Source organism: Acinetobacter faecalis, from assembly GCF_034187745.1.
GTDB lineage: Bacteria > Pseudomonadota > Gammaproteobacteria > Pseudomonadales > Moraxellaceae > Acinetobacter > Acinetobacter faecalis.
Genome location: NZ_JAXHPF010000003.1, coordinates 115,344 through 229,853, shown reverse-complemented (window position 1 = coordinate 229,853; position 114,510 = coordinate 115,344). Strand labels below are relative to the sequence as shown.

At 35.9% G+C, this 114,510-nt stretch carries 127 protein-coding genes, 1 pseudogene and 1 riboswitch (2 of these 129 running past the window's edge); of the genes and pseudogenes, 80 read left to right on the top strand and 48 right to left on the bottom strand.

Annotation, left to right across the window (positions count from 1 at the left end):
- The 8 genes from SKM54_RS04790 to SKM54_RS04755 form a co-directional block, all read left to right on the top strand.
- Positions 1-842, top strand: partial view of a CTP synthase gene (locus SKM54_RS04790; RefSeq protein ID WP_154771636.1) — the 3' portion only. Its footprint begins 799 nt before the window's first position; only the last 842 of its 1,641 coding nucleotides appear in the window; the start codon falls outside the window, past its left edge; the stop codon is at positions 840-842.
- 32 nt (positions 843-874) lie between these two features.
- A complete protein-coding gene (gene kdsA, locus SKM54_RS04785) occupies positions 875-1,732 on the top strand; it encodes a 3-deoxy-8-phosphooctulonate synthase (protein ID WP_154771637.1) in 858 nt (285 codons plus the stop codon).
- A gap of 59 nt (positions 1,733-1,791) precedes the next feature.
- Positions 1,792-3,081, top strand: a complete 1,290-nt coding sequence (gene eno / locus SKM54_RS04780) for a phosphopyruvate hydratase (RefSeq protein ID WP_154771638.1) — start codon at positions 1,792-1,794, stop codon at positions 3,079-3,081.
- Between the two features lie 7 nt (positions 3,082-3,088).
- The gene (locus tag SKM54_RS04775; RefSeq protein WP_154771639.1) at positions 3,089-3,481 is read left to right on the top strand and encodes a septum formation initiator family protein; all 393 of its coding nucleotides are present in this window, start codon (positions 3,089-3,091) and stop codon (positions 3,479-3,481) included.
- On the top strand, positions 3,450-4,163 hold the full coding sequence (ispD, locus tag SKM54_RS04770; protein WP_321094475.1) for a 2-C-methyl-D-erythritol 4-phosphate cytidylyltransferase: 714 nt from the start codon (positions 3,450-3,452) through the stop codon (positions 4,161-4,163). The genes SKM54_RS04775 and ispD overlap by 32 nt, the downstream gene beginning before the upstream one ends.
- A gap of 111 nt (positions 4,164-4,274) precedes the next feature.
- Positions 4,275-5,411: a rod shape-determining protein RodA gene (rodA, locus tag SKM54_RS04765; protein ID WP_321087330.1), complete on the top strand. Its 1,137-nt coding sequence runs from the start codon at positions 4,275-4,277 to the stop codon at positions 5,409-5,411.
- Between the two features lie 222 nt (positions 5,412-5,633).
- Positions 5,634-5,723: riboswitch (glycine riboswitch) on the top strand.
- A 138-nt stretch (positions 5,724-5,861) separates the two neighbouring features.
- The gene (locus tag SKM54_RS04760) at positions 5,862-7,106 is read left to right on the top strand and encodes a D-amino acid dehydrogenase (protein ID WP_154771642.1); all 1,245 of its coding nucleotides are present in this window, start codon (positions 5,862-5,864) and stop codon (positions 7,104-7,106) included.
- 216 nt (positions 7,107-7,322) lie between these two features.
- Positions 7,323-8,231, top strand: a complete 909-nt coding sequence (locus SKM54_RS04755) for an AEC family transporter (RefSeq protein ID WP_154771643.1) — start codon at positions 7,323-7,325, stop codon at positions 8,229-8,231.
- A 5-nt stretch (positions 8,232-8,236) separates the two neighbouring features.
- Here SKM54_RS04755 and SKM54_RS04750 read toward each other — a convergent pair whose 3' ends face one another.
- Entirely contained in the window at positions 8,237-8,887 is a 651-nt protein-coding gene (locus SKM54_RS04750) for an A1S_1983 family putative colistin resistance protein (RefSeq protein ID WP_311917578.1), read from the bottom strand.
- Between the two features lie 95 nt (positions 8,888-8,982).
- Here SKM54_RS04750 and ispF point away from each other — a divergent pair, with 95 nt between their 5' ends.
- Positions 8,983-9,471 carry a 2-C-methyl-D-erythritol 2,4-cyclodiphosphate synthase gene (gene ispF, locus SKM54_RS04745; protein WP_321087326.1) on the top strand — a complete coding sequence of 163 codons (489 nt, stop codon included), beginning with the start codon at positions 8,983-8,985 and terminating at the stop codon, positions 9,469-9,471.
- Here ispF and SKM54_RS04740 read toward each other — a convergent pair.
- The 6 genes from SKM54_RS04740 to SKM54_RS04715 form a co-directional block, all read right to left on the bottom strand.
- Positions 9,459-9,983, bottom strand: a complete 525-nt coding sequence (locus SKM54_RS04740; protein ID WP_154771646.1) for a protein tyrosine phosphatase family protein — start codon at positions 9,981-9,983, stop codon at positions 9,459-9,461. The two genes, ispF and SKM54_RS04740, sit on opposite strands and share 13 nt — an antisense overlap.
- An 88-nt stretch (positions 9,984-10,071) precedes the next feature.
- On the bottom strand, positions 10,072-11,163 hold the full coding sequence (locus SKM54_RS04735) for a 3-deoxy-7-phosphoheptulonate synthase (protein ID WP_311918453.1): 1,092 nt from the start codon (positions 11,161-11,163) through the stop codon (positions 10,072-10,074).
- Positions 11,164-11,290: 127 nt separating this feature from the next.
- Complete coding sequence (locus SKM54_RS04730) at positions 11,291-12,187, bottom strand: sulfite exporter TauE/SafE family protein (protein ID WP_248101085.1); 897 nt, start codon at positions 12,185-12,187, stop codon at positions 11,291-11,293.
- Positions 12,188-12,601: 414 nt separating this feature from the next.
- On the bottom strand, positions 12,602-14,161 hold the full coding sequence (locus tag SKM54_RS04725) for a PepSY-associated TM helix domain-containing protein (RefSeq protein WP_154771648.1): 1,560 nt from the start codon (positions 14,159-14,161) through the stop codon (positions 12,602-12,604).
- A gap of 3 nt (positions 14,162-14,164) precedes the next feature.
- A complete protein-coding gene (locus tag SKM54_RS04720) occupies positions 14,165-14,449 on the bottom strand; it encodes a hypothetical protein (protein WP_321094473.1) in 285 nt (94 codons plus the stop codon).
- 57 nt (positions 14,450-14,506) lie between these two features.
- On the bottom strand, positions 14,507-16,627 hold the full coding sequence (locus SKM54_RS04715) for a TonB-dependent siderophore receptor (RefSeq protein ID WP_321094471.1): 2,121 nt from the start codon (positions 16,625-16,627) through the stop codon (positions 14,507-14,509).
- Between the two features lie 204 nt (positions 16,628-16,831).
- Between SKM54_RS04715 and lpxB the strand changes: the two genes are divergently transcribed.
- On the top strand, positions 16,832-18,001 hold the full coding sequence (gene lpxB / locus SKM54_RS04710; protein WP_321094469.1) for a lipid-A-disaccharide synthase: 1,170 nt from the start codon (positions 16,832-16,834) through the stop codon (positions 17,999-18,001).
- Between the two features lie 76 nt (positions 18,002-18,077).
- Here the strand turns inward: lpxB and SKM54_RS04705 are convergent, their stop codons facing one another.
- Positions 18,078-18,995 carry a LysR family transcriptional regulator gene (locus SKM54_RS04705; protein ID WP_321094467.1) on the bottom strand — a complete coding sequence of 306 codons (918 nt, stop codon included), beginning with the start codon at positions 18,993-18,995 and terminating at the stop codon, positions 18,078-18,080.
- A gap of 92 nt (positions 18,996-19,087) precedes the next feature.
- Between SKM54_RS04705 and SKM54_RS04700 the strand changes: the two genes are divergently transcribed.
- From SKM54_RS04700 to SKM54_RS04685, 4 genes are all read left to right on the top strand, one after another.
- Positions 19,088-20,329 (top strand): acyl-CoA dehydrogenase family protein, encoded by a 1,242-nt coding sequence (locus SKM54_RS04700; RefSeq protein WP_321087318.1) that lies wholly within the window; start codon positions 19,088-19,090, stop codon positions 20,327-20,329.
- A 107-nt stretch (positions 20,330-20,436) separates the two neighbouring features.
- Positions 20,437-21,558 carry a phosphotransferase family protein gene (locus tag SKM54_RS04695; protein WP_311917581.1) on the top strand — a complete coding sequence of 374 codons (1,122 nt, stop codon included), beginning with the start codon at positions 20,437-20,439 and terminating at the stop codon, positions 21,556-21,558.
- On the top strand, positions 21,555-22,250 hold the full coding sequence (locus SKM54_RS04690; RefSeq protein ID WP_248101068.1) for a histidine phosphatase family protein: 696 nt from the start codon (positions 21,555-21,557) through the stop codon (positions 22,248-22,250). Before SKM54_RS04695 ends, SKM54_RS04690 begins: the two co-directional genes overlap by 4 nt.
- Before the next feature lie 26 nt (positions 22,251-22,276).
- On the top strand, positions 22,277-23,020 hold the full coding sequence (locus tag SKM54_RS04685) for an SDR family oxidoreductase (protein ID WP_321091835.1): 744 nt from the start codon (positions 22,277-22,279) through the stop codon (positions 23,018-23,020).
- Between the two features lie 54 nt (positions 23,021-23,074).
- Here the strand turns inward: SKM54_RS04685 and SKM54_RS04680 are convergent, their stop codons facing one another.
- Positions 23,075-24,250 carry a multidrug effflux MFS transporter gene (locus tag SKM54_RS04680; protein ID WP_321094465.1) on the bottom strand — a complete coding sequence of 392 codons (1,176 nt, stop codon included), beginning with the start codon at positions 24,248-24,250 and terminating at the stop codon, positions 23,075-23,077.
- Between the two features lie 274 nt (positions 24,251-24,524).
- Between SKM54_RS04680 and SKM54_RS04675 the strand changes: the two genes are divergently transcribed.
- The 3 genes and pseudogenes from SKM54_RS04675 to SKM54_RS04665 form a co-directional block, all read left to right on the top strand.
- Entirely contained in the window at positions 24,525-25,571 is a 1,047-nt protein-coding gene (locus SKM54_RS04675; protein ID WP_321094463.1) for a fatty acid desaturase, read from the top strand.
- A 198-nt stretch (positions 25,572-25,769) separates the two neighbouring features.
- Positions 25,770-26,480, top strand: coding sequence for an SGNH/GDSL hydrolase family protein (locus tag SKM54_RS04670; protein WP_321094461.1), 711 nt, complete (start codon positions 25,770-25,772; stop codon positions 26,478-26,480).
- Between the two features lie 38 nt (positions 26,481-26,518).
- Positions 26,519-26,668, top strand: a pseudogene (locus SKM54_RS04665) (uracil-DNA glycosylase family protein); the annotation flags it as partial.
- 126 nt (positions 26,669-26,794) lie between these two features.
- Here the strand turns inward: SKM54_RS04665 and SKM54_RS04660 are convergent.
- From SKM54_RS04660 to SKM54_RS04610, 11 genes are all read right to left on the bottom strand, one after another.
- A complete protein-coding gene (locus SKM54_RS04660) occupies positions 26,795-27,925 on the bottom strand; it encodes a site-specific integrase (RefSeq protein ID WP_321094459.1) in 1,131 nt (376 codons plus the stop codon).
- A gap of 2 nt (positions 27,926-27,927) precedes the next feature.
- Positions 27,928-28,131, bottom strand: coding sequence for a hypothetical protein (locus tag SKM54_RS04655; RefSeq protein WP_321089745.1), 204 nt, complete (start codon positions 28,129-28,131; stop codon positions 27,928-27,930).
- Position 28,132: 1 nt separating this feature from the next.
- Positions 28,133-28,483 (bottom strand): hypothetical protein, encoded by a 351-nt coding sequence (locus tag SKM54_RS04650; RefSeq protein ID WP_321094457.1) that lies wholly within the window; start codon positions 28,481-28,483, stop codon positions 28,133-28,135.
- A 60-nt stretch (positions 28,484-28,543) separates the two neighbouring features.
- Positions 28,544-30,193 carry a recombinase RecT gene (locus tag SKM54_RS04645; protein ID WP_321094455.1) on the bottom strand — a complete coding sequence of 550 codons (1,650 nt, stop codon included), beginning with the start codon at positions 30,191-30,193 and terminating at the stop codon, positions 28,544-28,546.
- A gap of 22 nt (positions 30,194-30,215) precedes the next feature.
- The gene (locus tag SKM54_RS04640) at positions 30,216-31,094 is read right to left on the bottom strand and encodes a PD-(D/E)XK nuclease-like domain-containing protein (RefSeq protein ID WP_321094453.1); all 879 of its coding nucleotides are present in this window, start codon (positions 31,092-31,094) and stop codon (positions 30,216-30,218) included.
- Positions 31,091-31,330 carry a hypothetical protein gene (locus SKM54_RS04635; RefSeq protein WP_321094451.1) on the bottom strand — a complete coding sequence of 80 codons (240 nt, stop codon included), beginning with the start codon at positions 31,328-31,330 and terminating at the stop codon, positions 31,091-31,093. The genes SKM54_RS04640 and SKM54_RS04635 overlap by 4 nt, the downstream gene beginning before the upstream one ends.
- Positions 31,331-31,582, bottom strand: a complete 252-nt coding sequence (locus SKM54_RS04630; protein ID WP_321094449.1) for a hypothetical protein — start codon at positions 31,580-31,582, stop codon at positions 31,331-31,333.
- A 395-nt stretch (positions 31,583-31,977) separates the two neighbouring features.
- Positions 31,978-32,922, bottom strand: coding sequence for a hypothetical protein (locus tag SKM54_RS04625; RefSeq protein ID WP_321094447.1), 945 nt, complete (start codon positions 32,920-32,922; stop codon positions 31,978-31,980).
- A gap of 243 nt (positions 32,923-33,165) precedes the next feature.
- Entirely contained in the window at positions 33,166-33,381 is a 216-nt protein-coding gene (locus SKM54_RS04620; RefSeq protein ID WP_154771552.1) for a KTSC domain-containing protein, read from the bottom strand.
- 74 nt (positions 33,382-33,455) lie between these two features.
- The gene (locus tag SKM54_RS04615; protein WP_321094445.1) at positions 33,456-33,758 is read right to left on the bottom strand and encodes a hypothetical protein; all 303 of its coding nucleotides are present in this window, start codon (positions 33,756-33,758) and stop codon (positions 33,456-33,458) included.
- Between the two features lie 18 nt (positions 33,759-33,776).
- Complete coding sequence (locus SKM54_RS04610) at positions 33,777-34,442, bottom strand: LexA family protein (RefSeq protein WP_321094443.1); 666 nt, start codon at positions 34,440-34,442, stop codon at positions 33,777-33,779.
- A 127-nt stretch (positions 34,443-34,569) separates the two neighbouring features.
- Here SKM54_RS04610 and SKM54_RS04605 point away from each other — a divergent pair, with 127 nt between their 5' ends.
- From SKM54_RS04605 to SKM54_RS04460, 30 genes are all read left to right on the top strand, one after another.
- Positions 34,570-34,791 (top strand): hypothetical protein, encoded by a 222-nt coding sequence (locus tag SKM54_RS04605; protein WP_321089755.1) that lies wholly within the window; start codon positions 34,570-34,572, stop codon positions 34,789-34,791.
- A gap of 57 nt (positions 34,792-34,848) precedes the next feature.
- Positions 34,849-35,340 carry a phage regulatory CII family protein gene (locus tag SKM54_RS04600; protein ID WP_321094441.1) on the top strand — a complete coding sequence of 164 codons (492 nt, stop codon included), beginning with the start codon at positions 34,849-34,851 and terminating at the stop codon, positions 35,338-35,340.
- 49 nt (positions 35,341-35,389) lie between these two features.
- Entirely contained in the window at positions 35,390-36,274 is an 885-nt protein-coding gene (locus SKM54_RS04595; RefSeq protein WP_321094439.1) for a helix-turn-helix domain-containing protein, read from the top strand.
- On the top strand, positions 36,271-37,020 hold the full coding sequence (locus SKM54_RS04590) for an ATP-binding protein (protein WP_321094438.1): 750 nt from the start codon (positions 36,271-36,273) through the stop codon (positions 37,018-37,020). The genes SKM54_RS04595 and SKM54_RS04590 overlap by 4 nt, the downstream gene beginning before the upstream one ends.
- Positions 37,017-37,799 carry a phosphoadenosine phosphosulfate reductase domain-containing protein gene (locus SKM54_RS04585; RefSeq protein ID WP_321094436.1) on the top strand — a complete coding sequence of 261 codons (783 nt, stop codon included), beginning with the start codon at positions 37,017-37,019 and terminating at the stop codon, positions 37,797-37,799. Before SKM54_RS04590 ends, SKM54_RS04585 begins: the two co-directional genes overlap by 4 nt.
- Positions 37,796-38,041, top strand: a complete 246-nt coding sequence (locus SKM54_RS04580; RefSeq protein ID WP_321094434.1) for a hypothetical protein — start codon at positions 37,796-37,798, stop codon at positions 38,039-38,041. The genes SKM54_RS04585 and SKM54_RS04580 overlap by 4 nt, the downstream gene beginning before the upstream one ends.
- Positions 38,042-38,176: 135 nt before the next feature.
- On the top strand, positions 38,177-38,572 hold the full coding sequence (locus SKM54_RS04575; protein WP_321094432.1) for a DUF559 domain-containing protein: 396 nt from the start codon (positions 38,177-38,179) through the stop codon (positions 38,570-38,572).
- Positions 38,573-38,574: 2 nt separating this feature from the next.
- Complete coding sequence (locus tag SKM54_RS04570) at positions 38,575-39,063, top strand: hypothetical protein (protein WP_321089761.1); 489 nt, start codon at positions 38,575-38,577, stop codon at positions 39,061-39,063.
- 180 nt (positions 39,064-39,243) lie between these two features.
- On the top strand, positions 39,244-39,711 hold the full coding sequence (locus SKM54_RS04565) for a hypothetical protein (RefSeq protein WP_321094430.1): 468 nt from the start codon (positions 39,244-39,246) through the stop codon (positions 39,709-39,711).
- Between the two features lie 119 nt (positions 39,712-39,830).
- Positions 39,831-40,004 carry a hypothetical protein gene (locus tag SKM54_RS04560; protein ID WP_321094428.1) on the top strand — a complete coding sequence of 58 codons (174 nt, stop codon included), beginning with the start codon at positions 39,831-39,833 and terminating at the stop codon, positions 40,002-40,004.
- 621 nt (positions 40,005-40,625) lie between these two features.
- Complete coding sequence (locus tag SKM54_RS04555; RefSeq protein ID WP_321094426.1) at positions 40,626-41,054, top strand: hypothetical protein; 429 nt, start codon at positions 40,626-40,628, stop codon at positions 41,052-41,054.
- On the top strand, positions 41,023-41,664 hold the full coding sequence (locus SKM54_RS04550) for a putative metallopeptidase (RefSeq protein WP_321094424.1): 642 nt from the start codon (positions 41,023-41,025) through the stop codon (positions 41,662-41,664). Before SKM54_RS04555 ends, SKM54_RS04550 begins: the two co-directional genes overlap by 32 nt.
- 58 nt (positions 41,665-41,722) lie before the next feature.
- The gene (locus tag SKM54_RS04545) at positions 41,723-42,214 is read left to right on the top strand and encodes a DUF2280 domain-containing protein (RefSeq protein WP_321092426.1); all 492 of its coding nucleotides are present in this window, start codon (positions 41,723-41,725) and stop codon (positions 42,212-42,214) included.
- Complete coding sequence (locus tag SKM54_RS04540) at positions 42,211-43,869, top strand: terminase (RefSeq protein ID WP_321094423.1); 1,659 nt, start codon at positions 42,211-42,213, stop codon at positions 43,867-43,869. Before SKM54_RS04545 ends, SKM54_RS04540 begins: the two co-directional genes overlap by 4 nt.
- 12 nt (positions 43,870-43,881) lie before the next feature.
- A complete protein-coding gene (locus tag SKM54_RS04535) occupies positions 43,882-45,255 on the top strand; it encodes a DUF1073 domain-containing protein (protein WP_321094421.1) in 1,374 nt (457 codons plus the stop codon).
- Positions 45,218-45,952 (top strand): phage head morphogenesis protein, encoded by a 735-nt coding sequence (locus tag SKM54_RS04530; RefSeq protein WP_321094418.1) that lies wholly within the window; start codon positions 45,218-45,220, stop codon positions 45,950-45,952. Before SKM54_RS04535 ends, SKM54_RS04530 begins: the two co-directional genes overlap by 38 nt.
- Before the next feature lie 43 nt (positions 45,953-45,995).
- Positions 45,996-47,321: a DUF2213 domain-containing protein gene (locus SKM54_RS04525; RefSeq protein WP_321094416.1), complete on the top strand. Its 1,326-nt coding sequence runs from the start codon at positions 45,996-45,998 to the stop codon at positions 47,319-47,321.
- Entirely contained in the window at positions 47,321-47,800 is a 480-nt protein-coding gene (locus tag SKM54_RS04520) for a structural cement protein Gp24 (protein WP_321094414.1), read from the top strand. The genes SKM54_RS04525 and SKM54_RS04520 overlap by 1 nt, the downstream gene beginning before the upstream one ends.
- Before the next feature lie 65 nt (positions 47,801-47,865).
- Positions 47,866-48,885: a DUF2184 domain-containing protein gene (locus SKM54_RS04515; protein WP_321094411.1), complete on the top strand. Its 1,020-nt coding sequence runs from the start codon at positions 47,866-47,868 to the stop codon at positions 48,883-48,885.
- Between the two features lie 12 nt (positions 48,886-48,897).
- The gene (locus SKM54_RS04510; RefSeq protein ID WP_321094409.1) at positions 48,898-49,302 is read left to right on the top strand and encodes an STY1053 family phage-associated protein; all 405 of its coding nucleotides are present in this window, start codon (positions 48,898-48,900) and stop codon (positions 49,300-49,302) included.
- A complete protein-coding gene (locus tag SKM54_RS04505) occupies positions 49,302-49,688 on the top strand; it encodes a DUF4054 domain-containing protein (protein ID WP_321094407.1) in 387 nt (128 codons plus the stop codon). Before SKM54_RS04510 ends, SKM54_RS04505 begins: the two co-directional genes overlap by 1 nt.
- Before the next feature lie 8 nt (positions 49,689-49,696).
- Positions 49,697-50,164, top strand: a complete 468-nt coding sequence (locus tag SKM54_RS04500; protein WP_407061294.1) for a hypothetical protein — start codon at positions 49,697-49,699, stop codon at positions 50,162-50,164.
- Positions 50,164-50,535, top strand: coding sequence for a hypothetical protein (locus SKM54_RS04495; RefSeq protein WP_321094401.1), 372 nt, complete (start codon positions 50,164-50,166; stop codon positions 50,533-50,535). The genes SKM54_RS04500 and SKM54_RS04495 overlap by 1 nt, the downstream gene beginning before the upstream one ends.
- A 2-nt stretch (positions 50,536-50,537) precedes the next feature.
- Entirely contained in the window at positions 50,538-51,068 is a 531-nt protein-coding gene (locus SKM54_RS04490) for a phage neck terminator protein (protein ID WP_321094399.1), read from the top strand.
- Positions 51,069-51,080: 12 nt separating this feature from the next.
- The gene (locus SKM54_RS04485) at positions 51,081-52,202 is read left to right on the top strand and encodes a DUF3383 family protein (protein WP_321094396.1); all 1,122 of its coding nucleotides are present in this window, start codon (positions 51,081-51,083) and stop codon (positions 52,200-52,202) included.
- Positions 52,203-52,212: 10 nt separating this feature from the next.
- Positions 52,213-52,656, top strand: a complete 444-nt coding sequence (locus tag SKM54_RS04480; protein ID WP_321094393.1) for a phage structural protein — start codon at positions 52,213-52,215, stop codon at positions 52,654-52,656.
- 9 nt (positions 52,657-52,665) lie between these two features.
- Complete coding sequence (locus SKM54_RS04475; RefSeq protein ID WP_321094390.1) at positions 52,666-53,124, top strand: phage tail assembly chaperone; 459 nt, start codon at positions 52,666-52,668, stop codon at positions 53,122-53,124.
- Between the two features lie 38 nt (positions 53,125-53,162).
- Complete coding sequence (locus SKM54_RS04470) at positions 53,163-53,318, top strand: DUF6889 family protein (RefSeq protein ID WP_321094387.1); 156 nt, start codon at positions 53,163-53,165, stop codon at positions 53,316-53,318.
- A gap of 77 nt (positions 53,319-53,395) precedes the next feature.
- The gene (locus SKM54_RS04465) at positions 53,396-53,566 is read left to right on the top strand and encodes a hypothetical protein (protein ID WP_321089780.1); all 171 of its coding nucleotides are present in this window, start codon (positions 53,396-53,398) and stop codon (positions 53,564-53,566) included.
- 16 nt (positions 53,567-53,582) lie between these two features.
- Positions 53,583-55,712: a phage tail tape measure protein gene (locus SKM54_RS04460; protein WP_321094385.1), complete on the top strand. Its 2,130-nt coding sequence runs from the start codon at positions 53,583-53,585 to the stop codon at positions 55,710-55,712.
- Here the strand turns inward: SKM54_RS04460 and SKM54_RS04455 are convergent.
- Positions 55,702-56,037: a hypothetical protein gene (locus SKM54_RS04455; RefSeq protein WP_321094382.1), complete on the bottom strand. Its 336-nt coding sequence runs from the start codon at positions 56,035-56,037 to the stop codon at positions 55,702-55,704. The genes SKM54_RS04460 and SKM54_RS04455 overlap by 11 nt on opposite strands.
- An 81-nt stretch (positions 56,038-56,118) precedes the next feature.
- Here SKM54_RS04455 and SKM54_RS04450 point away from each other — a divergent pair, with 81 nt between their 5' ends.
- The 14 genes from SKM54_RS04450 to lysC all read left to right on the top strand — a co-directional run bounded on the left by SKM54_RS04450 (position 56,119) and on the right by lysC (position 64,747).
- Complete coding sequence (locus tag SKM54_RS04450; protein ID WP_321094379.1) at positions 56,119-56,757, top strand: phage baseplate protein; 639 nt, start codon at positions 56,119-56,121, stop codon at positions 56,755-56,757.
- A gap of 1 nt (position 56,758) precedes the next feature.
- Positions 56,759-57,058 (top strand): phage baseplate plug family protein, encoded by a 300-nt coding sequence (locus SKM54_RS04445; RefSeq protein ID WP_321094376.1) that lies wholly within the window; start codon positions 56,759-56,761, stop codon positions 57,056-57,058.
- Positions 57,055-58,017 carry a baseplate hub protein gene (locus SKM54_RS04440; protein ID WP_321094373.1) on the top strand — a complete coding sequence of 321 codons (963 nt, stop codon included), beginning with the start codon at positions 57,055-57,057 and terminating at the stop codon, positions 58,015-58,017. Before SKM54_RS04445 ends, SKM54_RS04440 begins: the two co-directional genes overlap by 4 nt.
- Complete coding sequence (locus tag SKM54_RS04435) at positions 58,018-58,728, top strand: Gp138 family membrane-puncturing spike protein (protein WP_321094371.1); 711 nt, start codon at positions 58,018-58,020, stop codon at positions 58,726-58,728.
- A 27-nt stretch (positions 58,729-58,755) separates the two neighbouring features.
- A complete protein-coding gene (locus SKM54_RS04430) occupies positions 58,756-59,112 on the top strand; it encodes a hypothetical protein (protein ID WP_321094369.1) in 357 nt (118 codons plus the stop codon).
- Positions 59,109-60,290: a baseplate J/gp47 family protein gene (locus SKM54_RS04425; RefSeq protein ID WP_321094366.1), complete on the top strand. Its 1,182-nt coding sequence runs from the start codon at positions 59,109-59,111 to the stop codon at positions 60,288-60,290. Before SKM54_RS04430 ends, SKM54_RS04425 begins: the two co-directional genes overlap by 4 nt.
- On the top strand, positions 60,283-60,876 hold the full coding sequence (locus tag SKM54_RS04420; protein WP_321094363.1) for a DUF2612 domain-containing protein: 594 nt from the start codon (positions 60,283-60,285) through the stop codon (positions 60,874-60,876). Before SKM54_RS04425 ends, SKM54_RS04420 begins: the two co-directional genes overlap by 8 nt.
- A gap of 2 nt (positions 60,877-60,878) precedes the next feature.
- Positions 60,879-61,604, top strand: coding sequence for a hypothetical protein (locus SKM54_RS04415; RefSeq protein ID WP_321094361.1), 726 nt, complete (start codon positions 60,879-60,881; stop codon positions 61,602-61,604).
- Between the two features lies 1 nt (position 61,605).
- Positions 61,606-62,223, top strand: coding sequence for a hypothetical protein (locus tag SKM54_RS04410; RefSeq protein WP_321094359.1), 618 nt, complete (start codon positions 61,606-61,608; stop codon positions 62,221-62,223).
- Positions 62,224-62,321: 98 nt separating this feature from the next.
- Complete coding sequence (locus SKM54_RS04405) at positions 62,322-63,266, top strand: glycosyltransferase family 2 protein (protein WP_321094357.1); 945 nt, start codon at positions 62,322-62,324, stop codon at positions 63,264-63,266.
- Positions 63,267-63,447: 181 nt separating this feature from the next.
- Positions 63,448-63,711, top strand: a complete 264-nt coding sequence (locus SKM54_RS04400) for a hypothetical protein (protein ID WP_321094354.1) — start codon at positions 63,448-63,450, stop codon at positions 63,709-63,711.
- Positions 63,695-64,246, top strand: a complete 552-nt coding sequence (locus SKM54_RS04395; RefSeq protein ID WP_321094352.1) for a glycoside hydrolase family protein — start codon at positions 63,695-63,697, stop codon at positions 64,244-64,246. Before SKM54_RS04400 ends, SKM54_RS04395 begins: the two co-directional genes overlap by 17 nt.
- Positions 64,243-64,611, top strand: coding sequence for a hypothetical protein (locus SKM54_RS04390; protein ID WP_321094349.1), 369 nt, complete (start codon positions 64,243-64,245; stop codon positions 64,609-64,611). The genes SKM54_RS04395 and SKM54_RS04390 overlap by 4 nt, the downstream gene beginning before the upstream one ends.
- Positions 64,493-64,747 carry an Rz1-like lysis system protein LysC gene (gene lysC / locus SKM54_RS12405; RefSeq protein WP_455350659.1) on the top strand — a complete coding sequence of 85 codons (255 nt, stop codon included), beginning with the start codon at positions 64,493-64,495 and terminating at the stop codon, positions 64,745-64,747. The genes SKM54_RS04390 and lysC overlap by 119 nt, the downstream gene beginning before the upstream one ends.
- A 4-nt stretch (positions 64,748-64,751) precedes the next feature.
- On the opposite strand, the gene SKM54_RS04385 is transcribed toward lysC, so the two are convergent.
- Both SKM54_RS04385 and SKM54_RS04380 read right to left on the bottom strand, forming a co-directional pair.
- Positions 64,752-66,047: a Y-family DNA polymerase gene (locus SKM54_RS04385; protein WP_321094347.1), complete on the bottom strand. Its 1,296-nt coding sequence runs from the start codon at positions 66,045-66,047 to the stop codon at positions 64,752-64,754.
- The gene (locus SKM54_RS04380; RefSeq protein WP_321094345.1) at positions 66,044-66,607 is read right to left on the bottom strand and encodes a LexA family protein; all 564 of its coding nucleotides are present in this window, start codon (positions 66,605-66,607) and stop codon (positions 66,044-66,046) included. Before SKM54_RS04380 ends, SKM54_RS04385 begins: the two co-directional genes overlap by 4 nt.
- A gap of 251 nt (positions 66,608-66,858) precedes the next feature.
- Here SKM54_RS04380 and SKM54_RS04375 point away from each other — a divergent pair, with 251 nt between their 5' ends.
- Positions 66,859-67,452 carry a uracil-DNA glycosylase family protein gene (locus SKM54_RS04375; protein ID WP_321094343.1) on the top strand — a complete coding sequence of 198 codons (594 nt, stop codon included), beginning with the start codon at positions 66,859-66,861 and terminating at the stop codon, positions 67,450-67,452.
- Between the two features lie 19 nt (positions 67,453-67,471).
- Here SKM54_RS04375 and SKM54_RS04370 read toward each other — a convergent pair whose 3' ends face one another.
- A complete protein-coding gene (locus SKM54_RS04370) occupies positions 67,472-68,335 on the bottom strand; it encodes a DMT family transporter (protein ID WP_321087306.1) in 864 nt (287 codons plus the stop codon).
- 134 nt (positions 68,336-68,469) lie between these two features.
- Here SKM54_RS04370 and SKM54_RS04365 point away from each other — a divergent pair, with 134 nt between their 5' ends.
- A complete protein-coding gene (locus SKM54_RS04365; RefSeq protein WP_311917589.1) occupies positions 68,470-69,870 on the top strand; it encodes an aminotransferase-like domain-containing protein in 1,401 nt (466 codons plus the stop codon).
- Here the strand turns inward: SKM54_RS04365 and SKM54_RS04360 are convergent.
- The gene (locus tag SKM54_RS04360) at positions 69,867-70,304 is read right to left on the bottom strand and encodes a hypothetical protein (protein WP_311917590.1); all 438 of its coding nucleotides are present in this window, start codon (positions 70,302-70,304) and stop codon (positions 69,867-69,869) included. The two genes, SKM54_RS04365 and SKM54_RS04360, sit on opposite strands and share 4 nt — an antisense overlap.
- Before the next feature lie 129 nt (positions 70,305-70,433).
- Positions 70,434-72,002, bottom strand: coding sequence for a phospholipase D family protein (locus SKM54_RS04355; protein ID WP_321087391.1), 1,569 nt, complete (start codon positions 72,000-72,002; stop codon positions 70,434-70,436).
- Positions 72,003-72,127: 125 nt separating this feature from the next.
- Between SKM54_RS04355 and SKM54_RS04350 the strand changes: the two genes are divergently transcribed.
- From SKM54_RS04350 to SKM54_RS04340, 3 genes are all read left to right on the top strand, one after another.
- Complete coding sequence (locus tag SKM54_RS04350; RefSeq protein WP_321087300.1) at positions 72,128-73,237, top strand: S-(hydroxymethyl)glutathione dehydrogenase/class III alcohol dehydrogenase; 1,110 nt, start codon at positions 72,128-72,130, stop codon at positions 73,235-73,237.
- A 504-nt stretch (positions 73,238-73,741) separates the two neighbouring features.
- Positions 73,742-74,797, top strand: a complete 1,056-nt coding sequence (locus SKM54_RS04345) for a 3-deoxy-7-phosphoheptulonate synthase (protein WP_321094340.1) — start codon at positions 73,742-73,744, stop codon at positions 74,795-74,797.
- A 237-nt stretch (positions 74,798-75,034) separates the two neighbouring features.
- Positions 75,035-76,198, top strand: a complete 1,164-nt coding sequence (locus SKM54_RS04340; protein WP_321087297.1) for a PilT/PilU family type 4a pilus ATPase — start codon at positions 75,035-75,037, stop codon at positions 76,196-76,198.
- A gap of 76 nt (positions 76,199-76,274) precedes the next feature.
- Here the strand turns inward: SKM54_RS04340 and gcvH are convergent, their stop codons facing one another.
- The 3 genes from gcvH to SKM54_RS04325 all read right to left on the bottom strand — a co-directional run bounded on the left by gcvH (position 76,275) and on the right by SKM54_RS04325 (position 79,125).
- The gene (gcvH, locus tag SKM54_RS04335) at positions 76,275-76,649 is read right to left on the bottom strand and encodes a glycine cleavage system protein GcvH (protein WP_321087295.1); all 375 of its coding nucleotides are present in this window, start codon (positions 76,647-76,649) and stop codon (positions 76,275-76,277) included.
- A 185-nt stretch (positions 76,650-76,834) separates the two neighbouring features.
- Positions 76,835-77,275, bottom strand: coding sequence for a MaoC family dehydratase (locus tag SKM54_RS04330; protein WP_321094338.1), 441 nt, complete (start codon positions 77,273-77,275; stop codon positions 76,835-76,837).
- Complete coding sequence (locus SKM54_RS04325) at positions 77,275-79,125, bottom strand: ABC transporter ATP-binding protein (protein WP_321092686.1); 1,851 nt, start codon at positions 79,123-79,125, stop codon at positions 77,275-77,277. The genes SKM54_RS04330 and SKM54_RS04325 overlap by 1 nt, the downstream gene beginning before the upstream one ends.
- 259 nt (positions 79,126-79,384) lie before the next feature.
- Here SKM54_RS04325 and SKM54_RS04320 point away from each other — a divergent pair, with 259 nt between their 5' ends.
- Positions 79,385-79,822, top strand: a complete 438-nt coding sequence (locus tag SKM54_RS04320) for a hypothetical protein (protein ID WP_321087290.1) — start codon at positions 79,385-79,387, stop codon at positions 79,820-79,822.
- Positions 79,823-79,873: 51 nt separating this feature from the next.
- On the opposite strand, the gene SKM54_RS04315 is transcribed toward SKM54_RS04320, so the two are convergent.
- From SKM54_RS04315 to plsB, 6 genes are all read right to left on the bottom strand, one after another.
- On the bottom strand, positions 79,874-80,410 hold the full coding sequence (locus tag SKM54_RS04315; protein WP_321087289.1) for a DUF2058 domain-containing protein: 537 nt from the start codon (positions 80,408-80,410) through the stop codon (positions 79,874-79,876).
- Between the two features lie 14 nt (positions 80,411-80,424).
- A complete protein-coding gene (locus SKM54_RS04310; protein ID WP_321087288.1) occupies positions 80,425-81,096 on the bottom strand; it encodes a YoaK family protein in 672 nt (223 codons plus the stop codon).
- Positions 81,097-81,129: 33 nt separating this feature from the next.
- On the bottom strand, positions 81,130-82,323 hold the full coding sequence (sstT, locus tag SKM54_RS04305; RefSeq protein ID WP_321089808.1) for a serine/threonine transporter SstT: 1,194 nt from the start codon (positions 82,321-82,323) through the stop codon (positions 81,130-81,132).
- A gap of 210 nt (positions 82,324-82,533) precedes the next feature.
- On the bottom strand, positions 82,534-84,264 hold the full coding sequence (locus SKM54_RS04300) for a SulP family inorganic anion transporter (RefSeq protein WP_321094336.1): 1,731 nt from the start codon (positions 84,262-84,264) through the stop codon (positions 82,534-82,536).
- 101 nt (positions 84,265-84,365) lie between these two features.
- Entirely contained in the window at positions 84,366-84,671 is a 306-nt protein-coding gene (locus SKM54_RS04295) for an ArsR/SmtB family transcription factor (protein WP_154771673.1), read from the bottom strand.
- Between the two features lie 189 nt (positions 84,672-84,860).
- A complete protein-coding gene (gene plsB, locus SKM54_RS04290; protein ID WP_321094331.1) occupies positions 84,861-87,335 on the bottom strand; it encodes a glycerol-3-phosphate 1-O-acyltransferase PlsB in 2,475 nt (824 codons plus the stop codon).
- Between the two features lie 260 nt (positions 87,336-87,595).
- Here plsB and cysK point away from each other — a divergent pair, with 260 nt between their 5' ends.
- The 4 genes from cysK (at position 87,596) to SKM54_RS04270 (ending at position 91,858) form a co-directional block, all read left to right on the top strand.
- On the top strand, positions 87,596-88,591 hold the full coding sequence (gene cysK, locus SKM54_RS04285) for a cysteine synthase A (RefSeq protein WP_321094328.1): 996 nt from the start codon (positions 87,596-87,598) through the stop codon (positions 88,589-88,591).
- 172 nt (positions 88,592-88,763) lie between these two features.
- Positions 88,764-89,657, top strand: a complete 894-nt coding sequence (locus SKM54_RS04280; RefSeq protein ID WP_171501159.1) for a LysR family transcriptional regulator — start codon at positions 88,764-88,766, stop codon at positions 89,655-89,657.
- A gap of 79 nt (positions 89,658-89,736) precedes the next feature.
- Positions 89,737-90,627: a DMT family transporter gene (locus SKM54_RS04275; RefSeq protein WP_248101035.1), complete on the top strand. Its 891-nt coding sequence runs from the start codon at positions 89,737-89,739 to the stop codon at positions 90,625-90,627.
- A gap of 181 nt (positions 90,628-90,808) precedes the next feature.
- Entirely contained in the window at positions 90,809-91,858 is a 1,050-nt protein-coding gene (locus SKM54_RS04270) for an NAD(P)-dependent alcohol dehydrogenase (RefSeq protein ID WP_321094324.1), read from the top strand.
- 89 nt (positions 91,859-91,947) lie between these two features.
- Here SKM54_RS04270 and SKM54_RS04265 read toward each other — a convergent pair whose 3' ends face one another.
- Positions 91,948-92,646 carry a DUF1826 domain-containing protein gene (locus SKM54_RS04265; RefSeq protein WP_321094320.1) on the bottom strand — a complete coding sequence of 233 codons (699 nt, stop codon included), beginning with the start codon at positions 92,644-92,646 and terminating at the stop codon, positions 91,948-91,950.
- A 188-nt stretch (positions 92,647-92,834) separates the two neighbouring features.
- On the opposite strand from SKM54_RS04265, the gene mdh reads away from it, so the two are divergent.
- Complete coding sequence (gene mdh, locus SKM54_RS04260) at positions 92,835-94,007, top strand: iron-dependent methanol dehydrogenase (RefSeq protein WP_248101026.1); 1,173 nt, start codon at positions 92,835-92,837, stop codon at positions 94,005-94,007.
- Between the two features lie 218 nt (positions 94,008-94,225).
- On the opposite strand, the gene SKM54_RS04255 is transcribed toward mdh, so the two are convergent.
- A complete protein-coding gene (locus tag SKM54_RS04255; protein ID WP_321089815.1) occupies positions 94,226-95,404 on the bottom strand; it encodes a transcriptional regulator in 1,179 nt (392 codons plus the stop codon).
- 203 nt (positions 95,405-95,607) lie between these two features.
- On the opposite strand from SKM54_RS04255, the gene exaC reads away from it, so the two are divergent.
- Complete coding sequence (gene exaC, locus SKM54_RS04250) at positions 95,608-97,119, top strand: acetaldehyde dehydrogenase ExaC (RefSeq protein WP_321087263.1); 1,512 nt, start codon at positions 95,608-95,610, stop codon at positions 97,117-97,119.
- 78 nt (positions 97,120-97,197) lie between these two features.
- Here the strand turns inward: exaC and SKM54_RS04245 are convergent, their stop codons facing one another.
- A complete protein-coding gene (locus SKM54_RS04245; RefSeq protein WP_321094318.1) occupies positions 97,198-98,112 on the bottom strand; it encodes a LysR substrate-binding domain-containing protein in 915 nt (304 codons plus the stop codon).
- 151 nt (positions 98,113-98,263) lie between these two features.
- Here SKM54_RS04245 and SKM54_RS04240 point away from each other — a divergent pair, with 151 nt between their 5' ends.
- The 4 genes from SKM54_RS04240 (at position 98,264) to SKM54_RS04225 (ending at position 102,267) form a co-directional block, all read left to right on the top strand.
- Positions 98,264-99,013 (top strand): SDR family NAD(P)-dependent oxidoreductase, encoded by a 750-nt coding sequence (locus tag SKM54_RS04240; RefSeq protein WP_321094315.1) that lies wholly within the window; start codon positions 98,264-98,266, stop codon positions 99,011-99,013.
- A gap of 76 nt (positions 99,014-99,089) precedes the next feature.
- Entirely contained in the window at positions 99,090-100,388 is a 1,299-nt protein-coding gene (locus SKM54_RS04235) for an MFS transporter (RefSeq protein WP_248101010.1), read from the top strand.
- A 14-nt stretch (positions 100,389-100,402) separates the two neighbouring features.
- Complete coding sequence (locus SKM54_RS04230; RefSeq protein ID WP_321087255.1) at positions 100,403-101,248, top strand: transketolase; 846 nt, start codon at positions 100,403-100,405, stop codon at positions 101,246-101,248.
- A gap of 59 nt (positions 101,249-101,307) precedes the next feature.
- Entirely contained in the window at positions 101,308-102,267 is a 960-nt protein-coding gene (locus SKM54_RS04225; RefSeq protein ID WP_407060924.1) for a transketolase family protein, read from the top strand.
- A 108-nt stretch (positions 102,268-102,375) separates the two neighbouring features.
- On the opposite strand, the gene SKM54_RS04220 is transcribed toward SKM54_RS04225, so the two are convergent.
- The 3 genes from SKM54_RS04220 to ybaK form a co-directional block, all read right to left on the bottom strand.
- Complete coding sequence (locus tag SKM54_RS04220; protein WP_321089821.1) at positions 102,376-102,612, bottom strand: VF530 family protein; 237 nt, start codon at positions 102,610-102,612, stop codon at positions 102,376-102,378.
- A 257-nt stretch (positions 102,613-102,869) separates the two neighbouring features.
- Positions 102,870-103,628: an alpha/beta fold hydrolase gene (locus SKM54_RS04215; RefSeq protein ID WP_321094311.1), complete on the bottom strand. Its 759-nt coding sequence runs from the start codon at positions 103,626-103,628 to the stop codon at positions 102,870-102,872.
- Between the two features lie 575 nt (positions 103,629-104,203).
- Positions 104,204-104,671 carry a Cys-tRNA(Pro) deacylase gene (gene ybaK, locus SKM54_RS04210; RefSeq protein WP_321094308.1) on the bottom strand — a complete coding sequence of 156 codons (468 nt, stop codon included), beginning with the start codon at positions 104,669-104,671 and terminating at the stop codon, positions 104,204-104,206.
- 303 nt (positions 104,672-104,974) lie between these two features.
- On the opposite strand from ybaK, the gene SKM54_RS04205 reads away from it, so the two are divergent.
- On the top strand, positions 104,975-105,433 hold the full coding sequence (locus tag SKM54_RS04205; RefSeq protein ID WP_321094549.1) for a lytic transglycosylase domain-containing protein: 459 nt from the start codon (positions 104,975-104,977) through the stop codon (positions 105,431-105,433).
- 68 nt (positions 105,434-105,501) lie between these two features.
- On the opposite strand, the gene SKM54_RS04200 is transcribed toward SKM54_RS04205, so the two are convergent.
- The 5 genes from SKM54_RS04200 to argC form a co-directional block, all read right to left on the bottom strand.
- Positions 105,502-105,855, bottom strand: a complete 354-nt coding sequence (locus SKM54_RS04200; protein WP_321094305.1) for a YnfA family protein — start codon at positions 105,853-105,855, stop codon at positions 105,502-105,504.
- An 87-nt stretch (positions 105,856-105,942) separates the two neighbouring features.
- On the bottom strand, positions 105,943-108,219 hold the full coding sequence (gene clpA / locus SKM54_RS04195; protein WP_154773055.1) for an ATP-dependent Clp protease ATP-binding subunit ClpA: 2,277 nt from the start codon (positions 108,217-108,219) through the stop codon (positions 105,943-105,945).
- Positions 108,220-108,228: 9 nt separating this feature from the next.
- The gene (clpS, locus tag SKM54_RS04190) at positions 108,229-108,645 is read right to left on the bottom strand and encodes an ATP-dependent Clp protease adapter ClpS (protein ID WP_154773056.1); all 417 of its coding nucleotides are present in this window, start codon (positions 108,643-108,645) and stop codon (positions 108,229-108,231) included.
- Between the two features lie 18 nt (positions 108,646-108,663).
- Entirely contained in the window at positions 108,664-109,410 is a 747-nt protein-coding gene (locus SKM54_RS04185) for a DUF6776 family protein (protein ID WP_321094303.1), read from the bottom strand.
- A gap of 78 nt (positions 109,411-109,488) precedes the next feature.
- Positions 109,489-110,538: an N-acetyl-gamma-glutamyl-phosphate reductase gene (argC, locus tag SKM54_RS04180; RefSeq protein WP_321091715.1), complete on the bottom strand. Its 1,050-nt coding sequence runs from the start codon at positions 110,536-110,538 to the stop codon at positions 109,489-109,491.
- Positions 110,539-110,873: 335 nt separating this feature from the next.
- On the opposite strand from argC, the gene SKM54_RS04175 reads away from it, so the two are divergent.
- Entirely contained in the window at positions 110,874-112,658 is a 1,785-nt protein-coding gene (locus tag SKM54_RS04175; protein ID WP_321094300.1) for an EAL domain-containing protein, read from the top strand.
- Between the two features lie 7 nt (positions 112,659-112,665).
- Here SKM54_RS04175 and SKM54_RS04170 read toward each other — a convergent pair whose 3' ends face one another.
- Both SKM54_RS04170 and rpiA read right to left on the bottom strand, forming a co-directional pair.
- Positions 112,666-113,346, bottom strand: a complete 681-nt coding sequence (locus tag SKM54_RS04170; RefSeq protein ID WP_321087236.1) for a M48 family metallopeptidase — start codon at positions 113,344-113,346, stop codon at positions 112,666-112,668.
- Positions 113,347-113,469: 123 nt separating this feature from the next.
- Positions 113,470-114,141, bottom strand: coding sequence for a ribose-5-phosphate isomerase RpiA (gene rpiA / locus SKM54_RS04165; RefSeq protein WP_154773060.1), 672 nt, complete (start codon positions 114,139-114,141; stop codon positions 113,470-113,472).
- A gap of 106 nt (positions 114,142-114,247) precedes the next feature.
- Here rpiA and ilvA point away from each other — a divergent pair, with 106 nt between their 5' ends.
- Positions 114,248-114,510 carry the start of a threonine ammonia-lyase, biosynthetic gene (gene ilvA / locus SKM54_RS04160; protein ID WP_321087234.1) on the top strand. The gene runs 1,276 nt beyond the window's last position, so 263 of the gene's 1,539 nt are visible here — the first part of the coding sequence; its start codon is at positions 114,248-114,250; its stop codon lies off the right edge, out of view.

The window sequence follows — 114,510 nt, the reverse complement described above, 5'->3', positions numbered from 1 at the left end:
ACGATTTACCTGAAGCTGATCTTTCAGATTGGGATAACGTTGTAGAAGCGCTACTTAACCCTGAATACACAGTGCGTGTTGCAATGGTGGGTAAATATGTAGAACTTCCAGATGCTTATAAATCTGTGAACGAAGCACTTTTACATGCTGGCGTTAAAAACCGCGTTAAAGTTCAAATTGACTACGTAAATGCTGAAGAATTAGAAAGCCAAGATGTTGCAGAAGTGTTGAAAGATGCTGACGCAATTTTAGTACCTGGCGGCTTTGGTGAGCGCGGTACTGAAGGCAAAATGAAAGCAATCCAATTTGCTCGCGAAAACAAAGTACCGTTCTTAGGTATTTGTTTAGGTATGCAATTGGCTGTAATTGAATATGCACGTAATGTTGCAGGTATTACAGATGCAACTTCTACAGAATTTAACCGTTCTACTAAGTCACCATTAATTGGCTTAATTACAGAATGGTTAGATGAACGTGGTGAAGTTCAGCAACGTAGCGCAGATTCTGATCTTGGCGGTACAATGCGTCTTGGTGCTCAAAAATCTGAATTGGTTGCAGGTACGAAAACTGCTGAAGTTTACGGTTCTGAAGAAATTGTAGAGCGTCATCGTCACCGTTACGAAATGAACAACCGTTTTATTCCTGCACTTGAAGAAAAGGGTATGAAGATTTCTGGTTATTCACCAATCCAACGTTTAGTAGAAACTGTTGAAATTCCTGCACATCCTTGGTTTATCGCTGTACAATTCCACCCGGAATTTACAAGTTCGCCACGTGATGGACATCCATTATTTGCAAGCTTTATTGATGCTGCTAAACAGCAATACAAAAAAGCAAAATAATAGGGTTTTAGGATCAGACTAGGGAAGTTTAAATGTCAGCATTAAAACCACAAGAAATTGTAAGTCTTGGCGATATTCAAATGGCGAACCATTTACCATTTGTATTATTTGGTGGAATGAACGTACTTGAGTCTAAAGACTTAGCTTTTGAAATTGCTGAGACTTATGTCGATATTTGTACACGATTAGGTATTCCTTACGTGTTCAAAGCAAGCTTTGATAAAGCCAATCGTTCAAGCTTGAACTCTTTTCGTGGCCCAGGCTTAGAAAAAGGCATCGAGTGGTTAGCTGACATTAAAAAACACTTCAATGTACCTATCATTACAGATGTACATGAACCCTACCAAGCTGCACCTGTTGCGGAAGTTGCCGATATTATCCAACTTCCTGCATTCCTTAGTCGCCAAACCGATTTGGTTGAAGCGATGGCAAAAACTCAAGCGATCATTAACATTAAGAAAGCTCAGTTTTTAGCACCTCATGAAATGCGCCATATTCTAAATAAATGTTTAGAAGCTGGTAATGACAAACTAATTTTATGTGAACGTGGTTCGGCATTTGGTTATAACAATCTTGTTGTAGATATGCTTGGCTTCGATCATATGAAAGAGATGAATGTACCTGTGTTCTTTGATGTAACACATGCACTTCAAACTCCGGGTGGTCGTGAAGATTCTGCGGGTGGTCGTCGTGCTCAAATTACTACGCTTGCGCGTGCGGGTATGGCAACAGGTTTAGCAGGTTTGTTCTTAGAAGCTCATCCAGATCCTGAAAAAGCGAAGTGTGATGGTCCATGTGCGTTACGTATGTCGCAACTTGAACCATTCTTAGCTCAGCTTAAAGAATTAGATACCTTGGTAAAAGGCTTTAAAAAGCTAGATACTCATTAATTAGCTACATAATGATGCCTTCTAAAGCATCTTGTTATTAATCAACAGAGGAATTGTTCATGAGTCAAATCGTTGATATTCGTGCACGTGAAATTTTGGACTCTCGTGGTAACCCAACCATCGAAGCTGACGTAATCTTAGCATCTGGCGTGGTTGGCCGTGCATGTGCACCATCTGGTGCTTCAACTGGTTCTCGTGAAGCTTTAGAACTTCGTGATGGCGATAAAGCGCGTTACTTAGGTAAAGGTGTTAAAACTGCGGTTAACAACGTAAACACTTTAATTCGTGATGCTTTAGTTGGTAAGTCTGTATTTGAGCAAAAAGACATCGATAACACGATGATTGCTTTAGACGGTACTGAAAACAAAGAAAAATTAGGTGCTAACGCGACTTTAGCAGTTTCTTTAGCTGCTGCACGTGCTGCTGCTGAAGAACAAAAAATTCCTTTGTTCCAATATATTGCTAACCTTCGCAATAACTCAATTTTGACTATGCCTGTACCAATGATGAACATCATCAATGGTGGTTCACATGCAGATAATAACGTTGATATTCAAGAGTTTATGATTGAGCCGGTTGGCTTTAACTCATTCTCTGAAGCTTTACGCGCAGGCGCTGAAATCTTCCATTCTTTAAAATCAGTTTTAAACAAAAAAGGTTTAAACACTGCAGTTGGTGATGAAGGTGGTTTCGCACCAAACCTTCGTTCTAACGAAGAAGCAATTACTGTAATTCTTGAAGCAATTGGTCAAACTGGCTACAAAGCTGGTTCTGACATTATGCTTGCGCTTGACTGTGCATCTTCAGAATTCTACAAAGATGGTCAGTACATTCTTGCAGGTGAAGGCAACAAAGCATTCACAAGCAACCAATTCTCTGACTACCTTGCTGGTCTTGTAAACCAATACCCGATTATCTCTATTGAAGATGGTTTGGATGAGTCTGATTGGGAAGGTTGGTCTTACCTAACTTCAATCCTTGGCGACAAAATTCAATTGGTTGGTGATGATTTATTCGTTACAAATCCTAAGATTTTACAACGTGGTATTAATGAGAAAGTAGGTAACTCTATCTTAATCAAATACAATCAAATTGGTACGTTGACTGAAACTTTAGATGCGATCTACCTTGCTAAAGAAAATGGTTACTCTACAGTTATTTCACACCGTTCAGGTGAAACTGAAGATTCAACTATTGCTGATTTAGCAGTAGGTACAGGTGCTGGTCAAATCAAGACTGGTTCACTTTGCCGTTCTGACCGTGTAGCGAAATATAACCAATTACTTCGTATCGAAGAATTGACTAATGCTGCGTATCGCGGTAAAGCTGAGTTTAAAGGTTTAAACTAAGCATTCTATGTTAATACTACGTTTATTCGACTCAATTTCGAGTAAAGTGTTATTGGGCCTCGCAATCATTTTGATTGCGGGGTTTCAGTATGCATACTATTTTAGTGAAGGTGGTGCATTAGACCATCAGAAATTAACGCAAAAAATAGAACAACAACGCGAAATAAATGCTGAACTAAAAGAACGAAATCGAATTTTAGCTGCTGAAGTTTATGACTTGAAAAATGGTGTTGAAGCCATTGAAGAGCATGCACGTTTAGATTTAGGTTTAATTAAACCTCATGAAACGTTTATTCAAATGAGTACAATCAGTACGCAATATAAGCCTTTGTATGTAAATCCATACCAAAATTCAGATTTAAAAACTAATGAATCAGATGAATTGCCTCCAACCGAATAAGCTATGGGCTATTATTCCTGCCGCAGGTTCAGGCAGTCGTTTTTCTAAAACAGAATTAAAGCAATATCAAACCATATTAGATAAAACTGTTCTTGAGCATACTATTGCACGCTTAAATATATTGCCTTTAACAGGTTATGTATTGGCAATTGGTCAGCAAGATAATATTGCGAAAAATTTACCGCTTAGTAATAAAGAAAAAGCACATTTTTGTTTAGGTGGTCAAGAGCGCGTTCATTCCGTATTAAATGCGCTTCAATATTTACTTGAAATTGCTTCTGAAGATGATTGGGTTTTTGTGCATGATGCTGCTCGTCCATGTGTAAGTTCATCATCTTTAATTCAATTGGTTGAAACAGCAATCTTAAAAAATACGAACGCAATTTTAGCTATTCAGGTTCGTGATACGCTTAAGTATGTCGCTGATCAGCCTAAAATTGAAAAAACTGTAAGTCGTGATTATTTATGGCAAGCTCAAACCCCACAAATTGCACGTCTGGGAATGCTAAAGAGTGCGATTGAAAAAGCATTAGCACATAACATTGTTATTACAGATGAAGCGAGTGCTTTGGAATACGCAGGTCATGAAGTACAGGTTGTGCAAGGGCGCGCAGACAATATTAAAATCACATATCCTGATGATTTACTGCTTGCTTCGCTGATTTTGCAGTCACAAAGTTAAAAAATAGAATAATGAAAACAATTATTAATCATTAGATTGTTAATACTGATTCACAGCAATCAGTATTGCCCATATAATCAGTTCATTCAGTTTTAAAATAATTGCATATCAATGATACCATCGCAACAGTATCGTTTTTTACGTCATGCTTTACGTGACGGCAGAAGCATAAATGAAAAATCATCAAGATGGACTAAATTACATTTAGATCCGTGGTTATTGTGCTTCTTAATTTTAAATGCTGCTTTGGGTTTAATGGTTGTTTATAGTGCAACAGCCGCAGATTCTGGAATGCTACTCAGACAAGCGATTAGCTTTGGTAGTGGCTTCATTATTATGTTTTTGTGTGCCCAAGTTCCGCCAAAAGTTTACCAAGCTGTAAGTCCATATTTATATCTGTTTGGTATATTTATGCTGTTACTGATATTTGTGATTGGTGAAACTCGTTTAGGTGCAAAACGTTGGATTACTTTGCCCGGCATTGGAAGTATGCAACCAAGTGAGGTTATGAAATTTGCAATGCCACTAATGATGGCTTGGTATTTTGCAAAGCGCTCGTTCCCACCAAAATTTATACATATTGTTATTGCTCTTATTATTATGTTGGTGCCATTTGTATTGGTGCTATTACAGCCAGACTTAAATATTGGTTTGATTATTCCGGGTATTTTTGTCCTGTTTTTAAGCGGAATGTCATGGCGATTAATTGGTGGAGCAATCACAGCATTTGCAGTGACAATGCCTTTAATTTGGATGTTTGTGCTTCAAGAATATCAAAAGAAACGTATTGTGACGCTTTTTGATCCTGAAGCAGATGCATTAGGTGCAGGTTGGAATATTATTCAATCTAAAATTGCAATTGGATCGGGTGGTTTACTAGGTAAAGGTTTTCTTGAAGGTACACAGTCACATTTAGGTTATTTACCAGAACATCATACAGACTTTATTTTGTCGACCTATTCAGAAGAATTTGGTTTTATTGGTGTGTTTTTACTATTTAGTTTGTACGCAGCAATTATTTTCCGTTGTTTATATATCAGTATGAATAGCTACGATAATTTTGGAAGATTGATGGCGGGTGCAATAGGTCTAACATTCTTTTTCTTTGTATTTTTAAATTCTGGAATGGTGAGTGGAATTTTACCTGTAACAGGTGATCCATTGCCGCTACTAAGTTATGGTGGTACAGCGGTTGTAAGCTTGCTTGCAAGTATGGGAATTGTGATGTCTATTCATACGCATAAATAAAAGAACTGAAACTAAAAGCCCTATAACAGGGCTTTTTTTGTATCTATAAAATACATTAAACGTCTTAAACTATCGACTTAAGTTGTAACAATAGTTCAATAGTGGGCTATTGAATTTGTATTGTTTAATCTATAAGCTTGGTTTGAGCGTAAATTAGACATCTTAGAAATTAAAATAATTTAAATTTTAAATTGGTATAAGAATTGCTCGTAAATAACATAATAGATTATTGCAGGAGAGAAGCACATTGACGTGCTCGCCGAAGGAGCAACACCCCAGGAAACTCTCAGGCAAAAGGACTGTAATAATCAAAAAATCTGGAGAGAAGTGCATATAAAGGCACTCACCGAAGGGGAAGGTTTATCATTTATTTAAATGCTGAATCGAAGCTCTCAGGTACAAATGACAGATGGGGCATACACAAGGAACAGAGCGTCCAAAGGAGTGCTTATGCCACATATTATTGTAATTGGTGCTGGTATTACGGGTGTTACATCGGCCTATGAACTTTCACAACTTGGTTATCAAGTTACTGTTTTAGATCGACATTTATATCCTGCAATGGAAACGTCATTTGCAAATGGTGGTCAGCTTTCAGCGTGTAATGCTGAAGTTTGGAATCAGAAATCTACCATTTTAAAAGGCATAAAATGGATGTCGCAAAAATCGGCTCCACTTTTGCTCAATCCATCTTTTAGCTTACATAAATACAGTTGGCTATTCGAATTCATGGCTAATATTCCTCATTATGAAGCGAATACGCATGAAACAGTACGTTTGGCTTTGCTTGCACGTAAGCGTTTATTTGAAATTGCAGATGAAGAAAAAATCGATTTCAATTTAGAAAAACGCGGAATTTTGCATTTCTATCATAATAAATATGATTATGATGTCGCGATTAAAGTAAATGATATGCTGTGTAAAGCAGGTTTGGAACGCCACGGTGTAACGAATCAAGAAATTAAGGAAATTGAGCCAACATTAAAAGGTGATTACTACGGCGGTTTCTACTGTCCAGGTGATGCGACAGGTGATATTCATAGATTCACAACAGGTTTAGCAAAAGTTACGGAACGAAATGGTGTTAAATATTTATTTGGTACCAATGTAATAGATGTAAAACATCATGCAGATCGTGTTGAAGTCATTTATAGTAAAAGTGATGAAAATATGAACGATGAGGATTTAGAATCTGTTTCTTTAAATGCTGATGCAGTATTGGTTTGTGGTGGTGTTGGTAGTTATCAACTTGCAGATATGTTGGGTGATCGTGTCAATATTTATCCAGTAAAAGGCTACTCAATTACGGTAAATTTAAACGATGCTAAGAGTGTGGAAAATGCACCTTGGGTAAGCTTATTAGATGAAAGTGCAAAAATTGTGACTTCTCGTTTAGGCGAAGATCGTTTCCGTATTGCAGGAACTGCGGAATATAATGGATATAACCGTGATATTCGCGCAGACCGAATTCAGCCTTTGGTAGATTGGGTAAATCGTAACTTTGATGTGTCTACAGAACATGCCGTACCTTGGTCGGGTTTACGTCCAATGATGCCAAATATGATGCCTGTAGTACGTGAAGGCAAACGTGAGCGTGTGTTCTATAACACTGGTCATGGACATTTAGGTTGGACATTATCTGCGGTAACAGCAGCAATGGTAAGCCAAATTATTGCTGCTAAACATCCTGTATAAAATATGAAGTGCTTTATTGGTCTTTCAAGACTTCTAAAGCAATATCAATAAAAGCCTGTGTTCTTGCTAACATAGGCTTTATTTTTATTATAAAGTTCAGTAAATATGCAATTTTATGTTGAATATTTTTATATGATTAAAAAATCATAATTAGATAAATTAAGTGATTTTTGATATACACTTTCATCTTAATAGAATGAAAAAGCATTGAATTTTATGTCTTTACTTATTTTTGTATCTTTATTCCCACTCATTGCGCTTATTGCAATGGGGTATGTACTCAAGAAAAAAATATTTGTAGAAGAGTCATTTTGGAAAGGTGCAGAAAAAGTAAATTACTACATTTTTTTCCCTGCAATGTTATTTTTAAATTTAGCATTTGCAGAAATTAATGCGAATGCAATTCATCAAATTATGCTTGTTGTTGGCGCTGCATTTGCGATTGCATTAACTGTTCTTTATTCAATTAAAGCATTCAATAAAACATCACCTGAACGTTTTGGCGTTTATGTACAAAGTATTTTACGTTTTAATACATATATTGGTTTAGCTGTTGTAGCATCACTATTTCAGCAAAAAGGGATGACACTTTTTGCAATTATTTTAGTATTTTGCATTCCTATTGTGAATATTTTTTCTGTATTGGCTTTAACTAGTGCAGATCAAATGAAACCTTTAAATGTTGTTATTTCATTATTTAAAAATCCATTAATTATGGGGTGCATAGTTGGTGGTTTATTTAATATTTCAGGTTTAACGCTTTGGGTTGGTTTTGAAGGCTTTTTAAAGCAGTTGGCATTATGCAGTTTACCATTAGGTTTAATGTGTGTAGGCGCGGCATTACAGTTTAAAGGTTTAAGCCGAGATTTATTTCCAATTACATTAAATACTTTGGCGCGTATGTTTATTATGCCAAGTCTGGCATTTGCATTATGTTATATGTTTAATATTCCAAAGTTAGAAACTCAAATTATTGTTTTATTTTTTGCATTACCTACAGCATCATCTGCTTATATACTAACAAAGGTATTGGGTGGTGATAGTCGTTTAATGGCGAGCATTATTAGTATTCAAACTGTTGTTGCTGCCTTGAGTTTGCCAATCATTTTATATTTTATTTTTTAATAAAATTAATCATAAAGGCGATAAACACCAGAGAATCTGTCGCAGTTTTTTTGTTCAGTTTTCACCATTAAATAAGCTTTTGTATAATTAAACTCGTATTTACAGTCACTTTCATTATTAATAATTTCAGTTTTAGTTTCGGTTGTAGAATAAGCTAAAAAAGGAATAGTTTGTTTATCTAGCTTATTATTCGGGTTGCGATAGGCAATACCTTCAACTTTAATATTATCTTTATTTAATTGATGAATTTGTAAATGAACAGGTGCTGAAGAAATATCGCCATTTTCATATTTTAAATAATGCTGCGTTAAACTCTGATTCATTGAAGTATAAAAATTCAATTGCTCAATACGAGAATCAAATTGCTGTTTATAACAATTAAAACTTTTGCATTGCTTTAACTGCTGAAGCCAAAGTTTTTCCGTATCTTGAATTAAGCGTAAAGGTGCGTCTGTAACTAAATTTGTGGTTAATGTGCTTTCTTTAAATAAATTTAGTTCTTTAGAAAATTTTGCAGAACATATTGTTTTTAAAGCTGGATCATTATTATTTGTGCAATTTAAACCTTGTGCAAATACAGAAGATGAATAAACACATCCCAAAACAAATACTGAGCCTAAATATTTTAAAAGATTAATGTCTGTTTTCGACAGCATGATCGCTTATACTTTAATTCACTTATATGCTTACTATATCGAAATAGAAAGCATGAATACAAGATTTCGATGATTTATTTATTAAGGAGCTGGATGTGGTCGCACAGATTCGAATTGGACAAGGACTTGATGTCCACGCATTTGAAGCAGGTGATTTTGTTACCCTTGCAGGCATTCAAATTCCTCATACACAGGGCTTAAAAGCACATTCAGATGGTGATGTTGTGTTGCATGCATTATGCGATGCTTTATTGGGGGCTTTGGCTTTGGGCGATATTGGTCAGCATTTTCCAGACACCGATCCAAATTTTAAAGGTGCAGATAGTAAAGTACTTTTAAAGCATGTATATCAATTGGTTTTAGATAAAGGATATACCCTAAATAATGCAGATATTACCGTTGCATGTGAACGTCCAAAGTTGGCAAAACATAATTTAGAAATGCGTCAAAGTATTGCCAATGTTTTAAATGTTGATGTTACTCAAATTAGTATTAAAGCAACAACAACAGAAACACTCGGGTTTACAGGGCGTCAAGAAGGAATTTTATCTACAGCAACTGTGTTAATTACTCATTCTAAATGATCTGAATGAGCAAGTTCTTGTTGTAAATCTTGCGTTGCTTTACGACCTTGGAGTTGTAGGGCAACGGCATGAATGAGACCTGTCCAAGTTTCATTTGGTTCCCAAATTTTGTGAAATTCTTCTTGTGCTGTTGGCATATCAATATTCATATAATATTGACGATATAAATACATTAAACTAGCAACACGATAGTTTTTAGCACAGTGAATCCAAACCATTTGTTTTTGAACAAGATGATCAATTAAATCTAAAATAAAAAGACACTGATCGTCTGAAGGTGTATCCCAAAGTAAGGGAATATGAAAATAATTTAAGCCCAATTCTAAGCAAATACGATCTTCTTGATCTAAATGAGGGTCTGCATCTGTTAAAGCTAAATTGATAACAGATGTAATGCCATATTCTTTAATGGCTTGAAGTTGTTCTTTTGACGGTTGGCCAGAACTAAATAAGTGATCATGAATAAACTGAAAATTTGAAATTTCACATAATTTATTTTCAATATCATTCATACTTTCTTGCTTCTATATGGTGATTTATACGCCATACTATAAAGCAAAACGCCATCATAATGATGGCGTTTTTTTACATTTCTACAAATTAGCGATTTGGTAAAACAGCTTTTAATGCCGCATCCATCTCTAATAGTGTATTTTCTGTAGTTTCCCAATCGATACAGCCATCTGTAACAGACTTGCCATATTCTAGGTCACATAGATTTTCTGGAATGTCTTGACGACCGCCTTTCAAGTGACTTTCAACCATAATACCTACAATAGATTTGTTACCATCTAAAATTTGTTCTGTTAAATTTTTAAGAACAAGAGGTTGTAAGTATGGGTCTTTGTTTGAGTTAGCATGGCTAGCATCAATCATAATTTTACTGCTTACTTTTGCTTTCGCTAAAGCCGCTTCAGCATCTGCTACAGAGCCAGCATCGTAGTTAGGTTTGCCATTACCACCACGTAAAACAACGTGTGCATAAGGGTTACCGCTTGTGCGAATCACAGAAACTTGACCATGTTCATTTAAGCCAAGGAAGCTATGGCTATGCTTAACAGATTGCATTGCATTTGTTGCAACAGTTAAACCACCATCTGTACCATTTTTAAAGCCAACAGGTGAAGATAAGCCTGAAGACATTTCACGGTGTGTTTGGCTTTCTGTTGTACGTGCGCCAATTGCAGACCAAGAAATTAGATCTTGATAATACTGTGGTGAGTTTGGATCGAGTGCTTCAGTTGCACAAGGCAAACCTTTTTCGTTTAATTCAACAAGTAGTTTACGACCTAAACGAAGACCTTTTTCAATGTTGAAAGAATCGTTCATATCTGGGTCATTGATTAGACCTTTCCAACCTACAGTTGTACGTGGTTTTTCAAAATAAACACGCATAACAATATATAAAGTATCTTTTACTTTTTCACTTAAAACTTTTAAACGATCTGCATATTCATGCGCAGCAACAGGGTCATGAATAGAACAAGGACCAATAACGACAAATAGTCGTTTGTCTTGACCATCTAAAATATTACGAATTGTCTCACGACCATGAAGTACTGTTTGATAAGCAGTTTCAGTCAAAGGTAATTCTGTTTTTAATTGTGCTGGAGTTACGAGTGGTTGAAAACTTTCAATATTCACGTCGTCGATATCTGGCTGTGTAATAGGATTTGACTGTAGTGTATTCATTGCCGTCACTGGTTTGGTCATACAAAAGATTGTTTAATAGTCTGAATATAACATGAATGCTATGCATCTTTGTTATAAAAAAGACGAATACTCATTTGAAAAAAAAGTGATGAATCCGTAATTTAAATTAACCAAGTTGATTTTTTTCAACATTCATAACCATTACAGATGTTGGTTTTTCAACAGGTTTTGCTTTTACAGGATTGAGCATAAAGTTAATACCAATCACCATAAGCGTTAAACCTAACACTTTACGAATAATTTTTTCTGGTAAACGTGAACTAAGCAAAGTACCGACTACAATTGCTGGAATTGAACCTACAAGTAGCCACATTAATAAATTAAAGTCGACATTACCTGAGCTCATATAGCCTAAACCAGCAACAAGTGTCAGTAATACTGCATGTACAACGTCTGAACCAATAATGCGAATCATTGGTAAATTCGGAAACATGAGGACTAAAGCCATAATACCGAAAGCACCTGCACCAACTGAAGATAGGGTAACAAATACACCAAGTACCACACCCATAATTACAATAAGCGCACGTTTATTTTTGGCCTGTAATGCAATATTCGAACGTGATAAATCTGCACTATGGTCTTCTTGTTCATCTTTGCGATAGCGATTGAAAAAGGCTTCAATTTTTGTACGGAATACAATTGAAATACCAGTCAACGTCAACATAAAGCCTAAGACCATGGTAAGTACGGCTTTATAGTGTGTCGATTGGCTTAAATAGTTATCTAAAATCCAATGTGTTGCAAATGATGCGGGAATACTACCGACAGCTAGCCAAATGACAATTGGCCACACAATATTCATTTTTTTAGCATGAACGAATGAGCCACAAAATTTAGAAATAGCGGCATAAAGAAGGTCTGTACCAATTGCAATATGAGGTTCAATGCGGAATAAGCTAATTAGAATAGGTGTCATGAGAGAACCACCACCTACACCAGTTACGCCTACGCAGAAACCAACTAAAACACCCGCTAAAATAAACTCTATTGGACCAGCCATGAAAAAAATGCCAATTATGAAAAAACGTGCATATCTTATGACTTTCAAAGATAAGCTGTTGTCTTGATTATAGATTTACTTATGCAAAAAATTGCTAAAGAGTTTAATTGTTTTTGCTTCTATGTTTATGTGGTTGAGGACTTAAATTGTTCTTTAGAAATATAACGAATAAGAAAATTGGGGTACAAAGAATCCAAATGCTAAGAAAAGTAATTGAATAGCCATACATATATGCTAATAGTGAAAATGAAAAAACGATGAATAGGCTAGAAAAAAATTTTGTCGCTTTAGGATAAATAGCCAATACTTTTAGGTTACTTTTTAAGGTTTCCTGACGAGCTTTTTCACTTGAATAGAAAAAGCCAAGAGCAGATAATGAAATAAAAAATACACTTAAAAACAATAAAATATACGTCATTCTGAATATCCTATATCTATTTTGCTTTTCGATATTTTATTCTTTAACTTTTCGTGTGCTTTAGTTTGAATTGGTTCTAACTTTTGATGTAAGAAAATGGCTAAAAATGTAAAAATTAAAACAAAAAGGTCTAATCTTAGGATTTTCCAATCGTTAAAATATGGTGTGATAATTAAGTAGTGATACAGATATACTAGATCTAGAATAATTAAAGAAAATCCGAATGTAATAAATACTTTTAAAAATGATTTCCATAGAAGTTGTTTAGGTATAAAAAATGAAATGAATAAACATAAGCACCATGTACTAAAAAATAAAAAGCTTTCCGAAATGTTTAAATTCCACATCGGATTAATTCTGTAAGCACTTAAAAAGCTAAGAATTGAAATACTTAAACCTAAGAGTGCAGTCATATTTAATCTATCGACCAAATAGTGTCCGAAATGGAACTGTTTTTTTGACTTTTGTAGTTGGCGTTTTAAGCTCCAAAGTAAAAGCCCTGAAGCAATCATTGCACAACCTAAAATTCCTGAAAAAAATAAAGCAATGCGTAAAAAGGGCTGAGCGAAAGTCATCATGTGAATGCCATAAACACCAGCACTCAATTTTGCTACAGCACTTTGATTTTTCGTGGATGGTAAAATTTCACTAGTTGTTGCATTGAAAGTTGTTTGAGCCACATTTTGGGTAATGGTATGGTCTTCTAAAGCATTAAATGCCGCAATAGCTTGTGATGTGTTTGGGTTTTTAATCGTTATAATATTTATAGGAATATTGCCCATATGGCTTTGTACAAGTTTTTGCATTTGTACAGAATTCATCATTTTAGCATTTTGAATATTTGTGGTTTCTATAGTTTGAACATTTCGTATTTCTTCAAAAAACTGAAAATTATTAGAGGGATATGTTTTTTGTATACCCATTGGAAAATATAAATAAAATAAAATTGCCAGTCCCGTAAAAGTAATAGTTAGAAAAAATGGTAATGCAATTACACCGCTTACATTATGAAAATCTAAATAGGATCTTTGACCTTTGAATGTGCGAAGCGTAAAGAAATCTGTAAATATTTTTTTATGCGTAATAATTCCTGAAATTAAACAAATCAGCATGATAAATGCAGCAATGCTTACAATGAATCGAGCAGTTAATATAGGCATACCATACAGTTGAAAATGAAATAAATATAGAAACTCACCAGCTTGGTTGTTTGAAATTTCTAGTTCTTTTGCTGTATTTGGCTCAAGAACTTTACTGTTAAATTCTCCTTCTTTTGTTTGCCAATAGATTTTATTTACAGGACTATTTTCATTGGCAACTTGTAAATACCAGCTTTTAGCATTTGATGCATGTTTTTCAAAATAGTTTAGGGCGCTATTAATAGCGGTTTCTTGTTTGACTTGAATGTTGGCAAGTTCTGGCTGACTCCATAAATTAATTTCATGGCGGTAATAGGTTAAAGAACCTGTTAAAAAAATACTAAATAAAAACCAGCCAAGTAAAAGACCGACCCAAGAATGTAACCATGCCATTGATTGACGAGCAGAATTTTTCATGGTTTATCCTAAAATTTTGCTCAACACAAATAACGAAGAAAAGGTGATAAAGCTTAAAGTTGTGAGATTTTTAAGTGATTGAATAATAAAACTATAAATAACAAATGCTATAAAAAAGAAGATTGAAATAAATGCTGCTAAATAAATGGCTTCAGCATTTGCCATAGTAAATTGAAACAATAAGCTAAGATTTAAAGCAAAGTAGTTTGCGCATAAATAACCCACGATAAAAGCCAAGAAAAACCGATATAAAATACTTAAAGCGTCCCCATACTTTTGTTGCATCATCTGAATTTTCCTAAGCATAAAAAAGCTGAGTTGAATGACTCAGCTTTTAGAGAGTGATTAATATTTAAAGCGAACAGCCAAATTGTAATTTGTTGGCGCACCGTAATATGCTTGACCGTATTCTAGCGTATTCAAGTATTTTTCATTGGTCACATTTTTAACATTTGCTTGAATACTCAAATTATTATTAATGTCATAGCTCGCCATTAAATCTAATAATGCGTAACTATTTTGTTTTAAATTACTGCTGCTAGATTGTGTTGTCTTATCTTGCCAAGATAAATTTGCACCGATTTTAAGCTGAGGAATTTGTGGAATGGAATAGGCTGTCATGATGTTAAACGTGCGTTCAGGAACGAATGTGCGAGTATCTTGATTCGTTGCCTTATCTTTCATATTTTGCTGTACATAACCTGCTGAAATGTTCAGATTATCTGTGACTTGACCTGCAATATTAAATTCATAACCAATAGATTTGATATCTTGTTGATCGTATAAGCTTGCTTGATCCCATTTGGCATAAATAGGGAATTTATTGAACTCATTGCGGAAGATCGCGCTCGATACGATGAGTTGATCATCAAACCATGAACCTTTCACACCAATTTCATAAGATTTTCCATCCATTGGATCAAGCGTTTTCTTATCTAAGCCTAGTAATGCTGTTGGCTTATAAATAGTGCTGTAACTTGCGTAGGCAGTGTAAGTTGGGTTGAATTCATAAGTAATACCTGCATAAGGTAAAAATTTTGAATTATCAAAATTTGTTGAATTACCGTAATTTTGACCCTTTGAAGTTGCTTTGGTGTAGTTGCCTCCTAAAAGTATTTTTAACTTTTCACCAAAATGTAAACGAGTAGCAGCATAAGCTCGTTTTTGTTCTTGTGTGTAATTCGCTTGATTAGCAGGACTATCATAATCAAAAATAAAATCAGGGTATGAGCTATTTTGATAGTCATTCCAATTGTCAATTGGTGTACTTTTTCCTGCAATATAAAAAGATTGTTGTGAAACTTTGTTTTGAGTCCAGTTTGCACCTAGCATTAACTCATGTATTTGTCCGAATAAAGGATATTTACCTAGCAAACTTAGATCAATATTATGATTTTTATTGGTTTCTTCAAATAAAGATGGGTATTCACTTACACCTTTACCATCTGCATCAGGCACGCCAGTAAAATAAAGTAGGGCACCATTTTCTTTTTGTTGATTATAGTTGTAGCTTGTCTGCAATGACCAATCATCATTAAAGTTATGTTTTAACTCGACAAAAGTATTTTGACGTTCAACATCCCAATGCACCCAGTCAGGCATTGGATTGTAACTTCGAGGATAACTCAACATTTGTCCATCTTTATCGAGCATGGGCAATGCGCCCCAGTTATTACCATTAGGTCGGTCTTTTTGGTAGTTATAACCTAATGTTAATAAAGTTTTATCTGTTAGGTCTGCTTCTAGAATCACCCCAGCAATGGTTTTTTCTTTTTCATAATTGTCTAAATATGAGTTGCCAGCTTCTTGTGCAGCCATTACACGAGCACGAACATGCTGATTTTCATCTAAACTACCAGAAACATCTGCTTCCGCTCGCACATTGTCCCAAGAACCATAACTTAGAGCACCGTTTGCTTGGAATTCAGCAGTAGGGCGTTTACGAATGTAGTTCACTGTTGCAGATGGATTCCCTGTAGATGAAGTTAACCCATTTGCGCCTTTCACAACATCTATGCGGTCATAAAGTAAAGCATCTACATCACCATTTTGATAGTCGGAACCTGTGAGAGGCATATTACTGCCATCAATTTGAAAATTACTAATGTCAAAACCGCGTGCTCGATATGTTGTTCTATTAGTTTCTTGGCTGGCGACATTTACGCCAGGTGCAGATGCTAAGATGTCGCGTGAATTTGTCAGATTAAAATCTTTAATTTGTTGTTGTGTCACTGTATTTACAGTTTGAGGTGTTTCTTTGATAGATAAATTTAATTTGGAAGCACTTTTCGATTTATTGATAATATATTTTTTAGACGTTTCTGAATTAAGTTCAGATTGATCATTCACAGCTTGAAGTTTTATTGTTTTTAATTGCACATCTTCAATGGCAAAACTTGATTGCACAGAGAATATAGCTAAACAAATTACTGATAATTTGAAAGGGGTATGAAAAGGCTTATTCATAATAAAACTTATCGATAATGATTCTCGTTATAATATGGTTCTAAAATTTACACTTTGTAAAAAAAGATTGTTTATATGTAAGTAAATGTTAATGATAATTGTTTGCAATTGGTTATTAAAAATATGAATTTATGACTTAATTCATTAAATGAAACTGCTTATGCTAAAATTAAGAAAATAATCGTGTACTTAAAGGGATTAGAATTGCAAAATCGAAAGCTAAAAATTGGAATCGTAGTTGGAGAAGTGTCAGGTGATACGCTTGGTGCTAAATTGATTCGTAGTTTTCGTGAGCAGGGAATAGATGCGGAATTTGAGGGCATTGGTGGTCCACAAATGATTGCCGAAGGTTTCAAAAGCGATTACCCCATGGATATTTTATCTGTTATGGGGATTGTGGAAGTCCTGAAAGACATTAAAAAACTTTTTGCTGTACGTGATGGTTTAGTTGAAAAATGGACGAATAATCCTGTTGATATTTTTATTGGTATTGATGCGCCTGACTTTAATTTACGCTTATCAAAAAAAATAAAACAAAAGAATTTACCGATTAAAACCGTTCAATATGTCAGTCCATCTGTATGGGCTTGGCGTCAAGGGCGTGTACATGGCATAAAAAAATCAATTGATTTAGTTCTTTGTTTATTTCCATTTGAAAAAGGTTTTTATCAAAAATTTGATGTTCCTGCCGCTTTTGTGGGGCATCCTTTAGCAAGCCAATTGCCTTTAGAAAATCCATTAAATCTTGCTAAAGAAGAACTTGATTTAGATATTAGCCAAAAGCATATCGCACTTTTACCAGGAAGCCGCCGTGGTGAAATTGAACGTCTTGGACCGTTGGTTTTAGATGCAGCGCAAATTGTGAATCAAAAGCATCCTGAATATACATTTCTTATTCCAGCAATTAATGATGCACGAAAACAGCAAATTGAAGCTTTGTTAGAAAAATATCCAACCAATTTTACAGATCATGTGAAACTTTTAGAGAATAATCACAAAGAATCTAAAATTGGTCGGCAGGTGATGAATGCCTCAAATATCATTGCTTTAGCTTCTGGCACAGCGACATTAGAGGCGATGCTATTACATAGACCCATGGTGACGTTCTATAAATTGAACTGGTTGACTTATGTTATTGCAAAAATGTTAATTAAAATTCCATATTATTCACTGCCTAATATTATTGCAGGGAAGAGAATTATTAAGGAATTAATTCAAGATGATGCTACGCCTGAATACTTGGCAGCAGAAATTGAAAAATTAATGAATGAAGAAACAGCTCAAATTCAAGTCATGCAAAATATTACGATGCATAAAAAGCTTTTATCTGGAAATAGTGAGGATCCAGTAAAAGTAATTCTAGATTTACTTTAATTAAGTTATTAATTGATTGAAAAATCGAGCCTAAGTGCTCGATTTTTTATATGCAATTTAAATATTTAAAAATAGCCTAAGTAAAAATAAAATTTATCTCTTTTCTTAAAAACTTATGTCTATTATTTTCACTTAAATCTTTATGCCAATACATTCCCATAACCAATTTAGGTATGTAAACAGGTACATCAAAAATATTAAGCTTTTTAGAAACCTGTAAATTCGCGAGTACATTCTTAGGCATAGTTAAAATAGCATGTGGATATTGTTCTAAAATTTGTAATGCAGTTGAATAATTTTGACAGCGCAAAAAAACTTGTCTAGAAAATTGCTTTTTAGATAGATAAATATCTTCAACCAACATGCCTGTACGCCGTGAAGAAACACCAATATGAGGGGATTTCAAATAAATATCTTGATCAACAAAATTAAGTTGAGAACATGCAACGAATTGATCAGACATTAAAGGCGTGAATTGAATTTTTTCATCAAAATGTCGTTCTAAATCTATAACAAAATCAATTTGCTGAGATGCAAGATCGGCTAGAACAGTTTTACGATCTAACTTACTACTCAAAAATTGAATATCTAAATTATGTTTTTGAAAGTGCTGAACCAATTTTGGAAAAATCATCGGTTCAATTTCATCATGTATCGCAATTTTTAAGCTTTGAACCATGTGTGGTTCAAACTCTTTTTTCTGAGCGGATATATTTTGAATTGCTGAAAGGGCATTTTTTATTGTTGGATAAATTTGCTCTGCAAACGGCGTTGGAAGCATTTGACTGCTTATTCGTACAAATAAATCATCATTGAGTTGTTGTCTTAATCGTTGCAAAGCATGACTTGCGGCAGATTGGCTAATACACAACATTTGAGCTGCTTTAGAAATATTTTTATGTTCATAAATAGCAATAAATAGCGGATATAAATTGATATCTATTTTATGAAAGAGTGATAAATCAATAATATTTTTATTATGCGTAATATTCATAGTGTTGTATTGAATCAAATCATTTTATTCATAGTAATTTTCGCGCTAATGTATGTAAAGGATTTAAATTACATATTTAAAAGGATGCTGCAATGTTTGAACTTTCGGCACGCGCAAAAGACTATTTAGAAAGAACAAAAAAATTTATAAAAGATGAAATTGAACCGATTGAAACCGAGTTTTGGCGTGAAGTTCATAGTCAAAATTTAGGTGGAGATTGGAAAAAATGGCAATGGCCAGCACAACTAGAAACTTTAAAAAATAAAGCTAAACAACAAAATTTATGGAATATGTTTTTACCTTGCCCTGAATTAGGACAAGGTTTATCTGTTCAAGAATATGCGCATATTGCCGAAATTTCGGGTCGCAGTTTACTTGCGCCAATCGTATTTAATTGTAATGCACCAGATAGTGGAAATATGGAAGTGCTTTGGCGTTATGGTTCAGAAGCACAAAAAGAACAATGGTTAAAACCACTTTTGGCAGGTGAAATTCGTTCTGTATTTTGTATGACAGAACCTGCTGTTGCTTCAAGTGATGCAACAAATATGCAAGCAACGGCTGTTATTGAAGGCAATGACATTGTATTAAATGGTCGTAAATGGTGGTCTTCAGGTTTAGGTGATCCCAATGCAAAAGTTATTATTTTCATGGCGCATACACCAGATGCAAGCAAAGACCGTCATCATCAACATTCAATGGTTTTAGTTCCTATCAATACGAAAGGTGTAACTATTGAACGTATGCTTCCTGTTTTTGGAGATTATGATGCACCGCATGGGCACGGCGAAGTGAGTTTTGATCATGTGCGTGTGCCTATAGAAAACTTTATTGGTGGTGCAGGGCAAGGTTTTGAAATTGCTCAAGGGCGTTTAGGACCTGGTCGTATTCATCATTGTATGCGTTGTATTGGTGCTGCTGAAAAATCACTTGAATTGATGATTGATCGAGGAATGAATCGTACAGCTTTTGGTAAAGAAATTTTAAAACTTGGTGGTAATTTAGAACGTGTTGCTGAAGCCCGTGTTGCTATTGATCAAGCGCGTCTTTTAACTTTATATGCTGCTTATAAAATGGATACTTTAGGCAATATGGCTGCACTTACTGAAATTTCAGCCATTAAAGTGGTTGCACCAAGTGTTTTAGAAAAAGTTGTAGATATGGCAATGCAAATTCACGGCGGTATGGGGGTTTCGCAAGATACGCCACTTACAGGCTTTTTTGCTCAAGCAAGATCTTTACGTTTAGCCGATGGTCCAGATGAAGTGCATAAAGGCATGATTGCAAAACTTGAACTTGCAAAGCAAGGATATAGCACACGTTCTAAAAAATAATACGTGATAAATAGTATGTTTTTGGACGGACTTTTAAGTAAAAATCATGCTATAACAAAGCGTATTATGAATAAAAATATTAATTTTTAGGGTATTGGGAATTAAAGATGTCGGTAATTGATATTGGTGGAAATGTTCGAAATGGCGAAGAGCTTGATGACCGCGCTGTAGGGAATTGGTTAATTGAACATGGCGAGGATATTTCAGGTCCGGTAGAAGTTACTCAATATTCAGGTGGCGCTTCCAATTGGACATATCGTCTTCAATATGAAAATGCCGATTTAATTCTACGTCGACCACCGAAAGGAACTAAGGCAAAATCAGCACATGATATGTCACGTGAATATCATGTACAGCGCGCGCTTGCAGAATATTATCCTGTCGTACCCGAAATGGTTTTACTTTGTCAGGATGAATCTGTCATAGGTTGCGACTTTTATGTCATGAAACGCATTGAAGGCATTATTCCTCGTGCAAATTTACCCAAAGAAATTAATTTTGATGAGCTTCAAACTCGAGAACTTTGCACTAATTTCATCGACAAATTAATTGAATTGCACCAAGTTCCTTATGAAGGAACAGAATTAGAAAAATTAGGTAAAGGTGATGGTTATTGCCAACGTCAAGTTGATGGTTGGGATAGTCGCTATGAAAAAGCCAAAACATTAAATGTGCCATCGTTTAAATATGTACGCCAATGGTTGAAAGATCATGTTCCAAGTGATTCAAAAACTTGTGTGATTCATAATGATTGGCGTTTTGATAATGTTATTTTAGATCCTGAAAATCCATCAAAAATTATTGGTGTTTTAGACTGGGAAATGGCAACTTTGGGCGATCCACTTATGGATTTAGGCTCATCTTTGGCATATTGGGTTGAAGAATCTGACAATGCGATTTTTAAAGCAACACGCAGACAGCCTACACATTTAAAAGGGATGTTCACACGCGCTGAGGTTGTTGAATATTACTTAAATAAAACAGGCTTAAAAACAGATAACTGGACATTCTACGAGGTGTTCGGGATATTCCGCTTAGCTGTGATTGCACAACAAATTTATTATCGCTATTACCATAAGCAAACCAACAATCCTGCATTTAAAGATTTTTGGATTGTTATTCATGCCTTACATATTCGCGCATTAAAACTGATTGGTTTACAGAAAATTGAAGCCAATGATATTGCACAAAAATATATCGCTAAATTTAAAGAGTTGATGCCTAAATGACGACAATCTATCTTATTCGCCACGGGCAAGCCTCTTTTGGTACAGAAAACTACGACAAGCTTTCTCCAAATGGAGAAATGCAAGCAAAAGTGCTGGGTCAATATTTAGATAAAATACTTAAAGAAGAGCCTTATGTGGTTTCTGGTTCGATGCAAAGACACCTACAAACTGCAAGAATTTCTTTAGATGAATACTTTTCAGCAGCAGATATTGAAATAAATAGTGCATGGAATGAGTTTAATCATCAGCAAGTTTTTGAAAAATATGATGCAAATTTTTCAAATCCTGAAGTTTTAAAACAGAGTTTTGCAACTTCGGGAGATTCTCATAAATTTTTATCTGAAGTTTTTGGTCATGCCGTGAAGCGTTGGACGGGAAATGAACATCACGATTATGATGAATCTTGGATTGAGTTTCAAAATAGAGTGGGTGGTGCATTTCAACAACTATGCAATGAATTAATGGAACAAAAGCCAAGATATGCTGTGGTTTATACTTCAGGTGGCGTTATTTCTACTTTAATCGGCAATTTATTGGGATTATCTGTAGAAAAAACGTTTGCGCTCACATGGGCAATTGCGAATACAAGCATTACAACGCTACGTTTGGTCGGTAATGAACCCCAACTTTTAAGTTTAAATGAACATCAATATTTAAAAACTGTAGATGCTCAACTACTCACTTGGGTGTAATAAAGATAGAGGGATAAAAGATTGCCATGATAAAAACAATTTTAATAACAGGCGCAAGTTCAGGAATTGGTGCAGGAATGGCACGCGAATTTGCAAAAAAAGGATATAACTTAGCCATTTGTGCACGACGTTTAGAGCGTTTAGATGCATTAAAACAAGAATTAGAAACTCAATTTGGCATTCAAGTTGCAACGAAAGTTTTAGATGTGACGAATTATGATCAAGTTTTTGAAGTGTTCCAAGCTTTTAAACAAGAACTTGGACATATTGATCGTGTTATTGTAAATGCGGGTATTGGAGATGGTCGTAGGATTGGTAAAGGTCATTTTGACATTAACCGTGCGACTGTTGAAACCAATTTTATTTCTGCACTTGCACAATGTGAAGCTGCTATTGAAATTTTCCGTGCACAAAAAACTGGGCATTTAGTTGTTATTTCATCTATGAGTGCAATTCGTGGAATGCCAAAACATTTAACAGCTTATGGGGCGAGTAAAGCAGGGATAGCTGCTCTAGCAGAAGGCATTCGCGCAGAATTTTTAAATACAGCTATTAAAGTGACGACTATTTTCCCTGGTTATATTCGAACAGAAATTAATGAAGGTGCTAAAAAGTTGCCTTTTGAAGTGGATGAAAAAACAGGTTCACGTTTACTTGCCTTAGAAATAGAAAAAGAACCCATTAAAGCATATGTTCCGAAATGGCCATGGTTGCCTATTGGGCTGGCAATGAAAGTATTACCATTAAAGCTAGTGAATAAATTAAGTTAAATTTTCATCAGTTGAAAATTTTAAATATGAGATAAAAGGGGCGAAAGCCTCTTTTTAAGCTTCCGCATATTTGGAAATTAAAAAACAAATTGTAGAAATAATACTAGCTATAAGTAAAATTAACGCTGCTGAAAATGCAGGATTATTACCGATAGCACTTAAAGAAGTACAAATTGCACCAACTGCCATTTGTGTAAAGCCATATAAACCCGATGCTGAACCTGCAATTTGAGGGTTTACATTTAAAGCATTTGTTAGCGCTGCGGTAGAAGTTAAACCCACACCAAAACAAAAACCAATAACTGGAACCATAATGCTATACGGCGTTAAGTAATCTACAAATGTAAAAATAAATAATAAAAAAGCAAAAAATAGACTAAAACTACTTCCTAAAAAAATCATTTTATTTAAAGTAATGCGTGAAACGAGCCGAGTTGAGGTGAAAGTACCTAACCAAATACCAACCATAATCAATGCTAAATACACACCTACATCATGAATAGTGCCATGTAACTGGTGCAAAACAATATACGAAGATACACCTAAAAAACCGTAAAAAGCTGTAGTCGCTAAACTTCCACCTAAGGTATAACCTAAAAATTTAGGGGAAATAACTAATTTACGATAATCAATAAAGACCTTTCTAATAGAGGATTTATTGCTATTTTTCTGTGGTGTGTCCTGAACAAAAATACAAACTAAAATTAAATTTACTAAGCCAAGTATAGATAAAAGCACAAAAATACTTTTCCATCCTGAAAAAGATGCAAGAAATCCACCTAAAATTGGTGCTAAACCTGGGCCAAACATCACCATCATATTCATTAAAGATAAACGTTTTGTGGTTTCTATACCTGTAGATGTATCTCTAACAATAGTTCTACCCAATAAAAGTCCTGTGCATCCACCTAATGCTTGTAAAAAGCGCATAATAATTAGCATATATAAGTTAGTGGCAAAAATTGCACTTAAACCCGCTAAGGTATATAAAATCATGCCAAAAATAAGAACAGGCCTACGACCAATTGTGTCTGCTACAGGCCCATAAATAAGTTGCCCGAGTGCAAGACCTAAAATATAAATACTTAAAGTGAGCTGTACTTGATGAAGATCTGCATGAAAATATTGACCAACTAAGGGTAAAACAGGCACAAAAATATGCATTGCCAATGTACCACTCAGCGTTAGAATCGCTAAAAACCAGAGAGGGACATTTTTTTTATATGTCATATTGTGCCTTTATACAAATTTTTTCATTTATATAAATTTTAGGCTCTATCGAAAATGTATTACAGTTATTGAAATTATTTGCATCACAATTCACACAAGAACTCACAACTAAAAGATTTAAATTTACTAAAAATTAAAATTTAGAGTAAATAAACTAATTTAAAATCAATGTGATGAAAAGATAATCAAATGAATGCTGTTTTGATTAAAAGAAGTTCCATTTTTATTAAAATACTTTAATGTACAATTGTTCATTAATTTAAGGTTCACCCATATGTCTTTTTCTTCAGAAATGACAGATCAACAAAAAATTTCAAAAGTCCGATCTGTTGTGACTCAAGCAGGAGACGATTTACGTCAGCGTTTTCCTATTCTTAAACATCAAAATTTTATTGGTGCAAGCATCTTATTTGTTGCGCTTGCAGGTATGATTTTATGTGCTCTTGGATATGCTTACGATATTTTACCTGTATGGGCATGTATTCCTTTAATCGCAATTTTCGCATCTTTAACACATGAATTAGAACATGATTTAATTCATTATATGTATTTTAAGAAAAAGCCATGGGCACATCATTTAATGTTGGCTTTGGTATGGCTTGCACGTCCAAATACAATTAGTCCGTGGGCACGTAGAACTTTACATTTGAATCATCATAAATATTCAGGTTCAGAGTACGACTTAGAAGAACGTGGCATTAGTAATGGCATGCCATGGGGGATTAAACGTATTTTAGTTATTAGTGACCAATTAATGACTGTTTATTTACGCCCATTTCAAATGTATAAAATGATTAAGTTGTTTATTGAAAAACAACCTGAAAATGAACGTAAATCTGCATTAATTTCTCAGCTAACAGGGTTTTTCCCTTTAAGTTTTATTTATTATGGCTTGTGGTATATTTTTGTGATTTATCACGTAGCTAATGGCATTGCACCACTTTTAGGTCAATCTATTACATGGTCTACAGGTTTAGTTAAAGCAATGCCTGTTATTAACTTCTTGGCTGTTGTTTGGGTTATTCCAAATTTTATTCGCTCATTTAGTCTGCAATTTATTAGTTCAAATATGCATTATTATGGCGATATTGACCCGCGTGATGTCATTAAGCAAACTCAAGTGTTGAACCCTTGGTGGTTAATGCCATTTCAATTATTTTGCTGCAATTTTGGTTCTACGCATGCAATTCACCATTTTGTTGTAAAAGAACCGTTTTATGTGCGTCAAATGACATCTAAAACAGCACATAAAGTGATGAGAGAAGTTGGTGTGCGCTTTAATGATATTGGCACTTTTAAGCGTGTGAATCGTTGGAATTAAAACTTATAAAATAACAGTACTTCTAAATTAAAAATCCTGCTTTATAGCGGGATTTTTAATTTTTAAATCATACCATTTTTCAAAAAATGCATAAGAATAATCAATTATTTATTCTAATATATTGGCAGTTTAGTCAATGTTGAAAATTTCATTTCAGCATATAATTTTACATATAAAAACTTAGACAAAGATCTCATTATGTTTTTAAAAGCTGCCACTATTGCTTTAATTCCTGCTCTTATTATTCAAGGTAAAAATGTAAAGAAAAACACACCTAGATTACCTGAGCCTGAAGGTTTGCGTGATGGAACGATAGGGCAAGGTAAGAAGCTTTCTATTCTAATTTTAGGAGATTCTGCTGCGGCAGGTGTTGGCGTTGAAGTTCAAGAAGATGCTTTACTTGGTGGAGTACTGTCCGAGCTTCAAAATGATTATGAAATTACATGGAAACTTCATGCAAAATCGGGCGATGGAACATCACAAATTATTCGTGCAACAGAAGAATTACCAAATCAACAATATGATATTGTGCTGACATCTGTAGGTGTGAATGATGTGACTAAGTTAATGTCTGCTGATGTGTGGATTAAAAAACAAGAAAAATTATACAAACTTATTCAAAATAAATTTCAACCAAGTTTAATAATTGCAGCAGGTGTGCCACCAATGAACTTATTTCCAGCTTTACCTAATCCACTAGGCTGGTTATTTGGTCAATATTCAAAAAAAATGAATGAAGCTCTTTCAAAATTTGTAGAAAAAACATCTAATTTAGAGTGGATTGAATACGATATTGCTAAATATCAACATCTAAACTTGACCATGGCATATGATGGCTTTCATCCAAGTAAAGAAATTTATCAAATTTGGGCAAAAGAAGTCGCAGATAAAGTTCGTAAAAGCTTTTAATATAGGGCTAAGCTTATTTAAGACAATAATTTCATAAAATGCAGAATATTGATTTTGAAATTGAAACGCATCCTTTAGCGCCATTTTTGCCAAAAAATGGGAAACTGCTTATGTTAGGCAGTTTTCCTCCACCTAAAACACGTTGGAAAATGGATTTCTATTATCCGAATTATCAAAATGATAGTTATTTAAATAGAGATAAATTACTGATTAATAAGAGATTAAAGGCTAATTTTGATAGTTTTTTAATGAGCAAAAAGAGCCTTTCGAGCCTTTAGAAAACAATAGCTTAGTAATGCATTTTGTGAAAGAAATTAACCTAAATTTGAAAATGGTAAAGTGATTCCAACGTCTACATCGTTCCACATAATTTCATGACCAGCTTCGTAGTGTGCTGTCATTTTTGCAGTGCTATGACCTGCCAATGCTTGAGCACTTTTGCCTGATTTCTTGTGTAAGAAAATAGCAAGCGCACGTATTTCGTGAAAGGTTGGTAATTGGCGTCCTTTTAACTCAGGGTACGGATTGCACGACTGCACTACACGAATATATTCTTCAGATAAGTACATAGGTAAAATCTGAGTGTAATGTTCTTTTTTGTCATTCTTAACCTTGCGCCGTGGCTTTTGATGGATTACAAATGGACTAAGCACACGATCTGTCTTGCATCGATCTAGAACTTTTTGCAGCTCAGTATCAATTTTAATTCTGACGTAACCAGCTCCTTGCATTACTTCAAAATCATCTATTGGGTCATCGGTGGTTTTTTGCTGAGCAATATAAATATAGCCATCACGTATATCAGACCATCTCAGCTTTACGATATCTGAGCGACGTTGAGCTGTGAGCAGGGCAAGATCAATTGCATTTTGCAACCACGATGGTGAATGCTCTCGAATGATTTGCAAACCCTCAACTGTATGGCGTCTACGTTGCTTTGGTACATGACGTTTTAATGTGATACGTGCAGGATTATCAGGGCAAATACCTTTAGCTACAGCCACATCAAAAATATTGCACAACAAACTACGTACTGATTTAGCATTTGATGGCGTGAGAGAATCAAGGCATTCATTGACCATTTTGAGTGTGATTGAATCAATATTCTTACCACCCCAAATTTCGTACAATCGATTTAGTTGTATCTGGTATGTTTGCCGAGTATTAACTGAGATTTCACGACCATCTTTACGTCTTTTTTCAGACATGTACTGTTCTGCAAAATCTTTAAACGAGATATTTGTTCCAAGCACCTTATCAACCAAGCTTTCTTCTTGTATCAACATAGAATTTAACTTTCGTGCAGCTTGAAATGCCTTTTGCTTATCAGTACCCATGGCAAAAAATTTACCTGTGATTGGGTGTCGATAGCGCCAAGACTTTCCATTATCCCTGTAAAGATTCGCAGGCAAATCCTTATTGCCTGCATCTCGTGTTCTTGCCATATTTAACCCTGTAAGACTCTATCAACTAGGTCATCACCAGTTTGACTCTGATAAGTGTGCCAATCTATGTACCATAATTTACCTTTTTGTACAGCAGGCAGTAACCCTTTGCGACAATTACGTGTGATTGTTTGAGGAAAAGGAGGTGTACCATCTTCACCATACACACGCTTGATAAATTCTGAAACTTTAATTAGACAAGCCATATCAACTAACCTCCTTCAAGCTTTTAACCACATCTCCAGGTAACCCGAAAACATTTTTAAAAGCCTTATCAAACTCACCACTGGCAATGAAATCATCAATGTCATTTTTAGGCTTTTCATGCTTAGCGATATAGTTAGCCATAACTGCATAAAGCGGATGCACAATAGATTCTTCTATTAAAATGTCACATCCATTAGCGTGATGGATGATCTTAAAATCAATTTTTGCATCACCTAAAACCAATATAAAATGCTTACGTTGTTCAATATCCAACTTCAAAACAAACGGCTTATCTTTATGAAGCTCATCAATAACCAAATTCGCTACAGCAATGTTCTTTTGAATATCCATCACACTACCTTTCTATATTTTCAATAGTGGCTGTATGAGAGTACAGCCACGGTTTATCTATTAACCTAAAATCTCAGCTTCACGTTTTTGTGCTGCAATGTTTAAGCGTTGCTTGTCTTTGTCGGATTGTTCTTCGTACATTGGATCGATATATTCGGCATTGATATCGTCTTGATTACGTGCATTTTCGATACGTTCAATTGCTGAATCAATCCACGGTTTTTGAACATCTGCGAACATGTCTTGTTGATTTTCTAAAAAGGTTTTGCGTGCGCCGTAAACTTGTAGAACATCGCTCATATGATCAACAGTAAGCTTTTCTTTGCTATCACGAATGGTTTGAGCTACCACTGTTAATTGATCGATAGTAGGTGAATCAGTGATTTGAATTTTCAAACCATTCGCTACTGCTTGGCTTTTAATATCATCAACGGCATGAACTGATTTTGTTTCCTGCACAGCACTTGCTTTATTAATGTCTTCAATTTTATTTTTAATCGAATTTACTAAATAAGTTTTGTGCGCCGTGGTCAAAACTTCATGACCATCAATCCAGGGAATAATTGTTTCCAAATCTTTTACGTTATTCATGCTTTCAATCTGGTCTAAATATTCTTTACGAATTTCAGTAGATGTCGGTTTTTTTGGTTGTTCAGCTTCGACTGGAGGCGCTTCCTGGTGTTGAGGTTCAGGCTTTTTTGCAGTAGCTACCTCCGCAGCACTTTGAAACTTTTGACCTTGAGCTTTGATAAGTTGCATTAATTGTTTGCGCTCATCTTTATCAGCATGATCCATTGCTTGCTCTTCCATCACATCAAGATGTGCAGGAGATTTAGCTGTTAAAACTCCACGCTTGATCTGCTCGAATGACGGTGCATATTCAATTTCTTGTTCTTGAACGTGTTGAGTAGGTTGCTGTTCATGCTCAATATTTTGAGCCTCATTTTGTGTTGAATATTGGCTATTTTGATCTTCGTTGCTGTTGTCTACATTCACAAAGTCACCATCGATTGTTACACCCTTGCCTGATTCTTGAGCGTGTGAAACATCCATTGCATTCGATAATTCGATTGACTGGGGCATGTATTTAAGAACTTGAAGTAGTGCGACTTTACGAGCGTATGCTTCAAAATGTTTTTTCGAGTAATGATTAGGCTGTAATCCTTTAACTACAGTTTTAACAAAGTGAGCGTGTACTTTTTTAACTGGCCACACTTCAATAATCGGCATTTCAGAATCTTTAACACGGCCAATAGCGTAAACGTGAGTTAGTTTATCGTTATCGAATTCACCGCAAGGTTTATGACGGCAGTAAGGCGCATCACCGAGCATGTAATCAAACTCGTCACCTTCATAGACTGCACCTGTCCACACAGAGGCACGACCGCCTCGCTGTGCTAGATCAACAAGACCTTTCCAACCAGGAATAAAAGTACATGTGCCATTGTAAGGAACTAAATAACCTTGACCATTTACACCAGGTTCTAAACCAAGTTGAGATGCAATAATAATGCTTGAAAAAATAGAGTTAGAAGAACACTTTTGCAGGTTGGGGTTTTGACTAAATGCAGTCAAAGAAAGACGCATCATGCGATCTACTGTTAAATGTTTCGGCAAAGCCATTTCAAGCTGTGATTTGTACTTGTTCATGTACACTTGGAAAGCTTTAGCAGGGCTTTGAGCAGGCATGTTTTGAGTTTGAGCGTTCATAATAAATATTCCTAAAATTTAATTAATTAAAATCGTTTTCTAAAGCTTGTTTTGTCATGTATGACGGTAAGAAGATTTCTTCTAAATCTGTTGAGTAGCCATCCCACTCATCGATCAGCAGGGATTCAGCAAGTAGTGCTTTTGATTTGTTGTAACGTGCATCACCTACACTTAAAAATAAGTCCGATGCTTTGTACTGCTTAACGTTGAATGGGGCAGAGCTTTCAGCAACCAATAAAATGAACGGTGGTTTTTCTTCTGTTTGGTAATATTCTTGAAAGCCTTCACGGTACATAGATGCAGATAGGTCATAACCAAAGTCGCTACATTTTTTAGAAAACGCATGAGGACGTGCATCTGTTGTAGTCTTTAGATCCAAGATCAAACCATTTGGAAATTTTTTACACGGGGCAATATGCCAATCTGGACGAATACGCAAATTCAAACCAAAAATAGGATCAACAAAGAATATACTTGCCTCTGCCATGCCGTAATCGTTCTGCATATCAGCGTAAGAACTTAAAGTTTTTAAGTTTTCAGCTATACGTTGAGCATGAGCAACATCTTCATCTGTTACTGGTAATTTCCCTGCATTGGTAATTTCCCAAGCTTCTACTTCTGCTTTACCTTCTTTAGAGCGACGATTGAACTTGGGTGCAATAGCAAACTCATGCTCAAACTGTTCAGGCTCTAAAAACATTGTGTGAACCAGAGTGCCGAAACTCATAGCTGTTGAAGCTTCTTTTTGCGATTCTTTCAAAATATTATTTGAATAGAAGTGAGCACCTGAACGAAGCATGTCTTTTAACTGGCTTGAGCTAAATTCTTCACGAGCGTGGTATTCATCATTGCTCATTTTTTCAATGAGTTGTGCGCTTGGCACTTGAGTAAATGCGTTCATTTGCTTGCCTCATAGATAGCTTTTAATTGGCTTTTACAATCAATAAGATCAGCGCGAAGCTCTCGGAATGCGGAACCAGACATAACAACAACATCGCTTTCTTTCTCACGCTCAGCAATCATTAGATCTGCTTGGCGATAAGCATGCGTCGCAATGTTTTCTTGGTCTTTCATCCAACCATCTGAAATAAGACCTTGCATTGCAGCCATAGCAAATTTATCTCGAAGGTTATCCATTTACTTACCCTCCGCAATTTGAACCATCACTTCTACTTGTTGTGCAGACTCTTTCTCTGCTTGGCTTATAGCAATACAAGCCATTCCAAAGAAAAGGACAAACAGCAAAAGAAAGGCGCAGATATTGCTAAAAATGTTAGCTGTCTTGCCGTGCATTTCTTCGTGTGATGGTTCACGGCGTAAAATTTCAGTCGTTTGACTTTTGTTGTTATCAAACTTAGGCGTTTGACTATGTGATGCGGTTTGATTCATAATTACCTCGTTGAGTAAATAAGCCCATGCCGTCGAAAGTAGTGGGCTTTTTTATTGCTTACGAGATAAATATTAGCATACTAATATTAGTAGTCAATAAGTTTGCTAATATTATTTTAATGTTCTAATTTTTTTATGTTTTAATAGACAAAATAAAACCCACACTGGGTGGGTTGGATTTTTAATAGTTACTTACTTTCTATTGAAGAACACTACAGTTGCGACCATTGCTATAACGTTGGCTACTAGTAGACTTATGAGTGTAATCATAATTAAAAGTAGGTGAAATGTGGATTTTAAGAGTAGTTTAAAAGGTATATTAAATATATATCTTTATTGTTGGTTTTGTATAAAAGAAAACCCACGCAGGGTGGGTTTTTGCTATGCAATCTAGATCATACAATTTCTAAAATTGTAACTTTTGAAGGAATATAACTACGTTTTGTTTTATTAAATTTACTATGCACAAGAATATTAGCTTTAATTTTTCTTTTTCCATGTAATTTATCGGGATTAATTGTGTCTGCTAAATCAAAGTTAACGCGAGCTTCAAAGAGCTCAGGGACTATTCCTGCCCATCCTGAGTTGGTTTTATCCCTGTCACTAGCATAGATGTAGACATCTTGGTTTTTCAGTAATTCTTCTTTTTGCTCTTGCTCGGGTGGCTCGTAGTGCTCTGGCACCTGATTAACATATTTTGAATCAAACGAAACTTGTTTTATGTGGCTATCATCTTGAAGATCAATACTAGAGCTAGGATCATCCTTGGTAGGTTTGGCAAAATTGACTGCATCTTTTGCAACCTGCTTTTGAGGTAACTTTTCCAAAATATTTTGCGTTTCTTCTGGTGATAAAATCATTGTTCCAGAGCCATTCATGATGCCATTATTAATAATTGTTACTGGAGCTGGTGTAGGTTGGGAAGAATTTTTGGTAGCAATTGCATAATTAAAACCTGTTGCCACAATGGCACCCATGCTAAAAATAACAATATTATTCATAGTTTTGCTATCCGAAACCACATCTTTAATTAGCTGCTTAGCATCATCTACCAACTTTTCACCACGTTCGTATTTTGCATCACCTAATACCTGACGTAGAATAACTTTAATATCTAGACTACCACTTTCCAAGTGATTGATAAACACTTGTGAGTCATAAACCTTGATACCAGGATAAGCTGCTTCTACAAATTTAGGAGTCTTGTGTAGTATGCTCTCAATTGATTTCAAGGCATCAATAATTTTAGGAATTGGCACAATATTTTTAGTGGAGTAATAAACTGTAAATTCTGTCTCCATTATTACTTCATTTGCGTCTAGAGTTATAGTAGCTTGCATATTTCCCCCTCCCGATCCAAAGAACTGCGTCGGGTTCGCAGCATATTATTTTTTGAATAAAACCCCACAAAGTAGGGCATCACCATCTTTCTCAAATAGACCAATTACAAGATCATCGAAGCCCAAAGAATAGCCACTACCATGAGAAGCAGTGCTAGCTTCATGTAATCAAATTTATTCATTTTCCCCATGTTTTTATTAATCCTTAATCCCAATATGTAATGCATTAGGTTTACAGTTTAATTATCCAAAAAGCTGAATTCTTTTAAATTTCTTATTCGCTTCAATATGACTTCTATAAAATTTATCTCTGTCTGCTGAATCAATAAATTCTTTGAATGTACTTGCCTCAAGAAGTCGATAAATAAACCTTTCGCCTGTTCTAAGCACCACCGTTAATAAAAAGTTTTGGTAAGCCACATGGCTGATATTACGGGAATTTATTTCTAGTGTTTGCATACTTCACTTCTAGTAATTAGCTTTAGATTTAAGAAGTCTAGATCTAAGGGCCTAATTAGGTAGGGCATCCCCAATCAATCCTTAGAATACTTCTCTAAAAAATCATCAATCCATTCTTGTGCTTTCTCAAGATTGGTTATGTCAGTTAGCTTTAGATTTGTACCTTCTGCTTCGTTAAAGCCTTCAATAATAGCTTCAAAGATGTTTAGCTCGCTAATGACCTCTTGCGCCATCTCCTTGGCGTCATAACCCTGTTTAGCTTTCTTAAGTGAAGCTATTTGCTTATCAATTCCTGCACTGATTTTTTCTAAAGCTAATTTAAATTCTTGACGGTTGATCGTTAGTGTAGTTTTGGATTTATTAAGTGTTGCGATCATTATGATTTCACTTCTTGATTATTTTTTAAAACTTCTTACATGCTCAACAATTACACCAATAATTCTAATTTCTTGTTGGGTAGAGCACATTGTTGGAAAGTCTGGATTTAAAGGAACTAATTCAAAGGTTTCTCTGCCATGCTCGTCATATCCAATAGCACGATATTTTTTAAAAGTGGCTTCATGACTACCATTCTGCGCAATCACATAACAACCAGGATAGGGGGCTTTTGCGCCATCAACTACTAACTTGTCACCTGGATTAAATTCAGGCGTCATGCTTAATCCTGAAACTTCAAGAGAGAATACACACTCAGGTTTATTACTTTCATAAGTTGTATAAGACTCACCTTTAGGGTTAATGCCGTCATAACCACACTCATGAAAAATACCTGCTTGTACAAAATCAAGTAATGGAATTTTTCTTAATGTTGGTACGTCAAAACTTACATTGTTGAAGCCATTATCCTGAGATGCGCTTACAAGCATTTCGCCTTCGCCTGTTTGCAACCAATAAGAATCAACATTCAAAAACCTAGCAATTGCAGGCAAGTGTGATGAAGAGGAGACAGCACCTGTCTCAAGCTGACTTAATGCGGATTGAGTAATACCAATAGCATCAACAACATCTTTTTGTGATTTCTTTGCCTTTTTTCTAGCTTCTTTAAGTCGGTCTTTAAGCATTTTTACTACCTCTAAGTGCTTTATTAAGCATATTAGGCAACTAATATTAAATCAAATAAGAATACTTATTGACTAAATATTAGAGTGCTAATATTATTAATGGGTTACTAATATTTTGAGGTGGTTTATGGATACCATTTACCAAGAGCTTGTGGATTACCTTGGCGGACAAGTATCCACTGCAAAAGCTCTAAAGGTTAGTCAATCAAATATCAGTGGCTACATAAATGGGCGTTGGAACATGTCTGAACTTGTAGCCCTGAGAGCTGAGATGGTAACTAAAGGGGAATTTAAAGCTACAGATTTATGTCCAACATTAAAGGGTTTAGTACAACCACTTACTGCTTAAACCAATTATCAATCAGTGATCGCTTTAAATAAACGTGAAATACAGCAAGGATTCACAATGGAAATAAGTAAAGAAACAAAAACAGCTTTACACAAGATGATCAGACTCACTCCTGGTGTTACACCTAAGGATATTTCTGAATTAACAGGGGATTCACACAACACGATTTGCAACTACGCAAATCCAAACATGCCTGATCACTTACCAAGCCTTAAAAAGTTTGAAGCGATGATGATGTACACGCAAAACCCTGCAGTATTAAAAGTTTGGGCACACAAATTAGGTTTTGTTCTTGTACCTGTGGATGTTGATCCAGAGCGTCATCATGAAATGAATATTCTTGAAGCCATGATGCAAACGAATGTTGCAAGCGGAAAGGCTAATCAAAAAGTTTATGAAGTCCTTGAGGACAATATTGTTACTCCACAGGAATACGAAGAAGCGCATCTTATTTTTCAAAGAATTATTGAATGTGCAACTGCTGCGGATAAGGCATTAAGAAAACAAGCAGAAAAATATCTTTCACCAATACAAATAGAAAAAGCCTGATCTCGAACATCAGGCTTTTGGTAATTCAAAACTTTAGAAGGCATTGAATATGAAATCAAATTTAGCACAAGAACAATACAGCTATCAAGCGGAAGTTGTTCGATTTCCAAAACAAGAGCGACAAGCTATGTCGGAGAGTAAATTCAACTACGTGACAGGAATTCGAGCTGTAAAGATGCACTCAACAACTAAACACGTAGCTATCACCTTAGCGACGTATGCGGATTATGAAACGGGTATTTGCTATCCAACTGTACAAACCTTAATGGATGACACAGGACTATCAAATCGTGTTGTTTGTCTACACCTGAAAAAGTTAGAAGAACTTGGTTTTTTGATCTCAAAAAAGGTTAGAGGGTGTAATTCAAAATATAAATTTATTGCTGAAAATATTAAAAAAGCAGTGACTTTAAAGACGGAAGTAGTGACGCAAAGTCACCACTTCAATGAAGATGAAGCAGTGACTTTAAGCACACAAGCAGTGACTTTAATACAAGAAGCAGTGACTTTAAGCACACAAAGCAGTGACGCAGAGTCACACAAACTATTATTAACTACCAATAACAACCAAGAACAACCAGTGTGTGGTCACGCACAAGAATTTTCTAACGAGTGGAATCCAAATCTTGATTCACTGAAAAACATCATTTTCCAATCACGATTTAGCAACCGAGCTGATGAAGTTTTAGCAATGCCCGATTTCAAGTTGCATCTTGGGAATTTCAATGCTTATTGGGAAAACAAGATTGATCTTACTGAAAACCAAAGAACACGAAAGTTTGCAGTTTGGATTATTCAAGAATTTGAAAAGCTTGAGCATAAGAATTCATTTCCTGAAAAACAAACCTCAAGCCGCGATGTAAATCAAAAATGGGGTGAGGTTCAGGAATATGCACCTGCAACAGGTGAAGTTGATTTGGAGGGTTTGATATGAATTCTATGGTGTCAGCTATGAATTTTAATGTTCAACCAACGCAAGAGCTTTGCATTGAGCACAACGAGTTGAAAGTAAATCTATTTGGTCGTGTTGTTTGCAAATCATGTGCGAAAGAATTTTTAAACGAAGTTCATGTGAAGCATGAATCAGAAGTAAATCAATCTGTTCGTGAAAAATACTTTGCAGGAGCAATGCTACCAAGTCGCCATGCACAAAGTGGATTTAGAAATTACCAAGTGAAAAACAATGGTCAGCAGATCGCTTTAACTCAGTGCTCAGCATTCGCAAAAGATATTAGCAACAGCATGAATCGTAATTTGATCATGGTTGGGCGCACAGGAACAGGGAAAACGCATTTGTCATGCGCTGTGGCTAAAAACGTCTTGAGTAGCCGTAAATATGCTCGTTACACCACTTCTGAAGACATGGCGAATGAGATAGCCAATGCTTGGAAAAAAGCCGATGACAGCGAAGCTAGTGCGATTTATCGATTCACTGAATACGATTTATTAATTCTTGATGAATACGGCTTGCATGATCGTCATGAAAACCGTCTGCAGTTGGTGCACAAGGTTTTGTATTCACGTTATGACGCAAAAAAAGCAACGATGCTTATTTCAAATATGACGATTGAAGAACTTAAAAAAGATTTGGGTGATCGTCTTTGGTCTCGTTTTCAGCATGACGGTTTAACGATTGTTGAATGCAATTGGAATGATTCAAGAGTTGGGGGTGGGGTGTGAATGTATATAACAAGATTTTAACCAAACAAGTCCAAACACTCCATTCTGATTTTGTGGTGGTTAGTTATGGCGGAGGAACCAATTCAACAGCTCTATTGATTGAATATGTAAATCGAGGAATGCGTGTTGATTTAATTATGTTTGCTGACACTGGTGCGGAAAAACCACATACATATAAATATGTTGAGTATTTCTCTCGGTGGCTTGAGTCAAAAGGCTATCCAGCAATGAAAGTGGTCAAAGCAAGCAAATCGCTAGAGCAAGATTGTTTGGATCGTAAGGCATTGCCAAGTTTGGCATATGGACTTAAGACATGTAGTCAGCGTTTTAAGATTGCACCACAAGATAAAGCGGTAAATAACACAGTGTTTGTTGCTGGTCGAATTGTCAAAGTTATTGGTTATGACGCAGATGAACCACAACGTGCAAGCGGAACTTATGATGATAAGTTCACAAGAATTTATCCATTAATTGAGTGGGGAATGGGGCGTGATGAGTGTATTCAGTCCATTCAAGATGCTGGCTTGGCTTTACCTGGTAAGTCGGCTTGTTATTTTTGCCCTAATTCGCGCCCAAGTGAAATTAAGTGGCTTGAGAAGTTTCATCCTGAGTTGCTTGAGAGAGCATTGTTTATTGAGGAGCAGGCAGATCTAACAAAAGTTGTTGGGTTGGGTCGCAAGTTCTCTTGGAAGTCGATTCACCAGCAAGAAGATGCATTTATGGCTGAGTACACAAATTTTGACATTCCGTGTGGTTGTTACGATGGAGTCGCATCATGAAGAAGCAACACAGTGCCGTAAAGCAAACAGAAAAAATTGTACATGTTTTAAAAAATGCGATTCAAAGCAAAGGGCGATTTAGCACGATGGATATTGCTGAATGGACAGGGTTATCAAGATTTTCTGCAAACGTGATTTCAAGACAGTTAGTTAAAGAAGGCTACTTAATTTCAGATGGATGCAAGCCATTGGGATTTAAAGCGACAGACAAAGCGAAACAATTATTTTGGGTGGCTGTATGAATAAACAAACTCTTTTCGCATTGTTTAAAGGGGTCAACATCAAAAAACATCGATCTATACACAAAGCTTGGTGCTCTATGAATGGATCCAAGAGTGAGTTTAGTGCTCATTTTAATTGTGAGTGTCGGGGTGTGAATGACATCAATCTCACTCGCTGAGTACAAGAAGCTATACGGGAATAAGCCTAATTCAAAACTTCCGAAGCATGGCGTGAAGAAACAGAGCAAGGGTGAGCAAACACTAGGGATGCAATTAAAAGCGCTGAAAATCGCATTTAAGAGCGAATTTAGATTTCACCCGACAAGAAAATGGAGAGCTGATTTTCATATTGAAGGTACAAAGTTGTTAGTTGAGGTTGAAGGGGGTATCTGGTCAGGTGGTCGTCATACAAGGGGTAAGGGCTACTTGGGGGATATGGATAAATACAACACAGCAACAGCAATGGGTTATCAGGTATTTAGATTTAGCACTGAACAAGTAACAAGTGGTTTTGCGATTAAACAAATTGAAGAATTGGTAAAAGGGGAGTAGGGATGAATATGGCTGTTACGATTACAAGTGCTGTGGATTGGTCGAAGTATGATTTAGAAGGTTGGTTGTATCAGTTTGGTGCATGGATGAATTCCGTATCAGGAGTGTGTGGTAAGAGCATTAACCCAATTGCGGTGGCTATGGATAGCGCTGTAATCAAATCAAAAATTGCAAAACTTACAGATGAGCAAAAAAAGGAAATAATTGCAGCGCATTTTCTTGAAGAATCAAAACCAAAACTCACAAAAACCAAAGTGGCGTGTCAGATCAGTGATAATGAAGCTCGTGCGGTACAGCGTTTGATTTTAGATATGCAAGGTCAGAGTGAAATTATGGATGATTGGATGGATGCAATTATTGACCGTTATTTTTATGGTAATAGTTGGTCTCAGATGGTTAATGAGCACCGGTCTAAATATGGTGCTGAGCAAGATGTGAAGTGTGGTTTAGCTGTATTACACTCTAGATATAATTTTATTAAATATAAGTGATTAATACTTGACCCTCAGGAAGGAAAAGACTATATTTCTGTTATAGTGGTTCTAAGTGTAAGTAAGTTGCACTGGTTAAATAAAGATAAAGAAAGCTCATCGAACGGTGGGCTTTTTTTGTTGTTTAATTTTTATATAATTGTACAATTCATGCTCTTAAATTAAAGGGGGTGATGTCATATGAAAAAATTAAATAAAATTATGCTTTGTGGGTTAATGTTTGTTTCAATTGATGTATTCGCTGCTGAAAAATTTAAAACTCTTTCAACCACATTTCATACTGATGATTACGATAATGAGTATCAATCAGATACTTTTAGTTCAATTGCTCCAGTAAGAGTGAATTTTAGTTATGGGATGCATGAACATACGGATGAAATGATGCTTATCACAATCAAGCAGTCAGAATCCGCAATCCCTTTATTAAAGGGTTTAACGGTTGAATATTCTGGTAGTGGTAAAGATATGCATAATGATTTTAAAATCCCATTGAAACCAGCTGAAATAAATTGCTTTTATGAAGGTAGTGCAGTGGTTGATTTTGGGCTAATTTCGGTTTTATCCCCATTATTGCCAGGTGAATTAACAGCATCAGCAAACATTAAGCGCGTATATACCAGCACTCCTCCAAAGTTGGGGTGTAGATAAATTTAAGCCCTCACTACCAAACTAATGTTTGGTAGTCCTAGCCGAAGAATTACGGCATATGAAGCCCTGTTGAATACTAGTTATTTACAGGGCTTTTTCTTTTCTAATTGGTGGTATCCATGACAGATCGTGTACAAGCTAAAAAGGATTTACAGTTCTGTTGTGATGAACTGAGTAAATATCAAAATTTAAGTCGAACTGGTTTAAGGCATAGCGAGCTAATTGCAATTGATAGTGTGATGATTCGCTTAAAAGAACGTATTGTTAATTTACGCTCGGTTTTGTATGCGTAATGATTTGATGTGTGGTTGGAAAATAATAAATGAAGCTGGCTCTTTATCAAGACCAGCTTCATAAAATTATAGAACAATTGAGTTATGGAATTACATCAATGAATGTAATAATATTAATACAACTCTAAAAGGTGAGTATTCATTTAAATGGATACTTGCAAACAAGAAAGCAACTTTAAGAGTGAGATCAAGTTCATTTGGGAGGTGTCTCGAAACTATTCCCAAAAGTTCTTGATCTTTTTTTCGCTCAAAATTCAATTCTAGCTGCCATTTAAAAGATATCTTCATTCATTTACTCCATTTTTGTTTGGTAAATAGCGATAGGTGTTATTCATAATATTTCCCTCTATAGAAGTTTAACTTATATGTAACTTGGAAATTTGATCTTAATCTAGATTAGCATGCAGAGCAAACTTTAATAAAAAGAATAAATACGGCTAAGTTATTGATTTTTAATATAGTATATTAAATTTTAACCTATTGATTTTGCAATACAAACAGTTATGACATGCTAAATATTTTTGTATTTAGAGCTAATTAACTCCAAATTTGGGCGTTTTATTTTTACATAAAGTTACAAATAAACTGACATTACAGGGTTTGTTTAATGAGTTTTAATATATGGATGAAAAACAATACTTTTCAGCAACTCGAAAAAAGCCCATTAAAACCAAACCAAGCACAAGACCATTACCAAAAGCCAGTGAAAAATACTTAGAAGCTTTTGAACGATTCAAAGAAATTCTAGATCGTATGGAAATTAAGTACGAAGAATATTTTCACTTCAAAACAACAAAGCATTGGCGTTTCGATTTTCATTTAATTGGGTATCAATATTTAATTGAAATAGCGAGTGGTCCATGGTCAGGTGGTCGTAGAGGTAAACTTGCAACCAAGGCTTGGAGCTTAGATCGTTATGATCATGCTGAAGAAATGGGGTATCGATATATTCGTTTTGAATGTGCAGATATTAATTTGGGGCGAGCAACTGTTTGGCTTAGAAAATTAAAGGCATCACATGGAACAGATCAGACCATTTCCACCGACTGACTTAATTGATAAAGCTGAAGAACAAGAAGCAATTCTACTTGCGCCTGCTATAGATCTAAAAGAATGGGTAATTAAAAACTTTCTAACTTTAGGTGGTGAGCTTCACAACCCTGATCATGACCATATTGCAGAGCTATTGCATGATGATGAAACCTTTTTAGCATTCGCCTGGGCATCATCTGCTGCAGTAGCTAAAAAGCGCATGGTGTTAGGTCAATGTGAAAAGGTGATGTTCAATCAAGGTGGATGGAAAAAAGCACGACAAGAACAACAAATGCGAGATTGGTTTGGTTTTGTACCTGTTTACTTAATTACGATTGATGCAAGTTATTGTGAAAATACAACAGACCGTGAATTTTGCCGACTAATTGAGCATGAGCTGTATCACATAGGTGTAGAGCGTGATGAAGATGGCGAAATCATTTATAGCGACCATACAGGCTTACCTAAACATTATTTAGCAGGTCACGATGTTGAAGTGTTCTTTGGTGAAACAAAACGATGGGGTGCAGATGAGTCAGTTAAACGACTTGTTGAAATTGCAAAGTCTGCGCCGTTTGTATCAGAAACAAGTATTGCGTCGTGTTGTGGAACGTGTGTGATTAATTGAGCCTAGAGGCTCTTTTTTTTGCCTATCTTGCTATACGTAGCTATACAAAGAGGTGTTTATGGCAGCACTAAAAGAGCCTGTAAAAATGTTTATAGTTCAGTCTCTTGCATGCTTTGAAACCCCTCAACAAGTAGTAGAAGCTGTAAAGCAAGATTATAAGATTGAAATTACACGGCAACAGGTAGCACTTTACGACCCAACTAAAGTTGCAGGTCGTAATTTAAGTAAAAAATTAAAAGACTTATTTGAGCAAACTCGTAAAGACTTTCGAGAAAATGTTGAAGATATTGCGATTGCCAATAAAGCTTTTCGGCTTCGTGAACTTCAAAAAATGTATGACGATTCAGGTCGAAATAAACGTGCGAAACAAAATCTACTCAAACAAGCATTTCAAGAAACTGATGGTCGTGTGACGAAGCAGGAAATCACAGGTAGGGATGGCGGTCCTATTCAACAGGAAGTTAAGGAAACACCTAAATACACACCTGAAGAACTCGCAGGGCTCACAGCACAAGAACTTTCAAGACTTTGTATTAATGGCAAGCTATGACGTATGCACTTGATGAAATCGCACCACTAATAAAAGAATGGACAATTAACACAAGGTTACCTGAAGTTATTTCAGAGATGACTAGACGCTATTACTACAAAGCCCTAATAGAACAAAACCAACTCAGTATTGAAGCTGAGATTTATAGATGTAAGAACGATCCAGCACATTGGTTCAATCATTGGATATGGACTTATGATCCACGAGGTATGCCATTTGGTATGCCTGCAAATATTCCCTTTGTATTGCGACCTAAGCAAGTTGAATTGGTAGATTGGCTGTTAGAGCGTGAGAATACTCAAACACATGGCTTGATTGAAAAGAGCCGTGATGAAGGTATGTCATACGTTGTGCTTGGCTTTTATTTGCACCGGTGGTTGTTTGTAGAAGGCTTTGCAGGTGGTGTTGGTAGTCGTAAAGAGGAACTAGTCGATAAGAAAGGTGATCCAAAAACTTTACTTCACAAGTTTCGTGATATGTATTCAAAAATGCCTAATTGGTTAAAACCCAAAGGCTTTGTTGAGAAAGTTCACGATAACTATATGCGGATTATCAATCCTGATAACGGTGCAACCATCACAGGTGAAGCAGGTGACAATATTGGTCGTGGTGGCCGTACAACAATGTACTTTCTTGATGAATGGGCATTTGTGGAGCGTCAAGAAGCTGTAGATGCTGCAATATCACAAAACACTAACGTACACATTAAAGGCTCAACACCTAACGGTATTGGTGATCGATTTCACCAAGATCGTTTTAGCGGTCGTTATGCTGTTTTTACTATGCCTTGGCGCGATAACCCTGATAAGAACTGGCAAATTGAAATACGTGGGAAGTTAATTTATCCGTGGTATGAAAAACAACTTGCTACGCTTGACGATGTGGTTATTGCTCAAGAAGTCGATATCAACTATGCCGCATCGGTTGAAGGCGTATTAATTCCGTCGGCATGGGTGGAAGCTTCGATTGATTCTCACATTAAGCTCAATATTGAACCGAGTGGTGATCGTATTGGTGCGCTCGATGTTGCAGATGAGGGTAAAGATAAAAACTCTTTCGCTGGTCGTCATGGCATTGTTTTGCAGTATCTAGAATCATGGTCTGGCAAAGGTGATGACATCTTTGGTACCACACAAAAAACGATGGACCTTTGTATTCAAGATGATTATGGCTTGTGCTATTACGACTCAGATGGCTTAGGCGCAGGCGTACGTGGTGATGCTCGTGTGATTAATGAAAGACAGCGTGAAATTGGTGGTGTTGAAATCAGTGTTGAGCCATTTCGTGGTTCTGCTTCAGTTCATGATCCTGATGGTGAAATGGTTGAGGAAAGAAAGAATAAAGACTTCTTTGCAAATCTTAAGGCTCAATCATGGTGGTCTTTAAGGATTAGGTTCCAAAATACTTATAGAGCATCAAAGGGTATGGAGTACGATCCCGACAACCTAATCTCATTATCAACTGTTGATCTAGATCCAAAAGAATTAGCACTGCTTAAAACGGAATTGTCACAACCAACATACACAAAAAATGGTGTAGGTAAGATTTTAGTCAATAAACAACCTGACGGAGCTTGCTCTCCAAACAGAGCTGACAGCGTGATGATCTGCTTTAACCCAGCAATAGCAAATATTGCGATATGGGATAAGCTCTAACCGAGATAAGAAATGAAACTTTTAAAAAACTTTACCGCAGATAGTTTTCAAAACTTTGCTGCGCGACTCGGCTTGGGTGCAGGAAGTCAGCACGACCAATCAACTTATGGTTTTGATTTCCTTAGCCGAGATCGTTTAAAACTTGAAGCAATGTATAGATCGTCATGGATCGTCGGTCAGGTCGTTGATGTTGTTGCGGAGGATATGACACGCGAGGGCATTAACATCCGTGGTCTGGATGATCCTGAAGATGCAAATAAGATTCAGCAAAAGCTTGATGATCTGGAAATTTGGAATGAATTAACCAATGCTATTAAGTGGGGTCGCTTATATGGTGGTGCAATCGCTGTCATGTTGATTGATGGCCAAGATGTAAGTACACCACTTGATATAGGTACAGTGGGTAAAGATCAATTCAAAGGCCTTATGGTGTTAGACCGTTGGCTTGTATTACCGACACTTCAAGATTTAGTTACTGAGTACGGTCCTGATTTTGGTAAGCCTAAATATTACGATGTGATTGCAGACTCGTTAGGTTTGTCAAATCAGAAGATTCATTATTCTCGCGTAATTCGCTTTGATGGTGTGGACTTACCTTATTGGCAACGTGTTGCTGAAAACCTTTGGGGGCAGTCAGTCATCGAACGCATGATTGATCGCTTAACAGCATTTGATAGTACGACCATGGGTGTTGCTCAATTAGTTTATAAGGCTCACTTGCGTACATACAAAGTGAAAGGTTTACGAGCAATTATTGCTGCAGGTGGTAAAGCGTTTGAAGGTTTAGTTAAGCAGATTGAGCAAATTCGCTTATGGCAGTCTAATGAGGGCTTGACTCTCATGGATGCTGAGGATGAATTTGCAACGCACTCTTATTCTTTTGCTGGTCTTGATGCTGTTTTATTACAGTTTGGCCAACAACTTTCGGGTGCTTCACAAATTCCTTTAGTTCGCTTATTTGGTCAATCACCATCAGGTATGAATGCTACAGGTGAATCTGATTTAAGCAACTATTACGACAATATCAACCAACAGCAAGAACGTCGTATGCGCTCAGGACTTGGGAAATTGTTGCAGGTTGTTTCATTGTCTGTGCTTGGTAAGGCATTACCCGAATCATTTACGTTTGATTTTGCATCTCTGTGGCAAATGGATGATGTGCAAAAAGCTGATGTTGCAAGCAAAATTACTGATGCAATTTGCAAAGCGGAAGAGCAGGGCTTAATTTCCACTCAATCAGCAATGAAAGAGCTAAAACAGTCGAGTGAAATCACAGGTATTTACTCAAGCATTACAGATGAAGATATTGAATCTGCTGATGATAGTGTTCCGAGACCAGGTGAAGTAAATGAATCAGATCCGCCATACACCGAACCGAGCGCGTAAAGTTGAAAAGAAGTACGGCAGACAACTTAGACAAATCGCAACCTATGTTGATTCAATTATTAAGGGTTTTGATGTAAATGACGAAACGGTTTATCCATCTATAGTGACTGCATTACGAAAGTATGCGGATTCTCTCGATATTTGGGCACGTAACGCTTCATCTAAAATCATTATGGATATCGCTTTACGTGATGAAAAGACATGGCTTGTATATGCACAAGATATATCGGTGGGCATGCGTAAAGAGATTCGAGAGACTGATGTCGGTATGGTTATGCAAAAGCTTATTGCAGAACAAACCAGTCTCATTACATCCTTACCATTAAACGCTGCTCAACGTGTTCAAGACTTGGCAACAAGGGCAGTCATAGAAGGTGGACGAGCTGACGAAATATCGGGCTTGATTATGGCAACAGGTGGTACAACTAAAGCAAAAGCTAATACAATCGCTCGAACCGAGGTATCTAAAGCATCTACCATGTTCACACGAGCAAGAGCGGAAGCACTTGGAAGTAAAGGTTATATTTGGCGTAGTTCAGAAGATAGTGATGTTCGACATGAGCATGATGAGTTAAACGGTCAATATATTCCTTGGGATAAACCACCAATTGCAGATAAGCGTACAGGTACACGTGCACACGCAGGCTGTATTTGGAATTGTCGATGTTATCCCGAACCAGTTATTCCTGAAGAATAGCCACCTTAAAGGTGGTTTTTTATTGCCTATTCGAAGGTGAGTTATGTTTAAGAAGAAAACCAAAGATCGGCAAACTAAAGACCGGTCAAATTTTTACACCGTCGGAAAGCTTGGAAAAACACGTGAAGTAACACCTGAAGGCTACTTGCTTTGCCGTGATGTTCCTTTGGCTTGCACAGGTTCGCTCTTATATGGTGAAGGCGAAGTACCAGTTACAGCTGATGCTGGTTTGATTGTTATCACTCGTGATGATAATGACTTGTTCAGCCCTCAAACAATTGCAAGTTTTGAAGGCAAGCCGATCACAAATGACCATCCTGATGATTGGGTGACACCTGATAATTGGAAAGATTTATCGAAAGGTACTGCACAAAATATTCGTCGTGGTGAGGGTATTGAAGATCACCTCTTAATTGCTGATTTGCTTGTTCAAGACAAAGACGCAATTGAAGCGATTCAAGGTGGAAAAGTACAAATTTCTCTTGGCTATGATGCTGATTACACAGAAGTCAGCAAAGGCAAAGGGACACAGAGCAACATTATTGGTAATCACGTTGCATTAGTAGATAAAGGGCGGTGTGGTTCACGTTGCTCAATTGGAGATAAACAAATGCCTAAAAAGCTAAGTTTTGCGGATCGCATCCGTAATTTGGTAAAAACAAAAGATTCAGATGAAGCTGAGAAATTGGCTAAGGCTGTGGAAGATCAGGAGCCTGATCTTAAAACTGAAGATGACGATGACGATGAAGGCAAAAGCAAAACTGCTGATAGTCAATTCCAAAAAGAAATGCGTCAGTTCATGAAAACAATGGATTCTCGTCTTGAGGCTTTGGAAAAGAAAAAAACCAAAGATTCAGATGATCCTGAAAAGAAAACTGAAGATGATGACGAAGACAGTAAAACAGGCGATGAAGACATTGATCCTGAAAAAACCGAAGACGACATTCTAGAAGCTGAAAAAGCAGGTAAGGTTGACGTAGGCACAACCTACACAGGCGATTCGCTTCAGGATCTACGCTCACGTGTAGAGATTCTTTCACCAGGTCTTAAATTACCAACACTTGATTCAGCATCAAAAGATATTGGTAAGGTTGCGGATACCGCTAAGCGTAATGCTTTGAAATTGGCTTATGCAACTGCTGACGGTGTCAAAACAATTGGTCCTTTTGTTGGTGGCGCTAATGCAAATATTGATGCATTACCTGCTTATACAATTGATGCTGCTTTTATTGGTGCATCGGAACTCATCAAACAACAAAACAACTTGAAAGGTGTTCGTACAGGCGTGACGACACGTGACTTTGGTCGCTCAGCTCCAACACCTGCCGACATTAACGCTAAAAACCAAGCTTTCTGGAGTCAAAAATAATGGGTAATTCATTTTTATATCGCATGCCGTCGGGCATTGCAGGTGATGTATCTCGCAAATCACATTCAACAATTGAAGCGCATCAAACGGGTGTAGGTTTTGCGGGCTTTGGCTTATTCGGCAAATTAGATGCCAATGGTAAGTTTGCACCGCTTGCTTCAGCTGACACAGCAGCAAAAGTTTACGGCTTAATTGTTCGCTCATATCCAACACAAAGCGCTACAAATGCTTTAGGTGTGGCCGTACCTGCTACAGGACTTAACGATGTTTTGCGTCGTGGCTACATGACTGTGAAATGTAACGCAGGCACAGCAAAAGCAGGCAGCACAGTTTACGTCCGTATTGATGCAGCAACTGATACTAAGCCGTTAGGCGGTATTGAAGCTGTGGCGGATGGCGCAAACACCATTGCTGTTGATGCAATCTTTATGCATGCAGCAGACGCGTCGGGCAATGTAGAAATCTCTTACAACATTTAAAAATTAAATTGATGTAGATCTGGGCGCTTTAAGCGTCTTTTTTTATGTCCAAGGAAAAATAGAATATGAGTAAATTACTTATTGCATCAACACTTGCTCAAGCTGTGGCAATGGGGTCGCCTGTTCGTGCACGTACGAAAGACCAGATGCTTACTTTTGACCAACGCACAGTTGATAGCTCAGGTGCATTCTTAGTTGGTGAACTTGAACGTTTAGACCAAACAATGCATGAACCATTAGCCTCGGTTACATGGTCGCGCGATATCCATTTGCGTTCTGATGTATCAATTGCTGATGAAACCTCATCTTTCACTAACTCGACTTTTGCTGCTGCAGGTGGTCCATCGGGTAGTGGTAAAGCATGGGTCGGTAAAAACACTGATGCTATTCAAGGTATCGCTTTGGATATTGGCAAAACTGCAAGTCCATTAACGCTATGGGCTATGCAGATCGGCTATACACTCCCTGAGCTTGAATCAGCTCAAAAGGTTGGTCGTCCAGTTGATGCTCAAAAACATGCAGGTCTAACCCTTAAATACAACATGGATGTAGATGAGCAAGTCTATATCGGTGATGCACAGCTAGGCTTGGAAGGATTATTTAACTCAAGCAAAGTTGGTGCAACAAACGTTACAGCTTCTTGGGCAACCGCAACAGCTCAACAAATCCTAGATGACGTAAACCTTGTGTTAAACAATGCTTGGATCGCATCTGGTTTCGCTGTATGTCCTGATAAATTGCTTTTACCACCAAAACAGTTTGGTTGGTTGACCACTCGCATTGTGAGTGAAGCAGGGAATATCTCGATCTTAGAATTCTTGAAAATTAACTGCTTGGCAATGTCTGTAAATGGCAAGCCGTTAGATATTCAACCTTCTAAATGGGCAGTTGGTCGTGGTGTTGGTGGTACTGACCGAATGATGACTTATACACAGTCTGAAAACCGTGTACGCATGCCATTGGTGCCGTTACAACGTACTCCACTTGAGTATCGTGATTTACGCCAATTGACGACTTACTTTGGTCGTATTGGTGCGGTTGAATGGGTTTACCCTGAAACTGCTTATTACGCTGACGGTCTATAAGGAGCACTGACCATGACTAAACTTGTACAGATCCTTTTGACGAAAGAACTTGTTGTCAATCTTGGTAAAGATGAGCATGGTCAGCAAAACACAGTAACCCTTCCTGCTGGTGTGCAGGAGGTGGCCGCTGAAATTGCTGAACATTGGTTTGTCAAAGCGCATTCGCAAGAAATCACCGCCTCTGATGCTGCCAACAAAGAACTTCAAGATGCCTATGATGCTCTAAAGGCTGAGCATGAAGCACTTATAGCTCAGTCGGATGAAGCAACTAAAAAAATCACAGCATTGGAAAAACAAGTCAAAGCCGATGCCGTGAAAATTGCTGAATTAGAAAAGAATCAAGCTGAACAGAAAAGCGCAGACACTCAGCTCGATTTAACTCAATCCGAAACTAAAGCAACGCCAAAGGCTAAGTAATGTTAGATGAATCAACCTTTCGGCAGAACATGCCAATGTTTGCTGATGTGGATTTATATCCGTCAGCACAATTCAATTTTTATCTAAAACTTGGAGTGAAGTTGCTACCTGAAAGCCGTTGGGATGATTTATTAGGTGATGGGCTGACGTTTTATGTAGCTCATTATTTGACGTTATATGCTCGCGATATGGCTTTTGTTGATGTGGGTGGTATTGGTGGCAAGGTTGTGGGAAATGAAACCTCAAAGTCTGTTGATGGTGTTTCTAAGTCGATGGATGTATCGAGTGTTTTAAATGCTGATGCAGGGCATTGGAACCAAACAACCTATGGTATTCAGTTCTATCAACTCATGATGATGGTTGGCGCAGGCGGTATTCAATTATGAGTGTCACAATGTCGGGAGATGGGCTTGCTTCCATCTTTGAGGCAATTGAAACACTAACATCACAAGAGGTTTTGGTGGGAATTCCACATGGTGAAGCTCGCTCTGATTCAGATATGACTAATGCTCAAATTGGCTATATTCAAGAAACAGGCTCGCCAAGTATGAACTTACCGCCTCGTCCTTTTTTGGTGCCTGGTGTTGAAAGTTGTCAAGATCAAACAGCAAAGCATCTCACCAAGGCGGCTGATGCTGCTTTAAAGGGAAATATTGCTATGGTGAATCGTCATTTAAATACTGCAGGCATGATTGCTCAGAACACTGTACGCGCTTATTTTACAAGTGGTCACTTTGAGCCTCTATCTGAAGTAACAAAAAAAATGCGACTCGCAAGAGGTCGAAAAGGCATAAACCCATTGATTGATACAGGTCAATTAAGGCGATCCGTAACTTATGTCATCAAGAAAACAGGTGAATAATGGCAGGCTTAGATGTAAGTGATGTTTTATTGGATCCTGATTTTATGGAAAAGGGATTGGTTTGCAAGCGAACCATTGTTGATGTTGGTAGTAATGGGCGACCAATCAAGACCGAGTCTAGTCATCCCTTTAATGCAGTTGTAACAACAAACAGTGGTATTAATTTAGATCGCCAACCTGATGGAACAATCATTAAAGGTGCAATCAATTTACATACGCGCTTTGCCTTGATTGCAGGTGGTGAATATCAACAAGCAGATGAAGTTGTGTGGCGTAATCAAACCTATATCGTAATTCAGGCTCTACCGAATCTGCATTACGGTCGTGGCTTTGTTAAAGCGGTCTGCATTATTAAACCAATCACAGGCTAACTATGAATACTTCTGCAACAGGTGGTTATCTACTACCTGATGGCGAAGCTATGCCAAATGATCAGTTGCTTGAAGATATTTTTCAAGGATTGATTGTTGGTGTAACTGGTCTATTGGGTAAGTGGGTAAGACCTCGGTTTCAAACTGAACCACCATCAATACCAAAAATCACTCAAGATTGGATTGCCTTTGTTGTTCAAAACCAAACATCAGACGATGGACCATACTTCGAGCAATCGGAAAATCAAACCTCAATTCGCCATGAACGACTTGAGGTTTTTTTATCTTTCTATGGTCCAAATGGTCAGATGTATGCAAAGCGGTTTATTGATGGTTTGGCAATTCCACAAAACATAGATCAGATTCTCGAACATAAAATTAAGTTTATTGAGGTTGGAAGAGTGCTAACAGCTCCCGACAAAATCAACGAGCAATATGTTCATCGGTTTGATGTGACTGCTGTTTTTAACAGAAAAACCAAACAAGCCCACTTGATTAAAACCTTTCAAGATTTCGAAATTAAAATTAACTAGGAGTAGTCTTTAATGACATTACCTGTTTCCAGTGTCGTCAATGTTAGTATTTCTCTAGCAGCTTTGGCGGCAGGACCACGTTCGTTTGGTTCACTACTTATTCTTGGTACAACAAGTGGTGTCATTGATACCATTGAACGTATGCGTGAGTATTCAAGCATTACCGAAGTTGGTGAAGACTACGGTGTTGATGATCCTGAGTATCAGGCGGCCTTGGCTTATTTCGGGCAAGCTCCAAAACCTCGTACACTTTACATTGGTTATTGGGATAAAGAGAGTGAAACACCTGAAACCATTGCTGAAGTGGTGAATGAGTGTCTTGAATCTCTTAAATGGTACGGATTAACTATTGCAGCAGATTTAACATCACAAGAAGCTGATTCGGTTGCAGCGATTATTGAAGCATCTGATCCAGTACGCATGTTTGGTTATACAACCCAACAAGAAGCGACACTGGATGGATTGAGCACCACAGATACAGCCTATCTGCTTAAAAATAAAAACTATCGCCGTACATTTACCATTTTCTCTAGTGACAATCCTTACGCTGCTGCATCAGTTATGGGTCGTGCGTTTAGTGTCAATTTTATGGGTACAGGCACAACAATCACACTTAAGTTTAAACAGTTACCAGGTATTGCTGCGGAAGATTTAAAAACACGCGAAGCGAAAGCTCTAGTAGCTAAAAACTGTAATGTCTTTGCAAAATACAATAATGACACAGCCATCCTTCAAGAAGGCGTGATGTGTGATGGTTCATTCTTTGATGAAATTCATGGTTTGGATTGGCTTCAAAACCACCTTGAAACAGCACTTTGGAATCTGTACTACACAAGCACGACCAAAATTCCTCAAACACCTGCAGGCGTAAATCGTCAATGTGGTGTTTTAGAACGTGCATGTGAGCAAGGTGTTACAAATGGCTTGCTTGGCGAAGGTCAATGGAATGGTGATAGTTTTGGTTCACTTGAAACGGGTGACTACCTAACCAAAGCATACTATGTTTTTGCTAACAGCTTGAACGGTCAAGCACAATCAGAACGTGAGGCACGTAAAGCGCCAGTGTTCCAAATTGCAACAAAATTGGCAGGTGCTACGCATTTCGCTGATGTCATTGTTTCGGTAAATCGATAAGGGGAATTTTATGACGGCTTACAGTTTTATGGACACAGCATGCACCCTAACAAGTGATGATGGTGTTGTAGATATTGGTTATGGTGCTGCGATTGCTGACGAAGGTATTACCTTTGCAATGGCTGGTGATAAAAACACAATGACCGTGGGTGCAGATGGTGAAGGTATGCATAGCCTTCACTGTGATAAGTCTGGGCAAGTCACTATTCGACTACTTAAAACCTCACCAACAAATGCAAAGTTGATGAATCTTTACAATGTTCAGCAATCATCAACTACAAAGTGGGGAAAAAATACAATCACAATGAATCACAGCGGTTCAGGTGATAACTACACTGCTACGAAATGTGCATTCAAAAAAACTCCTGATTATACGAATGCAAAAGATGGCTCTACAGTTGAGTGGGTATTTGATGCAATCAAGATTGATTCTAAACTCGGCACATACGCATAAGGTGGATAAATGGAAAGCCTAATGATTAATGGACATGAGTATACGATTGGGCGCTTAAATGCGCTCGATCAACTTCATGTGTCTCGTAAAATTGCTCCAATCGTTCCGACCATCATGCCGATTATCACCGAGATCGCTAAAGGTGATTTAGATGAAACACTAAAAGCAATTGAAGCTGGTGATAATGCTGAGATTGCAGAACTAGAGCCACTTACAGAAGCCTTAATGCCACTTATGGAAGCATTCGCAAACATGCCAGAAGATGATGTAAATTACATCACCTACAAGTGTTTGTCAGTTGTTAAGCGTAATGGTGCTGTGGTTTGCCGTGGTCAGACAATCATGTTTGATGATATGGAAATGGGGCAAATCCTGCCACTTATCGTTGCTGTGGTTCGTACAAACTTGGGAAATTTTATTCAAGGGCTGCTTACGAAGGCATCGAGCATCAAGACAGCCCAAGCATAAATTATAAAAATTTGCCTGATGACGGTATGGATTGGCTCATGCGTCCGTGTGTAAAGGGCATGTGTAAGTTTGAATCATTAAAAAATGGCAAGATTGATTTAGCTGATATTGCTTTAATGAATGATGCCTTGGATGTGATTGCAGACAATGAGTATTTAATTCAGCAAGAGCAGGAAAGACAGAGTAAGAAATAAAAAAGCAAAAAGCCCGTGACTCGTAATCATGGGCTTTTTTGTGTTCCCCCCTTAGCAAGATAAGAGGAAAACAATAAGTGAATTATAACCCCAAACACCAAGTAAAGGTAGATGGAAAAATGAGTGAGTTAGGTGCAGATAAAGCAGGTTTAACATTGGCAAGCGCGGCAAAAATCGCAGCAATACTATTTGGAACTGCGGCATTAATTAGCGCTTTGGGTTTTGCGTACAAAAATATTTTTGGTTAATTAGGTAGGTACTCTCATGGCACAAGCAGGTGTGATTCGTGACTTCATGGTCGCATTGGGATTTAAAACTGATAACTCAGGCTTAAATCAAATGCAAGGTGCTATGAATGGTTTAGAGTTAAAAGCAACAGCACTTAAAGGTGCTCTACTTGCCTTAGCAACAGGTGCAGTTGTTGCTGTACGTCAAACAGCAGGTGAGTTAGATAAGCTTTATTACTCATCCCAACGTATTGGCGCAAGCGTTACCAATATCAATGCATACGGTAATGCTATTTCTCAATTAGGCGGTAGTGCTGAAGGTGCAATTGGTTCACTTGAATCACTTGCTGAGAAGATGCGGAATTCACCAGGCTATGAAAGCCAAATTAAAAGTCTTGGTGTAGATACTCGTAATGCAAACGGTGAAATGCGTGACCGTGTAGAGATGATGAAAGACCTTAGCGGTGTTTTATCTAAGATGCCTGCATACCAAGCCAATGCTTATGCAAGTTCACTTGGTATTGACCAAAACACGTTACTTGCAATGCGTGATGGTAAATTCATGTCGAACATGGAGAAATACCAAAAGATTCAAAAAGAACTTGGAATGAATGACGATCTTGCCAAATCAGGCAATGAGTTCATGGCTGAGTATCGTGATTTAACCATGATGACCAAGACAGGTTTTCAAGTCATTGTGATGCAAGCAGGTAAAGCATTAATTCCAATCTTGCGCTTACTCAATCAACTCATTCAGGCAGGCATACAGGCATTTTCACAATTAAACCCTGAAATTAAACAGGGCTTGGCAGTTGGTTTGCGTTTCGCAATGTTAGCAGTTGTATTTGGTGGATTTATCAAGGTATTTGGACTGCTGTTTAAGTTCATACCTGCAATAAAATCACTGATCGGCTTAGTCAAGTTGTTGAATTTAGCATTCTTGGCATCACCAATCGGTATTGTTTTGGCTTTAGCAGCTGCGATTGGTTTGCTCTGGGATGATTACAGTACATGGAAAGATGGTGGGAAATCTTTCATTGATTGGTCGAAGTGGACTCAAGAAATTGATTGGGTCGTTGAAAAAATTCAGGAGCTGATTCAATGGATCCAAAACCTAACCAAAACAGCTCTTGATTGGAGTTTTGGCGATGGTACCTATGATTCTGTAGTTGATTTCACTTCTCGTAAAATCATTGAACCGATTGTTGAAGGTGTTAAGAAAGTTACAGGTGGTGGCGACACAAACTCTACACAAAATACTGTAACACCGTCAGAGCTTGGTAAGAATGCCGCGGTTGGGATTGCTAAAGTCTTGAATGATGAAGTTAAGGGAATGGCTAGTAGTGCATCTAGTAATTATGCATTTAGTTTTGGTAAGGATGTGGATAGTTATATCAAAGAGGCATCCATTAAATACGGCATTGATGAGAAGGTACTTCGTGGTTTTGTTAAGATGGAAGCAGGTTGGACTGGAAAGATGTCACCAACAGGTGCGATTGGAACAGGTCAATTCATTCAAAGTACTTGGAATGGTTTAGCAAAAACTAAGGACGGTAAAGAAATTGGAATGACTAAAATTGATAAATCAAATTTTAGAAAAGCCAACGACCCACGATACAACAAGCATATAAACACTTTAGCGACAGGATTACTTGCAAAGCAAAACGCTGAAATTTTAAAAAAACACGGGTTGCCTGTAACAGGGGAAAATCTCTATATGCTTCATAATATTGGACCAGGTGTCATACCTGCCATAAAAGGATCGAATGATGTATCAAAAGCAACATTAAAAGCAATGAAAGTTAATGGTTGGGAGAAAGGGATGACACCAAAGACTTTTGTTGAGGCTCAGAAAAGGCGCTTTAATGGTCACCACCAAGTTGCTAATAAACTCACAGGAGGAAGTCAAACAAGTCTACCTACCAACTCTAAAGACCTTGCTAAATTTGCACAAAATGCAGATATACCAAGTGGTAATCCCCATAAGTCACAGGTTGCTAACTCAAACATTACAGCTTCAAATGTGACAATCCATCAAAGCTTTAAAACTGATATGACATTAAATGGCGTATCAAGTCCGATGGAATCTGCTAACGTTATGAAACGTCAGCAAGAGAATGATTTAGCAATTATGGCTCGTGGTGCTAAGGGTGTGTTTACTGCTTGATTGAGCACTCAATCTCAATATCAGAAATAAAATCACCAACCTGAGTAACTGTTAATTCATTTTTATTATTATCTTGAAATGTTGATATACACATGGTTGCAGAGCAGTATTTTTCAGGTGTTTTTTTATTGAAAAAAGTCATATCCTCCTGCTCTTGCTTGCTTAAAGGTATTGGTTTCCATCCATTTTCCAACAAAGATGATCTACCTTTGTCATCGTATGTTATGGAATCCATGCCTTTTATTTTGGGTATTTTTGCTGTCGAACACTCAGCCCAAACACCACCGCTAAACAATAAAGCTGAGATAAGTAGTAGTTTTTTCATTATTAATACCCTTGTTTATCTCAATAATATACAACATAAGCCACCTTCAGGTGGTTTTTTATCACCCAAGGAAAAGTAAAAATGACGATTACCTCAGTTTTATCGAGTGCACTTGGGAATGTTGGAAGCATACCAGGTGTGGAAAGCGTTGGATCTTTATTGCTTGCAGGGCAAGGTCGAACAATCATGGGGTTGTTTGCGGATGTAACTGTTGAAGAAAAGCACACAGATGAAATGGAAATTACAGAACATCCAACGGAGGTTGGTGCACCAATTAACGATCATGCATTCAAAAAACCACCTGAGCTAAAAATAAAAGTAGGCTGGTCTGAGAGCGCAGGAAGATTAGAGGGGTTGGTTGGTAATACTGTGCTCGGTGGTGATTTAAGTCTTGTGATTGTTTATGAAACATTGCAGAAACTTCAAAGTTCAGCCGTTCCATTGATCGTGATGACGGGTAAACGCTTATATACAAATATGCTGATTAAGTCACTCCAAAACACGACTGATTTAACGAGTGAAAATTCGCTCATGATTGAGATTACTTTTAAGAAAATTAATCTTGTAAAAACATCACAAACAGTTGTGGCAGTAGAGAATCAAGCTAATCCTTCTGAAACATCAGGTGTGGCAGAAAAGGGAACAGTGCAGCCAAAACCTGTTGATAGATCATTACTGGATAGAGGTGCTGGTTTTATTGGTGAAGTTTTAGGAATTTAATATGGCTCTATATGAAATCCCACTGACATCGCAAAACCAGAAGTTTAATATTTCTCTTGGCGGTAAGCAGTACAAATTACAGTTTATTTATCGTCTAGATGCTTGGTTCTTTGATGTGCTTGATACATCGGAAAACATGCTGATTAGCAGTCTTTTAATATGCCAAGGCGTAAATCTATTAGAGCAATACCAGCACGTCTTAAAAGGTGCTTTCTATTCCTTAAATGCAAATAAAGATGAATCTCAGGCTTTTAGTGATTTAGGTCGGAATATAAAATTATATTGGGAGCCTATGGAATGACATTGCAATGGCAACGCAACTTTAGATTGACAATTCAAGTTGATAAGGATGCTGAATCCGCACTAGATCTATCAGAGTTTCGCTGTGTATTCCAAGTAAGCCAAGCAACAGCAACTCAACCAAAGGCAGCACAAATTTATATCTACAACCTTTCTGATAAAACGATGAACTTATTGGCAGGTGTCGATAATTCCAACCTTGATACCACAGTAATTATTGAGTGTAGTTATGGGGCTGATCCACTCCAAACCATCTTTAAGGGTCGAGTATTTCAATATCGCCGTGGTCGTGAAAATGCAACAGATACTTATTTGTGTGTGTTAGCTATTTCGGGTGATACGGTTCAAAACACAGCGGTTATTAATCAATGTGTGCCGTCAGGTACTACAGTTGATGATATGGGTAAAGTCTTAGTTGATGAAGCTCAAAAAAATGGTATGGATGTAGGTGAAACCGTAAAGCTAAGTGAGCAAAAATACATAAGAGGTCGTGTTCTATTTGGCTCTTTAGGTGGTTATATCCAAAAAATTGGCAAAGAAAATAATGTTACTTTCGACTGGTCGGATGACGTGCTTCGATCTATTGATGCTGACAAATATTCAATTGAGCCAATTCAAATCATTACACCGACTACAGGTATTGTTGGATTACCCGAACTTACAAGCGAAGGCTTAAATGTAAAATGCCTACTCAATCCAAGCTTAAAAAGGATGGGGCGAATACGAATTGATATGTCTACTTTGCAAAGTCAGCAATATGACATTGATTATGATTCACAAGGCAAGGATCAAGTTTTTAAGAATCCTAAAACAGCGTCCAATGCAGAGGGTATTTTTGTGATTCAAGCGATTGAGCATAATGGTGATACTCGTGGCAATGATTGGTATTCGGTAATGGTTTGCACAGCAATTGGTGCAGCAGTTCCAATTACAGGTATATCTATTTCAGCGGTGGATTAAATGGCATTAACTAATAATGAACGTTCACCCGATCTACTACAAATCATACGAGATGCAATTCAGGCAGAACTTACAAATCTTTGGACTTGCCTGCCTTGCGAAGTTATTAAATATGATCCTGAAGCAGTCACGGTAGATGTTCAGTCAACTATTAAGATTCCAATCAACCTACCAAGCGGTGAAATTGAATTGGTAGAACTTCCTATGTTTCTTGATGTGCCTGTAATGTTCCCATGTGCAGGTGGATTCACGATTACTCACCCAATTAAACAAGGTGATGAATGCCTGGTTAGTTTTGCAGATAGAAACATTGATGTGTGGTGGCAACAAGGCGGTATTCAGAATCCTTTTGATACTCGAAAGCATGATTTATCAGATGGTTTTGCATTCTTTAGACCGCAATCACAAGCCAAGAAAATATCAGGTATTTCAACCACTGACCTTGAAATTCGCAATGATGCGAACACCTGTAAAATTCAGATCACACTAGATGGTGTGATTAATTTTATTGGTACGAAGTCGGTATTCCATCATCCTGTTGAACTACTTGAAACATTGGATGTGGTAGGTGCATCAACACTACAAAACACGCTTGATGTAACAGGGAAATCCACCCTATCAGCAGGTGCTTCCATAGGTGGTATTGAATTCAGTACGCACAAACATGGAGGTGTGCAGTCAGGTGGTAGTGATACAGGAAATCCAAAATAATGAGGGCCATCGTAAGATGGTTTTTTTATGCGATATAGAAAACATGACGAGAATAATGATTACAGCTTTGGCAGTAGCTTAAATGATTTTCATATCAATAGTGTTGAAGCTGTAGCACAAGCAATAGATACAAGATTACAACTTTGGCTTGGTGAATGGTTTGCGGATAAAAGTGAAGGTACTGGATGGTCTCAAGCTGTATTGGGCAAGCGGTCTTCAAACCTGTATGAGCTTACACTCAGACAGCGAGTGCTTGAAACTCAAGGCGTATTAAGTATTGAGAATTTTGGCAGCAAACTTGAACCAAACACACGAACACTTACAGTAAGCATGAATGTAAATACTATCTATGGTCAGGCAGTTATCACAGGGGAATATGAATGACACTTAAAACGATAGCTCCTGTTATTGATGCAAATGGCGTAACAGCACCAACATACGATCAAATTATTGCTTATTTAAAAGATAAATACAGAGGTATTTATGGTGATGATGTTTACTTAGAAGCTGATAGCCTAGATGGTCAATTTCTTGGTGTACTGGCTTTAGAGTTTACAAATGTTGGCTCGGCATGTCTTCAGGTTTATAACTCATTTAATCCTAAAACTGCTTTAAAAGATGCTCTTACGCGAAATGTAAAAATTAATGGCATTCAACGCTCATTAGCAACATTTTCGACTGCTGATTTATTGATTACAGGTATACCAGGTACAGCAATTCGCAATGGTGTTGCATCCGATAAAAATGGAAATAAGTGGAATTTACCAGCTTTAGTGACAATACCCTCAGATGGTCAAATTACTGTTACAGCGAAAGCATCACAAGCAGGTGCGATACTTGCTCAAGCTAATAGTATTACGACAATTACCACACCGACACGAGGTTGGTTGTCTGTTTCCAATTTGACATCATCTTCAATGGGCCAAGATATTGAAAGCGATACTAAGCTAAGACAGCGACAAGCACTATCAACACAAAATGCTGCATCATCACAAACAGATGCTTTATGTGGTGCAATTTTGACTTTGAATGATGTTACACGATGCAAGGCTTTTGAAAATGATACATCACAAGTTGATGTAAATGGATTACCTGCGAACTCGGTATGTATTGTTGTTTATGGTGGTGACTCAAAAGAGATTGCGGAAATTATGGCAATTAAAAAAGCTATGGGGTGTGCTTATTATGGAAATACAAATATTACTGTTTTAAGCCCTTATAGTGATCCGAAAGTAGTGCAAATTTACCGACCAACAGTTAAACAGATTTCCTATCAGATCCGAATTCTATCTACCGATTCGTATAGTGCCGATACGAGTGATGCAATTTCACAGAATTTAGCTACATATACTAATGCTCTCGATATTGGTGACAAAATCACTCAAAACAAAATTATTGGTGTAGCAAACCTGTTTGGTGCTGAGGCAAGCATGTCTTATGAAGTTGATAGCATTTCAATTTTAGTGGATGGTGTTCCTGTAGATGGTGATTATATTTTACCCTTTGGGTGTGTTGCTTTTTGTGATGCAAGTAACAACGCCATTGAGGTGACAAGTGAATGAAAAAGCAGTTGGTGATTACACAAAATTAATCACAAGCCAGCATCGGAATAAAGAAAAATTTATACAGATGTTAGAAGAAGTCAGCTCACCAATGGTGGGCTTTTTTAATTTCTTAGCAACACTAAATTCAAAATACGATGTTGATACAGCAAATGATCCATATCTTGAAACACTCGCAAGATGGACAGGTACACCACTTATTATTCCTGGTGCTGCTATTGAAGAATATTTTGGGTTTTCAGATCAAGATAATGCACTGACTTTTGGTGAAACAGACGACCCAACAGTGGGTGGTTATTTTAGAGAAAGCGGTCAATCTGGAACTGGTGGATTAGTGCCAAAAGGTGAGTTTTTAAGGCGACTAATTAAAGCTAAAATCCTAAAAAACAAAAGTATAGGCTGTCTTGTTGAAACAAATGAAATTCTTGCTTTGGTGCTGGATCATGATCAATTTAAAGTGATTGATAACGAAAATATGACTGTCACATTTAAGAATTTATATCCGCAATTCACCAAAACACACAAAATCCTTGTTCAATTATTTTTTCCACTGCCATCAGGTGTGCAGTTGATTATTGAGGAATAAATATGCCTATTGAGAAGTTAGAAGAATTTGCACGTGATGGGCAAAAGAATACAGATGAACTGGTTTTAACGGATGGTTTTCCAAGACCGAAATTTCCTGCTCGACAGTGGTTTAACTATCTATTTAATATGCTTTCATTAAAAATTAATGAACTTATTGAATTGGATCCGATTTCAAAAACTGAAATCGTAGACAATTTAACCACTAATGATGCAAACAAAGTCGCTTCTGCAAGAACTGTAAAAGAATTAAATGACAGTAAATTAAGCAAATTAGATTTTGATGATGCATATAAATATATGCCTATTCCATATCCCAAATTAATTCCACCAGCAGGTTTTTTAGTCATGATGGGCCAAGATATTGTTGAGAGCATACACCCTAAATTGTTCGCACTTTATGGCCCAAAATTGCCAGATATGCGGGCTTATTCGATACGTGGTTTAGATAATGGTAGGGGTGTTGATACAGATCGTATAATTTTGAGTGAGCAAGAAGATGCTATACGAAATATCACGGGTACTATTGCTAGAATCGGCTACGACCAACAGAAGCAAACAACTGGTGTATTCGCTGCAACTACTGTTGCAAGCAATGTTTTGAATGCACAAGCAACAGGCTCGATTACTTCGTATGTAAATAGCTTTGATGCATCAAGAGTCGTACCGGTAGCGAGTGAAAACCGAATTAAAAACATTGCGTTTCTTTATATTGTGAAGGCTGGTTAAAATGATTAATTTAGAAGAAGATAAAGTTATTACTGCTTATTCTTTTGATATGACCTATGTTTACTGTGGCAGTTTTCAATATCACTGGGCCAAAGGAACAGGCTTAGCAGCGAATAGTACTCTGATTACACCACCCGAAACATCAGCAGGCTTCACACCAGTTTTTGTTGATGGGGACTGGGAAATACAACAAGATCATCGTGGAAAAGTGGTTTATTCGACAACTGATCAATCTGAAATTAAAGTCGATTATGTTGGAGAGATCAAAGAAGGCTTTACCGAATCAAAACCAGTTTCAATTTTTGATACGTGGAGCGGTACAGACTGGATAGATACCAGATCAGAAGAAGAAAAACTCGCATATAAGCGTTCACAATATCCAAAACTTAAACGCTATCAATTTATGCGTGGCTTACTTGAAATGGGCTTTAAGTCTTCTGATATTGAAGCTCAAATCATGTTGATTGAAGATGAATACACACGTGAGCTCACAATGCTTGGTTTTAAAGATGCTGGATATTTTGATCGTAATGACCCAAGCATTGGCGCTATGCGTGATATGTTGGATAAAACTGATTTAGATATAGATGAGTTTTGGGAGTATGCTTTAAGGTTATAAAATAATGAGTATTTTGATTTGTTATTGATGTTTAATGTTTATCAAAAAAAAGTAATAATAGGTAAATATTAATTTTGAAGTATTTCTAGGTTAAACAAATGACACAATTAAAATGTGCAGCAATTGTTGCTGCATATAATGAAGAAAAAAACATTGCTAATTGCTTAGATAGTTTACTTGGTCAATCATATTCCAACTTGGAAATTTGGGTGGTTGATGATGGATCAACAGATAAAACAGTAGATATTATTCGTAATTATGCAAAGGATCATAAAAATATTCATTATATAGTTCAGGCGAATAAGGGGGCGGCAAAAGCACGTGAAGCAGGAATATTGCAATGTGATGCTGAATTTGTAACTTTTTTAGATGCAGATGATTCATTTTCTCCAGATGCTATATTTTGTGCAATGGCTGAGGTTGATGAAGATGTAGATATTGTTTTATATAATTTAGCTATCTCGCAAAATGAACGAAATTCTGAATTTAGATCTCCAGAATATTTTACGGATGATAAGGAGTTTACTGGTTTATCAGCTCTTCAAAATTGTTTAGCGGAATGGAGAGTTCATGGATGGGGGGTTTTTAGAAAAAAGGTATTCTTAGACTCTTATGCTTTGTATAAAAAATATAATAAAAATGGAGAAAACTACATTAATAATGATGAAGTGATTACTAAGCTTAATTTTTTAAATGCAAGGAATGTTAGAGTGTGCGATGGTATTTATTATTATCACTTTAATATGGGCTCTACTACAAAAAAAGCCAATCCGAATTTTTATAAAATTTTTAATAATACTAATATTATTTTAAAAGTATGTCGTGATAACAACATTCCATTTAATGAGTCTAGTATACTCATGTATGACCTTTGGTTGGTTGAGACTAAGTTTAAAAAATGGAAGAGTGAACTTGCTAACGTATCTGATTGGAAGAAATCAATGCGATCAGAAATAAAGAAAATAATTTCATCAGAAGATAATAGTTTTACATTCAAATTAAGATTCAAATATTTAAAAAAGCTTCTTAAAACCTATTTTTAATTGTGATAATTAAATATGATTTTTCATAATTAAACAATTGTGAATAATGAAAAGCTCTGCTTAAAGCGTAAAACTTGACTAAAATCTTCAACTGAGATTGCGGTTAATGCGTAATCTTAGCAAAACATACCATATGGCACCCAATAGGGTGCTTTTTTATTACCAAAATTTAGGGGGCGCAATGTCAAATGCGACACAAATTGTAGATTCTTCAGGGCCTGTCGCATACGGAACAGGTACAGGCTTAACTTTGCTCTCATGGCTTAACACTTGGGATTGGGGTTTTTTAGTTGGTGTTGGAATAGGTTTTGCAGGTCTGATAATCAGCTTTCAAAATTATCGAACCAATAAACGTTTTCAGAAACGCAAAGATCAGCGTGAACAAGAACTTCACGAAATTAATATGCGTAAAGCATTGGAGCAGTGCAATGCAGAACAAGACTAGATTATTTGTAATTGGATCCACAATATCAACCGCCTTATTAACAGGCGGTTTTTTTATATCTGGAGTAAGTGAGCAACAAGTTCAAGCCACTATGGCCAAAGAGGGATTTACCGCAAAACCAATAATTCCAGTGAAAGGCGATGTGCCTACGATTGGTCCCGGTATCACAGTTTATCCTGATGGTACTCGAGTCAAAATGACTGATCCACCGATTACAAAAAAGCAGGGCCTTGAACTATTAAAAGCTCATATGGATAAAGATGCACAGCGATTCAATAAAACCATCTTAAACGTGCCAATTTCTCAGACTGAATATGACGTTTATATGGATTTTACATATCAGTATGGCACTGGTGCATGGTCGCAGTCTTCAATGCTTCGTAATTTAAAGCAAGGCAAATACAAAGCAGCTTGTGATTCATTACTTAAATATAAGTACGTTGCCAAGCGTGATTGTTCGATTCGTAAAAATAACTGTTATGGCGTATGGACTCGACAAGTTGAACGTCATTCAAAATGCTTGGGGGTACAATGAATACTATTTATATGATTATCGCTTTTGTTGTGATTTCACTTATTCAATTTGGCTGCTATTCAAGTGTTAAAGATCAGCGTGACATGATTGAATCAAAAACGGTCGCTAAGTATGAAAAGCAAATTGCAGAAGACAAAGAAGAGCAACGTAAAGCTGAAGAAAAATTGAATGAAAAAATATTCGATATTTCAGTGAAGCTTGAAGCTGAAAAGCAAAACATCAAAACTGAATTTAGGGATATAAAACATGAAAATCAAAAAATCATTACTAATACTATCTATCGTGATTGCAAGCTTGATGATGCAGGGATGCGGAACGCTGAACAAGCCCGTATCACCGCAAATACCCGCAAATCTTCTAGTTAAGTGCGATGAATACAAATCTCTTGAAAACAATTCAATGGGCGAACTATTAACGCGATACATTGAAAGCTTAGAAATTGGTGCGGAATGCGCTGCAAAAGTGGATGCGTGGATTGAAATTGGAAAAGCCCTCAAGTGAGGGCTTACTTAACAACCAACATTCCATCCCAACTAAAATAATCTTGCGTGAGCTTATCTCTGGACATTGCCCATTGCCGATTAGCTATTTTACACGGCCCAATAGCTAGTTTGTTTTCACCGAATCTACTTTTAACATTTTCAATAGATAGTTGAAGCTTTTCATATTTTTCTATGGTTTCACTATCAACAAGCAAGTCGTGTATATAAGTCGCTTTAGATTCAATTCCTGTAAAGATCACGCCACATTTTTTAAACTCAATACCTTCTTTAAATAGCTGATGCATATTAGCCATAACCGCTTTATTTATGATTGCAGCAGAATCCGTTGGTTCATCAAAACCAATGCTTATAGACTTATTGTAAAAGGGCTTATCTTTATCAAATGGATTAGATTGGGCAAATGCAATCACACAACCACAAAGACTATTTTCAGCTCTTAGTCTTTTAACTGCAGATTGTAGAAAATCACTCATTGCTTCAGACAATGAATTTATATCTGTAACTCTAGTACCAAATGATCGAGATGAAATAATTTGCTTCTTAGCGGGTGGAGCATCTTCAAGTTCAATACATGAGATACCTTGTAATTCCATAACTGTACGTTGGGTGACTACAGAAAACTGTTTACCGATCATATGCGGATCTGCACGAGCTAAGTCCAAAACTGTATTAATTCCTATAGACTTTAGCCTTTTACTAATTTTTGCACCAACACCCCAAACTTCAGATACATCGATCAAAGACCAAAAGTATTCTTTATGTTCAGTACTCATTGAAGTTAAGTCACAAACACTATTAAAGCGTTTAGCTTTCTTTGCCATGTAATTAGCAATTTTAGCTTCTGTTTTACTGCGACCAATACCAACACATACAGGTAAACCCAACCACTTAAGAATACGTTCACGCATTTGATGTGAGTAATCAGTTAAATCATGTAGGGAACTATATGCACTCAAATCTAAAAAACATTCATCAACTGAATATATTTCTTGTTCTGCAGGTGTTACAAAGTCAGCCAATACAGAATGAAAGCGTTTAGACATCTCTGCATATAATTTGTAATTACTAGATAGTACTTGGACGTTATGCTTCTCAACAATATCTTTGATTTTAAATAATGGCACGCCCATTTTAATGCCTAAATCTTTAGCTTCTTGACTGCGTGCAACAGCGCAACCATCGTTATTACTTAATACAATAACAGGCTGATTATCTAATTTAGGATTGAATACACGCTCACAGCTGACGTAGCAATTATTTACGTCAACAAGCGCGAATATTTTTTGTTTAGATTTCATCTAAAGCTCTTAATCACTTTTGTGACTACACCCCAAATACTAAACTCTTGACCTTCTTTAAAATGAATATCGGGGAAGTCAGGATTTTCAGCTTTTAACCAAATCACATCATTTTCAATCATAAGACGTTTAACGGTTAGTTCGTTGTCAATTTTGGCTACGACAATATCTCTGTGTTTTGCAGTTAGGCTTCTATCAATAACAATTTCATCGTTAACATCTAATCCAATACCAATCATAGATAAAGAATCTATTTTGGCTATGTATGTAGCATTAACATTTTTTATTAAGTGTTCATTGAGATCTAGCTTTTTATCTACATAGTCTTGAACTGGTGAGGGGAAGCCAGCTTGAACACGTTCAGTTGCCACAGGAATTTGAACATGAGTTCTAGGGTCAACTTCACGAAAATCTATAAGTTCAGACTTCTTTTGATTTTTACTCAAATATTCTTTTATTTCTAAAATTCGAGATTCAGGAACACGTAATGCTTTAGTTGGTTCGTTGTATTTAAACTTTCGACCAGCACCGTCACGTTTACCACCATGCTCATTAGACATTTCTAAAACTCGAAAAAGTTACATAATCAAATTGTATAGATTGTACAAAATAAATTCAAATTTTAAAGTATGGATAAGGCATTGAATTCGACAGAAGTAGATGGATAGCAAAATTAATCGTTTTGCGAAAATTTTGTGAAAATATTGTGAATGATTTTTTTTGGCAAAAACATTATCTCAAAAACACACTTAAAATAATGCGAATTATGTGCTTTTATGTATGAATATTCTTAATTTTGAAGACTACATAAATGGTTGATTTTGAAATTGAAACGCATCCTTTAGCGCCATTTTTGCCAAAAAATGGGAAACTGCTTATGTTAGGCAGTTTTCCTCCACCTAAAACACGTTGGAAAATGGATTTTTATTATCCGAATTATCAAAATGATATGTGGCGTATTTTTGGAGTTTGTTTCTTTCAAGATAAAGATTATTTTTTAGATTTACCCAATAAGAATTTTCATTTAGATAAAATAATAGAATTTCTAAATGATAAAGGAATAGGTATTTTTGATACGGCGTATCAAGTAAAACGTTTAAAAGCCAATGCGGCAGATAAGTTTTTACACATTGAAACGGCAACAGATATTCATTCTTTATTAAGTGAAATGCCAAATTGTTTTTCTATTGTCACTACAGGTGATAAAGCAACAGATACTTTAATGCTATCTATGCCTGAAGACACGTTGAAACCGCAAATTGGTAAATCATCAACCTGTGTTTTTAATAGTAGAGCTTTAACGTTATATCGTATGCCATCTTCATCTAGAGCCTATCCCTTAGCATTAGAAAAAAAGTCAGAAGCTTACTATGAGTTATTTAAACAAACAGGCTTAGTTTTATAAGCCTGTTTGTTATGAAAGTTTAAGCATATTTCTTAGCTAAACCGACACATATAACAACTGCGATACTTACGATAATCATAGACAGATCTATATGTTCATGCAGAATTACCGCAGATAAAATCATACCTATAAAGGGTTGCATTAATTGAGTTTGACCAACTTTTGCAATTCCACCAATTGCTAAGCCTTTGTACCAAAAGAAAAATCCAATAAGTGTACTAAATAAAGCAACGTAAATAAGACCTAAAATAGGTGCAATTTGAATTGTTGAGTAATTAGCAGGTGCGTAAACAAATGAAAGAATAAACATGATAGGTAACATGATTGTTAAAGCCCAACAAATGACTTGCCAGCCACCCAATTCACGTGAAAGTTTTCCGCCTTCAGCATAACCCAAACCACAAATTAAAATGGCAGCAATCATATATAAATCACCAATAGCAAACATCTGTTTTTGGTCATTAAATAGCATAAATCCTGCAACGAATGCACTGCCCAAAATAGCAAACAGCCAAAACATAAACTTAGGTTTTTCTTTAGCGCAAATAACTGCAAATAATGCTGTAGAAAGCGGTAACATTCCAACAAATACAATTGCTCTCGCTGCGGTAATGGTTTGTAAAGCAAATGCCGTAAGCAATGGAAAACCAATCACAACACCTGAAGCAATAATAAGTAAAGATTTAAATTGACGATAATTAGGCTTGATTTGTTTTGTCGCAATTAAGCAGATTAGTCCAATAATTCCTGCAATTGATGCTCGCGCAAAAGTCATAAATTCTGGACTAAAATCCATTACACCAATACGTGTAGCAGGGAGTGAACCTGCAAATATTACAACACCAATAAAACCATATAAAAAACCGTCATTTGTATTTGTCATTTTTCAATACTCGCTAATCTTAAAGCGATTAAACGATATTGATCACGTAGTTTGGATATACAATCCAATACAATTTAAAGTAACTGTTATGGTAAATATTACAGTACAATTTTAAAAAATTACGATAAAAGACTATGGCTAAAACGAAAATAGAATCTGTCACAGATATTATTCAACAGCAAATTTCCAATAAAAGTTTAATTGCAGGCTCAAGGTTGCCATCCGTTCGTCAATTTGCAAAACAAATGAATTGTTCGGTATCTACCATTGTGGAAGTTTATGCGCGTTTAGTTGCAGAAGGCGTGTTAGAGTCGCGAGTTGGCGCAGGCTATTATGTTTTAGGTCATAGACCAAGCTTTGAGTTTATAGAACAAGAGTTTAGCTATCAAAGAGAAATTGATCCCTTGTGGATTTCAAGACAAGCTTTAGAAGCAAATAATGATGCTTTAAAACCAGGTTGCGGATGGTTACCTGAAAATTGGATGCCAGAACAAACCATTCGAAAAGCTTTAAAATTAGCGGCAAAATCGGAAACATCACTGCTTATTAATTATGCTGTTCCACACGGACATTTACAGTTAAGACAGCTTATTGTACGGAAAAAAGAAGTTTATGATTTAAACGTACATCCTAATCAAATACTTATCTCAGATTCTGCAACGCAATCTATAGACCTGATTTTTAGACTTTTATTACAAGCGGGCGATGTAATTCTCATTGATGATCCTTGTTATTTTAACTTTCAAGCTTTAATTAAAACGCATCACTTAAAAGCAGTAACTATTCCATTTACACAAAATGGTCCTGATGTTGAAAAATTTGAACAAGCATTAAGTTTGAAGCCTAAAATTTATTTAACAAATACAGGGATTCATAATCCAACAGGGGCAATTCTTAGCTTACAAACAGCTTATCAAATTGCTAAATTGGCTGAAAAAGCGAATTTGACTATTATTGAAGATGAAATATTTGCAGATTTTGAATATACGCCTGCGCCAAGATACGCATCGTTAGCAGGTTTTGAGCATGTAATTCAAATTGGTAGTTATACCAAAACATTATCTGCTGCAGTACGTTGTGGCTATATTATTTCTAATTTAAAACTGATTGATGCTTTAATTGATTTAAGAATTTCCACAAACTTCAGTAACAGTAATTTAAATGCTGAAATCATCTATCAATCTTTAATGGACACGAGTTTTCCAAAACATATAGATTGGCTTAAAAAACAATTACTCAAGCACACGAAGGACACTTTGATAAAACTTACAAAATTAGGGATAGAACCTTGGATTATTCCTAAAGCAGGAATTTTTATTTGGTGTAAATTACCCGAAGGAATTCATGCATCTAAGCTTTCACAACTATGCTTAAAACAGAACATTATTCTTGCCCCTGGAAATGCATTTAGCCAATCTGAAGGGGCAGAGTGTTATATGCGTTTTAATGTTGCACAATGTATAGATAAAAAAATATTTGATGTTCTTGCCGAGGCTATTTTCGAGTTACAGAAAGAAAATCTAGCTCAAAATTAATGATCGTATTCAACATAATCCCAAAGGTTTAGGCGAGATTTAATGTCTTTACGTAAATTGGAAATCATTGCTAAAAGTGTGCCATCAATCCAAAGAATTAGAGCTTGTGTTGAAAGCTTTTCTTGGTTTTTATCGACCAATTGTGCGCCCTTAACAATCAATAATGTTTCATGATTTGCAGGTGTTTCAATACCTTTGAAAAGTACTTGTAACTCATGACCTGTATCTTGAATTAACCATTCTAACTCAATTTGAATATTATGATTCGATTTTAAAACGACTTGTCCTTCAAGTATTTCATTATCATTTTCACAATCGTGATCTACTCGAACTTTTGATAAAAACCATTCTTGCTGACTTAAATCTTCTAAAGTTTGAAAGGGCGTTAAAATATTACTTAAATTGAACTGTTGGCTTAAATCAAAGAATTGCATTACAAAATATAGGGAGATGAATAAAGCATGAATATTAAATTAAATACAAAATCAATGAAACACAAAATTCAATATAAGCAGAAATCATCCTTATTTAAGGTCTGTGAAGTGATAGTAATTATTCTGTCATTACATCATCCATTCAATTGGTAAATAAGAGACCGCTTTGAATGCAAAACGTTGAAATTTTGTGGTTTCTGGTTCTGTCTTATGAATAATTGTAGAGCCATTCGGTTGATGATCTAACCAAATTAAATCACCTTTTTCATTTAATTTAAGCTCATACGCAATTTGAGGTAAGTATTCATCTAAGGTATTTCTAATTTCTTGTTGTAAATCTTCAGATTCAATAACCAAACCTACTTCAGTATTTAAATGTGCAGACCTTGGATCAAAATTAAATGATCCGATAAATACCATGCCATCAATATCAAAGAATTTTGCATGTAAGCGAGATGCATTTTTATTTTTAGCAGGAATGACATTTCCTGTAGCAACTTCATACCATGTACGCTTTGTACGCTCTATATAAGGTTTAAACTCATAAATTTTTACGCCAGATTGAAGTAAATCTGTACGATATTTTTGATAAAATGCATGCACAACAGGAACGTCATTTGCCAAATAAGAGTTTGTTAAAACGCGTGTATCTACGTTAGATTGCTGAAGATTTTTTAAATATTCTAAGCCGCTTTTTTGCGGAACAAAGTATGCAGAAACTAAATCCATATGTTTTTTAGGTTGCCCCATAATGCCAAACATTTGTTTATAAATTAGTTCCTGATTTTTCGCTTGTCCTCTAATTTTATTCGGAGAGTCTGCAATAAAATGTGCTTTTGCCCAATGAATGCTGCTACTTTCTAAAGTGTCACGAATCATTTTTTCTGCATTATAAATTTTTTGCTCTTGCTGAGTTTTTCTTAAATCATCTAACTCGTATTGACGGCGTAATTCTTTTAAATCTTCAGGTGAACTTTCACCTAATAACTGTTGTACCGAATAACTTAAATCATCATTCCAAAAGGTATTAAAAACTTGATTGGCTTGTAATGTTGGTGCGCCATAAAACAGAATATCTAAATCTGTAAATTGAAATTGATCGCTCGCATCAAAATATTCACGGCTAATGTTACGACCACCAGTTACGGCAATTACACCATCGCCAATAATGAGTTTATTGTGCATTCGATGATTTACATTTTTTAATCTGAATAAATAATCAATTGCCCTAAATTTTCTAAACTTATAGGGATTAAATAGCTTAATTTCAAAATTAGGATGTTGTGCCAATTGTTTTAGTGTTGAATCGAGATTTGTACCATTTTGATCATCAATTAAAAGTCGAACTTTTACACCACGATCTGCGGCTTTAAGCAACTCAGAAAGTAGGAGTTGTCCAATCGAATCATTTTCCCAAATATAATATTGCAAATCTATGCTGTGCTTGGCTTTATTAATAATATGCAGGCGTGATGCAATACTTAAAAAAGCATCATCTAAAGCTAAATATGCAGTCAAATTTTGTTCAAGTTGAGTATCAAAGTTTTTGCCATGCAGCCAGTATTCACAACTTGTTTTAAGATCGGCGGGTTGAACTTGTTCTTGTTTTTTCGCTTCATTCATAGGCAAACTGCATCCTGTAAGTAAAATTACTAATGTGGTAATTTTAAGAATCTTTTTACTTTGCATTAAAAGCATGGTCATGTGAATGATTAAATCTAATTTCTCTTTAATATAACGTATGTTAAAGGTTGAAACTGTGAATAAAATAACGATACTGTAAATTATCTGTAAGTTCGTAATTAATTAAAGGAATGGCTTAAATGAAATCTCGTGCAGCTGTCGCATTTGGTCCAGGTCAACCACTACAAATTGTTGAAATTGATGTTGCTCCACCTAAAGCAGGTGAAGTACTGGTAAAAATTACACATACAGGCGTATGTCATACAGATGCGTTCACTTTATCTGGCGATGATCCTGAAGGTGTTTTTCCTGCAGTATTAGGTCATGAAGGTGCAGGTATTGTTGTAGAAGTCGGTGAAGGCGTTACAAGCGTTCAACCTGGCGATCATGTGATTCCACTTTATACAGCAGAATGCGGTGAATGTTTATTCTGTAAGTCTGGTAAAACCAATTTATGTACTTCTGTACGTGCGACTCAAGGTAAAGGCGTAATGCCGGATGGAACAACACGTTTTTCTTATAATGGTGAGCCAATTTATCATTATATGGGTTGTTCAACATTCTCTGAATATACTGTTGTTGCTGAAGTATCTTTGGCAAAAATTAATCCTGATGCAAACCCAGAGCATGTTTGCTTATTAGGTTGTGGCGTAACGACAGGTTTAGGCGCTGTTAAGAACACTGCAAACGTTCAAGAAGGCGATACTGTTGCTGTATTTGGTTTAGGCGGTATTGGTCTTGCTGTAGTGCAAGGTGCTAAAAAAGCCAAAGCAAGCAAAATTATTGCAGTAGATACAAATCCTGAAAAATTCAAACTTGCAGAAGAGTTTGGCGCAACAGATTTTGTAAACCCAAAAGATTACGATAAGCCTGTTCAAGAAGTGATTGTTGAAATGACAGGTTGGGGTGTAGACCACTCATTTGAATGTATTGGTAATGTCAATGTTATGCGTTCTGCACTTGAATGTGCTCACCGTGGTTGGGGACAATCTGTAATTATTGGTGTAGCTGGTTCTGGTCAAGAAATTTCAACACGCCCATTCCAACTTGTTACAGGTCGCACTTGGAAAGGTACAGCATTTGGTGGCGTAAAAGGTCGTTCACAGCTTCCTGCTATGGTTGAAGAAGCGATGAAAGGTGATATTCAACTTGAACCTTTTGTTACCCACACAATGGGACTAGATAAAATTAACGAAGCATTCGATTTAATGCACGAAGGTAAATCTATTCGTTCAGTTGTGCATTTCTAAGTTTGTAAATTTATAGTATTCATAAAAAGCCTAATTTATTAGGCTTTTTATTTTAGGATGAAAGCCTTAAATTCATCCTTAGCAGATGAAATATTGCATAAAATATTTCAGTTAATTTGAATATTACACAAAAAATATCTTGTCAAAGTAACTAACTACAGGTATTTTGTTTTTAGAACTTATTTTTATTTGATGATAAAAGATGTTAAAGCAACCTGTGATCTCAAACGCAACTTATTATTTCTGGCAGTTTAGATAATTGCCTGAATGCGTTTGGGCAAGCAAATAGGTTGCCCACAAGTTTATACCTGATCGGGGCAACCTGATCGGGTTTTTTTATGTCTTTTGATTCATATTTTGGAGAATTTTAATGAAAACATTTACTTTGTCATATTTTAGCAACTCTTATTGGTTTTACTTTAGTCAACTTATGACGCAATCCACCAGACCCAATATGCTTAAATAAATGATCGGACTGGAAAACACAGTCCAAAGGAATGAAGAATGAACGCTTTAGTAAATACATTAGAAAAAACAACGAACAAAGAAACGACTTTAAGCCTACCAATACAGTTAAAGGCTGCTTTACCATTATCTGCAAAATTAGCGCAGCAAATTTCACAACATCGTCAAACGGTTCAAAATATTTTAAATGGTACAGATAAACGTTTGATGGTGATTACAGGACCATGTTCAATTCATGATCCTGTTGCAGTACTTGAATACGCTGAAAAATTAATAGAACTACAAGCGCAAGTATCTGACCAAATATTCCTTGTTATGCGTGCATACATAGAAAAGCCACGTACAACTGTCGGCTGGAAAGGCTTTTTATACGATCCAAATTTAGATGGATCTGCAAATATGCAATTAGGCTTAGAAAAATCACGCCAATTATACTTACAACTTATTGAAATGGGCTTACCGCTTGCATCTGAAATATTAAGCCCAATGGCAACAGCATATTTCGATGATTTACTTGCTTGGGGTGCAATTGGTGCAAGAACGAGTGAATCTCAAATTCACCGTGAAATTTCAAGTCACATGCCTTTCAGCATTGGCTTCAAAAATGGTACAGATGGTTCAATTCAAATCGCTTTAGATGCCATTCAATCTGCATCAAACTCACATCAATTTTTAGGTTTAAGCCAATCTGGTTTACCTTCAATTATTGAATCTGAGGGAAATCCACACGCACATTTAATTTTGCGTGGTTCAAATACAGGTGCAAATTTCTCAATTGCTGAAATTGATAAAATTAAGCAAAAAGTTAAAGGCGAGTTACCTGCATTAGTCATTGATTGCAGTCACGGTAATAGTGCGAAAGATCCACTTAATCAACCAGACGTGTTAAAAACAATAGTTGCGGAACGCTTAAAAACAAATGTTCGCGGTGTAATGCTTGAAAGTCATTTGGTAGATGGTAATCAAAAAATCTCTTGTGACATGACTTATGGGCAATCTGTTACAGATGGTTGTTTAGGCTGGGAAAAAACAGAACAGCTTTTAAATGATATTGTATCTACTTTAAGATGCAGTGAAATTAAGTTAAGCGCCTAAGTTTCTATTTGTTTAAAAAAACCTCTATTTTTTAGAGGTTTTTTTATTATTTTAGATGAAAATATAGCTTTAATTTCGATGATTTATCACTTAAATATAAAATTGTTAAGCAATTCAATTTTTTGGATCTTGTAACATTGTGTAAAGTATACGAATATGACTTTTAATAAAAACTAAAATATTGTTTATTAAAATAATATTTTAGATATGCCATATTGTTTAAAGTGAAGTCGTTTAATGTACACCACAGAATTGCTCGATGAAGCGCGTAAATTTATGTTTCATATGCTCACTAAAGTTGTTGAGTATGGGGGATCGGACTTATTTATTACTGCAGATTTTCCGCCTAGTATTAAACATCAAGGTTTAATGAAGGCTTTTGGTCAACAAGAATTAACACCGGAAAAAACCAAGCTATTTGCCTATAGCTTAATGAATGAGCGTCAAAGAGTAGAATTTGAAACAGAGCTAGAATGTAACTTTGCAATTAGCATTCCCAATGTGTCGCGTTTCCGTGTCAATGTATTCCAACAGCAATTAAACGTAGGTATGGTGATTCGTACCATTACGGCGGAGATCCCGAATTTTGAAAAACTAAAACTTCCAGAAACACTCAAAAGTGTGATTATGGAAAAACGTGGTTTAGTTTTAGTTGTAGGTGGTACTGGTTCTGGTAAATCTACGTCTTTAGCAGCAATGATTGACTATCGAAATGAAAATTCGGCAGGGCATATTATTACCGTGGAAGACCCTGTGGAATATGTGCATAAACATAAGAAATCTATGATTACGCATCGTGAAGTAGGTGTAGATTGTCATTCTTGGCACAATGCTTTGAAAAACACACTACGCCAGGCACCTGACGTTATTTTAATTGGTGAGATTCGTGATACAGAAACCATGGAGCACGCAATTGCTTTTGCCGAAACAGGGCATTTGTGTTTAGGTACGCTTCACTCAAACAACGCGAACCAAACGCTTGACCGTATTATTAACTTCTTCCCAGAAGAACGCCGTAATCAGTTACTTATGGATTTATCGAGTAACTTAAAAGGCATTATTTCTCAGCGTTTAATTCGTACTCAAGATGGCAAAGGGCGTCGTGCTGCTGTTGAAATTATGCTAAATACGCCTTTAATTTCCGATTTAATTCATAAAGGCAACTTCCATGAATTAAAAGAAGTTATGTCACGTTCACGTGAATTGGGTATGCAAACTTTTGACCAAGCATTATTTGACTTATACAACTACGGCGAAATTTCATATGAAGAAGCATTACGTAATGCCGATTCACTTAATGAATTACGCTTACAAATTAAGTTAAAATCTACCCGCCAAGATTCAAATATTCCTGCTGAATCGTCTTCATTTAGTATGAATCATACGTCTGATGATGCTTAATATTTTAAAGTAGTATTTAAATAAAAAGGCATCTTAAATAGATGCCTTTTTATTTAGTTTTCACTAAATATATAAATTATAAACCTGCTTCATATTGTTCAGCTGAAAGTAGCTGTTCAACATCTGCAATATTGTCTGGCTTAATTTTATAAATCCAACCTTTGCTATACGGCGCATCATTTACAAAGTCAGGATCATCTTCTAAATCTGGGTTTACTTCTACAACTGTACCTGAAACTGGCGCATGAATGTCAGAAGCTGTTTTTACAGACTCTACAACACCAGCTTGATCGCCCGCAGTAATATGCTGACCAACGTTTGGTGCCTCAACATAAACTAAATCGCCCAATGCATCTTGTGCATGATCAGAGATACCTGTAACAATAAGATCACCTTCAATACGAACCCATTCATGCGTAGACGCATACTTCAATTCAGCAGGATGATTCATTGTGGTAACTCCTAAAAATAACGGCAAATAACTTTGGTAATGATTTATACATGTTTTTACAGCAAAACAAAAGCTGAATTGGCAAAGATATATAGATCAGATGCTTAGACTTCAACCACTTTCGTATTTAAATAAAAATTAGTTGAAGATGTAGCTAATATCTTACTTGTATATAGATATAAAATTTACTGAGACTTTCTAAAAACCAAAATTTTAGTGGATGAATTAAGTAATACATCACCATGTTGATTTAAACCTTGTGTGCTATAAACCACAATACCTCGATCTGGTTTCGACTTCGATGGAATAATATCCGTAAGCTCAACCTCAACATGTAAAATATCACCTGGTCGAGTTGGTTTTGGCCAACGCATACTTCCTTCCAAGCCAATTAAACCGTCTGCAATAGGAAAACATTCTGTCCATAAGCGCATTACAATGGAAGATGTATGCCATCCACTTGCAGCAATGCCTTGAAATATTGGATGATCTTTGGCTTTTTCTTCATCTAAATGAAAAACTTGCGGATCATATTTCGTCGCAAATTCTATAATTTCTTCTAGTGTAACTTCATAATTTCGGCTTCGAAATTTATCACCAATGTTTAAATCTTCTAGGTACCACATTATTCATTATCCTTTGATTCTACGTGTTGTTCTATTAAAAATCCGCCTGTTTGACGTTGCCAAAGCTGCGCATAAATTCCATTTTTAGCAACCAATTCATCGTGTGTGCCTTGTTCAACAATATGACCTTGATCGAGCACAATTAAGCGATCCATTTGTGCAATTGTTGAAAGGCGGTGTGCAATCGCGATTACTGTTTTTCCTTTCATTAATTCATTTAAACTACTTTGAATTGCCGCTTCAACTTCAGAATCTAACGCACTTGTTGCTTCATCTAAAATTAAAATAGGAGCATCTTTTAAGAAAACTCGCGCAATTGCAATACGTTGACGCTGACCGCCTGAAAGTTTCACACCACGTTCGCCAACATAGGCTTCGTAGCCTTTTTTACCACGTAAGTCTGTTAAATTCGGAATAAATTCTTCAGCTTTTGCTTTACGGACAGCTTCAAACATTTCTTCATCTGTCGCATTTGGACGACCATATTTAATATTTTCAGAAACGGTGCGATGCAATAACGATGTATCTTGCGTAACGAGTGCAATATTCTTTCTAAGCGTATCTTGAGTTACATCTTCAATATTTTGCCCATCGATGAGAATTCGACCTTGGTTTAAAGTATAAAAACGTAGAAGTAATTGAATTAATGTTGATTTACCAGCACCTGAACGTCCAACAATACCAATTTTTTCACCTGGTTTAATAGTTAAATTCAGTTGATCAATCACGTTCTTATCATTGTATGCAAAGTTCACATTTTCAAATGTAATTTCGCCATTATTGACCTTTAATTCTTCTGCATTTTCTTTATCTTGAATGGTAATAGGGCGTCCTAATGTTTTCATACCATCTTGAATTGTCCCTACATTTTCAAATAATGCAGATGTTTGCCACATAATAAATTCAGCAATACTATTTAATTTTAAAATCATTGCAGTTGCAGCGGCAATTACACCTAATTCAGCTTTACCATTTGTCCAAAGCCAAATTGCCGTACCTAATACACCTACGTATAGAACAATGCTGAGTAAATTAATGCAGACTTCATACATTGTGCCTAAGCGCATTTGCTGATAAACCGTCACCATGAATTCTTTCATAGAGGCTTTGGCATACTGACTTTCACGACCTGCATGTGCAAATAATTTTACGGTTTGAATATTGGTATAAGCATCCGTTACACGACCTGTCATCACAGCACGCGCATCTGCTTGTAAATGCGAAACTTTACTTAAACGTGGAATAAAATAAAGCGAAGCACAAATAAACAGAGTAAACCACACTAAAAGTGGAATAATTAGAATAGGAGATATTGAGCCTAAAACCAAAATCATGGTGAAAAAGTAGATAAATACATAGGCAAGCATATCGCCTAATATGACCCAAAACTCACGTACTGCTAAAGCTGTTTGCATGACTTTTGATGATAAACGTCCAGCAAAATCATTATGAAAAAAGTCTAAACTTTGTTGCAAAAGTAAATTATGAAATTTCCAGCGAAGTCGCATTGGAAAAGTGCTATAAAGAATTTGATGTTTAATAATAGATTGGAAATTAGCAAAAAAAATATTTGCAAATAAAATACCCGTCAAAATTGTTAAATTAGTTTTATGATCATCTAAGAAAGTTTCAGGTTGGCTTTTACTAAGCCAATTGACTAGGTCACCAATTTTTGCATAAAAAAGTGCTTCAAAGCTTGCAACACCAGCAGTACACAATATAAGAATGAGCAAATAAGGACGAACACCCTTTGCCGCTTGCCAGACAAATGGAAAAAAACGAGTTGGAAGCGGTTCATTAAGCCCTTCACTTGGATAAGGATTTAATAATTTTTCAAACCACTTCAGCATGTTTTAACTCACTTTTATCAATGTATACACTTAAATTATGTTTTCTAAAAGATCATGATTTAAGCTTATTTATTAAGCTTAAGTTTATCATGAATTTTATATTTAGCAGGGCTTATCAAAAATCTAAGATTGTGTGATGGATATTACAACATCATGTGATATTTATTTTGTACACATGAATGCAACAATAATAATATAAAAATTATTTAAAATAATTAGTAATAAAAATTATGTTTTTTAGTACTAATTCGAGACATTTATGAAAAAAATAATTTCGTTCCTAACGGTAAGCACTTTTGTTGTTGCATGTTCTGTTTATGCTGACACGAATGTAAAGAGTAAGTTATTTATTCAACAAGATGGTCGTGATGCAGTCAGTGATATTGCAGATAATTCAAACAAAGTCGACTTTTTTGAATTGGCAAAGAAAAATGAAGAGCCCTTACCAAAACCAAATTGGGACACTTCAGCAACGGTTAACATGAGTGAACACGACAGGTCACAATACTTGTTTAATCAACGTAATTATTCAGAATTGAATAATCATATTAATATGCAAAGAGTTGATGCACTTAAAAACGCGCGCGATCAAGGACGAATTAGCAACAAAGAATATCAAAAAGAAATTGATATATTGAAAATGCAGAATAAACCCAAAGGCCCTGGAACTGTTGGTTTCTCCATTCCATGGGAGTAAATAAGAAAGCCCCTAAAAAAATAGGGGCTTTCTTATACATTATGCAAATAATTACCACATCAAATCATCTGGAATGACATAAGCAGCATAAGGGTCTTCTTCATCTGTAATAGCTTCATTTTTCTCTGAATTATTAACAATAATAAAACCCTCTAACTTACTATTGATCCGTTCAGCGAGTGCTTTGGGTAAGAAAGCATAGCTTTCGCCATCTTTAGCGATAACAAGGCTACCAGAAACTAGGGCATTATAAATTTGCTGATTGATATAAACTTTTTTAATTTTAGATTCATCAATAAATTGGTATGACACATCACCATCTGTATCACGGATCTTATGTTGATTAATCATTTGTACAATTGCAGCATATAACTCTTTCTCTTGCAGTGCTGCTTTTTTCTCTAGTTCAATTGCTTGATCTTTAGCAAGTTTCGCTTGTTTATCTTGCTCAATTTTAGCTTTAATTTCAGCATCGTTACTATCGCCAGTGCGTTTTTCATGTACGGCTTGTTTAGATAGTTTTTTCGCTTTTTTATTATCGACTAAACCCGCTTTAAGTAACTGAGCTTGGAGTGCATTTTTAACCATATGAAATTAAGAACCTATATTTTGTGTCGATAACCAAGATAAACGCCCCAGTAAATAAAGCTTAAGATAAGACTTAAACTTGCAGGGACAAGAAATGAGTTCAATTGTAATCGTGGATAAATGGCTGCCGCAAGAATCCCACCAATTAAAAAACCAAAGAATATGAGTAAGTGTAATAAAACACGTCTCATATCTACATCTAAGCCACGTAAGCAGTAACCCAATGCTAGACCTAAATCTGTAAGCACACCAGATAAATGCGTTGTACGAATGATTGTGCCTTTATAGTGGCTGATCATTGCATTTTGTACACCCATTGCAGCACTTGCCCAAAGTAATGCATAGCGAGGGAAATAGGGTAAAAATGCCCAACAGAAAAAAATAAAAAAAGCCACTAAGCTTAAGGGGAAACCATAACGGCGGCCTAAGCTAAAGTGACTATTTCCTAGAATAAACCCACTATAGAATGAGCCTATTACATAACAGACAACAATAAGAAATAAATAGAGAAGCTGTGCCAAATTCCAATCGAGTAATGCCAGTGCAAATACACTGACATTTCCCGTCATATGTGAAACAGATTGATGAAGTACGGTCACAAGACCAAGTACATTCACAATTCCTGCATTTATCGCAAGAAAAAAAGTCCCAAATTGAAGCCAATATGGCAAAGTTTGAAGTGGCATAGCTTTCTATACTAAGTTAATAATTTTAATAACTTATCTTAAACCACGATCAACGGCTGCTGTAAATAATACGTCAGTCGAAGAGTTTAATGCTGTTTCTGTTGAGTCTTGTAAAACACTAATGACCATACCTACAGCAACAACTTGCATCGCGATATCTGAACTAATACCAAATAAGCCACAAGCAACTGGAATAAGTAGTAAAGATCCACCTGCAACACCCGAAGCACCACATGCAGAAACCGTTGCTACTACAGATAAAATTAACATTGTAGTGAAATCAACATGAATACCTAATGTATGAACAGTTGCTAGCGTTAAAACTGTAATCGTTACAGAAGCACCAGCCATGTTAATTGCAGCACCAAGTGGAATTGCAACACTTGCAGTAGATTCTGGTACACCTAAACGTTTTGCCAAATCTAAGTTCACAGGAATGTTTGCTGCAGAGCTACGCGTAAAGAAGGCTGTAATACCACTTTCACGTAAACATTGGAAAACCAATGGATATGGATTAGAGCGTGTCATTACTGCAACCATAATAGGGTTAATAACTAATGCTACAAAGAACATTGTGCCTATTAATACAGTAAGAAGGTGTGCATAGCTTGCGAGTGTTTTTAAGCCAGAATCTGCAAAGGTAACAGCAACCAAACCGAAAATACCTACAGGTGCAAATGCAATCACTAAACGAATAACACGGTTTACCGCATCCGCTGCATCTGTAAGGAATGATTTAGTTGTGTCTGATGCATGTCTAAATGCAATACCAAGTGCGACAGCCCAAGCTAAAATACCAATAAAGTTGGCTTCACTAATTGCTGTTACAGGGTTTGCAACAAAGCTTAAAAGTAAATTCTTTAAAATTTCAGCCAGGCTACCCGGAGGTGTCATGTCTGTTTGTGCAACTTTTAAGAATAGTTCACTTGGGAAAACCATACTTACGATAACAGCACTTAAAGCTGCTAAGAACATGCCTACCGCATACATCACCATAATTGGTTTGATGTAAGCATTACTACTTCCAATTTTAAAATTAGCAATAGAAGCTAAAACTAAAACGAAAACTAGAATAGGTGCAACAGACTTAAGCGCTTTAATGAATAAATCACCAAGTAGACTTAAATAAGGAGCTGCGTTAGGGAAAACGATGGCAACTGCAACACCAAGAATGATGGCAATAATAATTCGTTGGACTAAACTTAATCGCGTAAAAGCAGAAAACATAGGAGAGCCTTGTCAGAAACTACGAGGACATATATAAAATTAGTTGCATATTTTATACTGAAAATTGATATAGCTAAAAAAATAATTTCAATATAAAAATAAGCCATTATTTTTACAGTCAAATTTTATTGTTTTACATTATATTTTAAAAAATATAACACCAGTATTTGTACTAAATCTATTAATTTAGTGGTTTTTGTGAGCAATAATCTACTCGATATTCACATCTTTGGAAAGCACTTGTGTGGCTTCGTAGTGAGTAAGAAAAACTCGTCCTTTTAAATGTGCTAATAATTTTGAATTTTGCAATTTATCCATAACAGGTCCTTTGATTTCGGATAGGTTTAAACAGATGTTAAGTTTAGCCAATTCTAAATTTAAATCTTCAAGCATTTCTAAAGAACTTAAGTCGATACCACTAATACTTGAGCAATTTAAAACAACATGCTTTAGATTATGATTTTGACTCACTTCGTTAATGAGAAAGCCTTTTAATGCATTTGCATTTAAGAAGGTCAGATTTTCATCTACACGAATAGATAAAATGTGAGGATTGGTCACTACATCGTATCTTTGAATATTACGAAAATGATGCGTGCCTTCAATTAAGCCAATAACAGCAATGTGAGGGCGACTAATACGCCAAAGCATTAGAATAAATGTTGAAACAATACCAATAATTAACCCTGTAGAAATATCAATACAGATCACACCAAAGAAAGTGACCCACATTGCAATACCATCAGCTTTTGAATATTGCCATGTTTCAAAAAATGGTTTGAATTCTACAAGCTTCCAAATAGATACAATAATTGTTGCAGCAAGTACAGCTAAAGGTAAATCGCTAAAAAATCCTGTGAAATATAAACTAACAACCACAATGAATAATGAAGAGAAAACTCCTGCAAGTGGTGTTTTCGCTCCTGCATCTGCATTAACGACTGTACGAGATAAACTGCCTGTTACAGGAAATGCAGAAGTTACTCCTGCACCAATATTGGCTAAACCTAATGCAATGAGTTCTTGATTACTATTCAGTTGACTACGTTGTTGTAATGCTGTGGCTTGAGCAATAGATAAAGATTCAACAAAACTAATCATTGCAATCATAGCTGCACCTGGAAGGAGTTGAATCACTAAATCCCAAGTCCAAAAAGGGATGCTTAAAGGGGGAAAGCCCGATGGAATAATACCGACGGTTTTAATGCCATAATTTTGTAGATTTAAAAAATAAACCAAAGCAATGGATACGACCACTAAAAATAGTGGAACTGCACGAGATAAGAAAACGGATGCATTGAGTAAGCCACGAACAGTTGGATGGCTAAAAACCTTAGGAACAAAAATTAAGAATAAAATTGCACTTAGCCCAAAGAAAAGACTTTGCATATGAATATAAGAAAAATATTCAAATAGGCTTGTTAGAAACTCAGGAACATTATTTGCGTTTAAAGGAACATTAAATAAAAATTTGAGTTGCCCCAAAGCAATTAAAAGTGCTGATGCAATAATGAAACTCTTAATAACAGGATGGCTAATTAGCTGGATTAAAAAGCCAAATCTGAATATTCCTAAAAACAAAGAAATAATGCCAACAAGCAGTGCAAGTAAGCAAGCTGCTTGAATATAAACCGGTGAACCAATTTCAAATAGCGGATTGAGGGTGGCAAAAGTCATCATTGAGATAATTGCCACAGGTCCTATAGAGAGAGTTGGGCTACTACCGACCATTGCATAAATGATCATAGGGACAATACTCGCATATAGCCCCATAACTGGTGGTAAACCAGCAACCATAGCGTATGCCATTCCCTGAGGTACTAACATTGCAATTACAATAAAGGAAGACAACAAATCAGACTTAAACGCATCTTGATTGTAATGACGTAGCCATGACCAAGCTGGAATTTTCTCAAGAAGCGTTGACTTGCTATTTGGCATAAAAATCTTTAAATCATAATTTGATATATATTATGCATAAAAAAAGCTAAGAAATCTTGTGAGATTATCTTAGCTTTTTTTAATTTAATAGTATGAACAACTTAAGAACAATATAAGGTTTGTAAGACTCGAAGAACCTCTAAGATTTTAGGATCTTTGATACTGTAAAAAATTTGCTTTCCATCTCTACGTGTTTGCACCATATTACTTTTTCTCAACACCATAAGCTGTTGAGAAAGTGTGGGCTGGCTAATTTTCGTCAGATTTTCAATTTGAGAAACATTGAGTTCTGCTTTTGCAACATGACATAAAATTAGAAGTCGATCCGTATTCGCAATTGATTTTAAAACACCAACTAAACGCTCGGAAGAATTCTGTATAGAATGAATCTGAAAGCCGCTGTTCATTACTACTCCCCATGAGAAAAGAGCCTTAGTATATGATGCTAGAACCCTTTATTCATGCGCATTTAGTCGTATTATTCATGGGTAATTATTATATGCTTACCAATTTTATTTATAAGCATATATGATAAATTAATTTAACTTAACTAAATAATAATATATGAAAAACTATTTTTTACTTGCATCTTTAAATTATTTTAACTCTTTTTCAGTGAACTGACTAGAGGCATAAATAAGCTCAATTAACTGTGGTTTATACCAAGAAAAATAATCTAAAATTTGCATTTCAAAATTGGAAATAGGGTGAATAACAGGATGACTTGAAGCAAGAAGCTCATTTTGCGTTAATGCTGTTATAAAACTTCGTAAAGTAGCACTGTCAAAGTAATATCCTGAACGAAAACCTTCTTGCACAGAAAGATTTTTAAGCGTTGCTTTTGCAAGTTTTTCCAAAGTTTTAAAATCAAGCTCTATTTTTGAACTAAATCTTGGAATAAGCTGAGAAATAAGCACCATATTATTTAAGCTTAACTCTGATAGTACTGTCAATGTCATTACAGTATTATGACTATCGCTCTCATTAAGATAAATTTTATTATTTTGAATATTGATCGCACTTAATATTGATAATTCATTCAGTATTTTATCAATTTCAGTATCTAATTCATCTGTATTCCACTTCAGAAAGAATTCTTCTTTAAAGAAAGGATAAAGCTGATTCACACGCTGTTTTAACGCCGTAATTGAAGTTGCAGCATTAGATTGTATGAGAGAGCAAATAATTGATGGCAGAATAAAACAGTGCAGAATATTATTACTAAAATAACTCAATAGTACTTTCTGACTTTCTACTACACGAACAAATAATTCTTCATTTTCTGTATAAAGTTCAACTTGCTTCAATTTATGCGCATATTCAATAATTTCGAGATCAGATAAATCTGTAACAATCATACGTTCATCATATTTCAACGATTTTAGTAAATCTTTGAAAACACGAATTTGTTGAATTAAATTTTCTTGAGGAAGCGTGTGATTTTTAGTATTCAATAAAATGAGCGAAATAATAGAAATCGGGTTAATCACTACAGCCTTATTAATATTCTCTAAAATTTCATTTGCTGTTTGATTGACTGTTTTGGTGACAGCTTCAGGTAATTCATCATTCAGTTTTAAGCTTATATTTTCTGCGCGATTGTCCTTTAACACATTATTTAAAAAGATTGGCTCGCCAAAGTTTACATACACTTGACCAAAAACTTTTTCAATTTTACGTGCGGAGTTTAAAATCCCCCACAAAGATTCGGCTTCTTTAGGTTTACCATTCAACTCATTTAAATAAGATGTGCCTTCCATGAGCTTTTCATAACCAAAATAAGTTGGAATAAAAGCAATAGGCTTTGTTGAACCACGTAAATGACTTTCAATCGTCATCGCCAACATCCCTTTTTTAGGTGGGAGCAATAAGCCTGTACGTGAGCGTCCACCTTCAATAAAGTATTCTAGTGGCGTATTTCTTAATAAAAGGCTATGCAAATACTCTTTAAACACTGAAGAATAAAGGGCATTACCGCTAAAAGTACGGCGAATAAAATATGCACCTGCGCCACGCATGATTTGACCAACAATAGGTAAATTCAAATTAATTCCCGCAGCGATATGCGGAACCATGAGTCCACGATTAAATATCACATAAGACAGTAATAAATAGTCGATATGACTACGGTGACATGGTGTATAGACAATTTCATAATCTTTTGCGAGTTCTCGTACCGTATCAAAATTATGAACTTCAATACCATCGTAAAGTTGTGTCCAAAGTTTTGTTAAAGCAAGTTCCGCAAAACGAAGCGTTGAATATGAAAAATCTGAAACAATTTCGGTTAAATAACCTTTAGCACGATTTTCTGCTTCAAACATACTCACTTTTTTGTCGATACTTTCTTTACGAATAGCGGTTTGCACAGCCTCAGTTTTCATTAACTTATTAATTAAGTTACGACGATCAGATAAATCGGGACCTAAAATTGCTTCTTTGTGTTTATGAAAACTTTCATCGAGTTCTTGAACAATTAAATGAGCAGGAGAGAAGTTTGGATGTTCAGTTTTTGCTTTTTCAATAAGTTCACGTAATGAAAGAGGCTTATGAAACTCAATGTAGTTGTCACGACCATATAAAGAGATATTAATTGTTTGTTTGAGTTTATTGGGTTTAGCCCAAGCATCTGCAAAAAGCGCTTTAAACCATGAATTTTCATATTCAGGCGCACGTCCCCAGAGTACAGTCACAGGTACAAGCTGAATATCGTATTCTGTATTTTTTTCTAATGTTTCAATTAAGCGTATAAGTTTTGAAGAATAATGATAACTTTCATTTTTTTGTTCTACTTCATTTAAAGCCAATAAAGAATCTGCTTCATTTAAATGAGCAATATTCAAATTGGTATATACAGAAGGCAAACCACGCTCTAAAGCTTCTTTATCTATGAGTACCGTATTACTTACAGATGGATCTTCAATGACATAACAGATTTTTGTTTTATCTAAATTTTGAGCAAAATTCTGCTCAAGTTCTGCTGTATTACCTAATACTTGAGGCGTCACAATTTTATCTAAAATTTTCTTGGTTAGATTACGATAAATCTTGCTATAGCGAGTATTAGACATTCTTTTCCCTAAATATGATTGCTGTCGAAGATGCTTATTGAATTATCATCTAGATATAACGACATAAGTTAAACCTTATATTAGGTTTTTACAGCTATTTTTCAATTTTAATCGCATAAAAAACTGAATTCTTATTCATATTTAGTTGATAGTTAATCACATTTTCTTGTAACAGATATGAAATAAATTTTGCGCTTCTATATTCATAAAGATGTATGATAATTTCATATTATAGATTGAATAATGATATAGGAATTGAAATGACAACTGATACAGCATTCAAAACTCCAGAAAATCTTGGAATTGCAGTTTATAGCAATAACGCAGAAGCAATTGGTAATACGCCTTTAATTCGTATTAATCGCTTAACAAATGGCGCAACAGTTTTAGCAAAAGTAGAAAGTCGTAATCCTGCATTTTCGGTAAAAGACCGTATTGGTGCTGCGCTTATTGCAGATGCTGAAAAACGTGGTGTACTAAAAGCAGGTATGCATATTGTAGAACCTACAAGTGGTAATACAGGTATTGCTTTAGCTTTTGTTGCTGCTGCTAAAGGCTATGATATTACACTTACAATGCCTGCAAGTATGAGTATTGAGCGCCGTAAAGTATTAAAAGCTTTAGGTGCAAACTTAGTTTTAACTGAGCCTGCTAAAGGTATGAAAGGCGCTGTAGAAGAAGCGGAGCGTCTTGTTGCTGAAAACCCAGAACTTTATTTCTTGCCTCAACAGTTTGCCAACCCAGCAAACCCGAAAATTCATGAAGATACAACAGGTCCTGAAATTTGGGCTGCAACACAAGGTAAAGTAGATATTCTTGTTGCAGGCGTAGGCACAGGCGGAACAATTACAGGTATTTCACGTTACTTTGAAAAAGTAAAAGGTCAGGCAATTTATTCAGTTGCTGTTGAACCTGCTGAATCGCCAATTATTGGTCAAGCGAAAAAAGGACAGGATTTAACACCTGGTCCACATAAAATTCAGGGTATTGGTGCAAACTTTATTCCTAAAAACCTAGATTTAGATTTGGTTGATGAAGTTATTGCGATTGAAAGTGCCGAAGCAATTGAGTTTGCGCGTAAATCTGCAACACAAGAAGGTTTGTTTGTCGGTATTTCAAGTGGTGCAGCTTTAGCAGCAGCTTCAAAACTTGCAGCGCGCCCTGAAAATGCAGGAAAAACAATTGTCGTTGTACTTCCAGATGCAGGTGAGCGTTATTTATCATCTGTACTTTTTGAAGATATTTCAGCCGATTAATTGTATAAATAAGTAGTTTTAACTCTAAGTAAGAACTTATCAGGTATAGGTTCTTACTTTTTTATATGCATAAGTTTAAAATAAAAATTAATTTGTAGATTTTTAATATTGAAAATCTCACTTAAAAGCAGATGATAGAAAGCTGTATTTACATAAAAAGGAAATAAGTTAAGTGTTCGAACTCGATTGCAAAGTACTCAATGTATTTTTATATATTTATAAGTATAAGAGTGTATCTGTTGCAGCCGAGCATTTAGGTATGAATCAACCTACGGTAAGTAATATCTTAAACCGTGTGCGTCAACACTATAACGATCCTTTATTTTTACGTATTGGCAATGAAATGGTGCCAACAGAACTTTCGAAGCAATTATTTCCACTCATTAGTGAAGCGCTGAACAAAGTTGAAACCATTAATAATTTTAACGTCGCATTTGATCAAGCAACATCTCAACAGCAATTTACTTTGGCAATGACCGATGTATCGCATTTAGTTTTGTTACCTAAAATCTCTCAATATTTAAAAACACATGCACCTAATATTCGCTTGAATGTACGTCAAATTACCACTGAAACAACCTATCAAATGGCGAATGGTGAAATTGATTTGGCACTTGGTTTTTTACCACATTTGGAAAATGGTTTTTATCAGCAAAAACTCTTTGAACAATATTATGTGGTGATCGCTTCAAAAAACCATCCAAGACTAAACGATGTAAACATTACAACAGAGCAATATTTAAAAGAGTCTCATATTGATATTGATGCAGGAATTGGTCATTACCATATTGAAAATGAGCTATTAAACTTAGATTTAAAACGTAATATTTTAATGCGTTTACCAAGTTACTTAGGTGTAGGGTTGGTGGTACAAGAAACCGATGCAATTGCGACAGTGCCTTATTATTTAAGTGAAGTATTGTTGTCACGTGGTAATTTGCAAATTTTCAATGCACCCATTTCATTTCCAACCTATGCTGTAAAACAGTATTGGCATATGTCGTGTCATCATAAAACCAGTCATCAATGGTTACGTAAAATGCTTCACGATATTTTAGTGAAATAAGTACCATTATTTTTGAATTAAATTTAGACAAATTGCGTGTTTATTTATATTCCAACTCAATAGGAAATTTACATCTTTTATGGCTATAAGTTGGATACTTTTCACCTTAATGGCTGCATTTATGCAGGCATGGCGTAATGCTTTTCAAAAGCAGCTCAGTACAACTGTAGATAGCTATGGTGTAACACTTGCACGTTTTATTTTTGCATTTCCTTTAGCTGGTTTATATCTAAAATTCTTATACGTACAACAGCCTATTACCACTCATGTTAGTTTTCATACAAATTTTTGGATTTATGTTTTTATTGCCGCAATCAGCCAAATATTGGCAACTATTTTAATGGTGCAATTGTTTCGCCAAAAGAATTATGCCATTGGTGTTGGTTTAGCAAAAAGTGAAGCTATTCTTGCAGCAATTATTGGTGTGACTTTATTTGGGGAATATCTAAGTTTATTTGCCTGGTTGGGTGTGTTTTTAGGTGCATTCGCCATCTTTTTGTTAAGTAAAGGCGGTATTCAAGGAACTAAATTTTCTTGGAATACATTACTTATTGGTACAGGAAGTGGTTTGTGTTTTGCCATTACATCCTTATTGGTAAGAGAAGCTAGTTTAGAACTCGATATGTTGCCTGTTTTACACCGCGCAGCTTGGGTTTTATTTACGGTAATTGGTATTCAATGTGCTGTGTTACTTTTTTTCTTAGTCATATTTAAACCTAAAACCTTATGGGCAATGTGGGAGCGGGTAGGACTCGTATTAAAAATCAGTTTGTGTAGCTGCATTGCTTCTTTAGGATGGTTTACAGCCATGAGTATGCAATCAGTTGCACTTGTGAAAACACTGGGGCAAATTGAAATTCTATTTAGTCTGCTTATTTCAGTATATTTATTTAAAGAAAAATTAAAATCTACAGACCATTGGGGATTATTTGGGATTGTACTTGCTGCAATGCTTGTAATTTGGGCTTAATCAAACGTAAATAAGCCAATTATAAAAACTTGAAAGATAGAAGGATTTTTCCTTTAAATATCACTTGAAATTTTTATTAACCAATAAACTAACAAAATACGCATTTCATGTGATATTGATATAAGCAAAGCATTCATAATTTACATCAAATTTATAACATTCAATATTGCCGAGATTAACTATGCCAATTCAAGTATTAGGATACGCAGCACAAACATCTTCTAGCCCTTTAGCACCATATACATTTGAACGCCGTGATCCACGTGAAGATGATGTTGTTATAGATATTGAGTATTGTGGTGTTTGTCATTCAGATTTGCATCAAGCGCGTAATGATTGGGGTTTTAGTACGTTCCCAATAGTTCCTGGACATGAAATTGTAGGTCGAGTGACACAAGTTGGTGCAAAAGCCACTAAATTTAAAGTTGGTGATTTAGTTGGAATTGGCTGTATGGTCGATTCTTGCCGTACTTGTTCATCTTGTGATGCGGGTTTAGAACAATATTGCGAAGAAGGTAATACAGGAACTTATGTAAGTGTAGATCGACATGATGGTCGTACAACGTATGGTGGTTATTCAAAAACAATTGTATGTAGCGAAGCGTTTGTTTTAAAAGTTCCTGAAAATTTAGATACGAAAGCTGTTCCGCCATTATTATGTGCAGGTATTACAACTTGGTCACCATTACGTCATTGGAATATTGGCTCTGGCTCTAAAGTTGCTGTTGTTGGTTTAGGTGGCTTAGGACATATGGCAATTAAATTGGCGCATGCATTAGGTGCCGAAGTGACTTTATTTACGCGCTCTACAGATAAAGAGAAAGACGCTAAAATATTAGGTGCGCATCATGTTGTGCTATCTACAGATAAAAACCAAATGAAAGCTGTACGTAATCAATTTGATTTAATTATTGATACCGTACCTTATAACCACGATTTAAAACCTTATATTCCAACGCTATCTTTAAATGGAACAATTGTTTTGGTGGGATATTTAGGCGAAATTAGCACCAATACAGTTCCATTAATTATGGGGCGTAAATCTGTTGCAGGTTCTTTAATTGGTGGGATTGCAGAAACTCAAGAACTACTTGATTTCTGCGGAAAGCATAATATTGTTTCAGACATCGAGATGATTGATATGCATAGTATTAATGATGCATATGAACGTATGTTAAAAAGTGATGTGAAATATAGATTTGTGATTGATGTGAAAAACTTTCAAGCATAAATATCTTTCTAATAAAAAGCCCAAATTTTAGTTTGGGCTTTTTATTACTTTATAAATAGTCGCTAATATTTGCTCAGTTTTATATTCAATTAGCAAATAAGTAACAAGCGATATTCACCATCGTTTTCTTTAGGCGCTCTATGTACGCAAGGTAAAACACTTTGTGTTGGATGATCAACCGCTAAACGCCATAAATGTCCTAAACCTAAATTTACAGGTTTTGCATTAGGTTTTGGCTCATAATGTAAATCAAAAAAATACTCTTCTAAAAACTGATCAAATTCAGCTTCAGAGCCATCATGCAACGCTTTTAATTTTTCTCTGATCTCAGGAATTAGAATTTTTTGTTCAACCTGATCATTAGATACAATGTCACTTGCAGCGCCGTGATATGTACATAAAAAAGTATCTGTTTCTATAGGCGAACGATCTACATGAAATGAATAAACATCTGTTGAAATAAAGTCGAGTTCATCATCGCGTTCATAACATTTAAGCAAATTTAAAGAAGGGGAAGCGCCAAATTCTGTTAATAGCGCTATATCGTTTAAAATTGTTTTTCGAGCCAAATTTCCATTTTCAGAAAGGCTTAAAGCCATTAAATCTTCAATTGAAATTTCTGTAATGTTTTCTTCTAAAGAAAGTTTAGAGGCAATTTCTTTAAAATCGCCAGATAAATCTCGCTGCCAACATATGGCATTATTTAAGCCCTGAAATTTTGTAGTAACAAGTTCAAGGAAGCTATTTACGACTTTAATTTGTGGATGAGCTGAAAATGTAGTGTGCATGCTAAAAACGAGATCATTCTGAATAGTTCACATCATACAGGCAGTTTTCTAGAAATGATGCATGCTTGAGAAACATGGATTAAGAGAAGGTAGGTTTTTAGTAGGTAGGATTATCTTTTACTTCATTGAATACTCTAATTACGGTGAGGGTCACCGATAATATAACGAATGGTAGAAGGAATCGAACCATGGCTTTTAAAAATATTGCAGATCAAACGAATGGATTTTACATTCCATGTATTTCACTTTTTGGTCCTGGTTGTGCGAAAGAAATTGGTCGCAAAGCTCAAGATTTAGGTGCGAAGAAAGCTTTGATTGTAACTGATGCAGGTTTATTTAAATTTGGTGTTGCAGATATTATTGCAGGCTACTTAACAGAAGCGAATGTAGAAAGCCATATTTTCCCAGGTGCAGAGCCTAACCCAACAGATACTAACGTTCATAAAGGCGTTGATGCTTATAACCAAAATGGTTGTGATTTCATTGTATCTTTAGGTGGTGGTTCATCGCATGACTGCGCTAAAGGTATTGGCTTAGTAACTGCGGGTGGTGGTCATATTCGTGATTATGAAGGCATTGATAAAAGTAAAGTACCGATGACACCGCTTATTGCCGTAAACACTACAGCAGGTACAGCATCTGAAATGACACGCTTTTGTATTATTACCAATACAGACACGCATGTGAAAATGGCAATTGTAGATTGGCGCTGTACACCACTCATTGCAATTGATGACCCTAAACTGATGCTAGCGAAACCTGCAGGTTTAACTGCTGCAACAGGAATGGATGCTTTAACCCATGCAATTGAAGCTTATGTATCTACCGCCGCAAACCCAATTACCGATGCTTGTGCAGAAAAAGCAATTACCATGATTAGCGAATGGCTTAGTCCAGCAGTAGCAAATGGCGATAACCTTGAAGCACGTGATGCAATGAGCTATGCACAATATCTTGCAGGTATGGCATTTAATAATGCATCTTTAGGTTATGTTCATGCAATGGCACATCAACTTGGTGGATTCTACAATTTGCCGCACGGTGTTTGTAATGCCATTTTATTACCGCACGTTTGTGAATTTAACTTAATTGCTTGCCCAGATCGTTATGCGAAAATTGCTCAATTGATGGGTGTGAACACAGAAGGATTAACTGTAACTGAAGCAGCTTATGAAGCAATTGGTGCAATTCGTCAGCTTTCATCTTCAATTGGTATTCCGTCAGGTTTAGCAGAGTTAAATGTTAAAGAAGAAGATTTAGCTGTTATGGCTGAAAATGCTCAAAAAGATGCGTGTATGTTAACAAATCCACGTAAAGCAAATCATGCACAAGTTGTTGATATATTCAGAAATGCAATGTGATTTTTTAATTAAGAAATTGCTTAGTATTTAATTTATATTTCATTTGTCCTGTTTTATTTCATTGTCATAAAGAAGACTATTTTTTGTGATGATTGGAGTAAAGCAGGGCTTTTGCATTAAAGCAATATAACATTTATGAGCACATATCATCTTTAATTAAGTAATTACATTTTTTCATTCATTTAACTAAAAACAATAAATACTGAATTTTCAATATTCTAAATATTTTTATATTTTAGATATTTATGATGAATAGGATGTGTTTTGGGTATTAATTCAATTAAACGTTCTACAGCATCAATTGCTTCTGGGAAATGTGCGACATGCTTTAAAAGTACATCAGTTTCATTGGCTTTAAAAATTGCATCGCTTAAACGTGATTCTAAACAATCTCGCCAAGCACACAAAAATGGACTTTCGGTTTTAGCAAGAAACACGCCTGTACAAAGCTTCAAAGCGGAATCGACATAGCCTGCATCTAAAGACTGTTCTGTAAGTAAGAAATCTGCTTCTACATGCGCCAATAGGCGATAGGGTCTAGAACCCAACATACCTCCAAGTACATCACGTAATTGAGACATTTCAGCTTTTAACGTTCCCATACTTACTTTGCGTTCGCCGTATAATGCTTGATGTAAAGTATCTAAACTTAGACCTTGAGGACATAAAGCCAAAATCGTTAAAATTTCAATTTGACGTGGCGTTAAAACTAAAACTCGACCATTAAAAAGAACCTGCGGAACTGAAAAAGCTCGAATAAATAACGTTTGTTTTTGATATTCCAATAAAGCAGATTGAATAATTGTGGCACAACGTTCAGCAGCTAGTAGGGCTAAACTATTGTGTTTTTGCCATGTTGTAGAAAGGTCAATAACACCTAAAATTTGTTTTGAATAGGGATCAATAATTGGGGCTGCATAACACACCCAATCATGAATTGAAGGCATATAGTGTTCGCTAGAAAATACACAGCTCGATTGTTGTGTTTTCAGACTAAGTGCTAAAGCATTTGTACCCACTAATTCTTCACGCCATTGTCCACCTTCAATAAAATGCACACTTTCTGCGGCACTTCTCATTTGAGGACTAGATGCAGACCAAATAATAGTACTTCCAATATCGCCGACAGCTAAAACCATTGAAGACTGCTCAGCAATATGTTTTAAATTTTCAGCACAATGTTCCAAAGCACGAGTTAAGGTTAAGGAAGATGTATCAGCTTTTTCATCTTTTAGTGGTGCAGCCAAACGATCTTTTGGAATTTTTGCATGAGATGAGCGTTGCCAAGAACTGAATATACTTTCTTCCAGTTGCTCAGCATGATTAGGAGATAAACTATTGTTTTCTCTTAATCGATCAATATTATGTCTTTTTTGTATTAACTCTTGTTTGGTCATCTGTCCTTGTTCTCATAAAAAATTCTAATTCGCATCCACTCTCATGATTATTTTTATGTAGATATTACAAAATTTATAGAGCTTAAAGCTCCAACCTTTTTCCAACCTTATCTATGTTATCTTAATTAAATAAGGTAAAAGTGTACCTTATACCAAAGCTGTAGAAGTGGCTTAATAATAGTAAATAAGTAAAGGAAATACATATGCGCTACATCGACCCTAATCAACCTGGTTCAAAAGTTAATTTTAAAAGCCAATATGAGAACTTTATTGGTGGACAATGGCGAGCTCCTGTAAAAGGAGAATATTTTGATAATATTTCTCCAGTAGATGGAAAAGTATTTACTAAAGTACCACGTTCTAGTGTTGAAGATATTGAACTCGCACTTGATGCGGCACATAAAGCTAAAGCTCAATGGAATAAATCTTCTCCAACCACTCGTTCTAATTTACTTTTAAAAATTGCAGACCGTTTAGAAGAAAACTTAGAATTACTTGCTGTTGCTGAAACTTGGGACAACGGTAAGCCAATTCGTGAAACGCTTGCTGCCGATATTCCATTGGCAATTGATCATTTCCGCTATTTTGCAGGCTGTATTCGTGCGCAAGAAGGTGGAATTTCTGAAATTGATGAAGATACCATTGCGTACCATTTCCATGAGCCTTTAGGTGTTGTTGGGCAAATTATTCCATGGAACTTCCCAATTTTAATGGCGACTTGGAAGCTTGCTCCAGCACTTGCAGCAGGTAACTGTATTGTACTTAAACCCGCAGAACAAACGCCTGTTAGTATTTTAGTTTTAGTCGAACTTATTCAAGATTTATTACCTGAAGGGGTTCTAAACGTTGTAAATGGTTATGGCGTTGAAGTTGGTCGTCCATTAGCAACAAGCCCTCGTATTGCAAAAGTTGCCTTTACAGGTTCAACTGCTGTAGGTCAGCAGATCATGCAATATGCGACAGAAAATATTATTCCAGTAACACTTGAATTAGGTGGAAAATCACCAAATATTTTCTTTGAAGATGTAATGGCGCAACAAGATGATTACCTAGAAAAAGCGCTTGAAGGCTTTACAATGTTTGCCCTTAACCAAGGTGAAATTTGTACTTGTCCATCTCGTGCATTAGTACAAGAAAGCATTGCAGATCAGTTCTTAGAATTGGCTGTTGAGCGTGTTAAACGTATTAAAACAGGTCATCCATTAGATACTACAACAATGATTGGTGCACAGGCATCGCAAGAACAACAAGACAAAATTTTGGGTTGTATTGCGACAGGACGTTCTGAAGGCGCACAATTATTAACAGGTGGTAATGAGCGACATGATGTTGGTCAAGGTTTCTATATTGAGCCAACAATTTTAAAAGGTACAAATAACATGCGTACTTTCCAAGAAGAAATTTTTGGTCCAGTACTTGCGGTAACAACGTTTAAAGACTTTGATGATGCAATTAAAATTGCCAATGATACGATTTATGGTTTAGGAGCAGGAGTGTGGTCACGTTCTGCACATACGTCTTACCGTGCGGGTCGTGCAATTGAAGCTGGTCGAGTATGGACAAACTGTTACCATCTTTATCCTGCGCATGCTGCTTTCGGTGGCTATAAAAAATCAGGTATTGGTCGTGAAAACCATAAGATGATGCTCGATCATTATCAACAAACTAAAAACCTATTAGTAAGTTACTCTACTAAGCCTATGGGTTTCTTCTAATTTGAATAATTGATGTAATTTAAAGCGAACTTCGGTTCGCTTTTTTAATGACGAGGAGTTATGGGCCGTAGAAGTTATTCATTCACTCTGTTTATTAATTTCATCATTAATCCAGTGTAAAAAATGATTCACTTTATTAATATTCTCATGCGTGCGAGGATAAACTAAATGATGTGCGGATATAGGGATAGATAAATCGTCTGGAAATACTTTTACTAACTTGCCAGTTTCTAAATAATTTTGTGTAAGAAGATTACTTTCAAGAACAAAACCTAATCCATTTGTTGCTGCTTCTAATGACATATAAGAACGATCAAAACTAAAAGCATAAGGAATCTCAGGAATACTCAATCCTTGATGAGCAAACCATTGAGGCCAAGTTATTAATGTTGATCTCGATAAAATTAACTCACTTTTCAATAAATCTTTTGGTGTAATTGCTGGACTGCGTTTAAGTAGTTTTGGTGAGGCAAGAACTTCCAATTTTTCACTTCTAATGGTTCTAATTTCAACGCCTGTCCAGTTAGGAGTTCCATGACGTATATCGATATCTATTTTATCTCTTGTAAAATGAAGGGTTTCATAAGAGCAAGATAAGTTTACTTGAATTAGTGGAAATTTCTCTTTAAATGATTCCAGTCGCGGAAGTAGCCAAAGTAATCCAAAACTTGGAGAAGAATGAATATATAAACTATCTTTTGGACTTTTCTCGGCAGCTTTTTCTGTAGCTAATGTAAGACTATGCAAAATATTAGTAATATCTTGAAAATATCGCTCACCAGAAGTTGTTAATGTGACACCTCTCGCTCCACGAATAAACAGATTTTTCCCAATTAATTGTTCTAATTTCGCAATCTGATGGCTAACAGCCGATGGTGTAAGATTCAAAATTTCCGCAGCTTTTGCCACATTACCCAAACGAGCTGTTTGTTCAAATGCTTGTAATGTTTTAACTGAAGGGACTTGATTGTAATTTTTTTCAGTATTAATCATAAAAATATCCATATTTCTATTAAATTTGTATTCAAAATATCATAGACATGAATAAAATTCATGCCTTGTTGAATTCAACTTTATTGCTCCAAGTCTTATAAAAAGAGAGTCTAGATATGAACTAAATAAAGTAACTCTAGGGGAAGTTAAAATGTTACTACAAGGGAAGGTAGCGTTAATTACAGGTGCAGCATCAGAGCGCGGTATTGGTCGAGCAACAGCCGAGACTTTTGCGAAGCAAGGTGCAAAAATTATTATTGTCGATTTGGATATTATCCAAAGCCAAAAAGCTGCAAAAGCTCTAGGTGAAGGGCATTTGGGCTTAGCTGCAAATGTTGCAAATGAAGAGCAAGCACATGCAGCAGTTGATCAAGCTCTTCAGCAATATGGAAAAATTGATATCTTAGTAAATAATGCAGGTATAACTCAGCCTGTAAAAACACTTGATATTAAAAGAAATGACTATGACCGAATTTTAGATGTAAGTCTACGTGGCACGCTCATAATGTCTCAAGCAGTTATCCCATCAATGAAGGAAAGTGGAGGAGGAAGTATTGTTTGTTTATCTTCAGTTTCAGCACAACGTGGTGGCGGTATTTTTGGTGGTCCACACTATAGTGCTGCAAAAGCAGGTGTTTTGGGATTAGCGAAAGCTATGGCACGAGAATTTGGTTCCGATAATATTCGTGTGAATTCTCTTACTCCGGGGCTTATTCAAACAGATATTACGAGTGGATTAATGAATGATGATAGACGTCATGACATTCTGGCAGGAATCCCATTAGGTCGCTTAGGTCAAGCTCAAGATGTTGCAAATGCTGCATTATTTCTAGCGAGTGACTTATCAACATATCTAACCGGCATAACACTAGATGTAAATGGCGGAATGCTTATTCATTAAAAACTATATTATTGAATAATAAATAGAATTAAGACTACAAGAGGATATTGTAGTCTTAGATAAAGGGACTCATTAAATGGATACTATACTTTCATCTGATACAGATACTATTCGTAAATCTGCATATCGGAAAATTGCATTTAGGCTAATGCCATTTTTAATGCTTTGTTATTTCTGTGCTTACTTAGACCGAGTAAATGTTGGTTTTGCCAAGCTTCAAATGATGAGTGATTTACAGTTTAGTGAAGCTGTATATGGTTTAGGTGCCGGCATCTTCTTTTTAGGATATTTTTTATTTGAAGTACCTAGCAATATTGTTCTTCATAAGGTTGGAGCTCGCCGTTGGATTGCTCGAATTATGATTACATGGGGTATTTTGTCAGGTTGTTTCGCTTTTGTAGAAACAGAATGGCAATTTTATACCTTACGTTTTTTACTAGGTGTTGCTGAGGCTGGTTTAGCGCCTGGTTTACTGCTTTATCTTACATATTGGTTTCCATCTTATCGTCGTGCCCGTATGACCGTATTGTGGTTCATCGCAATTCCAATTTCAGGAATGATTGGTGGTCCATTATCAGGTTTAATCATGGATCAAATGAATAATGTTCAAGGATGGCATGGTTGGCAATGGATGTTTGTACTTGAGGCATTACCTACAGTCATAGTTGGTTTCTTTGTATTGGCTGTATTAAAAGATTCTGTTCAAGATGCACATTGGTTAACAAGTGCTGAGAAAAATTTAGTCCAGCGTGAAATTGCACAAGATAATGAGCAAAAAGAAGGGCATAACGGAATTAAAGATTTCATCCGAGATAAGCGCTTATGGTTATTAGCATGTATTTATTTCTGTGTCGTAATGGGGCAATACGCGATAACGTTCTGGCTTCCAACTTTAGTTCGAAACTCAGGTATTAGTGATAATTGGCATATTGGCTTATTAACAAGCTTACCTTATATGTGTGCAATTGTTGTAATGCTATTGGCCGGTCGCAGCGGAGATCATTTTAGAGAGCGTCGTTGGCACTTAGTTATACCCATGTGTGCTGGTGCTGCTGCACTTACTTTAGCAACATTATTTGCCTCAAATTTAACGTTATCACTCATCTTCTTATGCATAGCTGCTTCAGGTGTTCTTGCTGCATCTTCATTATTTTGGATGTTACCAACTAATTTTTTAGGTGGTGTTTCTGCCGCAGCAGGCATTGCAGGTATTAATAGTTTTGCTAACCTCGCAGGATTTTGTTCACCATTCTTAATTGGTTGGATTACAACAAATACAGGCTCAAATGCTATTGGAATGTTCTTAATTACAGCAGTTTTACTGATCGGTGCGACCTTAGTGCTACGTGTTCCGGCAAAACTTGTTAATCGCTAATAAGAGAAAATATCATGTTAAAAATTAATAGATTGCATCAAATTACTGAATTAAAACAACGTGCTTACAATATTCGTCAACATGCTTTACGTATGGGGCAAGTACAAGGTCAAGGGTACGTAGGCCAAGCGCTAGGTGCAGCAGATTTACTTGCCGTTTCTTATTTCCACGCAATGAAATATCAGCCAGAGAACCCAGAGTGGGAAGGGCGTGACCGATTTTATCTTTCTATTGGTCATTATGCGATTGCATTATATGCAGCCCTCATTGAAGCAAAAGTTATTCCTTTGGAAGAGTTAGAAACATACGGATCTGACGACAGTCGATTACCAATGTCAGGAATGGCGTCATATACACCTGGTATGGAAATTACAGGTGGATCTTTAGGTCATGGTTTAGGAATTGCAGTTGGAGCATGTTTGGGTTTAAAACAGAAAAACTCAAATGCTTTTGTTTATAATTTATTGTCAGATGGTGAGTTAAATGAAGGATCTACATGGGAAGCAGTGATGTCTGCATCACATTGGAAGTTAGATAATTTAATTGCGATTATTGATGTTAATAATCAACAAGCAGATGGACATTCTAGCGACATTCTAGCTTTTGAACCAATTGTAGATCGTTGGGAATCATTCGGTTGGTATACCCAAAGAGTTGATGGTAATGAGGTTGAGGATTTGCTAGAAGCATTTGATAATGCAAGAAATCACAAAGGAAAGAACCCAAGAGTAATTATTTGTGACACCAAAATGGGGAAAGGCGTTTCATTTTTAGAAAGCCGTGAAAAAACACATTTCATTCGTGTGGATGAACATGAATGGGATGAAGCTTTAAATATTCTAACCCACTATGGTAAATAAGGAGAGCACAAGTGAGTACAGTAGAAAATTTACCTAAGAAAAAACTTACAACTTCAGCAATGATTGCGTCAATTGCTAATGAAGGACAACCCACAAAATCTGCACCGTTTGGACATGCATTAAATGCTTTAGCAAAAGAGAATTCTAGTGTGGTTGGTTTATCTGCAGATTTATCTAAATATACGGATTTACATATCTTTGCAAAAGAAAATCCAAATAAATTTTTCCAAATGGGTATGGCTGAACAGCTTTTAATGAGTGCAGCAGCTGGATTGGCACGAGAAGGATTTATTCCTTTTGCAACAACTTATGCCGTATTTGCATCTCGTCGTGCTTATGACTTTATCTGTATGGCAATTGCAGAAGATAACCTTAATGTCAAAATTGTAGCGGCTCTTCCAGGTTTGACTACAGGATATGGTCCAAGTCATCAAGCTACAGACGATATTGCAATTTTCAGAGCAATGCCAAATCTTATGATTATTGATCCATGTGATGCATTAGAGATTGAACAGGTGATACCTCAGATTGCGGCTCATCAAGGGCCAGTTTATATGCGTCTTTTACGAGGTCAAGTTCCACTCGTGTTAGATAAATATAATTACCAGTTTAAACTTGGTAAAGCTCAAGTTATTAAACCAGGCAAGGATATTTTAATTATCTCGACAGGATTGTTAACTATGCGAGCTCTAGAGGCTGCAGAGGAACTTGAAAAAGAAGGCATTGAAGTTTCAGTTTTGCATGTACCAACAATAAAACCTTTAGATGAGAAAACAATTTTAAATGAGGTTTCTAAAGGTGGGCGACCAGTTCTTAGCGCTGAAAATCACTCTGTAATTGGCGGTTTAGGAGAAGCTGTTGGAACGCTTCTTTTAAGAAATGACCTACATCCACAGTTTGATATGATTGGTTTACCTGATGCATTTTTGGATGCTGGCGCTTTACCAACACTGCATGATCGATATGGAATTTCAACAGAAGCAGTCAAGGATAAAATTAAAAAACACTTAAAATCTTAAAATTAGTTCATCGCTAAATTAAGCATAATGTTAATAACATTATGCTTAATTTTACACAAATAGTCATTTTGTTTATTTAAGTTCAATATAGCTGCTAAATTTTGATGTTTACGGTTTCTGTTTAGCTTTTTGGCGTAAAACATACAAATATAAGTTTTCTACTTTTTCACGTGCCCATGGTGTGGTGCGTAAGAATCGTAATGATGATTTAACACTTGGATCTATACAAAAACATCTAACTTCAATTTTATGGCTTAAACCTTCAAAACCACCGTAGTAATCCAGCAATTCATCCAAAATGTCAGCAAGCTTTTTGCCGTGTAACGGGTCATTGGAAGAGTTCATAACAGATCAACATTTTCAGGTAGGTCATCATTATAACCTGAGCGAACTGAAATATGAGAGCGTTAAAGTTTAAACGTAATTAAGATGGAAAATTACCGATCGTTGAATTCTAATATTTAGGAGATCATTATAAATAGTATGCGAATAGGCAATTTACATACTATTCTATTTAACATAATATACATTATACGAAATGTTTAATACTTTAAAAAATGCACCTATATATGTAGCTCTAGATGCATTTATAAATGAATAGATTAAATAAAACTTTGAATGTGTTCTAACACTTCATTTGTTTTTTCAGCATGTAACCAATGACCTGCACCATCTACCGTAACAATAGTTGCATTTGGAAATTGTGAATAGACAGCTTGTTGCTGTGCTTCTTGCGCTAAATATGGTGAAACGCCACCACGAATGAAAATTGCAGGAACTTCGCTATGCACAGTATCCCAAGCTAAAATGTTTGAGTAATTGTCATAAAGTGCTTTTACGTTAAACAGCCAATGACCTTTACTAAATGATTTCATTAAAAATTGAATAACCATTTCTTCTTTTAAATGATTACGCATAATGCTTAGGGCTTCTTGACGAGATTCAATCTGAGCGTTTTCTACAGCAAATAATGCTTCAAAAATTTTGTCATGATTGCGCTGTGTAGCTGCGTAAGGTGCCATATCCAGCACAATTAGCTTTTCTAAACGATTTTGTGCAAGCTCAGCCAGTTTCATGGAAATTTTTCCACCCATTGAGTGACCAACGACAATAAAGTTTTGAATATTTAAATGATCCAATGTTTCTAGGACATCTTGCGCCATTAAAAGATAGTTTATTTCACTAGAATGTTCAGATTTCCCATGATTACGAACATCAATTTGAACAACATGATGCGTTTGAGTAAATCCCCTTGCTAGCATGCCTAAATTACTTAAACTTCCAAATAAACCATGTATAAATACAATGGTTTTAGCATCACTAAAGTTTGGGTTTTTATTGATTTCATAATGAAGAAGCATAAATGTAATAGATTTTGGATTTTTAAGATGGTTTATTATAGTTGATATTTAAATTTTGAAGAAAATAAAATTTTACTTAGGCTATTTCTATGTGTTATTTTTTAGACTTTTCAATCAAACCTTACTAACGCTTTATTGTGAATGTTCATTACCATTCAAACAGTTATAAAAGCATATTTTCAGAATTCGTAGCAATAAAAAGAACTATGTTTACAAATGCAAAGCCTAATTTTAGTGCCTAACTAGCAATACTTTGAGTGATTCATTAATCTTTATTTAATCTATTTACGTTTAATGACACATGGTTTTCTCTTTGAAAAATGCTTTTAAGGCCACCCTCTTTCAAACAAAAAAATTGTTAAAATTCCATCAAAATTGCTTAGGCTATTTAGAGAAATAGAGATATTAACAGCGCTTTATTGTTTAGATATTTTAATGAACTTTGATTTTATAGCGTATATATCCCCGAGCATTTTTTAACTTTCATAATTATTGTAAATTTCAACTAAATAAAGCTTATTTCTCAACCATAAAATAAGCCTCGCTTTAATTAAAAACCATTCCTGAATTATTGATTAAACATCTAATATATCTGCAAAACTTGCACCTAATACTTTTGCTAAATCTTGAGGGTTTAATCCAATATCTAAGCCACGTTTACCACCACTTACATACACTTTATTCAACGATTCTGCCGTTACATCAATAACTGTTTTAAGACGTTTTTTCTGACCGATAGGACTAATTCCACCAACTAAATATCCTGTTAAACGTTCAGCATCTTTAGGGTCTGCCATGTGCAATTTTTTACAACCTAATGCAGTCGCAACTTTCTTTAAATTTAGTTGATGATTCACAGGTAATATAGCAACGAAATAGGTTTTATCGTCTGTCACCATTAATGTTTTAAACACCACATGAACATCTAAACCTAACTTTTCAGCTGCTTCTAAACCAAAACTTTTGGCATTCGTATCGTGTTCATATTCATGAATGCTGTATTCAATTTTATTCGATTTTAAAATTTTACATGCAGGTGTCATTGGTCTTTCAATTAGAAATCATGAGGAATTAATTATAAGCTTTTTAAGTAGTCTTGTTAATTTCTAAAGCCTTAATTTAAATCAATTCCTGTAAACAAACTCTATAAAATCGTTGCGAATATATGCTTGACGCTAAACATAAGCTTTACTTATATTTGTACGCAATATTTGGCTGAGTTGGTTTGAATTTTGTTTACTTTTAAAAGCGTTAATTTCTTTCGTAAAATAACAAAATCTGATGTTTTGAAAATTGTAGGTGTCTCTTTAGCTGCAATTTCTTTTACAGGATGTTCATCACTAGGAATGGGTTCTGTAGAAAAACGTGCTACAAAATTATCTGCTGGAATTCAACATGCGTATTCTGTAAATCCAACCACAGCAAATCGCGTTTCACCTATTATTGTGGCAACTGCTGACCGTTATGATATGGATCCCCTACTTATTGCTGCGCTTATTCGCCAAGAATCATCTTATAGACCAACTGTTGTTTCAAATGCAGCAGCTGTTGGCTTAACACAAGTCATTCCACGTTATTGGCAAAATATTTGCCCTGGCGATTTATTTGATGAAGCTGCCAATGTAAATTGTGGTACCTATGTTTTGAAAAAGTATGAAGCATCTGCAGGTAGCATGCCAAAAGCTTTGGCTTATTATAACGTTGGCCCAACGGGTTATAACACCAATCGTAAAATGAAAAAACAAGGTAAACGCTACGCTAAACAAGTGAAACAGCATAGAAAAGACTTAAAACATGCACTTTAATTTAGTGTCGTTTTAAACAAAAAAAGGATGCATTTAAGCATCCTTTTTTAATAGTTAGCTCATTAGTTTTAACGAATAAGACCTTGTGGTTGTAAAACAATAATCGTTGCGCCAATAATTACAACCAAGCCACCCATAATATCCCAACGGCTTAAACTGACATGATCGACATATTTAAGCCATATTAATGCTGTGAAAATATAGATTCCGCCATAAGCTGCATAAATACGACCAGATGCAGCAGGATGTAAAGTTAATAACCACACAAACACGGCGAGACTAATTGCAGTAGGAATCCACAACCAATGGCTTTTTCCTTGATTTAAAATTAAATACGGGAAATAACATCCTAATATTTCTGCAATAGCCGTAATAAAGAACAAAAAGAATGTCGTGATTATTTTTGTGATTTGAAAATCCATACATATACCTCACAACATTTACTTTTATTGGGTTCAATAAAAATAACCCGTGCTTGCACGAGTTATTTTTATTAATTTAAAACTGTATTAAGCAGGTTCAGCTGTTTGATCTTCAAAAACTGCGAGTTTCAAGCCTACAGCTTTACCTTTTTCTTTTTTCACAGTTACGGCAACATTACCGCCATTTTCAGCCAATTCACCAAACAAAATCATTTCAGCTAAAGGCTTTTTCAAATGTTCTTGAATTAAACGCTGCATTGGTCTTGCACCCATTAAACGATCGTAACCATTTTCTGCAAGCCATGCACGCGCTGCTTTACCCACTTCAAGAATCACTTTTTTATCATCAAGTTGCGCTTGAAGCTCTGTTAGGAATTTATCAACTACATTTTCAATAACAGTCGTTGGCAAGGCTTTAAATTGAATCACACTGTCTAAACGGTTACGGAATTCAGGCGAAAATGCTTTTTTCATTGCATCCTGATTGTCATTGCTGTTGTCTTGTTCCATGAAACCAATATTAGTACGTGAAATGCTTTCTGCACCAATATTCGTTGTTAAAACAATAACCACATTACGGAAATCTGACTTACGACCGTTATTATCGGTTAATGAGCCATGATCCATAATTTGCAACAACAGATTAAACACATCAGGATGTGCTTTCTCAATTTCATCTAGCAATAAAACACAATGCGGATTTTTATGAATTGCATCAGTCAGCAAACCACCCTGGTCAAATCCTACATAACCAGGAGGCGCACCAATTAAACGTGATACTGCATGACGTTCCATGTATTCCGACATATCGAAACGGACAAGCTCTACACCTAGCTGTTTAGCCAGTTGTTTAGTCACTTCGGTTTTACCAACACCTGTCGGACCTGCAAATACAAAACTACCAACAGGCTTATCTGGTGCTTTTAAGCCTGCACGCGACAGTTTAATTGCAGAAGCTAATGCGACAATTGCATCATCTTGACCAAATACAACACGTTTAAGATCACGCTCAAGATTCGCAAGTACAGTCTTATCATCTTTAGATACTGTTTTTGCAGGAATTCGTGCAATTTTAGACACAATATCTTCAACGTTTTCAACTGTAATTAATGTGCCGTCTTGTTCTGCTTTTAAACGGCGCTGTGCACCGGCTTCATCAATCACATCAATTGCTTTATCTGGCAAGAAACGATCATTAATGAATTTAGCTGAAAGTTCTACTGCTGTAACAATCGCTTTATCGTCGTATTTCACATGATGAAACTCTTCAAACTTAGATTTCAAGCCACGTAAAATATCAATCGTTTCTGAAATAGAAGGTTCATTTACATCAATCTTTTGGAAACGACGTGATAATGCATGATCTTTTTCGAATACTTGGCGATATTCTTGGAACGTTGTAGATCCAATGCAACGTAAAGTACCATTTGAAAGCGCAGGTTTAATTAAGTTTGATGCATCCATTGTGCTGCCCATACTCGAGCCTGCCCCAATAATCATGTGAATTTCATCAATAAACAAAATTGCTTCTGGTTTTTTCTTTAAAACATTTAAAAGTTGCTTTAAACGCTTTTCAAAATCACCACGATATTTTGTTCCTGCAACCAATGCACCAATATCTAAACTATAAACTTCAGCATTTGCTAAAGGCTTAGGTGCTTTACCATTCACAATTAACCAAGCCAAACCTTCAGCAATTGATGTTTTACCAACACCAGGATCACCTACCAATAAAGGATTGTTTTTACGGCGACGACATAAAATTTGCGCTGCGCGTTCAATTTCCTTTTCACGGCCAATTAAAGGATCGGTTTTACCTTTTTGTGCTTCAGCATTTAAATTAAGCGTATATAGCTCTAAAGGCCCTGCATTAGAGGATGATAGTTGCTCACCATCAACATCTTCAACTTCTTCCTCTGTATGCTCTTCTTGCTTATGTGCACCATGAGAAAGATATTGCGTTAATGTAAGGCGATTAATTTGATGACGTTTTAATAAATATACCGCAAATGTATCTCGCTCTGAGTACATCGCAACTAGAACATCTGCACCTTCAACCGTGCGATCTCCGCCACTTGATTGAACGTGGAAAATTGCACGTTGTAAAATACGGTCAAAGCTTTCTGTAGGATGTGGTGCTAAATCGCTATCTTCAGGCAATTTAGGTGTATTTTGTTCTGCAAATTCTTCTAATTCTTTACGCAGTCCAATAATATCTGCGCCACATGCTTTTAAAGCATTAACCGCAGAGTCGTTATCTAATAATGCCAATAACAAATGTTCAACTGTCAGAAACTCATGTCTCTTTTGACGAGCCATGCTAACAGCCAAACGTAATGATACTTCTAGTTGTCGACTTAGCATGTGATCCCCTTAATTTTTAGGCTCTATCTGACAAAGTAAAGGATGACCTTGTGCTCGAGCGTAATTATTGACTTGGTTCGCTTTGGTTTCCGCAATATCTCGTGGATATACGCCAGCAATACCTTTTCCTTCATAATGTACAGTTAGCATTACTTGAGTAGCTTGGTCAAGATTCATTGCAAACTTTTCTTGTAAAATTTCAATAACAAAGTCCATTGGTGTGTAATCGTCATTCAAAAGAACAACAACATACATTGGCGGACGTTTAAATTCGGGCGGTGCAGTCTGTACAACTGTATCGCCTTCTTCTTCATGGTTCTCATCTTGCATATTCGTACGAATATTCAAATGCCAATCGACAAAACCCGACTGAGAAAATCCATTTTTAATTTCAGTCAAACAAATTTGACGTTTTAAATTACTCATATTTAATTCAAATACACACTATTGAGCTGTTGCTTTGACTTGCGGAATTTCAGCAACATTTGTTGAAACTGCATCTACAGGTTTTCCTTTAGTCCAACTAAAGCGTTTTACAATTGAAGATGAACCTGTAACACGTACTTCAATAAATTGTGGCGTGAAGCCTTTAGGCATAGTCCATCGCCCTGTTAAGCGTTGAAAATCATGAAAATCAAAACTTGAACTTTCCATTGGCAACACAAGCACTTCAGAACCTTGTATTAAGCGTAGCTCTACAACACCTGTTGCTTTCGTTCTAATTGGGCTTACTTGTACCAAATCAATTTGATATTCATAAGAACGATCGGCTAATGGCTTAACACCCAAGTTTTGAACAGTTAGGCTTAATCCACCACGCTGTCTAAGCACTTCACGGTAAATAGTTAACATACCGTCAGTTTGAATTTTATCTGCATTCGCTTGTGTAACTTGGGCAAATAAATCATTTGAATTGCTAATTGCAACATCACGCTCTTGAACTGCAGCGTTTAGAGATTTATTTAAAGCTTCTAAACGTTCTTTCTGCACACCTACAACTTCTACAAGCTGTTGCGCATCGGCATCATAACCAGCAACTGTTATACCCTGACGATGACCAACGCTATAACCTAATAAACCACTACCTAAAATCAGAACAGCTGCACCGACTACAATTGGCATATTGCCGTGTAAATAGAGCTTTTTTGACTTTATTTGTTTTTCTTGAGTCTCAGATTCAATGTTGCTCATCGCCATCTCTTTTAAATATTTTTTCAAAACACAGATTTAATTCGAAAAAATACCATCTGTGTAGTTGAAATGCGTTACTTATGGTAATAAACCGATAACGTCTAAACCTGCATTTTCTGCAAAGTTAAACATTAAATTCATGTTTTGAACTGCTTGACCTGCAGCGCCTTTCACCAAGTTGTCTTGTACAACCAAAATCACAAGCTTTTGAGGCTGTGGTTTATATAGTGCAATACGTAATTGATTTGCACCACGTACAGAACGAGTTTCAGGTGAACTTCCCGCAGGCATTACATCTACAAACTGTTCATTTGCATAGAACTGTTCATACAAACTTTGTAAGTCGGCAGTTTGTCCTGCTTCCGTTAGATCAATATAAATTGTACTAAACATTCCGCGAATCATTGGAACAAGGTGCGGAACAAATAAAATTTGGTCAAACACGCCTTTTTGACCTGAAATATTTTCTAATGCTTCTACAATTTCAGGATGATGACGGTGACCTGCAACGCCATAAGCTTTAAAGTTATCTGCATTTTCAGAATAAATCATGCCCAAGCTTGCTTTACGTCCTGCACCCGATACACCAGATTTTGCATCAATAATAATACTTTCTGGTTTCACTAATGCTTCAGCAGCTTTTAATACAGGCGCTAAACCTAATTGAACCGTTGTTGGATAACAACCTGGGTTACCAATCACATTCGCTTGTTTAATTTTTTCACGGTTTAATTCAGACAAACCATATGCAGATGCTTTTAATACATCTGGACAAGCATGTTCTAAACCATACCACTTTTCAAATTGCGCTAAATCTTGCAATCTAAAGTCGGCTGCAAGATCAACAACCTTCGTATTTGCTGCAACTAATTCTTCAGCATGTTTCATTGCAACACCATGAGGCGTAGCGAAGAACACAACATCACATTTTTTTAATTCTTGAATGTCTAAATCTGAATATTTTAGATCTGTTTGCCCACGTAAACTTGGGAACATGTCATTTACACGGCGACCAGCTTCAGTTCGAGACGTTAAAACAGCAACTTGCACATTTGGATGACGCAATAAAAGACGTAATAATTCAACGCCTGTATAACCTGTTCCACCAACAATCCCGACAGAAATCACGCTAGTTACCTCAATTTAAATAAATTAATGATATGTTCATTGCTTAGTATGGCAGGGTTTAAAAACTTTCTGAACATTTTTAGTAGAGTTTGTCGATTTTTTAACACTTTTAATAAATTTACACCTAATGAATATGAACAAAGATTCACAAAAAAATTAAACCTAATATTATAAAATTTGTGTATATTATTTCTTGTTCACATAAACAATGAAGAATATCTTGTGAATTTATAAGCATGTTGAAAACTCATGTTCTAAACATAATTTTAAAGACTAAAAATACAAACATATAAGTGATTTTTTATCACTAAGAATTTAAATAGGGTCTGAAAATAGTGCGTACACCAATTGTAACTTCAGAATACAATCAAACTGATTCCAGTGTACCTGTAGCTAATACACACTCTCTTTTGTCAGAAACAAATAAAACATTGTTAAATCAAATTCCAAATTTTGCTTTTATACTTCACTCAAATAACGTTTATATCAATGAAGATTTTCAACAATACTTAAACCTGCAAACACAAAATATAGAATTACAAGATATTCTCGATACAATTCATCCAAATGACATCACAGAATTTAAAGAATTATTAAATACTCCAATAGATGATCCACATAATATTGAACATCAACTTAGAATTATCAATAACATGAATGGTGAATATCATTGGTTTATTGTACTGGCTAAACCTAATTTAACAAGCACTAACACTATTGAATGGTTTGTTAGTCTTGTAGATGTAGAACAGCATTATCAATCTCACCAAAATGTTTTAACTAAACTCAAAACTCAAAAAGAAATGAGTAATAAGGTTAAAAATGCCTTACGTATCTCTAATGAAACAGATGAACTAACAGGATTATTAAATAGATACGGTTTAAAAAATAATGCTCAACAGTTTTTCAAAGCAAATAACCATCATAAATATATAAGCCTATTCCTTATTGGATTAGACCACTTTAAAAATATTAATGACACTCAAGGCTATTCCGCTGGTGATTTTATTCTGAAAAGTTTCGCAAAAAGATTAAAAAAAGAATTCAATCACTCAACATTAATCTCTAGATTAGGGAGCGATGAATTTGCTGTCGTTTATTACGATATGCAAAATATTGATGATTTAGATGCCATTGGTAAGAAAATACTGAATCTTATGCACGAGCCATATGAATACAATGGTAAAATCCTAAGTAGTAGCATGAGTATTGGTTGTGCTGTCTATCCACAAGATGCAGAGAATTTTTCTAATTTATTACAATGTGCAGATACTGCATTAAGTGATCTAAAAATACGTGGTCGTGGTGGAATTCAATATTTCAATGAAAATATGTTTAATGTCACTAGAAGCAAAGCCATTCAGATTGAAACTGCACGACGAATTATTCGTGAAAAGTCTATTTCACCGTATTACCAACCCAAAGTAGATCTTAAAACCTTAAAAGTAATAGGATTTGAAGCATTACTTCGTTGGAAATCTCCAGAAACTCAAAACATATACACTCCCGAAACCATTGCAGAAGCTTTTGATGATTTTGAGCTTTCCAGCAAAATTAGTGCCGAAATGCAAAATAGAATTTTTGCAGATATTAAAAAATGGCAAAGTTTAGGTAAGAAAATAATTCCTATCGCCATTAATGCATCACCTGTTGAGTTCTTACGAGATAACTACGCAGAAACACTTCTACAACGTATGCAAACCGCAGATATTTCACCTAACCATATCGAAATTGAAATTACAGAACATTTTTTTTCAGATCGTGGCGTTGAGTATGTCATTCGTGCATTAAAGAAACTTCAAGATGCTGGTATTAAAATTTCTCTCGATGATTTTGGTACAGGTCATTCTTCTTTAACTCATCTAAGAGATTTACCTGTAAATAATATTAAAATTGATTACAGCTTTATTGAAAAAATAACAGAGCAAAAAACAATTGCCGCAATTGTTGAAGGTATTGTGAAACTCGGCCCTGTGTTAAATATGAATATTATTGCTGAAGGCATTGAAAATGAAGAACAACTTGAAATGCTTATTAAAATGGGATGTTCTCAAGGACAAGGCTTCTTATTCAAAGATGCTATAACAGCAAAAGAAGTAGAAAACATCTTAGAAAAATAGTATGTACTTAAGTAATCCACCAATATGGCACAGGCTTTGTTTTTAATTGTTTTTGGTGTGTTTTCAAATTCACATCATGCTGATTTACCAACTGCCAAAATTGCGTACTATGGTTAAAGTGAACTGTATGCGCTAACTCATGCACACATACATAACGCACAACTTCTTTGCTATAAAGTACCAATGCACTATTCAGCATAATCTTCTGTTGAGCAGAGCAACTTCCCCAACGTGTTTTAGGCTGCCTAATACTACATTCAGTAAATTTAAGTCCTGTATCTAGACTTACATCATGTAAATATATCGGTAACTGTTCTTTTGCATATTCCACAACAAAAGCTTTTAAATACTTTTCAGGTGTACGATCACTGATTTTTAAAATTAAATTTTCAGCATCAAAAATAAAATTGTTCTTTTGAGTGCAATATTCAATTCTCACAGGAAAATCTAAATTAAATAAACCAATTTCTGTAGGTAATGTTCTATCTATTTTTATAATTTTATCTTGTTGTGCTTGCCATGTTTTAAGCAACCACGTTTCTGACTGATCTATAAAACTCTGAATTTGTCGTTTTGTACAAAATATGGGTGCAGTTAAACGTATTCGTGTTGGCTCTACACGCAGTCTTAACCGTGTAGATCGAATATTTCGTGTAATTTGAATTTCAGGTAAGTCGTTGAGCGTCATTTTATCTTTTCTTATTTTAATCCTCCCCTTGCGCAGCAGTGCTGCTCACCTTTGTAAAAGGAGGAAACAAACCCCTCTTAATAAAGAGGGATTTAGGGAGATTATCGCTTCAAGAAGTTAGTATTAAACCGCAGTACGTTCTTCAATACCGTTATCAGTTGCTACAACAGCTACATCTGCTTTATTTAAAGCAAAAATACCATTACATACAACACCCGGAATATCGTTTAACGTCTTTTCAAGCTCTAATGCATTTAAAATGTTTAGGTTATAAACATCTAAAATTACGTTGCCATTATCTGTTACACAGCCTTCACGATATACAGGATCACCACCTAAAGATACGATTTTACGCGCAACAGCAGAACGCGCCATTGGAATCACTTCTACAGGAAGTGGGAATTCACGACTTAATTGTTCAACCCATTTAGAGTCATCTACAATACACACGAATTTTTTAGCAATAGAAGCCACAATTTTTTCACGTGTAAGTGCAGCACCGCCACCTTTTACCATATGCATATGACGATCAATTTCATCTGCGCCATCTACGTAAGCATCTAAACCACCTACGCTATTCATATCTACAACTTCAATACCTATTTTTTTAAGACGTTGTGCTGTTGCTTCAGAACTCGCAACCGCAGCTTCTAATTGAAGTTCAGGTAAAAGATCAATTAAAAAATTAACAGTACTTCCCGTACCAACGCCTAAAATGCCCCCTTTTGGTAAGTGTTTTAAAGCGGCTTTTGCTGCTGCTTGCTTTTTCTCATCTTGGGTTGCATATAGACTCATGACATTACTCAACTATTTTTCACATTTGATGCCGATTTTACAGCCCAAATGTATGGGGTTTTGTTACAATAAGCGCCTATTTTAAACTGTTAGATGGAAAATTAACATGCTGTCTCGTTTGGTTCGACAAATATTACAAGCAACTGTGTACGATGTTGCAATCGAAACCCCACTCGAAGCAGCGCCACGAATTAGTGAAAAGCTAAAAAATAACATTCGCTTTAAACGCGAAGATTTACAACCTGTCTTTTCATTCAAACTACGCGGTGCCTATAACCGTATTAGTCAATTACCGAAATCTCAGTTGGAACGTGGCGTTATTACTGCTTCAGCAGGTAACCATGCTCAAGGCGTGGCATTATCTGGTCA

What these genes read in the sequence shown, in the direction of transcription:
- kdsA (WP_154771637.1), top strand. Translation starts at nt 875, where the DNA reads ATGTCAGCATTAAAACCACAAGAAATTGTAAGTCTTGGCGATATTCAA.
- eno (WP_154771638.1), top strand. Translation starts at nt 1,792, where the DNA reads ATGAGTCAAATCGTTGATATTCGTGCACGTGAAATTTTGGACTCTCGT.
- SKM54_RS04775 (WP_154771639.1), top strand. Translation starts at nt 3,089, where the DNA reads ATGTTAATACTACGTTTATTCGACTCAATTTCGAGTAAAGTGTTATTG.
- ispD (WP_321094475.1), top strand. Translation starts at nt 3,450, where the DNA reads ATGAATCAGATGAATTGCCTCCAACCGAATAAGCTATGGGCTATTATT.
- rodA (WP_321087330.1), top strand. Translation starts at nt 4,275, where the DNA reads ATGATACCATCGCAACAGTATCGTTTTTTACGTCATGCTTTACGTGAC.
- SKM54_RS04760 (WP_154771642.1), top strand. Translation starts at nt 5,862, where the DNA reads ATGCCACATATTATTGTAATTGGTGCTGGTATTACGGGTGTTACATCG.
- SKM54_RS04755 (WP_154771643.1), top strand. Translation starts at nt 7,323, where the DNA reads ATGTCTTTACTTATTTTTGTATCTTTATTCCCACTCATTGCGCTTATT.
- SKM54_RS04750 (WP_311917578.1), bottom strand. Translation starts at nt 8,887, where the DNA reads ATGCTGTCGAAAACAGACATTAATCTTTTAAAATATTTAGGCTCAGTA.
- SKM54_RS04740 (WP_154771646.1), bottom strand. Translation starts at nt 9,983, where the DNA reads ATGAATGATATTGAAAATAAATTATGTGAAATTTCAAATTTTCAGTTT.
- SKM54_RS04735 (WP_311918453.1), bottom strand. Translation starts at nt 11,163, where the DNA reads ATGAATACACTACAGTCAAATCCTATTACACAGCCAGATATCGACGAC.
- SKM54_RS04730 (WP_248101085.1), bottom strand. Translation starts at nt 12,187, where the DNA reads ATGGCTGGTCCAATAGAGTTTATTTTAGCGGGTGTTTTAGTTGGTTTC.
- SKM54_RS04725 (WP_154771648.1), bottom strand. Translation starts at nt 14,161, where the DNA reads ATGAAAAATTCTGCTCGTCAATCAATGGCATGGTTACATTCTTGGGTC.
- SKM54_RS04720 (WP_321094473.1), bottom strand. Translation starts at nt 14,449, where the DNA reads ATGATGCAACAAAAGTATGGGGACGCTTTAAGTATTTTATATCGGTTT.
- SKM54_RS04715 (WP_321094471.1), bottom strand. Translation starts at nt 16,627, where the DNA reads ATGAATAAGCCTTTTCATACCCCTTTCAAATTATCAGTAATTTGTTTA.
- SKM54_RS04705 (WP_321094467.1), bottom strand. Translation starts at nt 18,995, where the DNA reads ATGAATATTACGCATAATAAAAATATTATTGATTTATCACTCTTTCAT.
- SKM54_RS04700 (WP_321087318.1), top strand. Translation starts at nt 19,088, where the DNA reads ATGTTTGAACTTTCGGCACGCGCAAAAGACTATTTAGAAAGAACAAAA.
- SKM54_RS04695 (WP_311917581.1), top strand. Translation starts at nt 20,437, where the DNA reads ATGTCGGTAATTGATATTGGTGGAAATGTTCGAAATGGCGAAGAGCTT.
- SKM54_RS04690 (WP_248101068.1), top strand. Translation starts at nt 21,555, where the DNA reads ATGACGACAATCTATCTTATTCGCCACGGGCAAGCCTCTTTTGGTACA.
- SKM54_RS04685 (WP_321091835.1), top strand. Translation starts at nt 22,277, where the DNA reads ATGATAAAAACAATTTTAATAACAGGCGCAAGTTCAGGAATTGGTGCA.
- SKM54_RS04680 (WP_321094465.1), bottom strand. Translation starts at nt 24,250, where the DNA reads ATGACATATAAAAAAAATGTCCCTCTCTGGTTTTTAGCGATTCTAACG.
- SKM54_RS04675 (WP_321094463.1), top strand. Translation starts at nt 24,525, where the DNA reads ATGTCTTTTTCTTCAGAAATGACAGATCAACAAAAAATTTCAAAAGTC.
- SKM54_RS04670 (WP_321094461.1), top strand. Translation starts at nt 25,770, where the DNA reads ATGTTTTTAAAAGCTGCCACTATTGCTTTAATTCCTGCTCTTATTATT.
- SKM54_RS04660 (WP_321094459.1), bottom strand. Translation starts at nt 27,925, where the DNA reads ATGGCAAGAACACGAGATGCAGGCAATAAGGATTTGCCTGCGAATCTT.
- SKM54_RS04655 (WP_321089745.1), bottom strand. Translation starts at nt 28,131, where the DNA reads ATGGCTTGTCTAATTAAAGTTTCAGAATTTATCAAGCGTGTGTATGGT.
- SKM54_RS04650 (WP_321094457.1), bottom strand. Translation starts at nt 28,483, where the DNA reads ATGGATATTCAAAAGAACATTGCTGTAGCGAATTTGGTTATTGATGAG.
- SKM54_RS04645 (WP_321094455.1), bottom strand. Translation starts at nt 30,193, where the DNA reads ATGAACGCTCAAACTCAAAACATGCCTGCTCAAAGCCCTGCTAAAGCT.
- SKM54_RS04640 (WP_321094453.1), bottom strand. Translation starts at nt 31,094, where the DNA reads ATGAACGCATTTACTCAAGTGCCAAGCGCACAACTCATTGAAAAAATG.
- SKM54_RS04635 (WP_321094451.1), bottom strand. Translation starts at nt 31,330, where the DNA reads ATGGATAACCTTCGAGATAAATTTGCTATGGCTGCAATGCAAGGTCTT.
- SKM54_RS04630 (WP_321094449.1), bottom strand. Translation starts at nt 31,582, where the DNA reads ATGAATCAAACCGCATCACATAGTCAAACGCCTAAGTTTGATAACAAC.
- SKM54_RS04625 (WP_321094447.1), bottom strand. Translation starts at nt 32,922, where the DNA reads ATGCAAGCTACTATAACTCTAGACGCAAATGAAGTAATAATGGAGACA.
- SKM54_RS04620 (WP_154771552.1), bottom strand. Translation starts at nt 33,381, where the DNA reads ATGCAAACACTAGAAATAAATTCCCGTAATATCAGCCATGTGGCTTAC.
- SKM54_RS04615 (WP_321094445.1), bottom strand. Translation starts at nt 33,758, where the DNA reads ATGATCGCAACACTTAATAAATCCAAAACTACACTAACGATCAACCGT.
- SKM54_RS04610 (WP_321094443.1), bottom strand. Translation starts at nt 34,442, where the DNA reads ATGCTTAAAGACCGACTTAAAGAAGCTAGAAAAAAGGCAAAGAAATCA.
- SKM54_RS04605 (WP_321089755.1), top strand. Translation starts at nt 34,570, where the DNA reads ATGGATACCATTTACCAAGAGCTTGTGGATTACCTTGGCGGACAAGTA.
- SKM54_RS04600 (WP_321094441.1), top strand. Translation starts at nt 34,849, where the DNA reads ATGGAAATAAGTAAAGAAACAAAAACAGCTTTACACAAGATGATCAGA.
- SKM54_RS04595 (WP_321094439.1), top strand. Translation starts at nt 35,390, where the DNA reads ATGAAATCAAATTTAGCACAAGAACAATACAGCTATCAAGCGGAAGTT.
- SKM54_RS04590 (WP_321094438.1), top strand. Translation starts at nt 36,271, where the DNA reads ATGAATTCTATGGTGTCAGCTATGAATTTTAATGTTCAACCAACGCAA.
- SKM54_RS04580 (WP_321094434.1), top strand. Translation starts at nt 37,796, where the DNA reads ATGAAGAAGCAACACAGTGCCGTAAAGCAAACAGAAAAAATTGTACAT.
- SKM54_RS04575 (WP_321094432.1), top strand. Translation starts at nt 38,177, where the DNA reads ATGACATCAATCTCACTCGCTGAGTACAAGAAGCTATACGGGAATAAG.
- SKM54_RS04570 (WP_321089761.1), top strand. Translation starts at nt 38,575, where the DNA reads ATGAATATGGCTGTTACGATTACAAGTGCTGTGGATTGGTCGAAGTAT.
- SKM54_RS04565 (WP_321094430.1), top strand. Translation starts at nt 39,244, where the DNA reads ATGAAAAAATTAAATAAAATTATGCTTTGTGGGTTAATGTTTGTTTCA.
- SKM54_RS04560 (WP_321094428.1), top strand. Translation starts at nt 39,831, where the DNA reads ATGACAGATCGTGTACAAGCTAAAAAGGATTTACAGTTCTGTTGTGAT.
- SKM54_RS04555 (WP_321094426.1), top strand. Translation starts at nt 40,626, where the DNA reads ATGGATGAAAAACAATACTTTTCAGCAACTCGAAAAAAGCCCATTAAA.
- SKM54_RS04550 (WP_321094424.1), top strand. Translation starts at nt 41,023, where the DNA reads ATGGAACAGATCAGACCATTTCCACCGACTGACTTAATTGATAAAGCT.
- SKM54_RS04545 (WP_321092426.1), top strand. Translation starts at nt 41,723, where the DNA reads ATGGCAGCACTAAAAGAGCCTGTAAAAATGTTTATAGTTCAGTCTCTT.
- SKM54_RS04540 (WP_321094423.1), top strand. Translation starts at nt 42,211, where the DNA reads ATGACGTATGCACTTGATGAAATCGCACCACTAATAAAAGAATGGACA.
- SKM54_RS04535 (WP_321094421.1), top strand. Translation starts at nt 43,882, where the DNA reads ATGAAACTTTTAAAAAACTTTACCGCAGATAGTTTTCAAAACTTTGCT.
- SKM54_RS04530 (WP_321094418.1), top strand. Translation starts at nt 45,218, where the DNA reads ATGAATCAGATCCGCCATACACCGAACCGAGCGCGTAAAGTTGAAAAG.
- SKM54_RS04525 (WP_321094416.1), top strand. Translation starts at nt 45,996, where the DNA reads ATGTTTAAGAAGAAAACCAAAGATCGGCAAACTAAAGACCGGTCAAAT.
- SKM54_RS04520 (WP_321094414.1), top strand. Translation starts at nt 47,321, where the DNA reads ATGGGTAATTCATTTTTATATCGCATGCCGTCGGGCATTGCAGGTGAT.
- SKM54_RS04515 (WP_321094411.1), top strand. Translation starts at nt 47,866, where the DNA reads ATGAGTAAATTACTTATTGCATCAACACTTGCTCAAGCTGTGGCAATG.
- SKM54_RS04510 (WP_321094409.1), top strand. Translation starts at nt 48,898, where the DNA reads ATGACTAAACTTGTACAGATCCTTTTGACGAAAGAACTTGTTGTCAAT.
- SKM54_RS04505 (WP_321094407.1), top strand. Translation starts at nt 49,302, where the DNA reads ATGTTAGATGAATCAACCTTTCGGCAGAACATGCCAATGTTTGCTGAT.
- SKM54_RS04500 (WP_407061294.1), top strand. Translation starts at nt 49,697, where the DNA reads ATGTCGGGAGATGGGCTTGCTTCCATCTTTGAGGCAATTGAAACACTA.
- SKM54_RS04495 (WP_321094401.1), top strand. Translation starts at nt 50,164, where the DNA reads ATGGCAGGCTTAGATGTAAGTGATGTTTTATTGGATCCTGATTTTATG.
- SKM54_RS04490 (WP_321094399.1), top strand. Translation starts at nt 50,538, where the DNA reads ATGAATACTTCTGCAACAGGTGGTTATCTACTACCTGATGGCGAAGCT.
- SKM54_RS04485 (WP_321094396.1), top strand. Translation starts at nt 51,081, where the DNA reads ATGACATTACCTGTTTCCAGTGTCGTCAATGTTAGTATTTCTCTAGCA.
- SKM54_RS04480 (WP_321094393.1), top strand. Translation starts at nt 52,213, where the DNA reads ATGACGGCTTACAGTTTTATGGACACAGCATGCACCCTAACAAGTGAT.
- SKM54_RS04475 (WP_321094390.1), top strand. Translation starts at nt 52,666, where the DNA reads ATGGAAAGCCTAATGATTAATGGACATGAGTATACGATTGGGCGCTTA.
- SKM54_RS04470 (WP_321094387.1), top strand. Translation starts at nt 53,163, where the DNA reads ATGCGTCCGTGTGTAAAGGGCATGTGTAAGTTTGAATCATTAAAAAAT.
- SKM54_RS04460 (WP_321094385.1), top strand. Translation starts at nt 53,583, where the DNA reads ATGGCACAAGCAGGTGTGATTCGTGACTTCATGGTCGCATTGGGATTT.
- SKM54_RS04455 (WP_321094382.1), bottom strand. Translation starts at nt 56,037, where the DNA reads ATGAAAAAACTACTACTTATCTCAGCTTTATTGTTTAGCGGTGGTGTT.
- SKM54_RS04450 (WP_321094379.1), top strand. Translation starts at nt 56,119, where the DNA reads ATGACGATTACCTCAGTTTTATCGAGTGCACTTGGGAATGTTGGAAGC.
- SKM54_RS04445 (WP_321094376.1), top strand. Translation starts at nt 56,759, where the DNA reads ATGGCTCTATATGAAATCCCACTGACATCGCAAAACCAGAAGTTTAAT.
- SKM54_RS04440 (WP_321094373.1), top strand. Translation starts at nt 57,055, where the DNA reads ATGACATTGCAATGGCAACGCAACTTTAGATTGACAATTCAAGTTGAT.
- SKM54_RS04435 (WP_321094371.1), top strand. Translation starts at nt 58,018, where the DNA reads ATGGCATTAACTAATAATGAACGTTCACCCGATCTACTACAAATCATA.
- SKM54_RS04430 (WP_321094369.1), top strand. Translation starts at nt 58,756, where the DNA reads ATGCGATATAGAAAACATGACGAGAATAATGATTACAGCTTTGGCAGT.
- SKM54_RS04425 (WP_321094366.1), top strand. Translation starts at nt 59,109, where the DNA reads ATGACACTTAAAACGATAGCTCCTGTTATTGATGCAAATGGCGTAACA.
- SKM54_RS04415 (WP_321094361.1), top strand. Translation starts at nt 60,879, where the DNA reads ATGCCTATTGAGAAGTTAGAAGAATTTGCACGTGATGGGCAAAAGAAT.
- SKM54_RS04410 (WP_321094359.1), top strand. Translation starts at nt 61,606, where the DNA reads ATGATTAATTTAGAAGAAGATAAAGTTATTACTGCTTATTCTTTTGAT.
- SKM54_RS04405 (WP_321094357.1), top strand. Translation starts at nt 62,322, where the DNA reads ATGACACAATTAAAATGTGCAGCAATTGTTGCTGCATATAATGAAGAA.
- SKM54_RS04400 (WP_321094354.1), top strand. Translation starts at nt 63,448, where the DNA reads ATGTCAAATGCGACACAAATTGTAGATTCTTCAGGGCCTGTCGCATAC.
- SKM54_RS04395 (WP_321094352.1), top strand. Translation starts at nt 63,695, where the DNA reads ATGCAGAACAAGACTAGATTATTTGTAATTGGATCCACAATATCAACC.
- SKM54_RS04390 (WP_321094349.1), top strand. Translation starts at nt 64,243, where the DNA reads ATGAATACTATTTATATGATTATCGCTTTTGTTGTGATTTCACTTATT.
- lysC (WP_455350659.1), top strand. Translation starts at nt 64,493, where the DNA reads ATGAAAATCAAAAAATCATTACTAATACTATCTATCGTGATTGCAAGC.
- SKM54_RS04385 (WP_321094347.1), bottom strand. Translation starts at nt 66,047, where the DNA reads ATGAAATCTAAACAAAAAATATTCGCGCTTGTTGACGTAAATAATTGC.
- SKM54_RS04380 (WP_321094345.1), bottom strand. Translation starts at nt 66,607, where the DNA reads ATGTCTAATGAGCATGGTGGTAAACGTGACGGTGCTGGTCGAAAGTTT.
- SKM54_RS04375 (WP_321094343.1), top strand. Translation starts at nt 66,859, where the DNA reads ATGGTTGATTTTGAAATTGAAACGCATCCTTTAGCGCCATTTTTGCCA.
- SKM54_RS04370 (WP_321087306.1), bottom strand. Translation starts at nt 68,335, where the DNA reads ATGACAAATACAAATGACGGTTTTTTATATGGTTTTATTGGTGTTGTA.
- SKM54_RS04365 (WP_311917589.1), top strand. Translation starts at nt 68,470, where the DNA reads ATGGCTAAAACGAAAATAGAATCTGTCACAGATATTATTCAACAGCAA.
- SKM54_RS04360 (WP_311917590.1), bottom strand. Translation starts at nt 70,304, where the DNA reads ATGCAATTCTTTGATTTAAGCCAACAGTTCAATTTAAGTAATATTTTA.
- SKM54_RS04355 (WP_321087391.1), bottom strand. Translation starts at nt 72,002, where the DNA reads ATGCTTTTAATGCAAAGTAAAAAGATTCTTAAAATTACCACATTAGTA.
- SKM54_RS04350 (WP_321087300.1), top strand. Translation starts at nt 72,128, where the DNA reads ATGAAATCTCGTGCAGCTGTCGCATTTGGTCCAGGTCAACCACTACAA.
- SKM54_RS04345 (WP_321094340.1), top strand. Translation starts at nt 73,742, where the DNA reads ATGAACGCTTTAGTAAATACATTAGAAAAAACAACGAACAAAGAAACG.
- SKM54_RS04340 (WP_321087297.1), top strand. Translation starts at nt 75,035, where the DNA reads ATGTACACCACAGAATTGCTCGATGAAGCGCGTAAATTTATGTTTCAT.
- gcvH (WP_321087295.1), bottom strand. Translation starts at nt 76,649, where the DNA reads ATGAATCATCCTGCTGAATTGAAGTATGCGTCTACGCATGAATGGGTT.
- SKM54_RS04330 (WP_321094338.1), bottom strand. Translation starts at nt 77,275, where the DNA reads ATGTGGTACCTAGAAGATTTAAACATTGGTGATAAATTTCGAAGCCGA.
- SKM54_RS04325 (WP_321092686.1), bottom strand. Translation starts at nt 79,125, where the DNA reads ATGCTGAAGTGGTTTGAAAAATTATTAAATCCTTATCCAAGTGAAGGG.
- SKM54_RS04320 (WP_321087290.1), top strand. Translation starts at nt 79,385, where the DNA reads ATGAAAAAAATAATTTCGTTCCTAACGGTAAGCACTTTTGTTGTTGCA.
- SKM54_RS04315 (WP_321087289.1), bottom strand. Translation starts at nt 80,410, where the DNA reads ATGGTTAAAAATGCACTCCAAGCTCAGTTACTTAAAGCGGGTTTAGTC.
- SKM54_RS04310 (WP_321087288.1), bottom strand. Translation starts at nt 81,096, where the DNA reads ATGCCACTTCAAACTTTGCCATATTGGCTTCAATTTGGGACTTTTTTT.
- sstT (WP_321089808.1), bottom strand. Translation starts at nt 82,323, where the DNA reads ATGTTTTCTGCTTTTACGCGATTAAGTTTAGTCCAACGAATTATTATT.
- SKM54_RS04300 (WP_321094336.1), bottom strand. Translation starts at nt 84,264, where the DNA reads ATGCCAAATAGCAAGTCAACGCTTCTTGAGAAAATTCCAGCTTGGTCA.
- SKM54_RS04295 (WP_154771673.1), bottom strand. Translation starts at nt 84,671, where the DNA reads ATGAACAGCGGCTTTCAGATTCATTCTATACAGAATTCTTCCGAGCGT.
- plsB (WP_321094331.1), bottom strand. Translation starts at nt 87,335, where the DNA reads ATGTCTAATACTCGCTATAGCAAGATTTATCGTAATCTAACCAAGAAA.
- cysK (WP_321094328.1), top strand. Translation starts at nt 87,596, where the DNA reads ATGACAACTGATACAGCATTCAAAACTCCAGAAAATCTTGGAATTGCA.
- SKM54_RS04275 (WP_248101035.1), top strand. Translation starts at nt 89,737, where the DNA reads ATGGCTATAAGTTGGATACTTTTCACCTTAATGGCTGCATTTATGCAG.
- SKM54_RS04270 (WP_321094324.1), top strand. Translation starts at nt 90,809, where the DNA reads ATGCCAATTCAAGTATTAGGATACGCAGCACAAACATCTTCTAGCCCT.
- SKM54_RS04265 (WP_321094320.1), bottom strand. Translation starts at nt 92,646, where the DNA reads ATGCACACTACATTTTCAGCTCATCCACAAATTAAAGTCGTAAATAGC.
- mdh (WP_248101026.1), top strand. Translation starts at nt 92,835, where the DNA reads ATGGCTTTTAAAAATATTGCAGATCAAACGAATGGATTTTACATTCCA.
- SKM54_RS04255 (WP_321089815.1), bottom strand. Translation starts at nt 95,404, where the DNA reads ATGACCAAACAAGAGTTAATACAAAAAAGACATAATATTGATCGATTA.
- exaC (WP_321087263.1), top strand. Translation starts at nt 95,608, where the DNA reads ATGCGCTACATCGACCCTAATCAACCTGGTTCAAAAGTTAATTTTAAA.
- SKM54_RS04245 (WP_321094318.1), bottom strand. Translation starts at nt 98,112, where the DNA reads ATGATTAATACTGAAAAAAATTACAATCAAGTCCCTTCAGTTAAAACA.
- SKM54_RS04240 (WP_321094315.1), top strand. Translation starts at nt 98,264, where the DNA reads ATGTTACTACAAGGGAAGGTAGCGTTAATTACAGGTGCAGCATCAGAG.
- SKM54_RS04235 (WP_248101010.1), top strand. Translation starts at nt 99,090, where the DNA reads ATGGATACTATACTTTCATCTGATACAGATACTATTCGTAAATCTGCA.
- SKM54_RS04230 (WP_321087255.1), top strand. Translation starts at nt 100,403, where the DNA reads ATGTTAAAAATTAATAGATTGCATCAAATTACTGAATTAAAACAACGT.
- SKM54_RS04225 (WP_407060924.1), top strand. Translation starts at nt 101,308, where the DNA reads ATGATTGCGTCAATTGCTAATGAAGGACAACCCACAAAATCTGCACCG.
- SKM54_RS04220 (WP_321089821.1), bottom strand. Translation starts at nt 102,612, where the DNA reads ATGAACTCTTCCAATGACCCGTTACACGGCAAAAAGCTTGCTGACATT.
- SKM54_RS04215 (WP_321094311.1), bottom strand. Translation starts at nt 103,628, where the DNA reads ATGCTTCTTCATTATGAAATCAATAAAAACCCAAACTTTAGTGATGCT.
- ybaK (WP_321094308.1), bottom strand. Translation starts at nt 104,671, where the DNA reads ATGACACCTGCATGTAAAATTTTAAAATCGAATAAAATTGAATACAGC.
- SKM54_RS04205 (WP_321094549.1), top strand. Translation starts at nt 104,975, where the DNA reads ATGGGTTCTGTAGAAAAACGTGCTACAAAATTATCTGCTGGAATTCAA.
- SKM54_RS04200 (WP_321094305.1), bottom strand. Translation starts at nt 105,855, where the DNA reads ATGGATTTTCAAATCACAAAAATAATCACGACATTCTTTTTGTTCTTT.
- clpA (WP_154773055.1), bottom strand. Translation starts at nt 108,219, where the DNA reads ATGCTAAGTCGACAACTAGAAGTATCATTACGTTTGGCTGTTAGCATG.
- clpS (WP_154773056.1), bottom strand. Translation starts at nt 108,645, where the DNA reads ATGAGTAATTTAAAACGTCAAATTTGTTTGACTGAAATTAAAAATGGA.
- SKM54_RS04185 (WP_321094303.1), bottom strand. Translation starts at nt 109,410, where the DNA reads ATGAGCAACATTGAATCTGAGACTCAAGAAAAACAAATAAAGTCAAAA.
- SKM54_RS04170 (WP_321087236.1), bottom strand. Translation starts at nt 113,346, where the DNA reads ATGACGCTCAACGACTTACCTGAAATTCAAATTACACGAAATATTCGA.
- rpiA (WP_154773060.1), bottom strand. Translation starts at nt 114,141, where the DNA reads ATGAGTCTATATGCAACCCAAGATGAGAAAAAGCAAGCAGCAGCAAAA.